The sequence below is a fragment of the Xanthobacter sp. DMC12 genome (assembly GCF_056314105.1).
The window spans coordinates 311,145-423,583 of the sequence record NZ_JBQUYZ010000003.1 but is presented as its reverse complement, the minus strand read 5'-3'; the positions used below and the strand labels follow the sequence as shown (position 1 = coordinate 423,583).

Sequence of the window (112,439 nt, the reverse complement as noted above, 5' to 3'; positions counted from 1 at the left end):
GACGGCGTTCGGTGAACGGGTGATCGCGCTCTACCGCGCCATGGAGCGGCAGGCGGCCAAGGCCACCAGCGGGGCGCTGGACGAGCTTACGTCCGCCCTTGCGGCGGATTACCACCCGAAATCACACGCAGAGCCGGGGGATCCTGAGGCGGATTCGCCGTTGGCCGCGCCGGCCGCGAAGCAGGCGGGCTGATCTCCGCGCCGGGCGAATGGAAGCCCATCGGCCGGCTGTCCACCGTCACCGCCTTGATCATCGCCCACACCTGCATGCCCGGCTCAAGGCCAAGGCGCAGCACGCTTTCCTGCGTCACCAGCGAGCTGAGGCGGCCGGCGGAAAGCGCCAGCTCCACCTCGGAGAACGGACCTTCCGCCCGCGTGATGGCCGCGATGGTGCCGGAAATCCGGTTGGTCACCGACACGTCCATGGGCCGCGACAGGGACAGCGATACGTCGCGCGAGCGGATGCGCGCCCGCGCCGGAGCGCCCACCGGACGGCCCACCAGCGGCACGCGCAATTCCCCGTCCACGAACGAGACGGTGGAGAGGCCGAGGTCCGGGTCGTGCGCCGTCACCGTGCAGTCGAGGATGGTGCCGATATCGAAACGGCCGATCACCGGCAGCAGCTCGGGCCGCGACAGGACGTCGGCGAGGGGGCCGCAGGCGATGACCTTGCCCTCCGACAGCGCGGCGACCGCATCGGCGAGGCGCAGTACCTCCTCGATGGAGTGGCTGACATAGAGGATGGGCAGGTTCAGCTCGTCGCGCAGCCGCTCGAGATAAGGCAGGATTTCGCCCTTGCGCATCTCGTCCAGGGAGGCGAGGGGTTCGTCCATCAGGAGGAGGCGCGGCTGGGACAGGAGCGCGCGGCCGATGGCGATGCGCTGCTTCTCGCCGCCGGAAAGCGTGTGCGGGCGGCGCTGCAAGAGGTGGCCGACGCCCAGCATCTCCACCACGGCATCGAACTTGATGGTGCGCGGCCGCTTGGTGCGGCGCTCGCCGTAGCGCAGGTTGTTCTCGATGGTCATGTGCGGGAACAGCCGCGCGTCCTGGAAGACGTAGCCGACCGCGCGCTGCTCCATGGGCAGGTTGATGCCCGCCTGCTTGTCGAAGAACACCGTGTCGCCGACGCGGATGTGCCCACTGTCCGGCGTCAGCGAGCCGGCGACCAGCTGGATCACCGTGGTCTTCCCGCAGCCGGAACGGCCGAACAGGGCGGTCACGCCGGTCTCGGGCGCCCTGAGGTCCGCCTTCAGGTGGAAGCCGGTGGAGCGTGCGAGGGAGACTTCAATCTCGATCATATCTGGCCCAGCGCCACGCGGATGCGCTTGTCCGCCATCTCCGCCAGCATGAGGGAGCCGAGGGCGAGGATCACTGACACCACCGTGAGGCGCAGCGCCATGGCGTCGCCGTCGGGCATGTGGGTGGCGCTGTAGATGGCGAGCGGGATGGTCCGCGTCTGGCCTTCCACATTGGAGACGAAGGTGATGGTGGCGCCGAACTCGCCCAGCGCGGAGGCGAGCGAGATGAGGCAGCCGGAAAGCACCCCGGGCATCATCAGCGGCAGTGTCACGGTGAAGAAGGCGTCGAGCCTGCTGGCCCCCAGCGTGCGCGCTGCCGTCTCGATACCCCTGTCGATGCCGCCGATGGCAAGGCGGATGGCGTTGACCGTGAGCGGGAAGCTCACTACGGCCGCGGCCAAGGTGGCGCCCGCGGTGGAGAAGATCAGCGAGATGCCGAACCACTCGTTGAGATACTGGCCGAGATAGCCGCGGTTGCCGAGGACGATGAGCAGCAGATAGCCCACCACCACCTTGGGCAGCACGAGGGGCAGGTGGACGATGCCGTCGAAGATGCCTTTTCCGGGAAACTCGAAGCGGGCGAGCACCCAGCCAATGAGAATGGCCGGCGGCAGGCTCCACAGGGTGGCCCAGAAGGCCACGATGAGGCTCAGCCGCACGGCCGTCCATTCTTCGGGAGTGAGCAACATCTCGAATATATCCGCCTGCGAAAAGGCCGCGCATCGCCCGTGAAACAGGCTCGGCCTTTTGCCCCCAATAAGCAATTCCCGTTCCGCCTCGCGCCCCCCGGCGCGCAGCGGCTCAGTTCACCGCGAAGCCGTACTTCTTGAAGATGTCCTTGGCCTCGGGGCTCTGGACGAAGGCGAAGAAGGCCTTGGCGGCGGGGGTGTCCTGGCCCTTCACGAGGGCGAAGGGGTAATCGACGGGCGGATAGCTGTCGGCTGGGAAGGTGGCGACGATCTTCACGTTCTTGGCGATGGCGGCGTCGGTGGCGTAGACGACGCCGTAAGGCACCTCGCCGCGCTCCACCAGCGCCAGCGCCGCGCGGACGCTCTCCGAACCGACGATCCGGGGGCCGATCTTGTCCCACAGGCCGAGATTGGTGAAGGCCTGCTTGGCATAGACGCCCACCGGCACACTGTCGGTGAGGCCGGTGGCGATGCGGCCGTTGGGACCGAGCAGGGCGTCCACGTCGAGGCTCTTGGAGATGGTCACCGGCTTCGCCTTGTCGGCGGGGGCAACCAGCACCAGCTCGTTGCCGAGCAGCTTCACGCGGGTGGCGGGCAGGGTCAGGCCCTTGCCGTCGGTATAGTCCATCCACTTCAGGTCGGCGGAGGCGAAGATGTTGGCGGGCGCGCCGGCCTCCATCTGCTTGGCCAGCGCCGAGGAGGCTGCGAAGGAGAACTTGATGGCGTCCTTGCTGCCCTTCGCCTCATAGGCCTTGGCGATGTCCTGCAAGGCGTTGGTCAGGCTCGCGGCGGCAAACACCGTCACGGTCTCCTGCGCGGCTGCGGGGAGCGGCGCGGCGGCAAAGGCCGAGACCACGAGACCGAGAACCAGGCGGCGGGAGGCAGGAAACGAGGCAAGGAACGAGGCAGGAAATCCGGACATGGCAATGGCACCTCGGCAATGGGCCTGTGATATGTCCATCGATATACAGGATGCTGCGGCGAGACAATAGGCTGGGCCGTTCCGAAAGGTCAGGACCCGCCGCGGCGCGGCTCAGGATACCGCCAAACGTCTGCCGCCCCGCTGGCCTTTGCTGCAGTGCGGCATCACGCCGCGCAGGGGCGCGACGCCGTCAGAAGCCCATGAGCTTCAGCGCGGCCGCGCCGGGCGCCAGCATGGCGAAGGCCCAGATGCCCGCGCTCGTCACGTTCGCCACCTGGAAGTGGCTCTGGCGCATGGCGAGCACGCCGGCGATCAGCGGCACCACCGCGCGCAGCGGCCCGAAGAAGCGGCCGATGGCGACGCCCCACACGCCGAAGCGCTGGAAGAAGTCCTCCGCGCGGGCCACGAGGTCCGGCCGGCGCGACAGCGGCCAGAAGCCCTTCGCGCGCTCCTTGTAATGGAAGCCGAGCCAGTAGGAGACGGCATCGCCCAGCGCGGCACCGGCTGCGGCGGCGAGCCAGATGGGGAAGAAGTGCAGCCCCGCCGCCTCGATCAGGGCGCCGATGGCCAAGAGCAGGACGGTGGCGGGAATGAAGAAGGAGATCAGCGCCAGCGATTCCCCGAAGGCGAGCCCGAACACAACGGCCGGCGCGAGATAGTGGTGCTGCTCGACGAAGGCGGTGGTCGCGGCGACGATGGCGGAAAAATCGAACATGTCTCCTCCTGCCGCGAGGATCGGCGCCGCGGCCTCCGGGCGCAAGGCCCTGCCGCGCGCCACCCCAGGCGACTGCTTCAGCGTGTTCTACTGGACGCACATTCGGGCGAAATGGCGCCACGCGACGCATTCGGAGGGCGTAAAGCTCCGCCTGCCCAACCATTCGCCTTGAAATCGTCACGGGTCTCGTCCATATGCGGTGCATCGCGCCGATGGAGGCAGTTGGTTTCCTCCCCTTAGCGCGCTCGGGCCGCGTAGCGGAGACCGCTGGAGCTTCGATCTGGACGACGCCGTGACTGGGCGTTTCGTCTGTGAGGCATCGCAAGCGGCTTTGCCCGATCACATCTTTTGCCCTTGGACACCCCTGGCCACGCGGGATGTCGAAATCCCGCGAGCCGCGCCGCGCCCAAAAGGCTGCGCCGGTGCCGCTCGCATATGAAAGTCAGAGCTTGACCTCTTTTTCGAGCCTCGGCCTTGCCGAGCCCATCGTTCGCGCCCTCACCGAAGCGAATCACGTCACTCCCACCCCCATCCAGGCTGAAGCCATCCCGCAGGTCCTCAACGGCCGCGACCTGATCGGCATCGCCCAGACCGGCACCGGCAAGACCGCTGCCTTCGCCCTTCCCATCCTCGATCGCCTCGTGCGCCATCCCCGCCGTCCGGACCCCAAGTCCGTGCGTGCCCTGGTGCTGTCGCCCACCCGCGAATTGTCCGGCCAGATCGTGGACAATTTCGAGAAGTTCGGCCGCCATGCCCGCATCTCGGTCACGCTCGCCATCGGCGGCGTGCCCATGGGCCGGCAGATCCGGGCGCTTGCCCGCGGCGTGGACGTGCTCGTCGCCACCCCCGGCCGGCTCATGGACCTCGTGGAAAACCACGCGGTGAAGCTCGACCAGGTGGAGATGTTCGTCCTCGACGAGGCCGACCAGATGCTGGACATGGGCTTCGTCCATGCCATCCGCGCGGTGGTGCGCCGTCTGCCGCACAAGCGGCACTCCCTGTTCTTCTCCGCCACCATGCCGCCGGCCATCGCCGAGCTGGCGGGCGGCATGCTGCATGATCCGGTCCGCGTCGCCGTCACCCCGGTGGCCAAGACCGCCGACCGGGTGGAGCAGCGCGTCATTCACGTGGACAAGCCCAACAAGGGCCAGCTCCTCGCCGAGGTCCTCTCCACCGAGGAGATCGACCGCGCGCTTGTCTTCGCCCGCACCAAACACGGCGCGGACAAGGTGGTGCGCGTGCTCGCCAAGTGCGGCATCGCCGCCGAGGCGATCCACGGCAACAAGTCGCAGAACCAGCGCGACCGCGTGCTCCTGGCCTTCCGCGAGGGCAAGATCCGCACCCTGATCGCCACCGATATCGCCGCGCGCGGCATCGACGTGACGGGCGTCAGCCACGTGATCAATTACGACCTGCCCAACGTGCCCGAGAGCTACGTGCACCGCATCGGCCGCACCGCGCGCGCCGGCCGCGAGGGCATCGCTATCTCCTTCTGCGATCACGAGGAGAGGGCGTATCTCAAGTCCATCGAGCGGCTCATCAAGCTGCAGATCCCGGCCACGGACCGTCGCGGCGCAGGCATGCGCTTCGCCATTCCGGACGCGCCGCCGATCGAGCTGGAGGAGCGCGACGAGACCGCCGAGCGCAACGATTTCATCGGTGGTCGCGGCGGCCGTCCCGGCCAGCGTGGCCCGCAGCGCTCCCGTGGTCCGCGTCCCGAAGGCGGACGTGGCCAGGGCCAGCGCGCCGAGGGCCGCGAGCAGCGTGAGCCGCGTGGCGAGCGCCCGGCCGGCGAGGGTCGTCCGGCCCGTGCCGCCCAGCCGCGTGCCGAGCGCGCCCCCGAGGGACATCGCAATGCCCAGGGCGCCGGCAACGGCGCAGGCCGTCGTGACGGCCAGAACCGCGGCGGTGAGCGCAGCGGTGAGCACCGTGGCGAGGCCCGTCCCCCTCGGGGCGAGCGCTCGGGTGAGCGCGGCGGCGATCGCGGCGCGCGTCCCGGTGCCGATCTCGGCGGCCTCGGCTTCATGAAGGCCGTGTCCAACCGGGGCGAGCGTCCCGCCAGCCGTCCGGCCGGCACCAAGCGGCCGGTGCGCTGAGCATCGGCGCTCCCGTCACACTGCGTTGAACAGGTCACGCCGGGCCTTTTTCCCGGCCCCGCGTGACCCACCTATGGGAAATCGGGCGATTTTGTGAGATAAGCCCGCCAAATTCGTCCCGCACCGCGGGACCGCTGGAGACGACTATATGGCGAAGGAAGAACTGCTGGAGTTCGAGGGGACTGTGACGGAAGTGCTCCCGGACGGCAATTTCCGGGTGCGTCTCGACAACGACCACCAGATTCTGGCCTATGCGGCCGGCAAGATGAAGAAGAACCGCATCCGCACCATCGAGGGCGACCGCGTGGTGGTGGAGATGTCCCCCTACGATCTCGATCGCGGCCGGATCAACTTCCGCCACAAGGCCGAGGGCAACGCCCCGCCGCCCGGCGCACGCCGCCAGCAGAATTTCCGCCGCCGCTGATCCTTCGGGATCGCGGACAGGGCGTTCGGCGCCGGCCGGGGAAATCCCCGTGCCGGCTTTTGGCGTTTGGGACTGGGCTTCCCATAGCCCGCGCGGCGCCTGAGCGAAGGCAACGCAGGACGCCCGCGCCGCTAATCCCTCCCGTCATCGCCCGCCTTGTGCGGGCGATCCACCCCTCGGCTGGAGGGGGCCCGGATGGCGGAAAGCGGAATGGCCCCGGAGTGGATCCCCCGGACGAGCCGGGGGATGACGGCTCCGGACTGGGGCCGAGCGCGGCGCCGAAGCGCGGCGCCGCTCAGCCCCGGCTGTCCGCCTTGATGAGGTCTGCCGCCTTCTCCGCCACCATCATCACCGCCGCGGCCGTGTTGGCCGAGACCAGCGTCGGCATCACCGAGGCATCCACCACGCGCAGGCCATCGAGGCCGATGACGCGCAGGTGCGGGTCCACCACGGCCTGAGGCCCGGTGCCCATGCTGCAGGTGCCGACCGGGTGATAGATGGTCTGTCCCGTGCGGCGGGCGAACTCCACGAAGTCGTCGTCGCTCCGGCAGTCCGGCCCCGGGTTCATCTCGAAGGCACGGTAGGGGTCCATGGCCGGCTGATCGACGATCTGCCGCGCGATCTTCATGCCGGCGGCAAGACAGGCGCGATCCTCCTCCACGGCGAGGAAGTTCGGCCGGATGGCTGGCGGCGTCAGCGGGTCCGCGCTCTTCGCATGGATCGAGCCCACCGAGTGGGGCCGCAACTGGGTGACGCCGATGGTCATGCCCGGCAGATGATCCAGCGTGCGATCGGCGGCGTTGGCGTAGCTCGCGTGCATGAAGAAGTACTGCACATCCGGCCCGGCGAGGCCCGGCCGCGTCTTCACGAAGCCATGGGCGAGGCCCGTGCCCAGCGTGAGGATGCCCTTGCGGGTGAGAAAATACTGCGCCACTGCCTTGGCCAGGGCGATGCCGCGCGTCTGCTCGTTGAGGGTGATGGGCTCCTTCACCCGCCAGTTCATGCGGGTGGCGAAATGGTCCTGATAATTGTTGCCGACGCCGGGCAGGGCATGAACGACAGGAATGCCCGCCGCCTTCAGCACCTCCGGATGGCCGATGCCGGAGAGTTCCATCAGATGGGGGGACTGCACCGCGCCGGCGGTGAGAAGTACCTCGCCGGAGGCGGTGGCGGTCTCTTCCTTCCCATCCCGCCGGAACACCACGCCCGTCACACGCCGCCCGTCGAGCACCAGCCGCAGCGCCTGCGCGTGGGTGATGACCTTGAGGTTGGGGCGGGAGAGGGCAGGGCGCAGATAGCCGTCCACCACGGTCCAGCGCCGCCCGCCGCGCTGGTTCACCTGATAATAGCCGAAGCCTTCCTGGTCCTTCCCGTTGTAGTCGGGATTGCGGGGGAACCCTGCCTCTTCGGCCGCCGAGAGAAAGGCCTCGGAGAGCACCGGCCGCTCGCCCACGCGCACGATGCTGATGGGGCCGTCCGTGCCGCGCACGGTCGGGTCCGCGTCCGGCTCGTCGAAGCGCTCGAACTTCTTGAAATAGGGCAGGACGTCATCATAGCCCCAGCCGGTGGCGCCGCGCTGGGCCCAGCCGTCGAAATCCTGCTTCTGCCCGCGCACGAAGATCATGCCGTTGATAAGCGTCGAGCCGCCGAGCCCCTTGCCGCGGGGCACCACGATGGGGCGGTCATAGGTGTTGGGCTCGGGCTCGGTGTTGAAGCGCCAGTTGAATGCGCTGCCCGACAGGAGCTTGGAGAAGCCGGCCGGGATGGGCACCCAGAAGCCCTTGTCCGTGCCGCCGGCCTCCAGCAGCAGCACGCGCAGCCCCGGATCTTCGGAGAGCCGGTTAGCGAGGATGCATCCGGCTGTGCCGCCGCCCACCACGATGTAATCGAAACTGTCCATCGTCTTCGATCCGAATGGGACTAGAGGGCGGCGCCGGGCATTCCCGGCAGGGGCGTGCCTTTCGCGGCCATGGTGACGGCAAGGCCCGCCATCACTTCTTCCTTGCCGGCGAAGGCGGCGCGCTCCAGCACCTTGGAGATGGTGGGCGAGGCGATCTTGCCGGTCACGCGCTGGATCGGCTGGTCCAGCCAGTCGAGATAGCGGCGCTGGATCTCGTCGGCGAGGAAGCCGCCATAGGAGGTGGAGAGGGAGCCCTGCTCCACGATGAGCACGTTGTTGGTCTTGCGGATGCTCTCGCCGATGGTGTCCCAGTCGAGCCCGGCGCGGTCGAGGGACCTGAGGTCGATGATCTCGGCATCGAGCCCCAGCTCCTCCACCGCCTCGCGGCTGCGATGGACCATGGCGGAATAGGTGAGGATCGTGAGCTCCCGCCCTGGCCGCACCACCTTCGCCTTGCCGAAGGGGATGATGTAGTCGAGGTCGCCGTCCGGGATGGCACCCGAGGTCTGGTAGAGGTCCACATGCTCGATGACGAGCACCGGGTCCTCGCAGGCCAGCGCCGCATTCATCAGGCCCACGTAGTCGAACGGGGTCAAGGGCGCGACGATGCGCCAGCCGGGGGAGGTGGCGAACACGCCCGCCGGGTCCAGCGAGTGCTGGGAGCCGTAGCCCGTGCCCATGGCGATCTTTGTCCGCAGTACGAGGGGCACCGGAACATCCGCCCCGAACATGTGCCGCGCCTTGCCGATCTGGTTGAACACCGGGTCGGCGGCGACCCACATGAAGTCGGGATACATGAACTCGATGATGGGCCGGTAGCGCCCGTCCATGGCGATGCCGCCGGCGAGGCCCGCGAACGCGCCTTCCGAGATGGGGGTGCCGAGGCAGCGGTCGGGGAAGGCGGCGGCGAGGCCGCGCGTGGCGCCGTTGGTGCCGCCCTTCAGCTTGTGGATGTCTTCGCCCATGATGACGAAGCGCTCGTCCGTCTCGAAGCGGCGGTGGAGCACGTCGGCGATGGCGTCCACGAACTTGCGCTCGGCGAGGCGGCCGCGATAGGTCGCCTCCTCCTCGCCGCGCTTGCCCGAAAGCTCGGAGAGATCGCCGCGGATGCCTTCGTCCACGAAGGACACGTTGGGCCACATGCTGGGAATCACCCGGCGCTTGTTGCCCACGGTCTCCACGAGCTTTGCTGCCGCATCCGCCATGGCGGCCTCGGCGCGCTCGGTGAGGGCGTCGAGATCATCCTGTGTGAGGTCGCCACGCGCCACCAGCGCAGCGCCGGTGCGCTTGATGGGATCGCGGGCGCGCCAGGAGGCCTCTTCCTCCTTGGTGCGATAGCCGAAGGCGGAGCCGGGCAGGGCGCCGTTCTGGTGGAAATAGCGGTAGACGTCCGCCTCGATCACGGCCGGGCCCTGGCCCGCGCGCATGATCTTCAAAGCTTCCTGTGTGGCGAGATGGACCGCCAGCGGGTCCATGCCATCCACCTTCCAGGAGGGGATGCCGAAGCCGGTGCCGCGGCCCGAGAGGCGCGTCTCGCGGGTCGCCTCCTCCACGGTGGTGGCCACCGCATAGCCGTTGTTCTCGATGAAGAAGAGCAGCGGCAGGTCCCACGCGGCGGCGAGATTCATGGTCTCCAGCACCGCGCCGATGTTCACCGCGCCGTCGCCGAAATAGGAGATGGCCACATCCCCCGTGCCCGCGCGCTTGTGGGCGAAGGCGGCGCCCGCCGCCAGAGGCACACCGCCGCCGACGATGGCATTGGTGCCGATGGCGCCCGCCTCACCCCAGCGCAGGTGCATGGAGCCGCCGCGCCCGTGGCCGAAGCCGGGTTCGAGGCCCAGGATTTCGGCGAGCGAGCGGTGGAGCAGGGCGTGGGTGTCATCGCTCAGCGGCGCGGTGGGGTCGAGGCCCGGCGCCACATAGGCGAGGGCTTTGGCGAGGAACTGATGATGGCCGCGATGGGAGCCGTTGACCTGATCGGTGGGGCGCAGGCCCACGATGGAGCCAGCCGCGCCGCCCTCCTGCCCGATGGAGGAATGGGCGGGGCCGTGCACGAGGCCTTCGCCGGCCAGCTCAAGCACCTTCTCCTCGAAGGCGCGGATGAGCGCCATCTGCGCCAGAAGCTCCTTGAGCAGGGCCGGGTCGGCGGCGGCCCAGTCGGCCTCGGTGGTCTTCAGTTCGACCCAGGGCGCGGCGGGATGAAGGGCAATGGTCTCGGGCATCTCTTGTCTCCGTGCCGCGGCGTCCTCCTGCGCTCGGAGTGGCGTCGGGACCGTCAATTAAAACGTTTCATGTCCGTGCCTCCGGCACCCGCCGGAAGCTGTGTTCGACAGGCCTGCGGCACCTGCCGCAGGCGGTGTTCACAGGTAGCCGTAGGCGGTCCAGCCGCCGTCCACGGCCATGATCTGGCCGGTCACGGCGCTCGCTTGATCGGACGCCAGGAAGACGGCCATGCGCGCCACCTCCTCGGTCTCGATCAGCCGGCCCATGGGCGTGCGGGCCCGGAGCCTGTTGAGGTCGAGGCGGCCGCGTTCGGCGAGGTCGTCGAGGAAGGGTGTGCGCACATAGCCGGGGGCGAGGGCATTCACCCGCACGCCCTCGCGCGCCCATTCGCACGACAGCGCCTTGGCCATCATGGCGACGCCGGCCTTGGAGGCGCAGTAGCCGATCCGCTCCGGCGCGGCGACGATGCCGTACATGGAGGCCATGAGCAGCAGCGAGCCGCCACCCTGCGCGATCATCCGCCGGCCGGCTTCCTGCGCGGTGAGGAACACGCCGGTGAGGTTGATGGAGATGACGCGCTCCCACTCCTCCTCGCTCACCGAGAGGGTGGGGGCGTTCTGCGAGACGCCGGCATTGGCGAGGCAGATGTCCACCGGCCCGAACCGCGCCTCGGCCGCATCGAAGGCGGCTACGATGTCGGCTTTGCGCGTCACCGAGCCCTTGACGGCAAGGGTCTCGCCCAGCTCTTCCGCGATGCGCGCGGCGGCGGGATCGAGGTCGAGCAATACGAGGGAGGCGCCCTCCGCCCGGAAGGCCCGCGCCACGGCAAGGCCGATGCCCGAGGCGCCGCCGGTGATGAGGGCGCAGCGGCCCGCCAGCGCGCCGGTCACGAGGCGGCTCCGAGGGAACGCATGCCGAGGAAGTCGGCCATCAGATCGAGCTGGCAGACCAGCATGGGCTTGCCCGGATGGGTGCGGCAGCCCTTGGCCTTCGCCGCCGCAAGGATGGCGGTCTCCTCCGGCTGCATGATGACCTCGGCGACGATCTGGTCGCTCGTCAGCCGCGATGCATCGAGGGGCAGGGCATCGCCCTCTTTCAGTCCCAGCGAGGTGGCATTGGCGACGATATCGTGGCCGGAGGGGTCGGACGTGCCGATCTGAACCGGCGCGCCCGGGAAGGCGTCGGCGAGGCGGGCGGCGAGGTCTTCCGCCTTGGCCCGCGTGCGATTGGCGATGGTGAGGCGGGCAACACCGGCCTCCACGAAAGCGAAGGCGATGGCGTTGGCCGCCCCGCCCGCTCCCGCGAGATAGACGCTCTTGCCCTTGGGATCGATGCCGGCCGCAATCAGCCCGCCGACGAAGCCCTTGCCGTCCAGCATGTCACCGATCAGCCGCCCGTCCTCTTCCCGGCGCACCACGTTGCAGGCGCCGATGCGGCGGGCGCTGTCGGAGACCACGTCCAGAAGGTCCACGATGGCGGTCTTGTGCGGCACCGTGACCACGAAGCCGCCAAGGCTCTTCATGGCTTTGAGGCCGTCCACGAGGCGCGGCAGCTCGTCGGAGGAGACATGGAAGGGCACCATCACGCCGTCGCGGCCCTCGCGCGCCATGAGCGCGTTGAGCATCTGCGGCGTCTTCACGTGATGGATGGGGTCCGCGAGGATGCCGTAGACCTTGGTGAGGCCGGAAATCTCGCGGGATGTCGGGGCGGTCATGGGCAAAGGTCCGGTCTCAGATGCCGAGATAGGCGGTCTTGATGTGCGGGTCGGCGAGCAGGCCCACGCCGGTGTTCTCGATGGCAATGGCGCCGTTCTCGATCACATAGGCGCGGTCGGCGATCTTCAGCGCGTGGAACGCCTTCTGCTCCACGAGGAGAACCGTGGTGCCGCTCTTGCAGATGCGGTCGATGACATCGAACATCTGCCCGACGATGATGGGCGCGAGGCCCAGCGAAGGCTCGTCCAGCATCAGCAGTTTGGGTTTCGCCATCAGCCCGCGGGCGATGGCCACCATCTGCTGCTCGCCGCCGGAGAGGGAGCCGGCAAGCTGGGAGAGGCGTTCGCGGACGCGGGGGAAGATGTCCAGCACCTCCTCGAAACGCTCCATCATCCCGGCGCGGACGCTCGGGTGGTAGCCGCCCATCAGCACGTTGTCGCGCACGGTCATCACCGGGAAGAGCTGGCGCGCCTCCGGCACCATGATGAGGCCGGAGCCGACGATTTCATCCGGGCTCATGCGGTCGATGCGCTTGCCGTCGAACTCGATGGTCCCGGAGGTGGGCTTCACCAGGCCGGAAATGGTGCGCAGCAGGGTCGTCTTGCCGGCGCCGTTGGAGCCGATGATGGTGACGACCTCGCCCCTTCCCACGCGGAGCGACAAGTTCTGGAGGATGACGGTCCGGCCATAGCCGGCGGTCACGTCAGAGACCTTGAGCATGGACGAAATCCTCTCCGAGATAGGCCTCGATCACCCGGCGCTCGCGCACGACGGCTTCCGGCGCGCCCTCGGCGATCACCTTGCCGCTGTCGATGACGACGATGCGGTCCGACAGGCTCATGATGGCCTGCATGTTGTGCTCGATGGCGATGACGGAAACGCCGCTGTCGCGGATGGCGCGCACCAGTTCCACCATCTTCAGCGTGTCGGACTGGCTCTGGCCGGCCATCACCTCGTCGAGGAGGAGGACGGTGGGCTCGGTCGCCAGCGTGCGCGCCACCTCCAGCCGCTTCAGGCCGCCGATGGGCAGGGTGCCGGCTTCCACATCCTTCACGTCATACAGGCCGACGGTGCGCGCCACCCGCAGCGCCACGGCGCGGGCGTCGTCCACTGAACGGTGGCGCAGGAAGGCGCCGATCATGATGTTCTCCAGCACTGTCAGCTTGCCGAACGGCTGGACGATCTGGAACGTGCGGCCGATGCCGAGGCGGGCGAAGGCATCGGGCGTCTTCGGCTGGTGCCATTTGCCGTCTTGTCCCAGGAGTTCCACCGTGCCCGCATTGGGCGCGAGGAAGCCGGAGAGCTGGGCGAAGACGGTGGTCTTGCCCGCGCCGTTGGGGCCGATGACGCCCAGAATTTCGCCGCGCTTGAGGGTGAGGGACACGTTGTCGGTGGCCACCAGCCCGCCGAAGCGCTTCACGAGGTTTGTCGCCTTCAGCACCGGCTCGCCGACCGTGCCGCCGACCAGCTTGACCGCGGGCGCAACCGTCTCCGGGCGGGTCCGTCCGCCGCCCGGCAGTCTGTCGATGAGGCGGGTGACGAAGGGGCCGAAGGTGCCGACGAGGCCGCCGGGCAGGGTGAGCGTGATGATGACCAGCACGGTGCCGTAGACGAAGCCGTGCAGGCCGTTGGCCGAGGCCCCGAGCCAGCCGCGCGCGAGTTCCGCCAGCGGCACCACCAGCACCGTCCCGAGCAGTGGCCCCGCCACCGTCCCGAGGCCGCCAATCAGGGCGAACATGGCGATCTCGATGGCGGTGGCGAGAGAGAACAGCGTCGCCGGCTCCAGGAACGTCATGTACATGGCGTGGAAGGTGCCGACGGTCGCCGTGAGCGCCGCCGAGGCGGCGATGGCCCAGAGCTTGACGCCGTTGATGTTGATGCCTGCCGCCTGGGCCGCACTGTCGCGCTCGCGCACGGCGGTGAGGGAATAGCCGAGCCGCGAGTGGCGGATGGCGTAGCTGACGGCGAGCGACAGCAGCAGCAGGCCGAAGGCGATGTAGAGATAGTTGATCTTCTCGCGGAAGATCATCCACGGCCAGCCGATCTGCAGCGGCACCACCAGACCGGCCGAGCCGCCGGTGAGGCCGTTGAAGTGGATGGCGAGCAGCCGCACCACCTCGAGGAACGCGATGGTGGCGAGCGAGAAGAACGGTCCGCGGAGCCGGAAGCAGGGATAGCCGATCCCGATGGACACCAGCGCCGCCAGCGCCGCGCCGCCGATCATGCCGATCCACGGCGAGAGGCCGAAGCTGTCCAGCAGCAGCGCCGCCGTATAGCCGCCGATGCCGTAGAACACCGTGTGGCCCAGCGAGAGCTGGCCGGCATAGCCGCCGAGGATGTTCCACGCGGTAGCCAGCGCTCCGAACACGCAGATGGTGACGAAGACGTGGATGACGAAGGTCGAGCCGGACCAGGCCGGGATGATGACCAGCAGCGAGAGCGCGAGGAGCGCGCAATAGACTCGCGGATTGGCGAGGCGCGCCAGCAGGGAGGGACCGCCGGAGGACACCGGGGTGGCGGAGGCGGGCGAGGAGTCTTGAAGGCTCATCGGATCACTCCGTGCCGCGGCCGAGGCCGAACAGGCCGGTGGGCTTGAAGATGAGGATGGCGAGGAAGATCGCGAAATAGACGACTTCCTTCAGGTCGGGGGCGATGTAGTAGCCGGAGAGGCTGTCCACGAGGCCGATGATCATGGCGCCGAAGAAGGCGCCATACATGGAGCGCATGCCGCCCAGCACCACCACCACGAAGGCGGTGAGCACGAAGTAGGTGCCGATGGTGGGCGTGACCGGATAGAGCGGCATCACCAGCGCCGAGGCGAGGCCGACGCAGGCGGCACCGATGCCGAAGGCGATGACGTAGATCTGGTCCACCTTCACGCCCATGAGCAGCGCCGCGTTGCGGTTCTGCGCGGTGGCGCGGATGGCGCGGCCGAGGGCGGTGGACTGCATGAAGAGGTGCAGCCCGGCGACCAGCGCCAGCGCGCACACGAACATCACGATCTGTCCCTTCACCAGCGAGAAGCCGCCGACCATGACGGAGCCCTGCGCGGCAGAGGGGGGGATGGAATAGAGGTCCGCGCCGAACACCAGCAGCGCGAGATTAACCAGCGCGGTGGAGAGGCCGACGGTGGCGAAGATCTGGATGTGCTCCTCGGCCCCCAGCAGCGGCTGGATGAGGAAGCGCTGCACCGCCGCGCCGATGGCGAACAGCAGGATCACGATGGGCACCGCGGCGGCATAGGGATGCAGGCCGAACTTCGCGGCCAGCAGATAGGCCGCGTACATGCCCACCATCAGGAACTCGCCGTGGGCGAAGTTCACCACCCGCACGATGCCGAAGATCAGGGTGAGGCCGACGCTGATGATGGCATACATGCTGCCGAGCAATATGCCGTTGAGCACCAGCTGGATAAGAACGTCCATCGCGCTTGGCTCCAGTGCGCAGGTGGGTGAGGCGTGCCGTCGGGGCGCAGGGGGCCGGCGCCGCGCCGGGGCAGGGGCGCGGCTTCGGCCGAGAGCGCAGCGGGCTGCGCCGGTCCGGTGTCAGAGGGCCCCGCCCGGAGCCAGACCGGGCGGGGCAGGGCGGCGCGGGAGGTCGCCGCCTCAGTCGGATGCTCAGTTGGCGCCGATGCCGGTCTTCATCTTGGCGACCGCGGCGTCCGTCGGGAACACGGTGACGAGGTTGCCGCCCTGCCACTGCATCAGGAAGGGCACGGCGCGGGTGTTCTGGCCCTGCTCGGAGAACTTGGCACCCCAGCCGGTCGAGGTCTGGCCGACGGGGATGTCCACCGCGAGGACGGCGGCGCGCACCTTGTCGGCGTCCGTGCTCTTGGCGCTGGCGATGGCGTCGAAGAACACCTTGGCGCCCATGTAGTTGGCGAGCGAGTGGCCCGAGCGCGGCTCGATGCCGTACTTGGCCTTGTACTTCGCCGCGAACTCGGTGATGCCCGGCGCCGCCTTGGGGTTGGTGTTGTACTGGGTGAAATCGACGTCGAGGGCGCCTTCCATGTTCTCCGCGCCCACCGCCTGCATGGTGTCGCGGGTGGAATAGCCGCCGCCGGCGCCCATCACCGCCTTGGGCTTGTAGCCCTGGTCCTTCATCTGGCGAAAGAACAGCACGGTGTCGTTCTGGTAGGAGGTCTGCAGCACCACGTCGGCGCCCGAGGACTTCAGGCGCAGGATGACGGGGGTGAGGTCCACCGACTTCGCCGAATAGGGCAGCACCTCAACCACGTTGAGGCCCTTCTCCTTGGCGCGGGCCTTCTGATAGCCGGAGACGGTCTGCCCGTAGAGGCTGTCCTCGTGGATGATGCCGATCTTGAGGTCGCCGGGCTTGGCGTTGAGCGCCGGGGCGATGGCCTCGATGATCGAATCGACCATGCGGTTGGCGAAGTCGCGCGCCGTGGCGTTGGTGCGGAAGACGTACTTGAAGCCGCGCTCGGTGATGGGATCGGAGATCGCGCCCAGCTCGAAATAGGGGATGTTGGCGAGCTCGGTCACCTGCGTCGCCGCCAGCGACAGGGATGAAGAATAGGTGCCGAAGATGGCCGAGACCTTGTCCACCGAGGTGAGGCGCCGCGCTTCGCCGACCGCCTGGTTGGGATCGACCGCGTCGCCCTTGATGAACTCGATCTTCTGGCCGTTGAGGCCGCCGGCCGCGTTGCGCTCCTCCACCGCCAGCTCGAAGCCGCGGAAGCTTTCATCGCCGAGCAGCGCGAGGGTGCCGGAAAAGGGATAGAGGGCGCCGAACTTCACGGTGCCCTGTGCCGCTGCGGGCAGGGTCGTGGCCATCGGCACGGCAGCAAGCATGGCGGCGGCGAGCGCCGCCCGCGCAAACAACTTCATGATTTCCTCCCTCCGCCGACCCCGGTTCGGGCCGGGCGATTCAAACCGTTGCTCGGGCACGGTTTTCGTGCCCTTCGGCTGCGGTCCGGCGTGGCGGCCGGCCCGTCTGGCGAGGCGGATAATGCAGATAACCAAGTTGCCTGACAAGTACGACCTATGTATTTTCCTCGCCGACCAGAACGCGCCGTGATGAGGGCGCCGCCGGGACCGGGCGCGGCCGAAAAGGCCGCCGCCGACAGGTGCCGGAAAGCCTCGCAGAAGGCGCAAGGGAGGAAGCCGGTGGCAGAGATTTCCAAGACCATGCGACAGGTCCGCTTTGCGGGCGCGGGCGGTCCCGAGGTGGTGACGGTCGAGACGGCGGATGTGCCGCGTCCCGGCCCGGGGCAGGTGCTGGTGGAAGTGGTGGCGGCGGGCGTGAATCGCCCCGACTGCCTCCAGCGTGCCGGCAACTATCCCCCGCCTCCCGGTGCCACCGACGTGCCCGGCCTCGAGATCGCCGGCCGCGTGGTCGCGCTGGGCGAGGGCGTCACCTCCCCGAAGATCGGCGACGAGATCTGCGCCCTCGTGATTTCGGGCGGCTATGCCGAATACTGCATCGCCGAGGCGCCCCTGTGCCTGCCGATCCCCAAGCCGCTGTCCCTGCTGGAAGCGGCCGGACTGCCGGAGAACTATTACACCGTCTACGACAACGTCTTCACCCGCGGCGGGCTGAAGGCGGGCGAGACCATCCTCATCCATGGCGGATCGAGCGGCATCGGCTCCACCGCCATCCAGCTTGCCCATCATGCCGGCGCGCGGGTCATCGCCACGGCGGGCTCGAAGGAGAAGTGCGACTTCTGCCTGTCGCTGGGCGCCGACGCGGCCATCAATTATCGCGAGGGCGATTTCGTCACCGAGGTGAAGGCGCTCACCGACGGCAAGGGCGTCGAGGAAATCCTCGACATGGTGGGCGGCCCCTACGTGGCGCGCAACCTTCAGGCCCTCGCCGTGGAAGGCCGCCTCGTGCAGATCGCCTTCCTCCAGCCGAGCGAGGTCACTATCGACCTCATGCCTGTCATGCTGAAGCGCCTGACCTTCACCGGCTCCACGCTCCGCGCCCGCCCGGTGGCGCTGAAGAAGGCCATCGCCGATCTGCTCATGCGCGATGTGTGGCCGCTGCTCGACGCCGGCAAGGTGAAGCCCTTCATCCACGCCACCTTCCCGCTGGAGCAGGCGCAGGAAGCCCATGCGCTGATGGAATCGAGCGCCCATCTCGGCAAGATCATGCTGGAGACCGGCCGGTGAGCGCGCGCGTCGCTTTCGTCACGGGCGCTGGTCGCGGCATCGGCCGCGCCCAGGCGGATGCCCTCGCCGATGCGGGCCTCGCCATTGCCTATGTGGACCATGACGCGGCCCTCGCCAACGAGGCCGCCGAGGCCGCGATCGCGCGCGGCGCCGCCGCCATCGGCCTTGCCGCGGACGTCTCCGACTATGCCGCCGTGGAGGCCGCCGCGCAGGCGGCTGCGGCGGCGCTCGGGCCGGTGGAGGTGCTGGTGAACAATGCCGGCATCTCGCCCAAGAGCGGGGCGGACGGCCGCCGCTCGGAAGCCTGGGCGATGCCGCCGGAGGAATGGCGGCGGGTGATCGACGTGAATCTCACCGGCGCCTTCAACTGCGTGCGGGCGCTCTCGCCGGGCATGAAGGCGCAGGGCAGGGGCCGCATCGTCAACATCGCCTCGGTGGCGGGGCGCACCTATTGCGACATCGTGGGCGTCCACTATGCCGCCTCCAAGGCCGCGCTCATCGGCTTCACCAAGCATCTGGCGGGCGAGCTCGGCCCCTATGGCATCACGGTGAACGCCATCGCCCCCGGCCGCATCGACACGCCGATGATGCGCGGCACCGCCTCCACCGCCAACGAGGCGGTGCGCCTCTCCACCCCGCTGCGCCGTCTCGGCCAGCCGGAGGAGGTGGCGGCGACCTGCGTGTTCCTCACCTCCGACGCCTCGGCCTTCGTCACCGGACAGGTGGTGGACGTGGCCGGCGGCTGGCTGATGACCTGAGGCGCATGATGATCGACTTCACCGGCAAGACCCTGCTGATGACCGGCGCCAACGGCGGCATTTCCCGCGCCATCGCTCGGGTGTTCTTCGACCTCGGCGCCAATTGCGTGCTCACCGATCTCGACCTTGAGGGCGTCTCCGCCTTCGCGGCGGAGCTGGACCCCTCCGGCACCCGCGTGCTCCCGCTGCGGCAGGATGCGGCGAAGCCGGAGGAGGCGGACGCGGCGCTGAAAGCGCTGGCGGATCGATTCGGCGCGCTGGACGTGCTCGTCACCTCCGCCGGGCTCTATCGCGAGCGGCGGGTCGCGGAGATGAGCGACGACTATTGGCGCACCGGCATCGCGGTGAATCTGGACGGGGTGTTCTACACCTGCCGCGCCGCCATCCCCCATTTCGCGGAGGGCGCGTCCATCGTGAACGTCGCCTCCATGGCTGGTCACAAAGGCAGCGTCGGCCATGCGGACTATGCGGCGGCCAAGGGCGCGGTGCTGAATTTCTCGCGCACGCTGGCCCAGGAACTCGCGCCCAAGGTGCGGGTGAATGCGGTGTCGCCCGGCCTCATCGACACGCCCATGGTGCGCCCGCTGATGGCGGCGAACGGCGGGGCGCTCCTCGCCAATACGCCGCTGAAGCGCCTGGGGACGGCGGAGGAGGTGGCGGGTGTCGTCGCCTTCCTCGCGTCCGACTGGGCGAGCTTCGTCACCGGCGAGACAGTGCACGTGAATGGTGGTCTCTATATTGCGAGCTGAGCCGAGGGGCGCCGCACCAGCAGCGGCGCCCCACCCACACGGCCGGTGGAGGTGAGGACATAAGGATGGCGGACCCCCGCGAAACGCCCCGCGCGACGCCCCGCGATATGCCGCGCGACATTCTCGGCCGCGCGCCCTCGCTCGCCGACACGCTCGCTCAGCGCTTGCGCGAGGAGATCGCCTCCGGCCGTCTCCAGCCGGGCGAGAAGCTGCCCACCGAGCACCAGATGTCGGAAACCTACGGCGTCAGCCGCCCCATCGTCCGCGAGGCGGTGGGCCGGCTGAAACATGATGGGCTCGTCACCAGCCGGCAGGGGGCGGGGGCTTTCGTTGCCGATCCCGGCGCCGCCTCCTCCTTCCGGCTGGAAATCGCCGATCTCAGCGACCGCGCGGAGATGAGCGCCATCGTGGAACTGCTCATGGCCGTGGAAGCCAATGCCACCGCCCATGCTGCCGTGCGCCGCTCCGCGGACGATCTCGGCCGGATCCACGACCAGCTCGAGGCCATGCAGGCGGCGGTGTTTCGCGGCGAGCCGGGGGTGGACGAGGACATGGCCTTCCACCGCGCCATCGTGGAGGCCACCGGCAATCCCTATTTCCGCGACCTCTCCCAGTTCCTCGACCACCGGGTGCGCCATTTCATCCGTACCGCCCGCGCGAACACCGCCCGCCTCGGCGGCCTCGCGCAGGCGGTGCAGGACGAGCATGTGGCCATCTTCACCGCCATCGAGCGGCAGGATGCCGATGCCGCCCGCGCCGCAGCCGAAGAGCACCTGCGCAACGCCGCCACCCGCCTCGCGCTCTATCTGAAGCCGTGAGCCTGTCCCGGAACGGGACGGGGGTGCGCGCACGCTGGGGACGCAGCAGGAACGGGGCGTGACCGAATCAGGCGGCGGCTGGTTTTCGGGGTTCGTTCGCAAAACGCTGCGCTTGCCGGCGCTGCGCGCCGTTCTACCGTCCCGAAATGGGACAGCGGCTCGGCCAGCCGTGCACGCAGCGGGAACGGGGCATGACCGAATCAGTCGGCGGCCGGGTTTCGGGGTTTGTTCTGTATCGCTCCGCGTCGCGCCCGGCCTCGCCGCCGTCGTCTTCCCGGGGAGATATTAGACCGTCGCACCCTACCTCACGGCGGTCATGCCCGGGTTGTCCCGGGCGTCCACGTGGAGCGGCTGGGGACTATCATTCGATCAATGCGCTTTCGGCCCGACGTGGATGGCCGGGACAAGCCCGGCCATGACGGAGGGATAGCGGCTGGCGCGCAATCCTCTGTCCAGAAATGGCACATTGGTTCGGGCACCCCGCGCACGCAGCGCGAACGGGCCGTGACCGAATCAGTCCGCGCCCGACTTTCCGGATTTGTTCGCTATCGGCCGCCGACCGCCCGGAACCCCGCCTCCCCGGCATCGGCATCGAACAGATAGTCGAAGGCGTTCAGCGCCCGCACGGTGGTGTTGACGAAGGGGGGCCGGTCGCCGCGTCCGACCAGCACGACGCGCTCCGGCGTCACCGGATTGCTCCGGTCGCCCACGGTGAAGCTGTAGGCCGGGGCCGGCTGGCCCGCGCCCGGCGATACGGCGAGGCTGGCGCCGTCCGCCACCACGCGCCCGCCGCGCAGGCCGGGCACGGCAAGGCCATCCGTCTGGGCCGGCGGAAGGGTCAGGTACATGATGGACACGCCGGTATCGAGCAACAGCGTGCCGCAGGCGGCAGGGGTCTGGCCATTGAGGGCGAGGCAGGTGGGGATGGGCCCCCAGTCGCCCGTGGCGGGGTCGCTGGCGAGCTTCACCTTCTGGAAGGCCGCGCCGGTGTCCTTCGCCAGCCCCACCTGCACGCCGCGCCGTGTCACCACATAGCCGCGCTTGAAATCGGCCGTCCCCATGCCGGCCACGTTCAGGAAGGGGTTGCGCCCCGGCCCCGCGCCCGGCTGGCGGTCCTTGGCGCGGGCGAAGCCGATGCCGAGCATGGAGACCCGGCGGGGCGCATCCATGGGGCGGCAGTTGCGGGCGTTGCGCAGGCAATCGATGCGCGTCACCGCCAGCACCGGAATGGGCTGGGTGGTGATGCTGGTGCCGTCTGCTCCGGCCACCGTCACCGGCACCATCACGTTCACCCCGCGCATGATGCGGCCGGAGGAGGTGTAGGTGAGTTCTCCCGGCCCCAGCGGCGTCAACTGGTCGAAGCCGGGGATGGCGCTTGCCGAGACCACCACGCCGGTGGAGCCGGTATCCATGATCGCCCGGCGCGCCGGCCCGCCGTTGATGGACATGGAGAGCGTCGGCGGCCGGAGGATGGGCGCGCCGTCGGCGGGCGCGTTGAGATAGGGCAGAACGGCCGGCTGCTGCGCGAAGGCGGGCGTGGCGAGGAGGGAGAGGAGAAGGAGCGTGGGAGCGCGCATGGGCTTTTCCTCAGCTTGTGCAGTGATTGTTGCGGCTTGGCCGGAGGCGGTCGCTTGCGTGCGATTTTCCTCACCCTAATCTCGGTGCGGACTTACCGGGAGAGAAAACATGCGCCACGAGATTTCCGGAACGACGCTGCCCGTGCTCACGCTCACGCTGGCTGCGGGCGAGACCGTGCTGGCCGAGACGGACCGCCTCTCCTGGATGACCTCCAACGTCGCCATGCGCACCACCACGGCCACCGGTGGCTCAACCGGCTTCTTCGGTGCCATCGGCCGCGCGCTGGGCGGCGGCGGGCTGTTCATGACCGAGTTCACGGCCGAGGGCGGGGAGGCGCTGGTGGCCTTTGCGGCCACCATTCCCGGCAGCATCTTCGAGATGCAGGTGGCGCCGGGGCGCGGCTATCTCGTGCACCGCCACGGCTTCCTCGCGGGCGCGCCGACGCTCTCCATCGGCGTCGGCGTGCAGCAGACGCTGGGGGCCGGCGTGTTCGGCGGCGACGGCTTCATCCTCCAGCACCTCACCGGCGAGGGCTCGGCCTTCATCGAGCTGGGCGGCGAGATCGTCAGCTACACCCTGCAGCCGGGGCAGGATCTGCTGGTGCATCCGGGGCATGTGGGGATGTTCGAGGACAGCGTCTCCTTCGAGATCACCACCGTGCGGGGCGTAAAGAACATGCTGTTTGGCGGCGACGGCCTTTTCCTCGCCCGCCTCGCCGGGCCCGGCACGGTGTGGCTCCAGTCGCTCACCCCGTCCAAGCTCGCCCACGCGCTCCAGCCCTATCTGCCGGCTGGCGAACGGCGATAGCTTCGGGGCGCCAGCTGCGATCGGGGCGTCGGCCCCCGTCAGGCGACCGTGGCCAGTTCCTCGGCGATGAAGTCCACGAGGCGCGCGCCGCCTTCGGCGGGCGTGCCCACATTGTCGATGGTGAGGTCGGGCGCCACGTCCAGCTCCGGCGCGCGGGCGAGGCGTTCGGCGATGTCGTCGGCGCTCTCGCGGCCGCGCATGGCGAGGCGCGCGGCGCGCACCGGCACCGGCGCCGTCACATGCACCACCCGCACCCGCGCGAAGCGGCGGCGCGCTTCCGGCAAGGTGGCGCGGGAGCCGTTGGCCACCACGACGCCGCCCTTCGCGATTACCTCCGCCACCTCCGGCCCGAGCGCATAGGAAAGCCCGTGCGCGCGCCAGGAGAGGGGAAAGCGCCCCTCGCCCAGCAGCGCGTCGAACTCGGCTTCCGACAGCGTGCCGTGCGCCTCCCCCGTGCCCGAGGGCCGGGTGACGAGGCGGCGGGCGAACAGCACGTGCGGATTGCTCGCAAAATGCGCGCGGGCGATGTCGATGAGCGTGTCCTTGCCGGCGCCCGAGGGGCCGACCACGAGGAGCAGGGTGCCGTGGCCGAACTTGTCGCCGTCCCTTGCGCCGGCCGCATCTTTCGTCATGCCACGCGCCGTCCTTCCCGCCACACGCCCTTGACCACCGGCATCTCGCCGGCCAGCGCCACCCGCACGACGTCGGCGCGACGGCCAATGGCGATCTCGCCGCGATCGGCAAGGCCCGCCACCTCGGCCGGGGTCTTCGTCACCATCCGCACCGCCTCGGGCAGGGCGATGGACGGCACCCGGCGGGTGAGGTCGAAGGCCGCCCAGAGGAGAGACGAGGGCACGTAGTCCGACGAGAGGATATCGAGCCGTCCGCCGCGCGCCAGCGATTCCGCCGAGACGTTGCCGGTGTGGGAGCCGCCGCGGACCAGGTTGGGCGCGCCCATCAGCACGCGGATGCCGGCCTCGTGGGAGAGGCGCGCGGCCTCCTCGGTGGTGGGGAATTCGGCGATGGCGACGCCATCCCCGATGGCCTCGGCCACATGCTCGGGCGTGCCGTCGTCATGGCTCGCCACCACGCAGCCATGTGCGTGGGCGAGGGCCACCAGCCCGGCCCGGTTCTCGCGGGCGTAGCGCGCGTGGAAATCGAGCCGCGAGGTGACGATCACGTCCATCTCCTCGGCGCTGATGCCGCTCTTCTTCATGTAATAGGAGCGGAACTGGTCGATGGTCGCAAACTGCCGCTGGCCCGGCGTGTGGTCCATGAGCGAGATCAGGTGCACGGGCGTCTTTTTCAGGATCGCCTCGGCGTCTTCCACCACCGTGTCGGTGGGGATTTCGCAGCGAAGGTGGATGAAATGCTCGGCGCGCAGCGCATCGGCGGCGCGGGCCGCCTCCAGGGCGGCGATCAGGAGCGGGGCATCCCCGTCCATGCCGACCGCCTTCTTGTCCGGCCACACGCGCAGGGAATCAAACACGGTCGTGATGCCCGAGGCGGCGATCTGCGCATCATGGGCGAGCATGGCCGCGAGGGGGTTCCAGCGCACCTTGGGGCGGGGCGCGAGATGGCCCTCCACATGGTCCGTGTGCAGCTCCACCAAGCCTGGGAGCAGATAGTCGCCCCCCACGTCCTCCGCACCCGCCGGAACGGTGCCGGTGCCGATGGCGGTGATGGTGCCGTCCGTCACCGTGACGTGGCCTGAAACGATCTCGTCGGCGAGGACGAGACGGGCGTTGGCGAAAACCTGTTCGGTCATTGGCGGGGCTCCGGTATCAGGCTTCGAAACGGGTGACATCCACCACCCGGTCGGCGACGGCCTCGCGGGTCTCGGCGTCGTGGAAGATGCCCAGCAGGCCGGTGCCCGCCGCCTTCTTCTCTCGGATGAGATCGATGACCACCTGCCGGTTGGCGGCGTCGAGCGAGGCGGTGGGCTCGTCCAGCAGCAGCAGCGGCTGGGAGCCGATGAAGCCGCGCGCCACGTTCACGCGCTGCTGCTCGCCGCCGGAGAAGGTGGCGGGCGGCAGAGACCACAGGCGCTCGGGCAGGTTGAGCCGGGCGAGGAGCGTGCCGGCGCGGGTCTTCGCGGTCTCTTCGTCCACGCCTTCCGCGCGCAGCGGAGCGGCCACCACGTCGAGGGTGGAGACGCGCGGGATCACGCGCAGGAACTGGCTGACATAGCCGACGCGGTTGCGTCGCAGGGCCAGCATCTGCCGCGGCTCGGCCCCCGCCACTTCGGCGAAGGTGTCGCCATCGGCGATGCGCACGGAGCCGGCATCGATGCGGTAATTGCCATAGACCATCTTGAGGATGGAGCTTTTCCCCGCCCCCGACGGCCCGCCCAGCGCCACGCATTCCCCGGCGTGGACCGCGAAGGTGACGCCGGAGACCACGGGAAGGGTGAGTCCACCGCGCAGGTGCAGGATGAAGCTCTTGGCGAGGTTTTCGACGGCGAGGAGGAGGCCATGCGTGTCCCGGCCAAGCGACGGCGCAGCCGGAGCGCCGAGCCGGGACCCAGCGCAGGACTCCTGCGCAGCAGGCAAAGCTTGAGCGGTGGTTGGCATGGAAGCGCCTTCGGCGGAATGTTGCGCTGGATCCCGGCTCGCGTTCCGCGCCGTTTCCGGCGCTGCACTTGGCCGGGACACGAGATTCTCGATCATCATGCCGCAAGCACCGAGGAGACGAGGAGCTGGGTGTAGGGCTCGCGCGGGTCGTCGAGCACCTGGTCGGTGAGGCCCTGTTCGATCACGCGGCCGGACTTCATCACCATGATGCGGTGGGACAGCAGCCGCGCCACCGCGAGGTCATGGGTGACGATGACCACCGCGAGACCGAATTCCTCCACCAGTTGCCGGATGAGATCGAGAAGGCGCGCCTGTACCGACACGTCGAGGCCCGAGGTCGGCTCGTCCATGAAGACGAGGCGGGGCCGGGTCACGAGGTTGCGGGCGATCTGCAGGCGCTGGCGCATGCCGCCGGAGAAGGTGCGCGGGTCGTCGTCGATGCGCTCGGCGGCGATCTCCACGCGGGCGAGCCAGTCGGTGGCCTCGCTGCGGATGTTTCCATAATGGCGCCAGCCCACGGCCATCAGCCGCTCGCCCACGTTTCCACCGGCCGAGACCGCCATGCGCAGGCCCTGCTCGGCATGCTGGCGCACGAAGCCCCAGTCGGTGCGCAGCAGCAGCCGGCGTTCCGCTTCCGAAAGGGTCGCGAGATCGCGGGTGGCGCCGTCCCGCATGCGGTAGGTAACGCTGCCGGCGGAGGGCGCCAGCTCGGTGGAGAGGAGGCCGAGCAACGTGGACTTGCCGGAGCCCGACTCGCCCACGATGGCCAGCACCTCGCCCTCGTGCAGGGTCAGGTCCACGTCGCGGCAGCCGAGGCGGGCGCCGTAATACTTGGCGAGGCCCCGGGCGGTGAGGAGGGGGGTGTCAGTCATGGGCGGTCTCCCCATAAGGCGCGCTCATGGTGCCCGTGTGCCCGTCCGCCTGGCGGGTGGCGCAATGGTCCGTGTCGGAGCAGACGAACATGCGCCCGCCCTTGTCGTCGAGGATCACCTCGTCGAGATAGACACCCTTGGCGCCGCACAAAGCGCAAGGCTCCTTGAAGGCCTGCACCTTGAAGGGGTGGTCCTCGAAATCCAGCGACACCACCTGCGTGTGGGGCGGGATGGCATAGATGCGCTTCTCGCGTCCGGCGCCGAACAATTGCAGCGCGGGGCTGTCGTTCATCTTGGGATTGTCGAACTTCGGGATGGGGGAGGGGTCCATCACGTAGCGGCCCTCCACCTTCACCGGATAGGCATAGGTGGTGGCGATGTGGCCGTGGCGGGCGATGTCCTCGTAGAGCTTCACCTGCATCAGGCCGTAATCGGCGAGGCCGTGCAGGCGGCGCGTCTCCGTCTCGCGTGGTTCGAGGAAGCGCAGCGGCTCGGGAATGGGCACCTGGAAGACGATGGTCTGCCCCGCCTTCAGCTCCGCCTCCGGGATGCGGTGGCGGGTCTGGATGATGGTGGCATCCTGCGTACGCGTGGTGGTGGCGACGCCGGCCGTGGTCTCGAAGAAGGTGCGGATGGCCACCGCATTGGTGGTGTCGTCCGAGCCCTGGTCGATCACCTTCAGCACGTCGTTTGCGCCGAGGATGGCCGCCGTCACCTGCACCCCGCCGGTGCCCCAGCCGTAGGGCATGGGCATCTCGCGCGAGGCGAAAGGCACCTGATAGCCGGGAATGGCGATGGCCTTCAGGATGGCCCGGCGGATCATCCTTTTCGTCTGCTCGTCGAGATAGGCGAAATTGTAGGTGATGGCCGGCATGGACGAGGCGGCCGTCGTGACGGCAGTCATTCGGCGGCCTCCTTCATGTCCTCGGCACCGGGATCGGTCTCGGCCTCGGCGCGCATCCGGCGGATGAGGTCGAGTTCGGCCTGGAAGTCCACGTAATGCGGCAGCTTCAGATGCTCCACGAAGCCTGTGGCCTGCACGTTGTCGCAATGGGAGAGGACGAATTCCTCGTCCTGCGCCGGGGCGCTCTTCTCCTCGCCCAGCTCCTTGAAGCGCAGCGCGCGATCCACCAGCGCCATGGACATGGCCTTGCGCTCGGACTGGCCGAACACGAGGCCGTAGCCGCGGGTGAACTGGGGCGGCTCGGTGGCCGAGCCCTTGAACTGGTTCACGCTCTGGCACTCGGTGACGGCGATGTCGCCGAGGGGCACGGCAAAGCCCAGTTCCTCCACATGGAGGCTCACCTCGACCGTGCCGAAGCGGATTTCGCCCACGAAGGGATGGGTGCGGGCATAGCCGCGCTGGGTGGAATAGCCGAGCGCCAGCAGGAAGCCCTCGTCGCCCCGCGCCAGCGCCTGCAACCGCAGCGGCCGGTCGGCGGGGAAGGAGAGGGGCTCGCGGGTGAGGTCGCGCGGCGGCGTGCCGTCATCGGCCGGCGAGGGCTCGATCAGCCCTTCGCCGCCGAGGAGGTCGGTGACGCGGGGCATTGTTGCCTCTCCCCTCTCCCCTTGCGGGAGAAGGGGCGGGGGTGAGGGGTGTGATCCATCCGTGGGAACAGCGCCCAACTCCCGATGCTCCTCCCCCTCACCCCTGCCCTCTTCCGCGAGGGGAGAGGGGGCGGGCTGGTGCGTTTCGTTCGCATCGCTCGCCCGCGTCGCCAGCCGCTCGTCCATCAGGCGGTGGGTATAGTCGAAGGTTGGGCCAAGCACCTGCCCGCCGGGCAGGTCTTTGAAGGTGGCGGAGATGCGCCGTTCGATGCGCATGGCGCCCGTATCCACCGGCACCGAGGCGCCGAAGCGGGGCAAGGTGGTGCGGAAGGCGCGGGCGAGGAAGATGGCCTCGATCAAATCGCCCCGCGCCTGCTTGATGGCGAGCGCCGCCAGCTCCCGGTCATAGAGCGAGCCCTCGGCCATCACCCGGTCGACGGCGAGGGACAGCTGGCCGGCGATCTGGTCGAGCCCGATCTCCGGCACGCTCTCCTCGCCCCGGCGGCGCTTGGCGAGCAGCGCGTGGGCATTGCGGATGGCGGCCTCGCCGCCTTTCACGGCCACGTACATGGATCAGTCCTCCATCACGGGCGTCACCGAGCGCGGCAGGCCCATCACGGACCCAAGTCCGTCGGGCCCTTGCGCGGTGAGGATGAGGTCGATGCCGAGCGGGTAGAGCGCCCGGTTGGCGGCGAGCCGCGCGGGCAGGTCGGCGGGCAGAGGCGCGGCGGAAAAGCTGCGCCGGCCCTTGATGCCGGGGCCTTCGAGGGTGATTGCGCCGGCGCCCAGTTCCGCCACTTGCACGATCAGCGTGGCCGAGCGGTCCGGATAGTCCGGCTCGCCCTGCGCGAAGACGCCGAAGTCGGGCAAAGCGGCCGCGTCGGCGATGAGCGCGAAGCGCGCGGCTGCGGGATCGTCCACCACCGGCGCGCCGGTGTGGAAGCGCAGGAAGGCGGCCACCGCCGGCACGGCGGAGAGCGCCGCGTCGAGGAACACCGGCGTCTCGTAATCCAGCAGCGCGAGGGCGCAGGCGGCGGCCTCGCGGGAGAGCGGCGCGGGCGGATCGAGGTCGCTCGCCAGCGGCACGGGCAGGCCCGGCTCGGCCATGGCGCGCATCACCGCGGCAAAGCTGCGCTGGGCGTCGTGGACCGGATCGGCGAAGCCGGCAGAGAGGGGGGCAGCGAGGGCGGGGGCGGCCATCAGTCCTCTCCCCGCGCCATGGTGAAGAAATTGACCTTGGTGGCCTCGGTCTCCGCCGCCGCCACGGCCGCTTCCACCGCGAGGCGCCGCCGCACGGGGGTGAGCGCGTCGGTGACCGCGAGGCGCAGCGCCTCGTCCTGCCACAAGGCATCGAGGATGGCGGCGGCCTCCGCCTTCGCGGGATCGCGGCCGAGCAGATAGGAGACGCCGGTGGCGCCGCCCGCGAGCTGTACGGCGGCGCGGGTCACTGTCGCTTCGCCGAGGTTGAAGGGGGCACCGTCGCCGCCCGTGCGGCCCTGCACCATGATGAGGCCGGCCTCCGCCGGGCGAAGTCTCTTGAGCTGGGGCAGGGGCTGGAAGCGCTCCACGGCGGCCTGAAGCTCGGCGCGGGTGGCGCGGGCGTAGAGACCCATCATCACCTCCCGCGCGGCCTGCTCCGCAGCGGGATCGGAAACGGCGGCGATTTGCGGCTCGATGCCGGGTGGATCGGACCTCACGGGCAGCCTCCAGATGTCCTGCACCCCTGGCGCAAACGGGCGAGCGCTGCCGCGGGGCCTTGCTGGACATGATTTGTATAATAGTCTATACAAATGTGCAAGACGGTATCTGCGCCCTCGGTGCTATCCTTGGGCGAATGGGGAGGCAGGAATGTCTGGTGCGCCGCGCAGTCTCGCCGCCGAGGGTCACAGCCCGATGACGGATGACGACACCGGCGCGGCGCCAGCCGGTTCCGTCGCGCGCGGCAGCGGCGTCACCCTCTGGCGGCAGATCGCCGAGAAGCTGGAGGCCGACATCCTCGCGGGCGCGCTCGCGCCGGGCGCGCGCCTGCCGGTGGAGGCGGAGCTTGCCGAGCGCTTCGGCGTCAATCGCCACACCTTGCGCCGCGCGCTCTCCCATCTCTCCGAGGCCGGCCTGATCGAGGCGACCGCGGGCCGGGGCACCTTCGTGAAGGAGCAGCCGCTGCGCTATCCCATCGGCCCGCGCACCCGCTTCTCCGAGATCGTGGCGGCGGGCGGGCGCGAGCCGTCCGGCCGGTTCCGCGGCTCCACAGTGGAGGCGGCGGACGCGGACGTGGCGCGCGAGCTGCAGCTTGCCATCGGCACGCCGGTGCTGCGCATCGAGACCACCCATGAGGCGGACGGCGTGCCCATCTCCTGTGGCTCGGCCTGGTTTCCCGCCGCCCGCTGCCGCGACCTCGACCTCATCTATGCCGCCACCGGATCGCTGACGCGGGCGCTCGCAACGCTCGGCATCGAAGATTTCCGCCGGCGCGAGACGCGCATCACCGCCCGACCCGCCAATCCGCGCGAGATGGATATTCTCTCCCTCGCCCCCGGCCGCGCCGTGATGGTGCTGGAACGGCTCGATGTGGAGGCGAACGGCAAGCCCCTGCAATGGGGCCGCTCTTCCTTCGCCGCCGACCGGGTGCAGCTGGTTTTCAAGCCCTAGGTGCTTGCGTCAGCCCAATCGTTTGCGCGAGAAATAGGTATCCTAAGGAGGTTCTGCCCCATGGCCGTCGTCGCCGATGAAGCCGCCCTGCGCCGTCTTTATGGCTCTGCCGCGGGGCGCAGCGTCGCCAAGCAGCTGGACCGGCTGGACCGCCATTGCCGGCACTTCATCTCGCTGAGTCCGTTCGTGCTCATCGCCACGGCCGATGCCACGGGCGCCGCCGATGTCTCGCCGCGCGGCGATGTGCCGGGCTTCGTCGCGGCACGCGAGCGGGAGCTGCTCATTCCCGACCGTCCCGGCAACAACCGGCTGGATTCCCTCACCAACATCCTCGCCACCGGGCAGGTGGGCCTGCTCTTCCTCATCCCCGGCGTCGACGAGACCCTGCGAGTGAACGGCAACGCCTTCATCCATGACGACGTGGAGCTGACGCGCCTGTTCACCGTCGGTGGCAAGGCGCCGCGCACGGTGCTGCGGGTGGAGGTGAGGGAGGCCTACCTGCACTGCGCCAAGGCCTTCATGCGCTCGCGCCTGTGGGACCTCGAGGCGCAGGTGGAGCGCACCCAGCTGCCCACCATGGGCGAAATGCTGCGCGACCAGATCGCCGGCAAGGATGCCGCCTCCGCCTTCGCAACCGACGCGCCGGAGAGCCAGGCCGAGATGGTCGCGCGCTATCGGGAGATTCTGTACTGAGGTGCGTTCACCCGATGCGGGATTTGCCGATGATGGCGAAGCGCAGGCGGGAGGAGATGAAGTCGATCACCGCTACCATGATGAGCATCATCAGGATGAGGAACGACACCTTCTGCCATTCCAGCACGCGGATCTGCTCGGCGAGGTGCAGGCCGAGGCCGCCCGCGCCGACGATGCCGACGATGGTGGACTGGCGGGCGTTCGACTCGAAGTAATAGAGCAGCTGGCTCGCCAGCACCGGCAGCACCTGCGGCAGCATGCCGAAGCGCACCGCCTCCACGGGCGAGCCGCCGGTGGAGACGACGCCCTCCACGGGCTTCCGGTCCAGGGCCTCCACCGCTTCGGAGAACAATTTGCCCAGTTCGGCGAAGCTTGCGGTGGCGATGGCGAGGATGCCGGCGAACGGGCCGAGGCCCACCACCGTCACATAGATCAGCGCCCAGATCAGCCGATCAACGCCGCGCACGGTATCGAGCACGCGGCGGACAGTGAAATGGGCGAAGATATTGGGGATGACGTTCTTCGCGGCGAGGAAGCCGAAGGGAAAGGCGATGATGGCGCCACCCAGCGTGCCGAGAAAGGCGATGGCCAGCGTCTCGCCCAGAGCGTGCATGTAGAGCGGAAGCTGGGTGCCCGGATCGGGCGGCATCATCAGCGTGAGGAAGTGCGCGAGCTGCGCAATGCCCGTGCCGAGCCGGTCGAAATTGAAGCCCAGCTGCCAGAAGCCGAAGGCCGCCACCGCCAGCGCCGCCGCGATCGCCCCGAGCGTGCGCATCCGCGCGCCGGGCGAGGGGGCGAGCGCACCGGGGTGGTCGGCGGCGAGGCGCGCCCGCGCCGCGTGGGTGAGGGTGATGCGCGCCCGGCTCATCGCTGCCCTTCCCAGCCGAGCAGGCGGTGGCGCACCTGCTCCGTGAGGAGATCGATGATCATCACGGTCGCGATGATGAGGAGGAGGATGGCGGAAACGTCCGAATAGTAGAACTTGCGGATCGCCTCCACGAGATCCTGCCCGATGCCGCCGGCGCCGACGAAGCCCATGATGGAGGCCTCGCGCACGTTGATCTCGAAGCGCAGCAGGCCGTAGGAGGCGAAATTGGAGAGCACCTGCGGCACCACGGCGAAGCGCACGGTGGTCAGCCAGGAGGCGCCGGAGGCGGTGGCGCCCTCCACCGGCTTCATGTCGATGTTCTCCACCACCTCGGCATAGAGCTTGCCGAGCGCGCCCATGGTGTGGATGGCGAGCGCCAGCACGCCCGGCATGGGGCCGAGGCCGAAGGCGATCACGAACAGCAGCGCAAACACCAGCTCCGGCACCGTGCGGCAGAATTCCAGGAAGCGGCGCGCCCCGAGGCGGATCCACGGGCTCTTCACCAGATTGGCGCTGGCGAGGAAGCAGAGGCAGAAACCGCCCACCGCCCCGATGAGCGTGCCGAGGTAGGCGATCAGGATCGTATCCAGCAGCAGCTTCAGCCAGTGGTCGAGGTTCCAGTACCACTCGGCGAGATCGGTGCCGAGGGTGTCCCAGTGGAGGACCGGCGTGATGCTCCAGAAATAGTTGGGCAGCCGGTCGGCATGGGCAAGGAACACCGCCGGCTTCACCTCGCCCATCCAGGCGGCGAGGACGATGCACACGGCGATCACCGCGAACACGATGAGCGTATGGCGCTGCCGCGCCCGGACCGCCGCATCGTAATGCGCGATCAGGGGGGCGATCTGCTCGTCGGGCAGCCGGGTGATGGCGTGGGACAACGGAGCCTCTGCCTGTTTCTCCTCTCCCCTTGCGGGAGAGGGGCCGGGGTGAGGGGGCGTGCGTTTGGGCGCTGGAGCTCCGTCCGTGCCTCAGGAGCCGCCGTCATGGCCGGGCTTGTCCCGGAAGTCGGCTGTTGCCGACTTCCGTCTCGGAGAACGGAACCCGCAAACATGCGGGTTCCGGCCATCAACGTCCCGCGGCCGGGAAGCCACCGCGGAACATCGCGCATGCGGCACGACGTGGATGCCCGGGACAAGCCCGGGCATGACGCTTGTTCTACCAAGGAGCGCTTTGCTCAGCTCTTCTTCTTGCGCAGCTCGTCCACGAACTTGTTCAGTTCGATGATCTGCACGTAGGCCTCGTTGTCGATGGGCTGCCAGGGCTGCTGCTTGCCTTCATAGATCTTGTCGAAGGCGGCCTTGTCGTTCTGCTGGATCGAGAAGAAGGCGTCGCGGATCTTCGCCTTCAGGTCGGACGGCAGGTCCGAGAGATAGGCGTAGGGCGAGTTCACGATCAGGTCGGACTTGTAGATGATGCGGAAGTCGTCGTACTTCGCCATCCCCTTGCGCTCCATGCGCCGGAGATTGGACTCGTTCTCGTCGTTCCACCAGTTGAAGGCGGCGTCGCAGGTGCCCTGCTGCACGCCGATCACCGCGTTCTCGTGCGAGCCCGCATAGACCACCTTGCCGAAGAAGTCGTCGGGCTTGAGGCCCATCTTGTTCAGGGCGAAGCGCGGCACGTTGTTGCCGGAGGTGGAGTTGGGATCAACGAGGCAGAGGTTCTTGCCCTTCAGGTCCTCGATGGACTTGTAGGGGCTGTCGGCCTTCACGTAGAGCACCGAGTGATAGCCCTTGGTGCCGTCGGCATTCACCTCGATGGCGAAGGCATCGATCTTGGCGCCGGTCATCAGCGCACGGGCGAAGGAGGAGGGTCCGTAATAGGCCATGTGGATGTTGCCGGCGCGCTGGCCCTCGATCACCGCGGCATAGTCGTTGGCGACGCGCAGCGTCACCTTGGTGCCGAGCTGCTTGGTGAGATAGTCCATGAGCGGCTGGTAGCGATCGGTGACGCCGCTGCCGTTCTCCGCCGGGATCACGGCGAACACCAGCTCGGGATACTTCGCCTTCCAGTCCTGCGCGGCGGCGGCGCCGGCGGACATCACGAGCGCGGCGGCGGCCGCGATCAGGCTACGACGGTTCAGCATGTCTCGTGCTCCTGTCGGACGAAATCGAACGTGAACAAGCGGAATTGGCCGGCCCGCCGGAACGGGTCGGCGCGGGGAGGCGCGCGCTCAGGCGAGGGCGGCCGCTTCGGGGATGCCGTCTTCGGCGGTGACGGGACGCCGCGCAGGCGTATCCATCACCTCGCCGGCCTCGAGGCCGTAGAGATCGTGCGCCACGTCCTCGGTGAGCGCCGCCGGGGCGCCGTCGAACACCACGCGGCCCTGCGCCATGCCCACGAGGCGGTCGCAATAGGTGCGGGCGAGATCGAGGGAGTGCAGGTTGCACAGCACGGTGATGCCGAAGTGCTTGTTGATGCGCAAAAGCGCATCCATCACGATCCTGGTGTTGCGCGGATCGAGCGAGGCGATGGGCTCGTCGGCGAGGATCAGCGCCGGCTCCTGCGCCAGCGCGCGGGCGATGGCCACGCGCTGCTGCTGGCCACCGGACAGGCTGTCGGCGCGCTGCGCGGCAAGGGAGGCGATATCGAACTGGTCGAGGGCGGAGAGGGCGATGGCCCGGTCGTCCGCGCTCCAGCTCTTGGTGAGGGCGCGCCAGGCGGGCACGGTGGCGAGGCGGCCCATCAGCACGTTGGTCAGCACATCCAGGCGGCCGACCAGATTGAACTGTTGGAAGATCATCGCCGCCTCGGCGCGCCATTGGCGCAGCGCGCGGCCCTTGAGGGCGGTCACGTCCCGCCCCTCGAACGAGATGCGGCCGGCGGAGGGGTTCTGCAGGCGGTTCACCATGCGCAGCAGGGTGGACTTGCCGGCGCCGGAGCGGCCGATGACGCCCACGAAGGCGCCCTGGCCGATCTGAAGGTTCACGTTGGACACGGCCTCCTTGTCGCCGAAGCGTCGGGTGAGGCCCTCGATCACCAGCATCCGGAGGCTCCCAGAGCACGCGTCGGCCAGCTTGCAGGGCAAGCCGGCCGGGCAGCGCGGTCCTGATCCACTGGCCAGCGAGGATCGCACGGCTCAGGCCGCATCGATCGCTCACCAGCGCGTCGAAGCCATCGATAGCGCTGCTCCGCAACACCCGTATGACGATGGGCGGATCATGGCCGAGGCGCACGCCGCGTGCCTCGCCCAAGCTGTCTGGGTCAGGCTGGCGGGGGCGCGCGGTTCCTGCGCGGGGCGGCATGTGACGCGCGGTTTATGACGGCCCGCGTCGGAGCGGCGCGCGGGATGTCAACGGCCTGTCATGAACGGGGGGCAGAAGGGGCGGAGGTATCCAGAGATGCGACTGCCCGTATCTCAGGCCCCTGAAACGAGCGGCGCCGGGGAGGTTGGCTCCCCGGCGCCCTCGATCGACCGGACCCCGGTTGTTTCTATTGTCGGGTCCCCGAGGGCGGTGTCGGGTCTTGGTCCTCAGACCAGACCGAGCAGCACAGCGCCAACGAAGCCGAAGGCCGCGCACGTCTCGATCACGGTGAGGAGATGGCCGAATGTCACCTTGTGCCTCGCAGGGTCGATCTCAATAGAACCTTAACAAACTCTCAGACTGCGAAAAGAGGTAAGTTGTGCTGCATTGCCGCTGCAAAGTGTTGCAGCGCATGACTTTCCGCGGTCCTCAGGTCCTCAAGTCGAGCCCCCTTCTACGCTTTCCCTTCCGCTGCGGCGCACGGTACGCAGCGGTGGAATACTGCATTTCAGGCGGTAATGGCGGCTTCCACGAGGTTGGCGACGGCCAGAGCCTGCCGGTCGCGGCCGAAGCGCCCCACCACTTGCACGCCAACGGGCATGCCATTGGCGGCGGAAAGGCCCGCCACGTTGATCGCCGGACAGCCCATCAGCGTCCACAGCCGGTTGAAGATGGCCGAGCCGGTGGTGGCGAATCCCTCCGGCGCGGGGCCGGGAGCGGAGAAGGTGAGGAGCGCGTCCACCTCCGCGAACACGTCGCCCAGCGCGTGGCGGGCGCGTTTCGCGGTGCGGCGGGCACCGTCATAAAGGTCCGGCGGAATGGCCCGGGCGGCCTCCAGATGGCCGCGCAGCAGGGGCGAGAGCCGGTCGCCGTCATAGTCCAGCTCATCGCCCAGGGAAAGCGCGGCCTCGAAATCCTGCACCGTGCCGTGGATGGCGTCGGCCGCCTCCAGCGCCTCGGGCAGCTCCAGATCGAAGATGCGGGCGCCCCTCGCCTCGGCGGCGCGGGCGGCGGCCTCCAGCGCGGCGTGGGCGTCCGGCGAGGCGGCGCTGGCGCGGGCGGTGCGCACGATGGCGATGCGGGGCGCGACGGCGGTCTCATCGCCGATGTCGAGGCCACGCCCGGCAATGGCGTCCGCCGCGAAGGCCACGTCGCGCACCCGCGCGCCGAACAGGCCGATGGTGTCGAGGTGCCAGGAGAAGGTCTTCATGCCCAGCGTCGGCAGCAGGCGGAAGGTGGGCTTGTAGCCGGTGACGCCGCAGAAGGCGGCCGGGCGGATCACCGAGCCGCCGGTCTGGGTGCCGAGCGCCAGCGGCAGCATCCCCGCCGCCACCGCCGCCGCCGATCCCGCCGAGGAGCCGCCCGGCGAGAAGGTGAGGCGGCGCGGGTTGCGGGTGCGCGTCGGCTGGAGGAAGGCGAATTCGGTGGTCTCGGTCTTGCCCACGATGAGGCCCCCGGCCCGGCGCGTCATGGCCACCACGGGCGCGTCGGTGCGCGGACGGTAGCCCTCGTAGATGGAGCTGCCGTAGGTGGTGGGCATGTCCCGCGTGTCGAGGATGTCCTTCACCCCCACCGGCAGGCCGGCGAGCGGCGTCGCGGCAAGGCCCGGCGCGCGGGCGGCGGCGCGGGCCTGATCGAGGGCGAGGGTGACGAAGGCGCCGACCTCGCCTTCGCGGGCGGCGATGGCCTCCGCCACTTGTTCCAGCACGGCTTCCGGCGTGGTGCGGCCGGAACGGATGGCGTGGGCGAGATCACGGGCGGACAGGGGGGACGGCAGGCTCATGCGCTCACTCTGCGGCATCGAAGGGCCGCCACCATGCGCAAGGCGGGCGGCGGAGGCAATGGTGGGGCAAAAGAGAACCGCCCTCGTGCTCCGGACGCATGCAGCGCAGCGGAATGCGAGCCGGAGCCCAGCGCAAGAGGCCGCCGAAGGCGCTTCTTTAACCCACCGCCCTCGGGTCTCGCCCCGCTGCGCGGGGACTCTTGTGCTGGATCCCGGCTCTCCTTCCACTGCGCTGCGCTTCGTTGCAGTCGGCCGGGATGCCGGGATGCATTGGCCCCCTCAGCACTCCGGCACGTTCACCGCGAGGCCGCCCTGAGACGTCTCCTTGTATTTGGACTGCATGTCCGCCCCCGTCTGGCGCATGGTCTCGATGACCTGATCCAGCGAGACCAAGTGCACCCCGTCCCCCCGCAGCGCGAGGGAGGCGGCGGCGATGGCCTTGTTGGCGCCGAAGGCGTTGCGCTCGATGCAGGGGATCTGCACCAGCCCGCCGATGGGATCGCAGGTCATGCCGAGGTGATGCTCCATGGCGATCTCGGCGGCATTTTCGATCTGCGCCGGGCTCGCCCCGAGCACGCAGGCGAGCCCCGCCGCGGCCATGGCGGCAGCCGAGCCGACCTCGCCCTGGCAGCCCACCTCCGCGCCGGAGATGGAGGCGTTGCGCTTGATGAGCGCGCCCACCGCCGCAGCCGTCAGCAGGAAGTCGCGCAATTGGGCGTGGGTGGTGTCCGGGCAGATGTCGCGCACATAGCGCAGCACCGCCGGCACGATGCCCGCCGCGCCATTGGTGGGGGCGGTGACGATGCGCCCGCCCGCCGCGTTCTCCTCGTTCACCGCCATGGCGAAGACGGAGACCCAATCCATGATCTCGTGCGGCGGCCGGCGATTGGCGAGCCGGTCCGCCTCCAGCTGGTCGCGGATGGCCTTGGCCCGCCGCCGCACGCGCAGCCGGCCGGGCAGGGTGCCCTCCTGCGCGATGCCGCGATCGATGGAGGCGAACATGGCGGCGAGGAGCGCATCCAGCTTCTCCTCCACCTCGTCCGCCGGGCGCAGCGCGCATTCGTTCGCCATCTGCAGGCCGGCGATGGAAAGGCCGGTGCGGGCGCAGGCGGAGAGAAGCTCGGAGGCCGTGGCGAACGGGTGGGGCACCTCCGCCGCCTCCGGCTCGCGCGCTTCGCCCTCGGCCACCACGAACCCGCCGCCGATGGAATAGAAGACCTGTTCGCCGATGAGCGCGCCGTCTTCGCCATAGGCGCGGAAGCGCATGGCGTTGGAGTGCAGCGGCATCAGCGTGTCGAAATCGAAGATGAGATCGGCCTCGGGATCGAAGGCGATGCGCGCGCCGCCCACCTCGATGGATTTGCGGATGGTGAGCCGCGCCACCAGCGCCGGCACGTCGTCCGGATCCAGCGTCTCCGGCCGCGCTCCCATCAGGCCGAGCGCGACGGCGCGGTCGGAGCCGTGGCCCTTGCCGGTCCAGGCCAGCGAGCCGAACAATTCGGCGGTGATGCGGGCGGTGCCGGCGGGGAGCGCTTCCCGGAAGCGGCGGGCCGCCACCATCGGCCCGACCGTGTGGGACGAGGACGGCCCGATGCCGATCTTGAACAGGTCGAACACGCTGGTCATCCGGCGCCCTCCGGGGTCGGCGGCCTATTCTATCGCTGTCTCAAGGACTTGTCGCGCCCGTCTTGACCCGTTGACGCACCGGGGCGAAGCTTCATCATGCTGGCTGGCGGGGGCGCCTGCTCGTCCCCTTGCGACTTTCGTCTGGAACAGATGCGACACGTGCTCTCTGCCCGTCCCGGCCCGTCCGCCAAGCTCAGGGTGGGGTTCGTGCTGCTGCCGAACTTCACGCTGACGGCGTTTTCCAGCTTCGTGGACGTGCTGCGCCTCGCCGCCGACAAGGGCGACCGCTCGCGCCCCATCGACTGCTCCTGGCAGGTGATGAGCCCGCGCCTGCGCCCCGTCCGCTCCTCGTGCGGCATCGACATCCAGCCGACTTCGGACCTCTCGGACCCGCGCGCGTTCGACTACATCGTGGCGGTGGGCGGGCTGCTGCGTGGGGTGCCGGGACAGGCCGATCCGCTGGGGGAGTATCTGAAGCGCGCGGCGGCGGCGGGGGTGCCGCTGATCGGGGTCTGCACCGGCTCGTTCCTCCTGTGCCGGCTGGGGCTGATGGCGCAGCGCAAATGCTGCGTGAGCTGGTATCACTACCGCGATTTTCTGGACGAATTCCCCACCCTCGTGCCGGTGGCGGACCAGCTCTTCGTGGTGGACGGCGACCGCATCACCTGCTCGGGCGGGGCGGGCGTGGCGGACCTTGCCGCGCGGCTCGTCACCGAGCATCTCGGCGCGGCCACCGCCCAGAAGGCGCTGAACATCCTCCTCATCGACCGCCCCCGCGCCGCCGAGAGCGCCCAGCCGGCGCCGCGCCTCGCGGAAGGCACGGTGGACGATGCCCGGGTGTCCCGCGCGCTCCTCATGATGGAGCAGAACCTCGCCGAGCCGCTGGCCATCGCCGCCATCGCGGATGCGCTGGGATTAAGCGTGCGCCAATTGGAGCGGCTGTTCGCGGATCGCCTCAGCGAGAGCCCGCAGGAAAGCTATCTGGCGCTCAGGCTGCGCCATGCGCGGTGGATGCTGGCCAATACGCGCTTTTCCGCCGCCCGCATCGCCGCCGACCTCGGCTTCGCCGATGGCTCCCATTTCGGCCGCGCCTTCAAGGCCCGCTTCGGCGTCACCCCCGCAGCCTTCCGCCGCACGGCCGCGCCCCCCGCCCGCACCGCGGGCGACGGCGAAGGGCGGGTGTTCGAGGCGCCGTAGGCGCCCCTATGCCTCCGGCACGTTGCGCTCCAGCTCGGCGAGCCACACGCCGGGGCCGCTGTCGGAGGGCTGGCGCCAGTCGCCGCGCGGGGAGAGCGAGCCGCCGGAGGAGATCTTCGGCCCGTTGGGCAGCGCCGAGCGCTTGAACTGGCTCACGAAGAAGCGCGAGAGGAACACCTTCATCCAGCGGCGGATTTCGGGAAGGTCGTAGGCCGGCTTCTCGGCCTCCGGAATGCCTTGCGGCCAGCGGCCTTTTCCAGCATCTGCCCAGGCGTGCTCGGAGAGGAAGGCGATCTTGGACGGCGGGTAGCCGTAGCGGGTGAGGTAGTAGAGCGTGAAGTCCTGGAGCGGGTAGGGGCCGATGATGCTCTGGGTGGACTGGATGGTGCCGCCCGCGCTCGCCGGCACCAGCTCCGGCGAGATCTCGGTGGCGAGGATGGCGTGGAGGATGCTGGCGGTCTCCTCGCTCACGTCCCCCGAGGCGGCGACGAAGCGGATGAGGTGCTGGATCAGCGTCTTCGGCACCGAGGCATTGACGTTGTAGTGGGACATCTGGTCCCCGACGCCATAGGTGCACCAGCCGAGCCCCAGCTCGGAGAGGTCGCCGGTGCCCACCACCAGGCCGCGATGGTGGTTGGCGAGGCGGAAGAGATAATCCGTGCGCAGGCCCGCCTGCACATTCTCGAAGGTCACGTCATAGGCCGCCTGCCCCTCCGCGAAGGGGTGGCCGAGGTCCGCCAGCATCTGGCGGGCGGCGGGGCGGATGTCGATCTCCTCGGCGCTGACGCCGAGCGCGCGCATCAGCGCCCAGGCATTGCCCTTCGTCTCGTCGGAGGTGGCGAAGCCCGGCAGGGTGTAGGCCAGCACGTTGGAGCGGGGATGGCCGACGCGGTCCATGGCGCGCACCGCGACGATGAGCGCCTGCGTGGAATCAAGCCCGCCCGAGACGCCGATCACCACCCGCGACATGCCGGTGGAGGCGAGACGCTGGGCGAGGCCCTGCACCTGGATGTTGTAAGCCTCGTAGCAGTCTTCGCGCAGCCGCGCCGGATCGTTGGGCACGAAGGGGAAGCGCGCCACGTCGCGGTTGAGGCGCACGGGCTCGGCCGGCGGCTCATAGGCGAAATGGGCGGTGCGGAAGGGCGGGGCGCTGTCGCGCTCCAGCCGCGCGCAGTCGCCATAGGTGTTCAGGCGCATCCGCTCCTGCCGCAGCCGGCCGAGGTCGATGTCCGCCACCGCCATGGTGGCGTCGGGGGCGAAGCGCTCGGCCTCGGCGAGGGTGTCGCCATACTCAAAAATGGCGGCGTGCCCGTCCCAGGCGAGGTCGGTGGTGGATTCCCCCGGTCCCGCCGCCGAATAGGCATAGGCGGCAACGCAGCGGGCGGATTGCGAGCCGCACAGCAGCCGACGGGATTCCGCCTTGCCGATGGTGATGTTGCTGGCGGAGAGGTTCAGCAGAACTTCGGCGCCCGCGAGCGCGCCGCGCGTGGAGGGCGGCAGGGGCACCCACACGTCCTCGCAGATCTCCACGTGGAAGGTGAAGGGCACTTCCCCCTCCGAGCGGAACAGGAGGTCCACCCCGAATGGCACCTCCGCGCCGAGCAGCGCCATATAGCCGCCGTGCTCGTCGAGGCCGGGGGTGAAGTGGCGGCGCTCGTAGAACTCGCGGTAGTTGGGCAGATAGCTCTTCGGCACCACGCCGAGGATGGTGCCGGCGTGGATCACCACCGCCGTGTTGTAGAGCCGGCTTTGATGGCGGAGCGGCGCGCCCACCACCAGCACCGGGGAGAGATCCTGCGAGGCGGCGACGAGGGTCGCGAGCGCGCCCTCCACTGCATCCAGCAGCGGCGCCTGGAACAGGAGGTCGTCGATGGCGTAGGCGGACAGGCCGAGTTCCGGGAACAGCATCAGCGCGGTGCCGGCCTCATGGCCCTGCGTCGCCATCTCCAGCGTCTCGGCAACGGCGAAATTCGGGTCCGCGACGGCCCCGCGCGGCACGCAGGAGGCGATGCGCAGGAAGTCGTGGCGGTAGAGGCAGCGGAAGTCTCGCATCGTGTCCCTGTCGTCCGGAAGCGCGCGGCGGGCGCGGCGAAAATCAGTCCGGAGCATAGGGCGCGGGCCGGCGATTGCCAGCGAAAGGGCACGGCGGGGGTGCCCGCCCCGGTGAGGCCGGGGGCGGGCGGGTCCACGCCGTGTCGCGTCGGGGAGGCGGCTCAGCCGGCGGTCGCGGCGATGCCGTCGCCGACGCGGTAGGGGCCGGGCGGCCAGGTGCCGTTCACGGCGAAGTCGCCGACGATGCGCTCGCGATAGACACGCGGATTGTGGGAGGACAGGGTGCGGGCGTTCCGCCAATGGCGGTCGAGGCCCACCCCGCGCCGCGCCGAGGAGGCGCCCAGCGCGTCGAACAGGTCGGAGGTGGCACCGAGGATGAGGGAGGTCACCACCGTGACGCCCTGGTTCACCTCGAGATCGGCCACCGCGACGGAAATGTCCTGCCCTTCAGACGTCTCCCGCTCGCGCGTGTCGTAGGCCCGCTGCAGCGCCTCGGCGGCCTTCAGCACCACCGCGCCCGCTCCGTAGGCGCTGGCGCGCACCTTGCCGACGATCTGGAGGATCTGCGGATCGGCGCCCGCGCGGTCGGCATTGCCGTGGCTGAACACGCGCTTGCGCGCCGAGACGAGCCGCGCCACGTCGCCCGCCGCCGCCCGGCCGATGCCGGCGAGGGTGGCGAGGTGGACGAGCTGGTAGAAGGCGACCGAATAGCGGAAGCGCTTGCGCTGCGGGTTGAGGTGCTCGTCCGAGAGGGTCACGTTGTCGAACGTCGCCGTGCCCGAGGCGGTGAGCTGCTGGCCGAAGCCGTCCCAGTCGTCCACGATGCGCACGCCGGGCGCGCTGGTGGGCACCTGGGCGAGGATGAAGTTGCCCTCCTCGTCCTCGGCGCCGAGGTTGATCCAGTCGGCGAAGAGGGAGCCGGTGGTGTAGAATTTCTGCCCGTCCAGCCGCAGCCGGTCGCCGTCGCGCACGATGCGGGCGTTGAAGTGACCGACCGCATTGTCGGCCCCCTCGGTGAAGCCGCTGCCGGAGGTTTCCTTGGCCGCGATGCGCTTCACCCAGCGGTCGCGATAGTCCTTGAAGGGCGAGTTCAGCACCTCCTCGGTGAAGCCGAAATGGGCGCGCAACGCGTTGGTGACGTTGCTGTCGGCTTCCGACAGCTCGATCAGCAGGTTGAACAGCTCAGGCAAGGTGGCACCGAAGCCGCCTTCGTCCTTCGGCAGGCGCAGGGTGGTGAAGCCGGCCGCCTTCAGGGCGTCGATCTCGGCGCGCGGCAGGCGGTGCGTCTGCTCGCGCTCCACTGCGCTCTCGCGGATATCGCGGAAGATGGGGCGGAACCGGCTCGCCAATTCCTCGTAGCGGTCGGTGGGGCCGGCGCCCCAGGCGTCTTCGATCTGGCTCATGGAATGAAAGGTCCTCGAAAGCAAACGGGCAGCTCGGCGGCAGACGGGCGGAGACTGGCCGGAAAGGGGCGCGATGCGTGTGCCGGCCAATCGGTGCCGGCCAGTCTACGACCGCAAAAAAGTTTGTCTATCAAATTAATGGAAAATAGTGCCGGACGAAGGCGGACACGCGCCGGGCGCGCCGCCGCCCCGCGACCGGGCCGGCGGTGCTCCGCGTTCAAGGCGCGGGGCTGCCGTGCAACTGGTACAGGGCGTCGATGCGGTCCTCGATCTCCGGCGTGATGGTCACGTCGAGCGAGCCCAGATTTTCCTCGAGCTGCGCGAGGGTGGTGGCGCCGATGATGTTGGCGGTCACGAACGACCGGCTGGTGACGAAGGCGAGGGCAAGCTGCGCCGGGCTCAGGCCCACCTCGCGCGCAAGGGCCACATAGGCGCGAACCGCCTCTTCGGTACCGGGCTTCTCATAGCGCTGGGCGCGATTGAACAGCGTCTTGCGGGCGCCGGCGGGAAGGGCGCCGTCCAGATATTTGCCGGTGAGGAAGCCCTGCGCCAGCGGCGAATAGGCGAGCAGGCCCACCCCCTCGCGCTGGTGGAATTCGGCGAGGCCGGTCTCATAGACGCGGTTGACGAGGCTGTAGGCGTTCTGCACCGAGGCGACGCGCGGGCCGATGCCTTTTTCCGCCGCGGCGAGGAAGGCGGAGAGGCCCCAGGGTGTCTCGTTGGAGAGGCCGATGTGGCGCACCTTGCCGGCCTTCACCAGCCCATCGAGGGCGGCCAGCGTCTCGGCGATCGGCACTTCCGGGCCATCGCCGCCGCCCCGCGCGCGGGTGGTGGCGCGCTGGCCGAAGAGGGGCACGGCGCGGTCGGGCCAATGGATCTGGTAGAGGTCGATGTAATCGGTGCCGAGGTGCTTCAGCGAGCGCTCGACGGCCTCGTTGATGTTCTTCGCATCGAGCCGCGTGGTGCTGCCGTCGGCGCGGAAATAGGTGGCGTCGGAGCGGCCCACCACCTTGGAGGCAATCACCACCTTGTGGCGGCCGCCGCGCGCCTTCAGCCAGGACCCGATGATGCGCTCGGTGGCGCCCTGCGTCTCCGCCTTGGGCGGGATGGGATAAAGCTCGGCGGCGTCGATGAGCGTGATGCCGCGATCGCGGGCGAGGTCGAGTTGGGCGTGGCCCTCGGCCTCGGTGTTCTGCTGGCCGAAGGTCATGGTGCCGAGCGCGATGGACGACACCGAGATGCCGGTGCGCCCGAGGGGGCGATATTCAAGCATGGGGGAATGGGAATCCAGGGGAGGGGTTGGCGCGGAGGGTGGCCGCGCCGGGGGGCTGCGTCAATGCGGGAAGGGCACGCCGTGGCGCTCGGCGATCAGTTCCAGGATGCGGCGGGTGTCGGTGACGAAGCGGTACGTGCCGTAGGCCTGCGCGTCCGCCGGAATGGGCGCTGCATCGCCGAGGATGAGCACGGGCAGGCCCTGATTGTCCGGCCCCAGCAGCGCCACCACCTCGGCCCGTGGTCGCAGGAAGGACACGCGCTTCACGGTGATGCGGCTCGCGAGGCCCGGATTGCTCGCCAGCACCCCCTCGATCTGATTGCAGTCGGGGCAGAAATAGCGCCGGCCAGGCTTCTGGGGGTCGGTGAAGCCGGGGGCGAGGAGGATGAGGAAGTCGCGGCTCATGGGGAGGGGCTGTCCGGTGGCAGGGAAAACCTGGGCTGATGAAAAAGGCGGGCCCGCGCGGGTGAGGCGCAGGCCCGGAAGGCGGGGAGGAAGCAAAGAAAGGGTCAGGCGGTGCCGGCGGTGAAGGCCTCCAGCGGCTCGCCCTCGACGATGCTGGACGGCCGCCCGTCCACGCCCACGGGCACGTCGCCCTTGAGGGTGATGCGGAAGAGCTGGCGGTCGAAGTCGAGGGCATAGATGTCGCGCGGGGCGAGGTGGGCGGTGGTGCGGTTGTCCCAGAAGGCGATGGAACCCGGCCGCCAGCGGAACCGCACGGTGAATTCCGGCCGGGTGATGTGCTCGAACAGCAATTCGAGCAGTTGCTGGCTCTCGCGCGGGGTGAGGCCGGTGATGCTCTTGAGGAAGGACGGGCTGACGAACAGTACCCGCTCGCCGGTCTCCGGGATGACGCGCACCAGCGGGTGCTCGCTCACCAGCGGACGACGCTTGTTCTTCTCCTTGAAGTCGGCGGTGCCGGCCTGCCCCTCGGGCGGGGCGAAGGCGTGGATGCCGCGCAGCGTGTCCACGAAGCCGCGCAGGGTGGGCGACAGCGCCTCATAGGCCACCGCGAGGTTGGTCCAGAAGGTGTCGCCGCCATAGGGCGGGATGGTGACGCCGCGCAGGATGGAGGCGGCGGGCGGGTTTACCGCGGCGGTCACGTCCGTGTGCCAGCCGGTCCAGGGGCGGATGAGCGGCTCGCCGGTGTGGCGCGTGGCGAAGCGGTCGCGGCTGATGGAATAGACCTGCGGATAGCCCTCCACGAAGCCGAACACCGGATGCCCGATGGTGGGCGCGCCGAAGGCCGAGGCCAGCGCCACATGCTCGGCATGGGTCAGGGGCTGGTCGCGGAAGAACACCACCTTCCACTTGAGCAGCGCGGCGCGGATCTCGTCGACCACCTCCGGCGCCAGCGGGCGGGAGAGGTCCGGCGCCTCGATCTCCGCGCCGATGTGGCCGGTGAGGGGATGAACGGCGATGTGGCGCGGCGGCAGATCGGCGAATCCGCTTTGGCTGGAGGAGACGGGCGCGGCGCTCGGCATCGGTTTTCCTTTCGTGGCAAGCGGTTGGTCGCGCTGAGGATCGGCGCGGCGAGCGCGCCGGACGGCCCCGACGCGGGCGGCACGACCATATTCTATCTTTTTCATAGATTTTATCAAAAAATAATTGACGCGTTGAAGCCGGACCATATCGTTGGGTCTCGCGATGCCCGCATCGCGCCCCCCATCGCACAGGAGACCCGGCATGGCCCCGCCGACCGCTGACGCATTCTTGTCCCTCGCCTTGCGCCCGCGTCGGGCGGTCCTGAAGGGGCTTCTGGCGGCAGCGTGTGTGCTGGGCGCGGCGGCGGGAGCGCCTGTGCTGGCGGCCGATTCTCAGAGCGCCCCCCAGCCCGTGCGCGGCGGCGTGCTGCGCTTCCTGGTGGAGCACGAGCCCTCCACGCTGGTGACCATCGCCCACACCGCCGGCCCGACCCAGCGCGTCTCGCCCAAGGTGACGGAGGGCCTCCTCACCTACGATCTCGACTTCAACCCGAAGCCGGCGCTGGCGACGGAGTGGAGCGTGAGCCCGGACGGGCTCACCTACACCTTCAAGCTGCGCGAGGGCGTGAAGTGGCACGACGGGCGGAACTTCACCGCCGATGATGTGGCCTATTCCATCCAGCTCCTGAAGGAAGGCCACCCGCGCGGCCGCGCCACCTTCGCCTCGGTGACGGCGGTGGAGACGCCCGACCCGCACACCGCCATCATCCGCCTGTCGAAGCCGGCGCCCTATCTGCTCACTGCGCTCGACGCCAATGAATCCCCCATCATCGCGAAGCACATCTACGAGGGCACCGATCCGCTCACCAACAAGAACGGCGCTGCGCCCATCGGCACCGGCCCGTTCATCTTCAAGGAATGGGTGCGGGGCAGCCACATCATCCTGGAGCGCAATCCCGATTACTGGGACGAGGGCAAGCCCTATCTCGACCGCGTGGTCATCCGCTTCATCGCCGACCAGAGCGCACGCTCGGCGGCGTTCGAGGCGGGCGAGCTCGATCTCGCTGGCGGCCCGCCCGTGCCCTATGCCGACCTCGCCCGCGTCTCGGCCCTGCCGGGGCTCGGCGCGGAGACGCGCGGCTATGAATATGCCGGGCGGATGACCCAGCTCTATTTCAACTTTGAGCGGCCCATCCTGCAGGACAAGCGGGTGCGCCTCGCCATCGCCCACGCCATCGACCAGCAGAAGCTCCTGGACGTGGTCTATTACGGCTACGGTGCGGTGGCGCCCTCGGTCATCAGCCCCAAGCTGAAGGCCTTTTACGATCCCGCGCTGGAGCCCTACGGTTTCGATCTGAAGGCCGCCAACCGCCTGCTCGACGAGGCCGGCTATCCGCGCAAGGCGGACGGCACACGCTTCCCCCTGAGGCTCTACGCCAACCCCTTCAATACCCAGGCGGCCGGCGATTTCGTGAAGCAGGCGCTGGCCAAGGTCGGCATCCCGGTGGACTTCCAGTTCTTCGATTTCTCCACCTACATCCAGAAGACCTATACCGGCCGTGACTTCGACCTGACGCTGGAATCCCTGCAGAACCTGTTCGATCCCACGCTCGGCGTGCAGCGCACCCTGTGGTCGAAGAACTTCCGCGTGGGCCTGCCTTTCTCCAACGCCTCCCACTACGCCAATCCCGAGGTGGACCGGCTGCTGGAGGCAGCGGCCATCGAGCCCGATCCGGTGAAGCGCCGCCAGCTGTGGCTGGATTTCCAGAAGGTGGTCTATGCGGACGTCGCAGCCCTCGGCCTCATCGCCACCGATGGCGTCACCATCTTCAACAAGAAGGTGAAGAACCACACCATCGGTGTCACCGGCGTCGATGCCTCCTTCGCCGACGTGTGGATCGAGAAATGATCCCGCGTCGGCTGCCCCGCATCCTGAAAGCCGTGCGGCGCACCGCGCTGCAGGCGGTGCCGACCGTCATCGGCATCCTCATCCTCAACTTCTTCCTGCTGCGGCTGACACCGGGCGACGCGGCCGATGTGCTCGCCGGCGAGGCGGGCGCGGCGACGGTGGAAACGCTCGCCGCGCTGAAATCGAAGTTCGGGCTGGATCTGCCGGTGCTTCAGCAGCTCGCGTCCTATCTCAACAACCTCGCCCATTTCAGCCTCGGCGTGTCGCCGCGCTACAACCAGCCGGTGGCGGAACTGATCGCCGCCCGCCTGCCCAACACTCTGAGCCTGATGGGCCTCGCCCTCGTCTTCGCGCTCGTCATCGGCATCACGCTGGGCGCGCTCATGGCCAGCTTCGCCGGGCGGACCACGGACCGGGTGCTGAGCGTCGTGGCGCTGCTGTTCTATTCCATTCCGGGCTTCTGGATCGGGCTGATGCTCATCGTGCTGTTCTCGGTGAAGCTCGGCTGGCTGCCCACCGGCGGGGCCGAGACCATCGGCGCGAACCTCACCGGCTGGGACGCCGTGCTGGACCGGGCGCGCTACCAGATCCTGCCGGCCTTCTCCCTCGCGCTCTTCTACGTGGCCATCTACGCCCGCCTCACCCGCGACGACATGATCGAGGTGCGCGCGCAGGACCATGTGCGCACCGCCCGCGCCAAGGGCCTTTCTCCCTTCGCCGTGACCCGCGACCACGTGCTGCGCAACGCCCTCATCCCCGTCACCACCATGGCCGGCATCCACCTCGCCGGCCTCATGGGCGGGGCAGTGGTGGTGGAAACGGTGTTCAGCTGGCCCGGCCTCGGCCGGCTCGCCTACGAGGCAGTGATGGGGCGGGATTTCCACGTGCTGCTCGGCATCCTGCTGTTGTCGTCGCTGCTGGTGGTGGCGGTGAATGCGGCCATCGACATCCTTCAGGCGTGGCTCGACCCGCGCATCGAGGTGCGCTGATGCACGGCGCGGACACCTTCCCCACCGGCGCGCTCGCGACCGATGCCGAGGACCGCGCGGCGGCTGCCGGCCTCGGCGCCGAGCGCGCGCCCGTCCCGCCGCCCGAGCCGCCGGATTTCTGGCCCAACGTCCATGCACCGGATGCCGCGCGCACGGTGACGGCGGAGGTGGCAAGGCTCGCGCCCGTGGGGCGCCGCCATGCGCTCCTCGTGTTCCTCTCCAATCCCACGGCGGTGGCGGGCCTCCTCATCCTCGCCGTCGTGGTGGGGGCGGCGCTGGCCGCCCCCTTGCTCTTCCCCGACGATCCGCTGGAGATGGCCGGCAGGCCGCTGCAGTGGCCGGGCCAGAACCCGCGTTTTCCCTTGGGCACCGATGCGCTGGGGCGCGACGTGCTCGCCGGCCTCGTGCATGGGGCGCGTGTGAGCCTGCTGGTCGGCGCCTCGGCGACGCTGGCGGGGCTTTTGGCCGGCATTCTGGTGGGGCCACGGCGGGCTATTTCGGCGGCCTGGTGGACGATGGGCTCTCCAAGCTCATCGAGATCTTCCAGACGGTGCCGGGCTTCATCCTGCTCATCGTGCTGGTGGCCATCGCCCAGCCCTCGGTGCCGGCCATCGCGCTCGCCATCGCGGCGGTGTCGTGGCCGCAGGTGGCGCGCCTCGTGCGGGCGCAGTTTCGCGCCATCAAGGAAAAGGATTTCGTCGCCGCCGCGCGGGCGCTGGGCTTCGGGCACGCCCGCATCATCTTCCGCGAGATCCTGCCCAATGCCCTGCCGCCGGCGATCGTGCTCGCCTCCGTCACGGTGGCCACCGCCATCCTCATGGAAAGCGCGCTCTCCTTCATGGGGCTCGGCGATCCCAACGTGGTGAGCTGGGGCTCCATGATCGGTACCGGCCGCGATCTCCTGCGTACGGCCTGGTATCTCAGCGCCATCCCCGGGGTCGCCATCGTGCTCACCGTGCTGTCGCTGAACCTCATCGGCGACGGCCTCAACGAGGCGCTCAATCCGCGCCGCGGCGGGGAGGGCTGAATGGCGCCGCTCATCGACGTGCGCGACCTCTCCATCGCCTTCCCGCGGGCCACTCCGGTGCGCGGCCTCTCCCTGACCGTCAAGGCGGGCGAGACGGTGGCTCTGGTGGGCGAGAGCGGATCGGGCAAGTCGCTCACCGCCCTCGCGCTGATGCGCCTGTTGCCCGACGCGGCGCGCATCGCCTCCGGCGAGATCCTGTTCCGGGGCCGCGACGGCGGGGTGACCGACCTTGCCCGGCTGGAGGATCGCGCGCTGCGGCAGGTGCGCGGGCGGGACATCGCCATGGTGTTCCAGGAGCCCATGACCTCGCTGAACCCGGTGCTCTCCGTGGGCCAGCAGGTGGCCGAGGTGGTGCGCCTCCATGAAGGCCTCTCCCGCCGCGCCGCTTCTGCCCGCGCCGTGGAACTGCTCGACCTCGTGCGCATCCCCGAGCCCGCACGGCGGGTCGGGGACTATCCCCATGAACTTTCCGGCGGCATGAGGCAGCGGGTGATGATCGCCATCGCGGTCGCCTGCGCCCCGCGCCTGCTCATCGCCGACGAGCCCACCACGGCCCTCGACTTGACCATCCAGGCGCAGGTGCTGGACCTGCTCGATGCGCTGCGCCGCGACCTCGCCATGGGCCTCCTGCTCATCACCCACGATCTCGGTGTGGTCGCCGAATGGGCGGACCGGGTGGCGGTGATGTATGCCGGCCGCAAGGTGGAGGAAGCGCCCTTCGAGACCCTGTTCGGCGCGCCGCTCCACCCCTACACGCGGGGGCTTCTGGCCGCCTCGCCGCGGCTCGACGCCGGCCAGCATTATTCGGCCGGCGCGCTCGCCGAGATCGCCGGCTCCATCGCCTCGGCGGCGGGGGAAGAGGGCTGCGCCTTCGCCCCGCGCTGCCCGAACGCGCGGGCGCTGTGCCGGGCCGCCTCACCGGCACTGGAGGCCGTGGCGCCGGGCCATCTCGTCGCCTGCCCCGTCACCACGGTGGCCGCGCAAAGGGAGGCGCGCCATGCCCTTGCTTTCGGTTGAGAACCTCCACGCCGGCTATGAGTCCGGCGGGCGCCTGCTGCGGGCGGTGGACGGCGTCTCCTTCGCCGTGGCGCCGGGCGAGACGGTGGGCCTCGTGGGGGAGAGTGGCTGCGGCAAGTCCTCCCTCGCCAAGGTCATCATGCGCCTCGTGGCGGCCACCTTGGGACGGGTGGTGTTCGACGGGGTGGACGTGGGTGGCCTCGAAGGCGCGCCCTTGAAGGCCTATCGCCGGCAGGCGCAGATCGTGTTTCAGGACCCGTTCGCCTCGCTCAATCCGCGCCAGTCGATCGCCGACATCCTCACCGCGCCGCTGGCGGTCCACAACCTCGTGCCGCGCGGCGAGCGCCTGAAGGCGGCCGGCGATGCGCTGGAGCGGGTGGGCCTGCCGCGCGAGGCGTTGGCGCGCTTTCCGCATGAATTCTCCGGCGGCCAGCGCCAGCGTCTCGGCATCGCCCGTGCGCTCATCCTCTCGCCGCGCCTCGTCATCTGCGACGAGCCGGTCTCGGCCCTCGACCTCTCCATCCAGGCACAGATCCTGAACCTGCTGGCGCGGCTGAAGGCGGAGCTGGGGCTCTCCTATCTCTTCATCTCGCATGATCTTTCCGTCGTGCGCTATTTCGCCGACCGGGTGCTGGTGATGTATCTCGGCCGCATCGTGGAGACGGGCTCCTGGCAGTCCATCTTCGCCCGCCCGCTGCATCCCTACACGCGCGCGCTGATCGAAGCGGTGCCGACGCCCGGACGGCGGCGCCATGCCGCCCCGCTTTCCGGTGACCTGCCGAGCGCGCGCAACGTGCCGCCCGGCTGCCGCTTCCATCCGCGCTGCCCGCTCGCCACCCCGATCTGCACCACGTCCGACCCGGCGTTTCGCCCTCTCGGGGCCCGCCGCGCCGTCGCCTGCCATCACGCGCCCGAAGAGGCGCTCCACTGAGGATTTCGCCCATGACTGCGCACGCCTTCCCGAAAGCGCCCGCGACGCCGCCGGACTATCGCTATCTCGGCCGGAGCGGCCTCAAGGTGCCGAAGCTCGCGCTGGGTACCATGATGTTCGGCGGGCCCACCGACGAGGCCACCTCCCACCGCATCATCCACAAGGCCAAGGAACAGGGCTTCTTCTTCCTCGACACGGCCGACGCCTATCAGAACGGCCGCACCGAGGAGATCGTCGGCCGCGCCATCCGCGAGGATCGGGACGCCTATGTGCTCGCCACCAAATTCGCCAATCCGGGCGGCGCCGGGCCGAACCGACAGGGTATCTCGCGCAAGTGGATCATCGAGGCGGCGGAGGCGAGTCTCAGGCGCCTCGGCACCGATTACATCGACATCCTCTATTTCCACCGCGCCATCTTCGACGCGCCTTTGGGCGAGGCGGTGCGGGCGGTGGCGGACCTCGTGAAGGCGGGGAAGGTGCGCTATTTCGGCGTCTCCAACTTCCGCGGCTGGCGCATCGCCGAGGTGGCGCATCTCGCCGACCAGTTCGGCATCGACCGGCCGGTGGCCAGCCAGCCGCTCTACAACATCGTGGACCGCACGGCGGAGGTGGAGCAGCTTCCCGCCGCCCAGCATTACGGCCTCGGCGTGGTGACCTACTCGCCGCTGGCGCGCGGTGTGCTCACCGGCAAATACGCCCCGGGCGCGGCGCCGGATGCCGACAGCCGGGCGGGGCGGGGCGACCGGCGCATTCTGGAGACGGAGTGGCGCGCGGAGTCCATCGATATCGCCGAAACCATCGCCCGCCACGCGGCGGAGGCCGGCATTCCCGCGGCGACGTTTGCCCTCTCATGGGTGCTGAACAACAGCCTCGTCACCTCGGCCATCGCCGGGCCGCGCACGGAAGCCCAGTGGGACGATTACGTCGCCGCCCTCGACTATGGCTTCACCGCCGCCGACGAGGCGCTGGTCGCCTCCCTCGTGCCGGACGGGCATGTCTCCACGAAATTCTACACCGACCCCAGCCATCCCGTGGAAGGCCGGGTGCCCCACACCGGCGGCGCCGATGCGGCTGCGCGGGTGCAGGAGCGCGCTGAAGCGCGTGTGGCCGCCCGCGTCGGCTGAAAAAAACCGAATGTTCTGCCCCTTCACGCCTTGAGCGATCACAGGAGAGATCCCAATGGCACTTATCTCGACCCCCGCCCCGCAGGCCCGCCGGCAGCTCGTCCTCAACCTGTTCATCTATCCCGGCGGCCATCATGAGGCCGGCTGGCGTTATCCCGGCGCGCGGCCGGACCGGCTGCTGGACATCACCTTCTACCAGGACCTCGCCCGCTCGGCCGAGGCGGCGAAGCTCGATGCGGTGTTCTTCGCCGACGGGCCGGCGCAGGTGGACAACATCCGCTACGCCTCGCGCTTCCGGCTGGAGCCGCTCACCTGGCTCTCGGCCATCGCGGCGGCCACCACCCATATCGGCCTCATCGGCACGGCCTCGACCACCTATTACGAGCCCTACAATCTCGCCCGGCTCTATGCCTCGCTCGATCATCTCTCCGGCGGGCGCGCGGGCTGGAACATCGTCACCACCGCCGTGCCGCAGGCCTCCGCCAATTTCGGCCTCGCCGAGACCCCGAGCCATGCCGAGCGCTACGCCCGCGCGGCGGAGTTCGTGGACGTGGTGACCAAGCTCTGGGACAGCTGGGAGGACGACGCCCTCGTGGCCGATCCCGTCTCCGGACTGTTCGCCGATGATGCCAAGATCCACCCCATCGAGCATGTGGGCCGCCACTACCGGGTGAAGGGCGCGCTCAACACCCCGCGCACGCCGCAGGGCCGTCCCGTCTATGTGCAGGCCGGCTCCTCCGACGACGGGCGCTCGTTCGCGGCGCGCTATGCGGAAGCCATCTTCACCGCCCATCAGACGGTGGAGAGCGCCAAGGCCTTCTATGCCGACATCAAGAAGCAGGCGGCGGGCCTCGGGCGCAATCCGGACCATGTGAAGATCCTGCCCGGCATCAGCCCCTATATCGGCTCCACCGAGGCGGAAGCGCGTCAGCTGCACGAGGCGTTCAGCGACCTCATCCAGCCGGAATATTCCATCTCGCAATTGAAGCAGATCACCGGCGTGGACTTCTCCGGTCACCCCCTCAATGCGGTGGTGGAGCTGGACGCCTTCAAGGACGTCGGCCCCGCCAAGCAGGTGGCGAGCCGCTTCCAGCTGGTGGTGGACATCGTGCGGCGGGAGAAGCCGACGCTGCGCCAGCTCATCGACCGCCTCGCCGGGGCGCGCGGCCATTATGTGGTGGTCGGCACGCCCGAGAAGATCGCCGACGAGATCCAGCTCTGGTTCGAGAGCGGCGCGGCGGACGGCTTCAACGTGATGCCGCCGTGGTATCCCGCCGGCTTCGACCTCTTCGCCTCGCAGGTGGTGCCCATCCTGCGCAAGCGCGGGCTGTTCCGCACGGAGTACACCGGCCGGACGCTGCGTGAGCATTACGGCCTGCCGCGGCCCGGGAGCCAGTTCGCCGAGGCGGCGCGCGCCACCGCCTGAGGCTTCGCCTTTTCCGTCGCGCCCGTCCGCTCCCCAGGCGGGCGGGCACGGATCCGGCCCCTTTCCCGGTCGCTCGGGGGAGGGGCCGGGGCTCTTTCCGTCCTCCTGCGAGGTCCGTCATGTCCGCTCTCGCCGCCCCGTCCGATGCCCCGCTCCTGCGCGGCCCGCTCGACTTTCCCGACAGCCCGCTCTCCCGCTCGGCCCGCCAGCCGCTGATGCTGGGCTTGTTCCTGAACCTTCAGGACATCCACTTTTCCGATCATCCCACTAGCAACAGCTGGACCTACGACTACAATTCCGCCCTCGTGCAGAAGGCCGACGCGCTGGGCTTCGACATCGCCTTCTCGCGCACCCAGTGGCTGCCCAAGGGCGGCTATGACGGGGAGGCCTCGCTGGACAGCTTCGTGGCCTTGGGCGCGATGGCGGCGACGACGAAGAACATCCTGCTCATCTCGACCCTGCATGTGCTCTACGGGCCGTGGCACCCGCTGCACATCGCCAAGATCGGCGCCACCTTCGACCACATCTCCAAGGGGCGCTGGGGCATCAACATCGTCACCGGCCATCGCGCCATCGAGCACGAGATGTTCGGCTGGAACCGCATCGAGCATGATCGCCGCTACGACATGTCGGGCGAATTGTTCGACGTGCTCCACCGCCTGTGGAGCGACACGGAGAATTATTCCGTCGAGGGCCGGCTGAACCCGTGGAAGATCGTCAACGGCTACATCACGCCGAAGCCCCTCTATGGCCGCCCCATCCTCGTCACCGCTACGGGCTCGGAAGCCGGCATCGACTTCGCGGCGGGCCATTCGGACCTCGTTTTCCTCACCTCGCCCGGCGGCGCGCATATCGAGAGCGCGCTCGAGACGCTGCCGGCGCACATCGCCGCCATCAAGGGGCGGGCGCGGGCGAAGGGGCGGGAGGTGAAGGCCATCATCAACCCCATCATCGTCAGCCGCGACACCTCGGCGGAGGCGCATGACTATGCCCGCGCCATCGCCGCCGGGGTGCCGGCGCCCACCCACACGTCCTTCGGCCATCGCGGCTATGACAGCGATGCGGTGGCCTGGCTCGGCCGGCGCGATGCGAAGCACAAGCAGGGGCTGAACCTCGGCGGCAACATCGAGATCATCGGCTCGCCCGAAGAGGTGGTGGACCAGCTCGCCGCGCTGAAGAAGACCGGCATCGACGGCGTGCAGCTCAACTTCTATGACTTCGCCGCCGACCTTGACCATTTCGCCACCGCCATCCTGCCCCTGCTGAAGCAGGCCGGCCTGAGGCTGTGACGCTCATCTGTTCCCAACCAGAGGATTTGCCCCATGACCATTGCCGTTGCACCGCGCCAGAGCGAGCACCCCGTCGAGCCCCTGTTCCTGGAGCGCTGGTCGCCCCGCGCCTTCACCGGGGAGGAGATCCCGGCCGCCGAGCTGAAGTCCATCTTCGAGGCCGCGCGCTGGGCGCCGTCCAGCTTCAATTCCCAGCCCTGGCGCTTCCTCTATGCGCGCCGTGGCACGCCTGAGTTCGCGACCTTCCTCGGCCTGCTCAACCCGTTCAACCAGCAGTGGGCGCAGAATGCGGCGGTGCTCATCATCGCGGTGTCGGCGCGCACCTTCGTGCGGCCGGGGACGAGCGATGTGATCGTCGCGCGCAGCCATTCGTTCGACACCGGCGCGGCCTGGGCCAACCTTGCGCTGCAAGCGACGAAGCTCGGCTGGCACGCCCACGGCATCGGCGGCTTCGATGTGGAGAAGACCCGCACGGAGCTGAAGGTGCCGGACGATTACGAGGTGGAGATCGCCATCGCGCTCGGCCGCCGCGGCGACAAGTCCCTGCTGCCGGAGAGCTTCCACAAGGGCGAGACCCCGAGCGGCCGCCGCCCGCTCGACGAGACCATATTCGAGGGCGCCTTTCCGGCGGCGTGACCCTTAAAAGAAATGGCCCCGCCGGTGCGGAGGGGCCATCATCTCGTGGCGTAAGACGCCGGATCAGTGGAAGCCCTCAGAAGAAGCCTTTCGCCGGCAGCGGCGTGCCCTTCACCAGCAGCTCGCCGATGGCCTTCGCCTTGTAGCTCGAAGGATTGTGCGAGGCGATGGTGCGGGCGTTGCGCCAGTGGCGGTCGAGGTTGACGGCCCGTTCGGTGGCCGAGGCGCCGCCGGTCTCGAACAGTAGAGAGCCGGACTTCAGGGCAAGATCGTCCACCACCAGCTTCGCCTGCGCCGCCGCCTTCGCCGCCTCTGCGGCGAGCGCCTGCGCGTCCTCGCCGCGATCCCGGGCATCGCTCGCGCGGTCCAGCGTCTCCGCCGCCGCGAGGATCACCGCCTCTGCGGCAAAGGCGTTGGCCGCGAGCTGACCCACGGCCTGATGCAGGAAGGGGTCGTCGGCGGGGGTGGGCACCGGCGCATAATAGAAGCTGCGCTTGCGCCGCTTCACCAGAGCGATGGCATCCTCCAGCGCGCCGCGCGTGATGCCCGCCACCACGGTGGTGAGGAAGAGCTGCGCCTGCGTGTTGGAATAAGCGAGGCCGTAGCCGAGGCCGGGGGTGTCGAACACCGCTTCGTCGGCCTCCACCCGCACGTTGTGGTAGCGCGTGGTGCCCGAGGCGGTGAGGCGCTGGCCGGCGCCGTCCCAGTCGTCCACGATCTCGATGCCCTCGCGCCGCGTGGGGATGATGACCGCCGCCACCCGTCCGTCCGCGGTCGCCGCCCGGATCAGCATGGAATCCGCGAAGAGGGTGCCCGTGCTGTAATACTTCACGCCATTGAGGCGGAAGCCGTCGCCCTCGGGATCAAGCCGCGTGTCGGGCGCGAAGCCGCCGGCCGGCTTGTCGCCGGATTCGGTGGAGGCGAGGCCGAAGATGCCGCCCGCCGCCACCTCCTTCTGCCAGCCCCTGCTCTTCGCATCGTAGGGCCGGCGGGCATATTGCTCGGCCACCGTGAAGTGGTTGCGGAAGATGTGCGCCACGTTGGCGTCGGCCGCCGCGAGGTCCAGCGCCAGCTTGTAGGTCTGGCGGAAGGTCGCGCCCGCCCCGCCGTCCGCCTCCGCGAGCCTGAGCGCGCCGAAGCCGGCTGCTTTCAAGAGATCAACCGCCTCGAACGGCAACACCCGGTCGCGCTCGCGCTCGCTGGAGCCGGCGCCGATCTGTGCGAACAGGTCGCGCCAGTCGGCGGGATCGGCCGAGCGGCGCGCGGTGGGCCCCGGGGGCGCGGCAGGGGGGAGAGGGATGACGGGCTTGTTCATGGCGGTTCCCGGCGTCGGAAGGGGCATGTCGAAAAGGGGATAGACACTGCCGGCGAGGTATGCAAATTAATTCTATAAGTTTTATGGAATATAGAAAGCGCGCCGATCAGAAGGCCACGCATTCACGTCCCGGCTTGTGCTGGGACGCTGGGTTCGCGCGCGCTTCCGCCCCTTCATGAACCAGGATCGATCCATGACCTCCCGCTTCCGCTCCCCCTTCGCGGCCCTCCTCTTCTCGGGCCTCGCCCTGTTCGCGCTCGGCACGAGCGCCAATGCGCAGGCGCCGTCCGCCGCCGCCGACAAGCCGCTGAAGATCGGCGTTTCGGCCGGCCCCTACGGCGACATCCTGCGCGAGGCGGCCAAGCTCTCGGCCGAGCAGGGGGTGAAGGCGGAGATCATCGAGTTCACCGACTGGAACCAGCCCAATGCGGCGCTGCAGGCCGGCGACATCGACCTCAACAACTTCCAGAACCGGCCCTATCTCGCCAATCAGGTGAAGACGCGCGGCTACAACATCGTTGCCCTGGATGAATCCATCCTCGTGCCCGCCGGCATCTACTCGAAGAAGTATGCGAGCTTCGCCGATATCCCGGCGGGCGCCAAGATCGCCATTCCCAACGATCCCACCAACGGCGGGCGCGCGCTGCTGCTGTTCCAGAAGGCCGGCCTCATCAAGCTGAAGGCGGGTACGAGCCTGCCGAGCGTGCTCGACGTGACCGACAATCCGAAGAAGCTGCAGATCGTCGAGATCGACGCCGCCCAGCTCCCGCGTTCGCTGGACGACGTGGCCGCCGCCTTCGTCTCCTCCAACTATGCCTATCTCGCCGGCCTCCAGCTGAAGAACGCGCTGATCGCCGAGACGACCGTGGAAGAGGCCAAGCCCTTCTTCACCCTCGTCTTCGCCGTGCGGGAGGATCGCAAGGATGACCCGCGCATCGCCAAGTTCATCCAGATCTACCGCTCCCAGCCGGTGAAGGATTTCACCCTCGCCAAGTTCAACGGCAGCCTCATCCCCACCTGGTGAGCGCCTTCCGCTGCAATTGATCGAGGAGCGTGACCCATGAACCCGCCCGCCGCCCGCCCGTCCCATCTCTCCCTCGCGCCGGCCGTGCCGGAGCGGGTGGACTGGATCGCCCGCGCCCAGAGCGTCGCCGATGCCCTGGCCCCCGATGCCGCCGAGCGCGATCGCCTTGGCGCCTCGCCCCGGCGCGAACTCGCGCTGCTTCGCGAGGCAGGACTGCTCGAACTGCTCTACCCGACCGAGCACGACGGGGGCGGCGGATCGTTCGCCGACGCGCTCCTCGCCGTGCGGGTGATCGGGCGGGCGGATGCCTCCATCGCCCAGTTGCTCGCCTATCACTATCTCCACCTCACCAATGCCCTGTGGCGGGCGCGCCCCGAGCAGGCGGCGGCGCTGGCGCGGGCGTCGGTGGCGGGACGCTGGTTCTGGGGCGGCGCCTCCAACCCGCGCGATCCGGAATCGCGGCTGGCGGAGGGGGCGGACGGCTATCGCCTCACCGGCCGCAAGACCTTCGCCTCCAACGCGGCGCTGGCGGATATCATCACCCTGCGTGCGCAGCTGGGTGAGGGCTTCGCCGTGCTCGTCGTGCCGGGCGACCGGGAGGGCGTGACCCACGGCAACGACTGGGATGCCTTCGGCCAGCGCCTGTCCGAGAGCGGCACCATCACCTTCGCCGATGTGAAGATCGGCCGCGACGAAATCCTCGGCGATCCCGCCGCCCCGCCGCCGCCGCGCACCAGCCTCGTGGTGCCGTTCCACCAGCTGCTGATCGTCAATTTCTACATCGGCATCGCCGAGGGCGCGCTCGGCGAGGCGAACCGCTACATCCGCGAGGTCTCCCGGCCGTGGCAGGCCTCCGGCGTCGAGGCGGCGCGGCTCGACCCCTACATTCTTGAGCATTACGGCAATCTCGATGTGGAGCTGCGCGCCTCCATCGCGCTGGCGGACGTGGCCAATGCGCGCTTCGAGGCGGCGGCCGCTCTGGGCAATGCCATCACCCCGGACGAGCGCAATCTCGCCGCCGCCGCCATCTATGCGGCGAAGGTGCATTCCAGCCGCACGGCGCTGGAGGTGACCTCCCGCATCTTCGAGCTGATGGGCGCCCGCGCCACCGCCGGCCATTACGGCTACGACCGCTTCTGGCGCAACATCCGCACCCACACCCTGCACGATCCGGTGGTCTACAAATCCCGCGAGGTGGGCAATTACGCCCTCAACGGCGTCATCACGCCGACCCCGCTCTACAGCTGAGGGCGGATGCCATGACCACCAAGCCGCTCAACCGCGACATCCGCTTCAACGCCTTCAACATGGCCTCGCCCGGCCACACCTGGGCGGGGCTGTGGGCGCATCCGCGCGACCGCGCCTTCGACTACAACAGCCTCGATTACTGGATCGACCTCGCGGTGATCGCCGAACGCGGCCTGTTCGACGGCGTGTTCATCGCCGACGTGTTCGGCGTCTACGACGTCTATGGCAACAGCCCGGACGCGGCGCTGATCTCCGCCGCGCAGACGCCGGACATCGACCCCTCATTGGTGGTGCCGAGCATGGCGCACGCCACGAAGCACATCGGCTTCGGCGTCACCGCCAATCTCACCTACGAGCACCCCTACCAGTTCGCCCGCCGCTTCGCGACGCTGGACCATCTCACCAAGGGCCGCGTGGGCTGGAACATCGTCACCGGCTATCTGGACAGCGGCGCCCGCGGCATGGGCGACAAGCAGAACCGCGACCATGACACCCGCTACGAGGCGGCGGAGGATTTCCTCGCCGCCGTCTACAAGCTCTGGGAGGGCAGCTGGGAGGAGGGGGCCGTGCGCCGCGACCGCGCCGCCCGCGTCTTCACCGACCCGTCCAAGGTCCACCGCATCCGCCACAACGGCCCTTACTACCAGGTCGATGGCATCCAGCTCGCCGAGCCCTCGCCCCAGCGCACGCCGGTGCTCTATCAGGCGGGCACTTCGGGCCGGGGACGGCTGTTCGCGGCGAAGCATTCGGAGGCCATCTTCCTCAATGGCCAGACCCGCCCCATCCTCGCCGAGGCGGTGCGCGCGGTGCGCACGGCGGCGGCGAGCTTCGGCCGCGATCCCTACGACATCCGCATGTTCCCCGGCGCGACGGTGATCGTCGCCCCCACCCGCGCCGAGGCCTTCGACCGGCTGGCGGAGTATGCCCAGTATGTGGACACGGCCGGGCAGCTGGCGCTGCTCTCCGGCTGGACGGGCGTGGACCTCTCCACCCTCGATCCGGAGGAGGCCATCTCCTACGTGAAGAGCAATGCCATCCAGTCCACGCTGGAAAACCTCACCTTGCGCAGCGCCGAGCCGCTGAAGGTGAAGGACCTCGCCACCCTCTCCGCCACCGGCGCCCGCGCGCCCTTCATCGTCGGTTCCCCCGGCGAGGTGGCGGACGAGATCATCTCCTGGGTGCGCGATACGGACGTGGACGGCTTCAACCTCAACCGGCTCGTCTCCCACGAAACGCTGGCGTCGTTCGTGGACCTCGTGGTGCCGGAGCTTCAGGACCGCGGCGTCTACAAGACGTCCTACGATGAGGGTACCCTGCGCGAGAAGCTGTTCCGCCGCGGTCCCCTCCTGCCCGACACCCACCCCGCCGCCGGCTTCCGCCGGAACGCGGCGGCCGTCGCCGAGAAGCCGCGCGCCACGGCCTGATCGCATTCGGGCGCCGTTCGCGGCGCCGTCCCATGGAGCTTGCCCGCATGACCGACACTGCCGCCGCCGGCGCGACCCTCGCGCCCGATGAAGCCGCCGCCGCCCGCGCCCTGCTGGAGGCCCGCTACGGCGCGGCCGAGGCGCCGGCCTCGATCCTCCTCAACGACACCATCGCCGGCCTCTTGAGCCACCGCAGCGTGCGCGCCTTCACACAGGAGCCCCTGCCGGAGGGACTGCTGGAAACGCTGGTGGCGGCGGCGCAGTCGGCGCCGTCCTCCTCGAACCTCCAGACCTTCAGCGTGGTGGCGGTGGAGAACCCGGCCACCAAGGCCCGCCTCGCCGAGATCGCCGGCGGGCAGAAGCATGTCATCGAGGCGCCGCTGGTGCTGGTGTGGCTCGCCGACCTCGCGCGGCTGGAGGAGATCGGCCGTCGCAACGCCCACCCGACCGACGCGCTGGGCTTTCTGGAGACCCTGTTTGTCGGCTTCATCGACGCCGCTCTGGCGGCGCAGAATGCGCTGATAGCGCTGGAATCTCTCGGCCTTGGCGGCGTCTATCTCGGCGCGCTGCGCAACCGGCCGGTGGAACTCGCCGAACTGCTGGGCCTGCCGCCCAACGTGGTGGGCGTGTTCGGCCTCGCCATCGGCCATCCCGATCCCGACCGGCCGGCGGATGTGAAGCCGCGCATCTCCCAGCGCCTCGTGCTCCACCGCGAGCGGTATGACGCGAGCCTGCCGCAGGATGCGCTGGACCATTACGAAGAGGCGCTGAAGGCCTTCCAGAAGGGCCAGAAGATCCCCGAGATCGGCTGGATCGCCGCCGCTTTGCCGCGCGTGAAGGGCGCCTCCTCCCTCGCCGGCCGGGACCGCATCCGCGATGCGCTCACCGCGCTGGGCTTCGGCCTGCGCTGAGCGCGGAGGCGCGCGCAATATTCCGTACGGCTACGCGCAGCCACCGCAGCACCCGTCATGGCCGGGCTTGTCCCGGCCATCCACGTCGGCGGGCCCGAACAGGTTTTCGTCTGTACTCAATGGGTTGACCGCGCGGCCGACGCAAGGCGTGCGGCCGCGTGCGTCAAATTCATATAAAACAGATTGAAATTATCATATTACTGTTGGATGCTCCCTCGAACCGGCCTCTCCCGGCCGCCGCAGTCCAACCGTCCGCCCGCCGATCCTGCCCCGTCGCGGCGCGCGACCCGCCAGAGATTTCGCCCCCTGGAGGCGACAGATGACCAAGACGCGACAGATCAAGCTCGGTGCCTTCCTGATGACGGACGGCCACCACATCGCCGGCTGGCGGCATCCCCGCGCCACCGCGAATGCAAACGTCCGGGTGGACCATTATCTGCGCCTCGCGCGCCTCGCCGAGGCGGCCAAGCTCGACGCCATCTTCCTCTCTGACTCCCTTGGCGTGCGCGACACAAACCTCGATTCGGTCCACCGCACCTCGCGCAACGTGGGCTTCGAGCCGCTGACCCTTTTGTCCGCCCTCTCGGTGGTGACGCACAACATCGGCCTCATCGGCACCGCCTCCACCTCCTTCAACGAGCCCTTCCACATCGCCCGCAAGTTCGCCTCCCTCGACCAGCTCAGCGGCGGGCGCGCGGGGTGGAACCTCGTCACCTCCTCGGGCGAGGAGGAGGCGCGCAACTTCAACCTCGACCAGCACATCCCCCACGCGGACCGCTACGACCGCACGCGGGAATTCATCGAGGTGGTGAAGGGGCTGTGGAACAGCTGGGAGGATGACGCCTTTCAGCGCGACAAGGTCTCCGGCACCTATTTCGATCCCGAAAAGCTCCACGTGCTCAACCATCGGGGCAGGCATTTCAACGTGAAGGGCCCGCTGAACGTCGCCCGCTCGCCGCAGGGCCATCCGGTGGTGGTGCAGGCGGGCGCGTCCGAGGACGGCCGTTCGCTGGCGGGTGAGAGCGCGGAGGCCATCTTCTGCGCCCACCGGACCCTCGCCGAAGCGCGCAGCTTCTATGCCGACATCAAGGCCCGCGCCGCCAACGCCGGGCGCAACCCGGACCATGTGAAGATCATGCCCGGCGTCTTCCCCGTCATCGGCCGCACCGAGGCGGAGGCGCGGGAGAAGTTCGAGGAGCTGCAATCCCTCATCCATCCGGCGGTGGGGCTCCAGCTGCTCTCCGTGGTGGCCGGCGTCGGCGACCTCTCCGGCTATGATCTCGACGGGCCGCTGCCGGACCTGCCCGAGACCAATGGCCCGAAAAGCCGCCAGCAATTGGTGATCGATGCCGCCCGCCGCGACAATCTCACCATCCGCCAGCTCTATCTCTCCATCGCCGGCGCGCGCGGTCACTGGCAGGTGGTGGGCACCGCCGAGCAGATCGCCGACCAGCTGGAGGAGCGCTTCCGCAAGGAGGGCGCCGACGGCTTCAACATCATGGCGCCGCACCTGCCGGGCGGGCTGGAGGACTTCATCGAGCAGGTGGTGCCGATCCTGCAGGAGCGCGGCCTTTTCCGCACCGAGTACGAAGGCACGACCCTGCGCGAAAATCTCGGCCTGCCGTTCCCCACCCATCCGGCCGTGCGCGACGAAGAGGTGCTCGCCGAGGCGGCCGAATAAGGGATTCCGGAACCCTCTGCGCCCCCATGGCTTGATCTCCTGAACCCGGTTTGCGCACCGCGCCCGGGAGGCACCCAGCTCAGGAGGAAGCCATGGCGGAGCCCGGACCGGCCATTCCCGCATCCACGGCCTATCCCGACGATCTCGTCCAGAGCCTCGGCGATCGGCACAACCCGCCGGTGGCGCAGGCCACCAAAGCCGCGGGTGAACGCACGGCCAGCGTCTATGAGGGCAAAGCCGGCGGCGATCGGCCGGCGGAGGATTTCGGCAGCGCCCTCTCGCCCATCGAGGGGCGGGACGTGCTGCCCGGCCCCGATCCCGAAGCGCGCGGCGAAACCCACTGGCATGCGGCGCTGCCCGTGCCCATCGAAGTGACGTCCGTGCCCGGCCTCGTGCTGCGCACGTTGGCGGATGCCGGCGATTTCCTCTCCGGTCGCCATGCCACGCTGGAGCATTCCGCCGCCTTGCAGGAGACCGCCCACGTCCTCATCGCCGCCGCGCGGCTCGGGACGGAGGAGGCGGTGGATACGGCGGGCCGCCGCCTGGCCGCCTATCTCGCCGCCATGCGGCTGAGCTGAGGGCGCGCCATGAACGAAGCCAGCGATGCCGCGAGCGGCTTTTATTTGATCGCGGTGGCCGGCGGCGCGCTCGTGCTGTTCGCCGCTTTGCTCTACGGGACCTTCCAGCGGCGCCGGCGCCGGCAGGAACTCAACGAGCGGCTGCCGCGGGAGGACCCGCCGCGATGATCTTCCGCACCGCCTGCATGTCGGCAAGAAAGCCGGCGTAGGCGGCCGCGCGGTCGGCGTCGGGCGCGCGCAGGATCGAGGAAGGATGGACGGTGACGAAGGCGTCCCGCGCCCCGAGACGCGCCGGCCCGCGCAGGCGGGAGATGGCCAGCGGCTTGCCGGAGAGGGCCAGCAGGGCCGTCGCGCCCAGCGTCACCACAAGGCCCGGCGCCACGAGATCCAGCTCCGCCTCCAGCCACCAGCGCTCATGGGCGACATCGCCCGCGCTCGGTTTCTGGTGAATGCGCCGCTTGCCGCGCTGGACGAACTTGAAACGCTTAACCGCATTGGTGAGGTAGCACGCGCCCCGGTCGATCCCCGCCTCGTCCAGCGCCCGGTCGAGGAGTTTGCCGGCGGGGCCGACGAACGGTCGGCCTTCTTCGTCTTCCTTGTCTCCCGGCTGCTCGCCGACGAAGGCAAGCGCCGCCCCATGGGACCTTCGCCGAAGACGGGGTTCGTGGCGCCGGCCACCAGCGGTCCCTTTTTCTTGCCCTCCGCATTCAGCGCCGCCAGCGCCGTCCTGCGGCGTTCGAGATCACGCAGGTCGAGGGGAGGGGGCGCCATCCTGGTGGCCTCTTATGAAAACGGCGCCCGCTGGAGCGGGCGCGAGTCTTCATGGGGAAGGGCGCCCGCCGGAGCGGGCCGAGTCCTCACGAAAACGGCGCCCGCCCCGGCGGGCGCGAGTCCTCATGAAAAGGCGCCCGCCGCGGCGGGCGCCGGCAGGGCCGCCTCAGGCGGCCTTCTTGTTCACGTTGGCGGAGGCGAGGCGGGTGAGGAGCAGGTCGGTCTCCTTCTCCTCCTTCAGTGTCGCCTCCAGCAGCGGCACCGCATCGGCGAGGCCGAGCTGGGCGGCCCAGGTCTTCAGCGTGCCGTAGCGGGCGATCTCATAATGCTCCACCGCCTGCGCGGCGGAGAGGAGGCCGGCGTCCAGCGCCTCGGTGCCGGCGAAGTCCTCCATGATCTCCTTGCCCTCGTCGACGATGCCGACGATGGCCGGGCAGTGCTTGCCGCGCGCGGCCTTGCCCATCATCTCGAACACCTGCTCCAGGCGCTCGATCTGGCCTTCCGTCTGCTCCTGATGGGTGAGGAAGGCGGCCTTCAGCTCCTCGGACTGGGCCGATTTCGCCATCTTCGGGAGCGCGCGAAGGATTTGCTTCTCGGCGTAGTAGATGTCCTTCAGCGTTTCGGAGAACAGATCCTGCAAAGTCTTGGACTGTGCCATGGGGAATGCCTTTCGTTTGACGTTGCCGCCGGTTTTCTCGTGTCGCAGGCCCAAATCGCACCATGGCCAGCCGGCGCGCGCGAGGGCGCGCGTCCATCCGCGTGGGTCACGGGTGGGACCGGGATTGTCCTTGGGCGATCACCCGCGGGCGCGATGCGCTTCGGGCTGCGAGCACAACGGGTGGCGGGCGGCAGAGTTCCGTTGCGTCGCGCGGCGACTGTCTAGCGCTGCGCCTCGCGCACGAAGGCGGCGACGCTCTTCTTGCTCTCGGCGTCGATCAGGTCTTCGCCATCCTGGGCGAGATCGGCGAGGGTCTGCGCCCGCAGCGACTGGCGCCACAGCTCTTCCGCCGCCAGCATCCGGCGCTTGATGAAGCAGTCCGTCTTGTAGGCGCAGGGGTCCTTGGACTTTCCCGGCCCGCGCCGGCGGATCTCCTTGCAGGTGAAGGCGGGCTCTTTCCCGTCGATGGCTTCCACGATGTCCAGAAGCGTGATCTCGGCGGGGCGCCGCGCCAGCCGGTAGCCGCCGCGGGGGCCGGGCAGGGCTTCCACGAGGCCGGCCTCGGTGAGGGCGCGCATGTGCTTGAGGAGGTAGCTCTCGGACAGGCCGTGCATCTCGGCGAGGCTCTTGCCCGGCAGCACCTTGCCCGGCTCCAGCCAGCACAGCACCAGTGCGCAGTGCAGCGCCGCCTCCACCCCGTCGCCCAACCGCCTCATGCCTGCTCCGGCTCCTGCCCCGGGTTCATCACCGGATGGCCTCTTTCCTACTCCGATAATCATCGATATAATATGTCCATGATTCACGCCAAGGATGGGCGGGATCAGATATCCGAGAGCCGACAGGAGAGCCGCATGGAACCCAGGATGAACGTGGCCGAGGCCGCCCCCGCCCTTTATGCCGCCGTGCGGGCGCTGGACGGGGCGGTGATGAAGTCGGGGCTGGAGAAGCGCCTCCTGCATCTCGTCAAGCTGCGTGCGTCGCAGATCAACGGCTGTGCCTATTGCATCGACATGCACGTGAAGGAATCCCTCGCCGACGGCATTCCCGCCCAGCATCTCCACATGCTCACGGCGTGGCGCGAATCGCCGCTCTACAGTGCCCGCGACCGGGCCGCGCTGGAATGGATCGAGAGCGTGACGCTCATCGCGCAGACCGGCATTCCCGACAGCGCCTATGCGGCGGTGACGGCGGAGTTCTCGCCGGAGGAGATCGCCAAGCTCACCATCGCCATCGGCACGATCAATGTGTGGAACCGCATCGCGGTCTCCTCCCGCATGCTGCACCCGGTGGACCGAGCCGCCGCGGCCTGAGGGAGCGCCCCCGCGCGACTTCGGGGCGCTTCAATCCGGCGCGGTTCGGCCCTATGGCTATTCCGGAGCGGAAAGCGCGGCGGAGGCGGGCATGGATGACGCGGGCAGGGCGCAGTCGGGGGCCGGTGCGGGAGACGGCCGCGACTTCTGGCTGCGCGAGGGGCCTTATCTCGCCATCCTCGCGCTCACGGTGGGTGGCGTCGCCTATGTGGCCATGACGCGCCGGCCGCTGGTCACGTTCTGGGAATTCCTGGCGCTGGCGAGCTGCGCGGTGGGCATCTTCGCCGGCTGGCGGCGCGCCAAGCTGAAGGAGCAGCGCGTGCGGCTGGTGGTGACGCAGCTCCTCCACTGGGGCGCCTTCCTCGCCGCCATGAACCTCGTGTTCCTGCCCAGCGTGCAGGCGGTGGCGGATGCGGATTCCACCAGCCTCATCGTGCTCCTGCTGCTGGCGCTGGGCAGCTTCGTGGCGGGCGTGCACACCCAGTCGTGGCGCATGGGGCTGAACGGCGTGTTCATGGCCCTGTGCGTGCCGGCCGTGGCGTGGCTCGACCAGTCCGCCCTCTTCGTCGCGCTGGTGGGCGCCGCTGCGGTGGCCGGCGCCGGCTTCATCCTGTGGGCGCGCCTGCGGATTTGAGGGGGGTCTCCGCACCGGCGGCGGCGCAGCCGGCGCCTTCGTTCCCCGGACAAGCGACACCGCAGGTGGAGCGCCGATCCGGGGACCAGCGCAAAAAGTCCCGCGCAGCCGGGCAAAACCTTAGAGCGCTGGGCTAGGGCGGCGCCTTCGGCGATCCCTTGCGCTGGGTCCCGGCTCGCATTCCGCTGTCGCTGCATGCGTCCGGGACGCCAGGGTTGATTCACCCCACCCGCCGTCGCCCTCCGGCTCGACCGGAGGGCCCATCCCTCCGCTTGCGCGGATGGCCGGGGTCGCGTGACAAGCGGCACCATGGGTCCTCCGGTCGAGCCGGAGGACGACGGTGCCGCACCCTGTTCCGAGGGGGCTGGCCACGCCATCCCGGTGCTGGGGCAAATCGAGCGATACCCCTCACCCCAGCCCTCCAGCAAGGGGAGAGGGAGTGCGGCCCGCGCGGACCCTTCCCCTCACCCCCGCCCGAGCGCCTTCGCGATATCCGCCTGAAGCTGCGGCAGCAGCTCGGTCTCGAAAAAGGGGTTCTTCTTCAGCCAGCCGGTGTTGCGCCACGAGGGATGGGGCAAGGTATAGACCGCCACCGGATGGGCGAGCTTTTCCCCCGCCGCCCGCACCGCCCGCCAGTTGGCCACCGTCTCGGTAAGGCTCGGCTTCAAATGCGCCGCAAGCCCGAGGCGGGCGAGGTGATAGGCCTGCGCCGGCCGCCCCACGGCGAGGATCAGCCGGAACGGCGGCAAAGTCGCGAAAAGTGTGTCGTGCCAGGTGGCGACGCATTCCCGGCGCGGCGGCAGGTCGCCCCCCGCCGCATCCTGTCCCGGAAAGCAGAAGCCCATGGGGGCGATGGCGATGTGGGCGGCATCGTAGAAGGTGTCCTTGTCCACCCCCATCCAGGCCCTGAGCCGGTCGCCCGAGGCATCGGTGAAGGGCAGGCCCGAAAGGTGCACCTTCGTCCCCGGCGCCTGACTGGCGACGAGGATGGAGGCGGTCGCCGACACCCTGAGCACCGGCCGCGGCTCGTGCGGCATGGGCGCCCCGCGCGGCGCCTCACGGCAGATCCGGCAGGCGCGGATGCGCGCGACCAGCGCGTCGAGGCCGTCGTCAGAGGCTGAGTTCAAGCCCGTCCTCGGCCACGGTGAAATGGGTCTGGTCCACCTCGTCCCGCCGGGCCCACATCTCGTCGCCCATGTGGGTGAGGAGGATGTGCTTCGCCCCCAGCGCCTCGCGCTTTTCCGCGATGGTCTCATAGGCCATGTGGCCGTGCGGGCTGCCGGAGAAGGCGAAGCACTCGCAGATGAAGAGGTCCGCCCCCTGGGCGATGGGCAGGAGCGCGTCCGTCCACTGGGTGTCGCCGGAGAAGGCGAGGATGCGCTTGCCGTCCGTGATCCGCAGCGCGGTGGAGGGCGCGCCCGAGCCGTGGATCACCTCGGCGGTGGTGAGGGTGAGGGGACCATGCTGCGAGGCCGAGCCGGGCTCCACCTCCTTCACCTCGAAGTCGAACCGCCAGGCATTGGTGGCCATGTTCGGGAAGAGCACCTCCATGGCCGCGTCGAGGCGTACTTTGGTACCGGGCGGGCCGATGATGGTCAGCGACTCGCTCCGGCGGTGGACGAACTGGCCGTCGAGCAGGAGGAAGGGCAGGCCGCCGAAATGATCGCCATGCAAATGGCTGATGAACACCTGCCGAACTGCACTGGAATCCATGCCGAACCGGTGCATTTGAACGAGTGAACTCGCACCGAAGTCGAGGGTCGCGACATGCCCGTCCGTCTCCACGCGATAGCAGGAATTTCCCCGCCCGCCGGAGCCGAACGCATCGCCGCAACCCACCACCTTTAGCTTCATGATTTCAAGCCTTTGCGCTCGGCCGCTGGGAGACCACATCGTACCAGCGCTTGAGGTGGGTCTGGTGCTCGGACACCTCGGTGCGGATCACGCGCAGGAAATCCACCGCCACCAGCATGGTAATGTCCGCCACCGAGAAGCGGGGGCCGGCGATGAACGCCCGGTCAGCCAGTTGGTCGTTGAAAAAGCCGAGCGCAGCCAACACCTTGGGCTTGTTCGCCTCGCCCCATTCTGGCACCTGCGGCACCTCCATCTGGGCCATGGCCGGGTTGAGATGCCGGAGCACCATCATGATGGGATAGAACAGGTCCAGCTCCACCCGCCGCTGCCACATTTCCACCAGCCCCTGCTCCTCCGGCGTCCGGCCGAACAGGTTGGGCTCGGGCTGCAAGGCCTCGAAATAACGGCAGATCGCCATGGTTTCGGCGATGGCTGTGCCATCGTCCAGCACCAGAAGGGGCACGCGCTGGCGGGGGTTGAGGCCGGTGAATTCCGGGCTCTTGTGCTCGCCCTTGCCCAGGTCGATGGCCTCCAGGGGCACCGAAATTCCTTTTTCTGCCAAGAAGATACGGACGCGGCGCGGGTTCGGCGCCCGGTTGGTGTCATAGAGCTTCATGGTGGTGCGCTCCCCCCTGGCGTGATTTTATGGCCAGCGAAAGACCATGCCTGCGGCAACCGCGCAAGGGTCGGCGCTCCCGTCCGCGCGTTCCACGATCAGGGGGCGCGCGGATGCTCGGCGCGGTAGTCGGCGGGACGCTGGAAGGTGCCGGCCCACAAGCCCCGCCCGGCGGCCCGCGCCTCAGCCTCTTCGCTCTGGTAGGCCTTGCCCAGATAGGCGATGGCCAGCCCGTTGCCGACCATCAGCGCCGCGATGTCGGTGCCGCCGACGGTGCAAAAACCCAATGGTCGCTTGTATTTATCGCGCTTCTCGGCGCGGCACGACACCGGGCCGCCGGCCAGCGCCTCGGCCAGTGCCGCCCGTGCGGCCTCGCCGCAGCGCCAGGGCCGACCCTCCCGCTCGCAGGTCTGGCGCAGCTCAGGCGCATCGATGCCGGCAAGGCGGATGTGGGTGCCCCCGATGTCCAGCGTGTCCCCATCCACCGCCTCCGCCCGCCCTTCGAGATGTTCGGCGCGCGACAGCATTTCCACCGCCACGGCGAGCACGGCGAGGATCAGGGCCGCGCGTAAAATATCGAACAAACGCATGGAATTAGATGGTCCAGCCTTGGCCGCTCGACGCCGGATGAGCGGGACGCGGGCAGGATGGGGTGGGGGCGTTAACCAATCGTTAACCCACCTGCCGCAGGAGTCGGTGCGAAGGTGACGTTCCGCAGGGTGGTCGATTCCACCGACACTCCGTCCGCGAAGGGCTCCCGCCGCATGTCCGGCCCCCTCTGCCTCCCGCTCGGCAACGCCGCGGCCTCCCAACCGGAGCCGGCGGAAGCGGGGGAGGGATTCGCTGGGCCCGCCATCATCTCATCCAAAATTCTGATCCTGCTCGCGATCTCCGCCGCTGGCGGGCTTGCGCTGGCGGGCGGGCTTGCGGCCGGCGTTGCCGGGGCAATCCTGGGGGCTGCTGCCGTCGTCCTTGCCTTCGCGGTCGTGGCCCGTCACGTCCGGCGCCTCCATGCGGCGCGTGAGGCGGCCGAGGCGAGGGCTCTGGCGGCCGAGGCGGAGAGCCGGCGCGCGGTCGCGGAAAGCCTTGCGAAATCGCGCTTTCTCGCCGAGATGAGCCATGAGCTGCGCACCCCGCTCAACACGGTGATGGGCTTCTCCGAAATGATGGCCGAGGAGGTGCTGGGTCCGCACCGGGTGCCGGCCTATGCCGGCTATGCCCGCGACATCCACGGTGCCGGCCGGCACCTGCTGGCGCTCGCCGACGATCTCCTCGACCTCGCCCGCATCGAGAGCGGCCATCGCACGCTGGTGGAGACGCCCGTGCGGCTCGATGCTTTGGCGGAAGACTGCCTCGCCATGATGCGGCCGCTGGCGGCCGAGCGGCGCCTGCGCCTTTCCCTGGAGCGGCTTGGCATGCCCCGGCTGTGGGGCGACGAGCGGGCGATCCGGCAGATCGCCCTCAACCTCTTGGCAAATGCTGTGAAATTCACGCCCATCGAAGGCCAGGTGCGGCTCGTCGCGGCCGTGGACGCGACGGGCGGGGCCGTCCTCATTGTCGAGGACAGCGGCCCCGGCATTGCCGATGGCGAACTGCCGCTGGGCGTCGCCCATGCCCGCGAGAGCCGGCTTGATCTTGCCACTGGCCGTGGGGCCGGCCTCGGCCTCGCCATCGCGCGGGGGCTCGCGGCTCTTCATGGCGGGGATCTGGAGCTGGCCCGCCGCGCCGGAGGCGGAACGCGGGCGCGCGTGACGTTCCCGCCCGCCCGGACCCTGCGAGGGGCCTGAGTTCAGCCCTCTGAGACGCCCGCCTCCGCGAAGGTGGCCATGCCGCGATGGCAGGCCACGGCGGCCTTCACCACGCCGATGGACAGCGCGGCGCCCGAGCCTTCGCCGAGCCGCATCCCAAGGTCGAGCAGGGGCACGAGGCCCAGCCGGTCCAGCAACGCGCGGTGGGCCTTTTCCGCCGAGACATGGCCGGCGAGGCAGTGGTCGAGGGCGCCCGGGTTCATGGCGTGGAGCACGGCGGCGGCGGCCGTCACCACAAACCCATCCAGCACCACCGGCACCTTCTCGTGCCGCGCGGCGATGATGGCGCCGGCGATGGCTGCGATCTCCCGCCCGCCGAGGCGGCGCAGCACTTCCAGCGGATCGGAGAGGTGGTCCTTGTGGAAGGCGACGGCATCGCGCACGGCGGCGATCTTGCGCTCCAGCACCTCGCCGGAGGAGCCGGTGCCCGCGCCCACCCAGTCCTCTGCGGTGCCGCCATAAAGCCCGTGGCAGATGGCGGCGGCGACGGTGGTGTTGCCGATGCCCATCTCGCCGAGGCAGAGCAGGTCCGACCCGCCGGCGATGGCCTCCATGCCGAAGGCCATGGTGGCGGCGCAAGCCTTCTCGTCGAGGGCAGCGTTCGTCGTGATGTCGGGCGTGGGATAGTCGAGGGCGAGGTCGAACACCCTGAGCCCGGCGTCGAACGTGGCGCAGATCTGGTTCACGGCCGCCTTGCCGGCGGTGAAGGTGGCCATCATCTGCTTGGTCACGGCGCCCGGATAGGGCGAGACGCCGCGGTCGGCCACGCCGTGGGTCGCGGCGAACACCGCTACCATCGGGCGGTTGACCGTCGGCATGGAATTGCCCTGCCAAGCGGAGAGATGGGCGGCGATGGCTTCGAGCCGCCCGAGCGCGCCCGGCGGCTTCACCAACTGCTCCTGCCGGGCCAGCGCCGCCTCGCGGGCGCCCTCGTTGGGGCCGGGCAGGGTGGCGACGAGCTGGCGGATGTCGTCGAAGGGCGAGCCGGAATCTTGCGGGAACATCGGGCGGAATGACCTCTGGGCGCCGGCATTGCCGGGCAGGGAACGCTGCCGCTCAATAGAGCGGGCGCCCCGATCCGGCAAATCCGCCCCGCCGCCCGGCTACGCGCCGGGTGGCGCTCAGCCGCCCTGCTGGGCCTGGGACACGTGGTCGCGCAGTTCCTGGAGGGAGGCAAAGCGGACCACGCCGGTGGGCAGCTCGGCCTGGATCGAGCCGTCCGAATACAGCGTGTAGGCCATGCCGCCGACGATGCCCGACTTCAGGATGCGCGGCTCATCCGGCTCGCGGGCGGGAGCCGGTGCGGGAGCGGGAGGCGGAGCCTCGGGCGGCGCGGCGCGGGCCGGACGGGGCGGCGGTTCATAGCCGGTGCGCGGACGAGGAGGCGCAGGCGGGGCAGCCGGCGCTTCGGGGGCAGGCTCGGGGCCGCGCTGGAGCCGCTGTCGGCGGGCCTCGACCATCGGGTCGGCCGTCGGAGCGGCCTCGGGCGGCGGCAGGAGCGGGGAGGGGCCGGGACGCCGCTGCGCGGCAGGGCGCTCCTGCTGGCGCTCGGGGGCGCGTTCCGGAGTGCGCTCCTGGGGACGTTCCTGAGGCCGGTCGGCCGCACGTTCACGGGCTGCCGGCGCAGCGGCCTCGGCGTCGGCCTCGTCGGCGGAGACCAGATCATCCACGGAGAGGCGCGGCGCTGCGCCGCGGCCGGCGCGGGCGGGACGGGCCGCGGGCTGCGCGGCGGCTTCCTCGGCCTCGGCCTCGCCGGCCGGGTAGGAGCGCTCGATCTGCCGCGTCAGTCGGTCCAGCTGGCGCAGCACCAGGCCCATGGCGGTGATGACGAAGCCGCCAGAAGCGGCCACGGCGCCGGTGGTGATGAGGGTATTGCCGAAGGCCGAGACGTAGATCGTCACCCCGAGGCCGATGACCGCGAGCCCGGCCAGAGCGATGAGAACGCCGAGAAGGACCAGGAACCACCACATCTCGAACCCCACTTCCGCATGCCGGCCTCAGCCGTTCTGATCAAAGGTGGTACCTCGCCGCGAAAATCGGCCGCTTCAAGGTTGTTTGATGGCGAGCGCGACCCTATCTAGGTCCTCGCTCGGACATGTCGTATACCCGGTATGGCGCCGGGGCAGCGATTTCGCCCCGGGCGAAACGCCGGATAGATTGCGGAGATGTTTCATGTCCTTCACGCTGCCCGACCTGCCCTATGCCTATGACGCGCTTGCGCCGTACATGTCGCGCGAAACGCTGGAATACCATCACGACAAGCACCACCTCGCTTATGTCAACAATGGCAACAATCTCCTAAAGGGAACTGAATTTGAAGGGAAAACCCTCGAGGAGATCGTCGTGGGCTCGTTCGGCAAGAACGCCCCGCTCTTCAACAACGCCGGCCAGCACTACAACCACCTGCATTTCTGGAACTGGATGAAGCCGAACGGCGGCGGGCCCATCCCCGGTGAGATCGAGAAGAAGATCATCGAGGACATCGGCTCGGTCGAGAAGTTCAAGGAGGACTTCATCGCCGCCGGCGTCGGGCAGTTCGGCTCGGGCTGGGCGTGGCTCGCCCTCAAGGACGGCAAGCTCGTCGTGCTGAAGAGCGCCAATGGCGAGAACCCGCTGGTGCAGGGCGCGACCCCGATTCTCGGCGTCGACGTGTGGGAACACTCCTACTACATCGACTACCGCAACCGTCGCCCCGACTACCTGAAGGCGTTCGTGGACCATCTCATCAACTGGGACTATGTCGCCGAGCTTTACGGCAAGGCCGTCTGACCGGCTCCCATTCCGGGCCTGCTCCTCGCCGAATGGCGTGGGCGCAGGCCCGCTTGGTTGCTGCGCGAGGCCGATGGAGGGCGGCAGCCTCTTCCGCCGCTCCGGAATTCACGTGCTGAACAAATACGCTCGGGCGCACGGCTTTCTTTCCTGCCGGTGATCGACTCTGACCGGCAAGAATACTGCGCCGGTTAATCTTACCTTCGGTCAGCTATGCTGCCGCAATTGCTCCCGAAGTTGCCTTAATTTTTTGCAACGCACAGCATAATTTTGTTGCGATCCTCCTCTACTCCATCTTAGCTGTGATCCGCGTAGCTGCCTGCGGTAATATGGTGGTGTATCGCGCTGGGGGCCTGGAAGCGATTCCGGAATCGGCGCGACAGGAGTTGGGTTCGGGATCCTCCATCAATGTCGTTCCTCGATATCGAACGTCGGCCGGGCGCGATTGCGGACGCGTGCGCCCTTGTCCTCATCGCCGGTGTGGCGGTCATCGCCGCTCTCACCTTTTCCGATTATGGCCTCGGCTGGGATGACTTCACCCACTCCCAGTATGGCGACCTCCTCTATTCCTACTTTTCGTCAGGCTTGACGCATCGGAAGGTCTTTTCCTTCGTCAACCTGTATTATTACGGCGGCGGCTTCGATCTCGCGGCGGCTGCCCTCTCCAAGGCGCTGCCCTTCGTCGATGTCTTCGACATCCGCCGCCTTCTGGGCGGGCTGGTCGGCGTCTTCGGCTTCGTCCTGGTGTGGCGGGCCGGCCGGCGGCTTGCCGGGCCGTGGGGCGGGCTTGCCGCCGTCGCCCTCCTGATGATCTGCCCGCTCTATTACGGGCACATGTTCATGAACGCGAAGGACGCACCCTTCGCCGTGGCCGTGGCCGGCGTGCTCTATGCCTGCATCCGCGCGTTCGATGAATTTCCCCAGCCGTCGCCGCGCACGGTGACCCTGTTCGGCCTGTTTCTCGGCCTTGCCATCGGCACCCGCGTCCTCGGTCTTCTTTGCGGCGTGTATCTCGCCGCCGCCATCGCGTACGTGCTGGCGGTGGAGTGCGTGCGCCTCGGCATCAAGCCGGCGCTGCTGCGTACCCTGCGCTTCACCGGCATCCTGATGCTGGGCCTGCCGCTGGCCTATTTCGTGCTCGGCATCGTCTGGCCCTGGGGCGTCGCGGAGCCGCTCAACCCGTTGGTGGCGCTCCAATACTACTCGCACTTCTGGGAAGTGCCGTGGCGGGAGATGTTTGAGGGCCGGCCCATCCTCGTGCCGGACATGCCGCGCACCTATGTGCCCACGCTCTTCTCCGTGCAGATGCCCGAGCTGTTCCTCGGCCTTGCGGTGGCGGGCGCTGCGGGCGCGATCGTCTCGGCCTTCGTGGGCAAGGAGACCCCCGCCAAGCGCGCGCGGCTGGTTCTGATCGTTACCGCCGCCGCCTTCCCGGTGCTGCTCACGGTCGTCACCCGCCCGGTGATGTACAACGGCATCCGTCATTTCGTGTTCGTCACGCCCGCTCTGGCGCTGCTCGGCGGCTATGCGGCGGCGTGGTTGTGGCAGAGGGCGCAGGGCCTCCCGCGTCTCGCCCAGGCCGCCGTGGCCGCGACTTTCGCGGTCGGGTTCGCGGTGCCGGCGGTGGACTTCCATAATCTCCACCCCTACGAATATACCTACTACAACCACTTCGTCGGCGGCATCAAGGGCGCGGACGATCTGTTCATGCTCGATTACTGGGGTCTTGCCTTCAAGCAGGCCACGGAGGAGCTGGACGAATATGTGGAGCAGCACCGCCGCACCCTCCCCCAGGGCCGCAAGCTGCGCGTGGCCGTCTGCGGCCCCCACTTCGCCGCCGCTGCAGAATTGGGACCGCGCTACGAGACGACCTACGACAGCAGCAATGCGGACTTCTATATGCGTCTCGGCGAGTTCTATTGCGCCGACGTGAAGGCGCCGCTGCTCGTGAAGGTCGAGCGCGAGGGCGTGACCTACGCCACCGTCTACGACGTGCGCGGGCGGCCGTTCCCGAGCGTCTTCGCCGCCGGGCAGTAGGGTCCGATCGCAAGGGAATCGAAAAGGCCGGGCGTGAGCCCGGCCTTTTGCGTTCTTGTGGCGGTCGCGCGCGGCTCACTTGGCGCCCAGTAGCTCCGGCACGCTGAGGAGGACGAACTCGTTGTCGTCGTTCTTCTGCGGGCTGCGGCCGGCCGAATAGGGCAGGTTGTTGTCGTTGCCCACCACGATCTCGGTGGGGCTCACCATCACCACGTCCTCAATGGTGAAGAAGGGCAGGTCGAGAACGCCCTCGGTGCCGCCCTGCTTCGCCTTGCCGTTCGGATCCTTGATGGCGAGAAGGTCGATATAGCCGACCTTGCGCACCGGCTGGCCGGCGGTCTCGGGCGAGAAGGCGATCTTGTAGACGCGCTTGAACTGGGCCGGCTTGTCGAAGCAGCTCGGCTCGACCTTGCCGGTGGCGCAGGCCTTGAAGCGGGAGCCTTCCAGGCTGTCGCGCTCGATGACGAGGCCGTGGGTGTCGTCGATCATGTTGAAGTCGCCGATGGCATTGCCCGCCACCGCCAGAGGATACTTCCACGAGCGGCCGGTCCATTCGCGCTTGCCGAGGTCGAACTCGACGATGCGCAGGACTTCCGCATCACCCACCTTCTCTTTGCCGCCGGCGGCCGCATCGAACAGCGGGCCTTCGAGCAGCGCATAGAGCTTGGTCTTGTCCGGGGAGAGGGCCATGCCCTCGAAGCCCTTGGAGCGATAGACGTTGAACGCCACCTTGCCGTCCGGCGCGCCCGGCGTGGTGACCGCTGGATGATCGGGGGAGCGCACCACCTTGCCGTCCACCTTGGTCTCGAACACGGCCTTCACCTTGCCGTCGAGATCGGTCTCGATGAGGAAGGGGCCGAACTCGTCACCGAACCACAGGCTGTCACCCACGCGCTGGATCGATTCGAGATCGAAGTCGGAGCCGGTCAGGTAGCGCGTGGCGGTGCCTTCCATGACGATGGGGTAGGGCACCTTGCGATCGGGGTCGCTGATGAAGATGGTCTTCAGGCGCTCAATGGTGCCGGCCTTGAAGTCCATCTTCAGCCGGTGCGCCGTGAGCATGGCGTCCGGCGAGTTGGCCTTGGAGCCGAACCCGTTGTCGGTGAGCACCAGGAAATTCCCGTCGCCCTCGGAAACGATGCCGGAGAAGCCCTGCACCGGCTGCCCGTCGAACGGCAGCGAGAGGCCCGTCTCGCGCGGTGCCGCGGGATTGGAGAGAACGCTCACGCCCTTCACGCTGCCGATGGCGTCGATGCGCGCGCGATCGGCATTGGTGAACTTGCCCGACGTCTTCAACGCATCCGGCGCGTCTGCGGGGGCGGGGACGAAGGTGGCGGCCGGCAGGACCACATGTCCGGCGAGGACGGCCGGGAAGGCGGAGCCTTCGGCGGTCTTATCCTGCGAAAGGGCGGGTGCAACGAAGGCGGCGCCGGCAAGCAGCGCGAGGGCAACGCATTTCAGGGTGCGCATGGAAAACCTCCTAAGGTCCGTGCGCACCGCATCTGCGGCACCATCCTTGACGCGGCGGAGACAGCCGCGCGAACTTTGCATGACCTAAAGGAAGATCAGATCCATTTCAGCCGGCGGAATGTCCACAGGAGGACGAAGCCGAGCAGTAGGAGGAACACGCAGAGCGCCCAGAAGGCCGCGGGATCGGTGCTGCCGGGGATGCCGCCCACGTTCATGCCGAACATGCCCGAAATCAGCGTCATGGGGGCGAACACCACCGTGACCACGGCAAGCACCAGCATGGACTTGTTCATCTGCTCGGCGCGGGCGTCCACCATCTGGTCGCGGATGACCGCCGCCCGCTCGCGCACGCTGTCCAGCTCCTCGGAGAAGCGGGCCACGCGGTCGGCGGCATCGCGCAGGCGATTTCGGTCCTTCGGCCCCATCCAGGGGTCATCCTCAAGCGCGAAATGATTGAGCGCCTCGCGCTGGGGCGCGATGTGCCGGCGCAGCTTGATGGCCACCCGGCGCAGCACCGCGAGCTTGGGCAGAAGCTCGGATGTCTCGGTAACGAGGACGGCATCCTCGAGCTCGTCCGCCTCCTCGATCAGAGTCGTCACCACCGCGTCCACCCGCTCCACGAGGCGCATGGAGAGGTCGGCCACGAACTCGCCCTGCGTGCGCGGGCAGCGGCCACGGCCGAGCGCATCCTCGAAATCTGCGATGGCGGAGAGGAAGTCGTGCTGAACCGAGACGATGCGCTGGGCATCCACCCAGAGGTGAACGGTGATGAGCTCCTCGGGGAGCGCGTTGCGCTGCAAATTGATGCCGCGCAGGGAGAGGAGCGCACCATCGGCGAACATCACGCAGCGCGGGCGGCACTGGTCCTCGGCCATGATTTCCAGCGCGTGCCCCTCCAGGCCGCTGTCGACCCGCAGCCACGTCTGCGGCGCGCGGGGCAGATGGCGGAAATGCAGCCAGATAAACCCGCCTTCGGGCGCCGTCGCGGAGATGGCATCCTCCGGCTTGATGCGACCTGCGCCGCCCTTGCCATCGAACCACCATGCGGAGACGAGGCCCTGCGTGTCGATGGTGGAGGCAAGAGCGGCCATGGCAGGTTCCGTCGCTGACGTTACGGGCCTTCCTCGCACGATTGCACGACGCGAAAAAGTCTAGCGCTACGTCAACTCACGAGCCGGCAAGGGCGTCGAGAATCCGCACCCAGCTGCGCGTGCCCTTGTGGAAGGACGTGAGGTCGTACTTCTCATTGGGGGAATGGACGCGGTCGTCGTCCAGGGCGAAGCCGATCAGCAGCGTGTCCACGCCCAGCCGGTCCTTGAACTGGCCCACCACGGGGATGGAGCCGCCCGAGCCGATGGTGACCGGTGCGACGCCCCATTCCGCCGCGAGGGCCCCGGCGGCGTGGCCGAGGTCCGGGCTCTCCGGCGGCACGAGGAAGGCGCGGGCGCCCTCGCCCCAATGGAACACAGCGCGGCAGTCGGCGGGCACCCGCGCCGCCACGAACGCCTCGAAGCCGGCGCGCAGCTTGGCCGGATCCTGGTCCGCCACGAGACGGAAGGAGATCTTGGCGGTCGCCCGGGCGGGGATGATGGTCTTGGTTCCGGCGCCGGTGTAGCCGCCGAAGATGCCGTTGACCTCGAAGGTCGGCCGCGACTGAATCTGCTCGATCACCAGCCGGTCGCTCTCGCCAGCCGAGACCGAGAGGCCGACCGGCTTCAGGAAGGCTTCGGCGGTCAGCCCAAGCGCCTGCCAGCGGGCGCGGACGTCAGCGGGCGGCTCGCGCACGTCGTCGTAAAAGCCGGGCAGGGTAACGCGGCCGTCGGCGTCATGGGCCTCGGCGAGGATGGCCGCCAGCACATGGATGGGGTTGCGTGCCGCGCCGCCGAACAGGCCCGAATGCAAATCCCGGTCGGCGCCCTCGATGGTCAGCTCTGTATGGAGGATGCCCCGCAGCGAGCTGGTGATGGAGGGCGTGCGCTGGTCCCACATCCCCGTGTCGCAGACGAGGGCGACATCGGCCGAAAGGTCGCCCGCATGGGCGGCGAGAAAGCCGGGGAGGTTGGGTGAGCCGCATTCCTCCTCGCCCTCCAGCAACACGGTGACGTCCACGGGCAGGGCGCCGCGGGTCGTGCGGAACGCCCTGAGCGCTTCGAGGAAGGTCAGCACCTGCCCCTTGTCGTCGCAGGCGCCGCGGCCGACGATGGTGCGCCGCCCATCCGGCGTCGTGCCGAGGCGGGGCTCGAACGGCGGCGACTCCCACAGATCGAGCGGGTCCACGGGCTGCACGTCGTAGTGGCCGTAGAACAGCACGCGCCGTGGGGCGCCGGTATCCGTGCGGGCGACCACAACCGGGTGACCGGCGGTGGGATGCACGGTGGCGGTGAAGCCGAGGGCCTCAAGCTCTCCGGCCACCCACTGCGCGGCGTCCCGGCAGGCGCCCGCATGGGCGGGATCGGTGGAGATGGACGGAATCCTGAGGAAGTCGAACAGACGCTCCAGCGCCCCGTCGAGCCCCGTATCAACCGCCTTCAGAATCGGATCGAGTTCCGATGCCGCCATCTCAACCTCCGCCAGCGCGACCTCTGTACCGGGCCGCGATGGGCCCGGAATCGCAGGGATGCTGGCGGTCGCGGGACCGTCTGGCAAGGTGCCAGACGGTTTGGCGTCAGGTCAGCCGGCGGTGACGAGATCGGCGGGCGATGCAATCACTGCGGATGCAGGACGCCCTAGACGGCGCGCGCGCTGGAGCACAGAGCCGATGCGGCGGTAGAGCAGCCGCGGGGCGACGGGCGTGCCGAGCGCGGCGTCGTAGCCGGTCCGGCCGGCGACACGCACGAGCTGCTGTGCCGGAACCTCCGCCACGAGCACGGCAGGAATGCCGGCACCGAAGCGGAAGGGGTTGGTGGGGGCATCCTCGGGATCATCCACCTGCACCACGAGCACGTCGGCCGTGCCTTGGGCGGAAGGATCGGTCACTTCGTCGATGGAGGCGACCTCGCGCACGGATCCGACCCCGAGGGCGGACAGGGCGAGGCGCGTCGCCTGGCGACGTTCCATATTGGCATCGAGGAGGACGATGCGGGCAGTGGGCAACACCTTCATGAGGCGCTCCAGGTCATGGCGCGCCTCGGTCCGCATCCACAAGGGAGGAAGGCTCGGGCACGCGTGTTGAGCATCTCTGCCGACGCGACCCCGCAATCTCGCCGACACGCTATGACACTACCGTTAGGAGCCTTCTGACGCAACACTTTCGACATTGCCACCACGGCAAGGCCACAGGAGTAAGGTCAAGCTGCCGTTAGGTACCGACGGGCGGTGTGAAGGCACCTTGAGCCTTGCCGTGGCGCGGGCGAGACCGGGGATGGCCCCCGCCCCCGCCCCGTCAGCGCTTGCTGATGCTCCCCAGGATACCCCTCAAGATCGCCTTTCCCAGCTGGGAGCCGACCTGAGTCGCCACGGATCGTGCCACCTGCCGCACCACCACTTCCGTGGTGGACATGCGCGTGCTCGGCCGGGGGGCGGCGGTACCGGTGGTCCGCCCGGTCGTGGTCGGGACGCGCGGCGTCGTTGAACCCTGGCGGGGCGCGCCGTCGCGCGGCACCGGCTCGACCTTCGGCGCGCCGGTGGCGGTGCCGAGGACACCGCCGAGGATGCTGTCCAGAATGCTGCCGCCGCCCGAGGACGGCGCGGCTTCCTCCGGCGCCGGCTGGGCCTTTTCCTCGGCCCGCGCCTGAAGCATCTCGAAGGCCGATTCGCGGTCCACCGCCGTGTCGTAGAGGTGTCCCACCGGGCTCTTCGCCAGGATGGCTGCGCGTTCTGCGGGCGAGAGCGGCCCGATGCGGCCCGAGGGCGGGCGGATGAGGGTGCGCTCCACCATGGAGGGAATGCCGTTGCCCTCGAGCATGGAGACCAGTGCCTCGCCCTTGCCCAGTTCCATGATGGCCTTGGCCGTGTCGAGGTCCGGATTGGGACGGAAGGTTTCGGCGGCGGCCTTCACGGCCTTCTGGTCACGCGGGGTGAAGGCGCGCAGCGCGTGCTGCACCCGGTTGCCGAGCTGGGCCAGCACGGTCTCGGGCACGTCCAGCGGGTTCTGGGTGACGAAATAGACGCCGACCCCCTTGGAGCGGATGAGGCGCACCACCTGCTCCACCTTCTCCAGCAACGCCTTCGGGGCCTCGTTGAAGAGCAGGTGGGCTTCATCGAAGAAGAAGACCAGCTTCGGCTTGTCCGGATCGCCCACCTCGGGAAGCCGCTCGAACAGTTCGGAGAGTAGCCAGAGCAGGAAGCATGAATAGAGGCGGGGCGAGCCCATCAATTTGTCGGCGGCGAGGATGTTGATGGTGCCGTAGCCGGAGCGGTCGATCCGCATGATGTCGGCGATGTCCAGCGCTGGCTCGCCGAAGAACTTGTCCGCGCCCTGGTTCTCCAAGACAAGCAGCTGGCGCTGGATGGCGCCGACGCTCTGCGTGGACACGTTGCCATAGGTGGCGGTCAGTGCCGTGGCATTGGCCGAGACGTGGGCCAGCATGGCCCTGAGGTCCTTGAGGTCGAGCAGCAGCAGGCCCTGTTCGTCGGCAACCCGGAAGACGATGTTGAGCACGCCCTCCTGCGTCTCGTTCAGCCCCATCAGGCGGGCGAGCAGCAGAGGCCCCATCTCGGAGATGGTGGCACGCACGGGGTGGCCCTGCTCGCCGAACATGTCCCAGAAGATCACCGGGAAGCTGTCCGGCGTGTAGGTGATGCCCACTTCCTCGGCGCGCTTCACCAGGAAGTCCTTGGCCTCGCCCTCGGCAGCGACGCCGGAGAGGTCGCCCTTGATGTCGGCGGCGAACACCGGCACCCCGGCCCGCGAGAAGCCTTCCGCCAGCACCTGCAGCGTCACCGTCTTGCCGGTGCCGGTGGCGCCGGTGACGAGGCCGTGGCGGTTGGCGAGGCGCAGGGTGAGATATTCATCCTTCGATTTCGCATGGGTCGCCGCCGCCTCGACGCGGCCGAGGAAGCTGCGCCCGACCAAGATGCGGCCGTCGGATTCGGGGGCCGGCGCCCGCCCCCCGGAGGACGCTGCGGATGCGGTTCGCGGTACCGACGTGCGGCTCCAGGGGCCGGGGGACGGCGCGGCACTGGCCGGCGTGCTTTGCTCGGGGCTCGTCCCGGACGTCGTTCCTCGGCTCGTCCCTGGGCCTTTGGCCATGGCGGTGTCCTCGCTCGGGCATGCGGTCCAGCCGAATCGCACCTTCGGATCCGGCCACGGCATCGCGATGTTTTCGCCCGCCGCAGTGGTGCGGGCAAGCCCGTTGCAGCGCCGCTTGCGCTTGTACTCGCCGGGTGAGAACTGCCGGCGCTCCCGCTTGCGAAAGCGCGCCGTGCCCGGCAATCTCGGTGCAGTCTCGCCTGCGATGCGGCGCAAGGAGATGGCATGGACGAGTTGATTGCGCGTCTAACAGAGCGGGTCGAGGTGGATGCCCCGACCGCCGAGGCCCTGGTGGCCATCGTCATCCAGTTTCTCGCTCGTGAGGCGCCGGCGAGTGCCATGGCGCCCCTCTACGCCACCCATCCTTGGGCGCGGGACATGGCCGACGTCGCCCCGGTGGAGGATGCAACCGCCCTCTCCGAGCGCCATTTCGGCGGCATGGCGCGGCTCATGCTGGTCGCCGACCGCATGATGGCCCACGGCCTCACCATGCCGCAGGTGCAGCTCGCGGTCCGCGAGACGGTGGCCTATGCCCGCGAGACGGTGGGCGCGGAGCCCGTGAATCTCCTCGTGCGCTCGGTGCCGGGCCTCACCCACGTGGTCTGACGGTCGCGGTCGCTGGGCAGTTGACTCGGCCCGCGGTTGTGGCCTGATCTTGATGCCGGCGCCCACAAGCCGGATTTGAAGGGGGGTCGCATGTCCTATCCCATCATCGAGATCGAAGGCGTCGGCGCGGTCTATGCCGAAAAGCTGAAAGCCGCCGGCATCACCACCACCGAGGGACTGCTCGAGAGGGCCAAGTCGCCCAAGCTGCGCAAGGAGCTTGCCGTGGCGACGGGGATCGACGAAAGCCGTATCCTCAAATGGGCCAACATGGCCGACCTGATGCGCATCAAGGGGGTGGGAGAGGAATATTCCGAGCTGCTCGAGGCAGCGGGCGTGGACACGGTGAAGGAACTCAAGACCCGCGTGCCCGCCAACCTCACCAAGGCCATGGCCGAGGCGAACGCCAAGCGCAAGCTGGTGCGTGCCCTGCCCACCGAGAGCATGGTGGAGAAGTGGGTGGCGCAGGCCAAGGACCTGCCGCCGGTGCTCACCTACTGAGACGGCAACCCGCCGCGCCGCGGCCCAGACCTTTCCGGCTGGCTCGCCGCAGGACCTTGCGGGGATGGTTCGCGCCGACCCTTGAAAACGGCGCGGCCTCCCCGTAATAGAGGGCGCGCGTGCCGCGGTAGCTCAGCTGGTAGAGCAACGCATTCGTAATGCGTGGGTCGGGGGTTCGAATCCCTTCCGCGGCACCATTTGACCATCTGCTGACGTCGATCGGCGTCGAAAAATCAAACAAAATCAACTGGTATCTGGCCCCGAGCGTCGCGGGGCGTCGATGTCCGTCTGTTGGCATCGGTGAGTGCCGACAGATCCGGATGCCAACACGATGCCCCTTTCGGACGTTGCTGTCCGTGCTGCGAGGCCCCAGCCAAAGCCTGTGAAACTGTCGGATGGCGGCGGCCTTCAGCTGCTGGTCACGCCGACGGGCGGGAAGCTCTGGCGCCTCGCTTACCTATTCGATGGCAAGCAGAAGCAGTTGGCCCTGGGAGCCTATCCAGGTGACTTGGCTGCTCGGCATCGCGCGCCCCGACCTCGGACAGCGCCCCATCGCCGACATCACCGCGGCGGAGGTGCTGAGGGTCCTCAAGGCGGTCGATGACCGAGGACATCACGAGACAGCAAAGCGTCTGCGCGCGACGATCGGCGGTGTCTTCCGATATGCCATTGCCACAACGCGCGCGGAGAATGATCCGGCCTACGCTCTCAAGGGCGCCTGACCGCGCCGACCGTGACGCATCGCGCGTGTGCAGGGCCTAACTCGGAACAGGCCCGCCGAACTCAAGACAACACGCGCGACGCCACCGGTGTGGGGCATTGCGCCAGGGTCAGCGGCCGGCCATTGCCAGGGCCGCGCGTAGCAAGGCGGTGTCGCTGCCCGCCGGCCCGACCAGCGAGATGCCGAACGGCGCGCCATCTACCTGCGCCAGCGGTAGGGATACCTGGGGCAGGCCGCCGAGGCCGGCGATGCACAGCAGGTTCATGGCCAGATGCCGGGTTGTGACTTCCACCTCGGCGGTGGCCATGCCGCGCAGCGGCGCGGGGCGCGGCACCGTCGGCATGAGGAACGCCGTGCCCGGTTGCAGCAGGTCGTCGAGCCGGGCGCGGATGGCGCGTCGATGGGCGGCGGCGGGTTCGACCGCCGAGGAGCAGACGGCACGGGCGGCGTCGAACCGCTCCTTCACCCCCGGCCCGAAGGCGGGCTGCACCCGCTCGATCCATGGGCCGACCGAGGTCCAGATCTCGGCCGCCTGCAAAGTGCGGAAGGTGGCGGACCAAGCATCAAGCCCGTCGGTTGCCAGGGCGATCTCCTCACAGGGCGCGATCGTTTCCTGCGCCAGGCGCAGCGCCGGACCCAGGGCGGCGTTCGCTTCGGCCGACAAGAGGGCGAATGCCTCGCGCGGCGCGAGCAGGCGGGTGATGGGCGGGGCGGGTGCGGCATCGGCCAGCAGCACGCGGCCCACGCGCTCCAGCAGGGCGGCGTCGCGGGCGAACCAGCCCACGCAATCGAAGCTGGGGGCGAACGGGGCGACACCATCGAGCGGGATGCGTCCATGGCTGGGGCGCATCCCGAACAGGCCGCAATAGCTCGCCGGCACCCGCACGGAGCCGCCGCAATCGGTGCCGATGGCGAAGTCCACCACGCCGCCCGCCGTGGCGGAGGCGGAGCCGCTGGAGGAGCCGCCCGGCACGCGGTCGGGCGCCCCCGGATTGAGCGGCGTGCCGTAATGCACGTTCTCGCCGGTGAGCGAGTAGCACAGCTCGTCGGCGATGGTCTTGCCGTCAAGACTCGCCCCCGCGTCCAGAAGGCGCTCTACGGCGACGGCGGAGCGCGGAGCGGGCGGGTGGGTCGCCAGCCAGTCGGGGTGGCCGTTGCCGGTGGACGTGCCGGCCACGTCCATCACGTCCTTCAGCGCGAAGGTGAGGCCAGCGAGGGGGCCGGAAGGCGCGCCGGGCCGTGTGAGGCGCGGGCCGGGGATGAAGGCGCCGAGGGCATCGGCCCCGCTCATTGTCCGCATCCGCAACCGGGAAAGTGCAGCTTCGCCCGCTCCCGCGTCAGGGTGCGCCGGCCGCCCTTGAAGGCCGCGAGGACCGGAGACAGCTCGGCCACCGCGGCGCGCGGGGAGGGGCTGTCGATGATGACGAAATCGGCCGCCTTGCCGGCTTCGAGCCCGTAATCGGGAAGGTTCATCAGGCGGGCCGGACGGCGCGTCACCATGTTGAAGCATTCGGTCATGTCGTGGGCCGAGCCGACGTGGCAGATGTTGGCGTTGAGGTTCGCCATCCGCAATTGCGAGCAATCGCCGAACGGGGTGAAGGGGTTCAGCACATTGTTGGTGGAGAGCGAGCAGTTCACCCCGTGCTTCAGCAGCTCATGGGCGGGCGTCACGCCGCGCGTCTTGGCGAAGGTGCGGTCCCGGCCCATGAGGAACAGATCGGTGGAGGGCAGCACGGTGAGCGCGACGCCGGCATCGCGCATGCGGCCCGCGATCTCGGCGAGCCGCTCCGGCTCCACATAGGCGAGCTTGGTCACATGGCCGATGGCCACCCGCCCGCCCCAGCCGAACCGCTCGGTGAGCGTGCAGACATAGTCGAGGTCAAGCGCTGTGGGATCGGCGCCGAAATCGAGGTGCATGTCGATGTCCACGTCGAAATCGCGGGCCATCGCGAACACCCGGTCGATCTGGGCATGGGGGTCGGTGTCCGTGTAGGGCGCCGCGCCCACCGCCTTCGCGCCGCGCCGAAGCGCCTCCACCATCAGCTCCTCGGTGCCGGGATTGTTGGTGAGGCCCTCCTGGGGGAACACGCAGACCTCGATGTCGATGGCCCAACGGAAATCCGCCACCAGCTGCATCACCCCCTCGAAGCCGCGCAGGCCGATGCCGGGGTCCACCTCCAGATGGGTGCGCATGTGGGTGGTGCCCTGGGCGATGGCCTTCTCGATGGTGCGCCGGCCCCGGTCGTAGACATCCTGCCGGGTGAAGTCCTTCTTGGCGCGGGCGACTTCGCCGATGGCCTCCTCCAGATCGCCTCGCCGGGAAGAGCAGCGATCGAGGATGCAGGACTTGTCGAGGTGGATGTGGGTTTCCACGAAACCGGGGGCGACGAGGCATCCCCCGGCATCCACCACCTCGGCGTCAGCCGTGATCTCGGGCGCGATGGCTTCGATGCGGCCGGCGGTGATGGCGATATCGACGATATGGTCCGGCGCGTCCGGCAGGCGCGCGTTCTTGACGATCAAGTCCATGGGGGCCTCGACGGCTGGCAGGGGTTGATTTCCGCGATCTCACTTCACGCTGGCGCGGGCCTTCTCGCCCTTGAGCTTGGCGCGCCAGGTTCCGGCTTCGACCATCTCGGCGATGACATTGGCCATCACCTTGGCCACCGCCTCGGAGCCGCGCGGGTTCATGCTGCGCTGGGAGACGACGACGGACAGCCGCCAGGACGGCGTCGGATCGAGGATGGGGACGGCAACCATCTCGCCGCGCGCCATCTCGTCCATGAAGGCGAAATGCGGCATCACCCCCAGCGCCCGGCCGGAGCGCACCAGACGGGCGATGGTGGGCAGGCTGTCGCAGGCCGTGGCGATGGGTTCCACGTCGTTGCGGGCGGCGAACTGCTCGATCACCGTGCGCATCACGTTGGGCGCGCCGGGCAGCACGATAGGCCACGCGAACATGTCGCGGAACGCGATGGCGCCTTTGGCTGCCAGAGGGTGGTCGGGCGCTGTGAACAGCATGAGGTCCTCGACCATCATCTCGGTCCAGGCCACATGCTCGAACGCCTTGTGGTCGTAGAGCAGGGCCACGTCCAGTCGGCCGGCCTGGAGGAGGTCGTCGAGATAGCCGGTCATGGCCTCCACCACGTGGAGGGCGATCTTTGGCTGCTGTTCGGCCATCGCCGAGATCAGCGGCAGTCCGAGGCCGCGGCAGGCAGAGGTGGGCAGCCCCACCGACACCCGTCCCGATGGATTGAGCGACGTGGAGCGAACCTGGTCCTTCACCCGGTCCACCTCCTCAAGGATGCGGCGGGCATGGTCGTAGAATTGCTGTCCCAGCTCGGACGGCGTGACGCCGCGCGCATGGCGCATGAGCAGTTCGACCCCCAGCTCTTCCTCCAGATTCTTCATCTGCTGGCTCAGCGAGGGCTGAGCAATGCGCAAAACCTCTGCCGCACGCGAGAAGTTCCCGCTCTCTGCAATCTGGACGAAGTATTTGAGCTGACGAAGGTCCATGGCTCACCTTTGCATTATCTGAAATGGCATTGCCTAAAGGCGATTGTCAAATTGCATGATATATAGACATATGCACAAACTATAGGCTTCAAAGTGACATAATCCGATAAGAATCAATGGTTTGGTATAGTCAATTTGGGTTCGGTGCAGCCTATTAAAACATCCTATAGGCTATTCCTATATCTTCGATCGGAAAATAATCTTTGTCCTGAGGCAGTGCCTATATCAGCCTCATCTCGCAGATGATTTTCGGGCGGTCATGCCCGGCGCGTCCTGTACACGGCAGGAGAAACAGACATGCCTCCACAGAGCATTTTGCGCGGCCAGATCTTGGCCGCGACGGTGGCGCTCGGCCTTTGCACCGGCCTCTCGGCCACGGCGCTGGCCGATCAGGAGCCTTGTATCGGCAATTCCGCCGCCGTCACCGGCCCGGCCGCCTTCTCGGGCTTCGCCATCAAGATGGGCGCCGAGATCGCCATCGACGAGATCAACGCGACCGGCGGCGTGCTCGGCAAGAAGCTGCGGCTGGTGCAGTATGACGATGCCGGTGCCCCGCCGCGCGGCGTCGACAACACCCGCCGCATCGCGCTGGCGGACAAGTGCATCGCCGTGCTCGGCGGTTTCCATTCCACCGTCGCTCTGGCGCAGGTGGACCCGATCCACGAGATCGGCATTCCCTACATGGGCGTGTGGGCGGCCAACACGAAGGCCATCGAGAACGGGCGCGATCCCAACTTCATGTTCCGCGTTTCCGCCAAGGACAAGTGGGTCGCCCGCTTCCTGGTGGACGAGGCCCTGAAGGCGTCGAAGACCGGCAAGGTGGCATTCTTCTACGAGAACACCGGCTGGGGCAACGGCGCCCTGCCGGACGTGAAGGCCGCGCTCGCCGCCAAGGGCAAGGAGCTGGTCGCCGCCGAGACCTTCAACTGGAACGATCAGGACATGTCGCCCCAAGTGATCCGCGCCCGGGACGCCGGGGCGGATGTGGTCATCGTGTGGTCCCTCGACCGCGAGGCCAACCAGATCCTGCGGTCCATGGACAAGGCGAGCTGGAAGCCGGCCATCATCGGCGCCTGGGGCATCTCCGGCAATCTCGGCGAGCTGGCCGGGCCTCTCGCCAACGGCGTGCGGGTGATGCAGACCTACTCGTTCCTCACCCCGCAAAGCGAGGCCGGCAAGAAGCTGCTTGCCGCCGTCGAGGCCAAGACCGGCATCAAGGACCCGAAGGACATCAAGGCGCCGTCCGGCATCGCGAATTCCTATGACGCGGTCTACGTGCTGGCCGACGCCATCAAGATCGCCGGCTCCTTCGACTGGAAGAAGGTGCAGCAGGCCCTCTACCAGGTGAGCCGCGACGGCATCGTCGCCCCCTACAAGCCGGCCTTCGACAAGGCCGATCCCGAGCGCCAGGACGCCATCCTGCCGCAATACTACCTGCTGACCGTCTGGCACGACGGCAAGCTGATCCCCCTCAAGGGCTCGCCCTACGACAAGTGAGCCCGCGCGGGAGGCGGTTTCCCTCGCCGCCTCCCGCTTCCGCCTCTCCCGCGCCTCGACCGGCCACGGCCGGGCCCCCTCCCATCGACAGGTCGCCCGCAATGACCACAGTGGTGCAATACATCCTGTCCGGCCTTGCCATCGGCGGCATCTACGCCCTGGTAGCCCTCGGCTTCCACATCATGTGGTCGTCGGCCAAGGCCGTGAACTTCGCCCATGGCGACACGCTGATGATTGGTGGCCTGCTGGCCGTCTATCTGCTCGCCGCCGGCCTCCCGCTGGGCCTCGCCTGCCTCGTGGCGGTGCTGGCCGGCGGCCTGTTCGGGCTGGTGCTGGAGCGCATCGCGGTGCGCCCCTTCCTGTCCCAGCAAGGCTCGGTGGGGTGGATGCTCACCACCATCGCCGTGGGCATCATGGTGGAGAGCTTCGCCACCATCCAGACCCAGGGCTACGCCCGGCCGCTGCCCTCGCCGGGGGTCAATTCCTCGGTGCATATCCTCGGCGCCGGCATCTATCCGCAGGAACTGGTGATCCCGCTGGTGGCGGTGGTGGCCATGCTGGGCCTTCGGGCTCTCCAGCGCCACACCCTAGTCGGCCGCGCCATGCGGGCGGTCGCCCACAACAAGAATGCCGCCGCCCTCATGGGCATCAACGTGAATGCCGTGGTCGCCTTCTCCTTTGCCCTCGCCGGGCTTCTGGGCGCGGCGGCGGGCGTGCTGGTGGCGCCGGTGGTGCAAGCCTCCGCCGCCATGGGCGTGCTGCCGGGCCTGAAGGGCTTCGCCGTGGCCATCATCGGCGGCATCACCTCGGCGCCCGGGGTGGTCATCACCGGCCTCGTCTACGGGGTGATGGAGAAGTTCGTCGAGGGCTACATCTCCACGGCTGCGCGCGAGATCATCGGCTTCTCCCTCATGATCCTCACTTTGCTGGTGTTCCCCCAGGGCCTGTTCGGCAAGCGGGAGGTGATGAAGGTATGAGACACCTCACCCGCCATCTCACCCTGCTGGGTTTCGCGGCCCTCGCCGCCATCCTGGTGATCGTGCCGCTGACCTCCGGCAATGAATATGAGCTGCGCCTGTTCATGCTGTTCCTGATCTACGGCATCATCGCCGTGGGCCTGAACGTGCTGGTGGGGCTGACCGGCCTGGTCTCCCTTGGACAGGCGGGCCTGTTTGCGCTCGGCTCCTACACCGGCGCCATAGTGGCGACGCGGCTTGGCTTCGACATGATCTCGTCGAGCCTCATCGCCGCGATCGTGGCGGCCGGGTTCGGCGTGCTCCTCGCCTATCCCACGGTGCGGGTGCGCGGGGTCTATCTCGCCGTGGTCACCATCGCCTTCGGCCTCATCGTGGAGAATGTCGCCATCGAATGGCAGTCGCTCACGGGCGGCACCACCGGCATCACCTCCATTCCCTCGGCCAATGCGTTCGGGGTGCGGCTGTCGGGCTATGCCTTCTACGGCGTGCTGGCCGTGGTGCTGTTCCTCGCCACCGCAGCCGCGCACAATCTCAAGGTCTCGCGCTACGGCCGCGCCATGCTGGCGGTGTCGCAGAGCGAGATCGCGGCACGGGCGCTGGGCGTGGATGCCACTGCCATGCGCACGCTGGCCTTCGTGGCGGCGGCTGTGACGGCGGGCCTCGCCGGCACCTTCTACGCCTTCCTCAATTCCTACATCTCGCCCGACATCTTCACCTTCTCGGACAGCGTGCGCTTTCTGCTCATGGTGATCCTGGGCGGCGCCGCCTCCACCTTCGGGCCGGTGCTCGGCGCCTACATCCTCACCTATCTGCCGGAATACCTGCAGGAGTTCGCGGTGTGGCAGAAGTTCGCCTATGGCGCGCTACTGCTCATCGTGATGTTCGTGATGCCGCGCGGCATCATGGGCTCGCTCGCCGCCGGCCTGAAGCGGCTGGTGCCGGTCCCCCGTGCGGTTGCCGCCTCCGAAGGCCTGCCCTCCGAGGACACGCTGCGGCTCGATCCCCGCGCGCAGAAATCCGAGCTGGTGGCGCGTGACCTCACCGTGCGGTTCGGCGGACTGACGGCGCTGGCCAAGGCCTCGCTGCGGGTGAAGCCGGGCGAGGTGCATGCCCTCATCGGGCCGAACGGCGCCGGCAAGTCCACCTTCGTCAACACCATCTCCGGCTTCTACCAGCCGAGCGAGGGCGCCTTCGAGCTGGACGGCATCCAGCTCGCCGGCAAGCCTTCCCACGAGATCGCCCGCGCCGGCCTCTCCCGCACCTTCCAGAATACGGAATTGTTCGGCGAGATGACCGTGCTGGAAAACGTGATGGTGGGCTACCAGCAGCGCCTCGGCTACGGGCTCCTCGCCGCGGTGCTCCGCACCGGGGCCATGCGGCGGCAGGACGAGGAATGCCGGCGCGCCGCCATCGGCCTTCTCGTGTTCGTGGGGCTTGAGGACTATGCCAACGAGGAGGCGCGCTTCCTGCCCTTCGGCCTCCAGCGCCGCCTGGAGATCGCCCGCGCTCTCGCCCCCCGGCCGCGCCTGCTGCTGCTGGACGAGCCCGCCGCCGGGCTCACCACGCAGGAGATCGACGAGCTGGAAGTCATGATCCGGCGCATCGCGGCGCTGGGGGTCTCGGTGCTGCTCATCGAGCACCACGTGGAACTCATCATGGCGGTGGCCGACACGGTGACTGTGCTGGACTACGGCCAGGTGATCGCCAGCGACACGCCCGCCGTGGTGCAGGAGAACCCGCGCGTCATCGAGGCCTATTTCGGCACCTCCCTCGACCACGCCACTCCCGCCGAGGTGACGGCATGACCCCTTCCAAGACCGAAGCTGCGGACGTGCTGCTCGACATCCAGTCCATGGAATTGCGCTACGGCGCGGCGGTGGCGGTGCGCGACATTTCCCTTCGGGTGAAGCGCGGCCAGCTGGTGGCGGTGATCGGCAACAATGGTGCCGGCAAGTCCTCCATGGTGAAGGGCGCGACCGGCCTCGTCACCCCCTCTGGTGGCAAGGTGCTGTTTCGCGGTGCCGACACCACCCGCATGAGCGCCAACGCAAAGGTGGGCCAGGGCCTCGTCATGGTGCCCGAAGGCCGGCTGATCTTCCCCGACCAGAGCGTGGAGGACAACCTCATCCTCGGCGCCTACGTCCATGGTGGGCTGAAAGGTGCGCGGGCGAAACAGACCCGCGACAAGGTGCTGGAGCTGTTTCCGCGCCTCAAGGAGCGCCTCGCCCAGCAGGCCGGGTCCATGTCCGGCGGCGAGCAGCAGATGCTGGCCATCGCCCGCGGGCTGATGGCCGAGCCGGAGCTGCTCATCATCGACGAGCTGTCGCTCGGCCTTGCACCCAAGATCGTCGACCAGCTCATGGGCGTGCTCTCAGCTCTCAACAAGGAGGGCCTCACCATTCTCCTGGTGGAGCAACTCGCCTCCTATGCGCTGGCCATCGCCGACCATGCCTATGTCATCGCCAACGGCCGCGTTGCGCGTGAGGGGCCGAGCCAGGTGCTCGCCCGCGATCCCGAGGTGATGGAAGCCTTTCTCGGCCGCAAGAAACCGGCGGCCTGAGCCTCATCATTTTGCAAGTCCGTCCAGTCCAAGGAGCCCCCATGTCCAGAATCGTCGACCTCAGCCTGCTCATCGAAGACAACATGCCGGCCCACAAGCTGTTTCAGCGCCCGGTCATCACCACCCATATGAGCCACGAAAGCTCGAAGGCGCTGGGCCTCGGCGTGCCCGGCGACGCCATGACCTTCCAGACGAATTTCATCGCCATGCTGGACCATGTGGGCACCCATGTGGACGCCTTCCGCCATGTGAAGCCGGACGGCGCGCCCATCGACGAGATGCCGCTGGAGATGTTCATGGGCAAGGCGGTGTGCTTCGACCTGCGCCACATCCCGGACCTCGGCGAGATCACCGTCGAGGATATGGAGAAGGCCGAGGCGGCCGCCGGCGTGAAGGTGGACGGGCACATCGTGCTGCTATGCACGGGCTTCCACAACCGCAACTATCCGAGCCTGGATTCCGTGTGGAAGAACCCGCTGCTCACCGCGGAAGCCACCAAATGGCTGTATGACCGCGGCTCGAAGATGCAGGGCGTGGAAGGCCCTTCCACCGACAAGCCCTCCGACAACATCTTCGCCCAGCACCGCCTGTGCCGCGACCTCGGCATGAGCCACTGGGAATGGCTGGTGAATCTGGAGGAACTGGTCGGCAAGGGCGAATTCCAGTTCTTCGGCGTGCCGCTGAAGTTCAAGGGCGGCTCCGGATCGCCGGTGCGCGCGTTCGCCATCCTCAACTGACCTTGCAAATACGTCTCCTCTGCCCTGACTAGACGTATGGGTCTGCTGGATGGTCACTGCCGGCCATCCAGCAGCACTCCCCTTGCGGTCTAACTCCAAGATCACCCGCGCGCCGGAGCAGCCTCATGTCCGCCGAATTCGACACCCTGAGCGCGACTGCCCTGCGCACGATGGTGGCCCGGCGCGAAGTCTCGCCGGTGGAGCTGACGCGCCGCGCGCTGGATCGCGCAATCGCCACCCAGCCGACCCTCAACGCCTTCTTCGTCATTCTGGAGGAGGAGGCCATGGCCGCCGCCCGCGTCGCCGAGGATGCGGTGATGAAGGGCGCGCCGCTCGGCCTCATCCACGGACTGCCGTTTTCCGCCAAGGACCTGATGGCGGTGAAGGGGGCGCGCTATGCTTCCGGCTCCCGCGCCATGGCCGACAATATCGCCGAGGTGGACGCCCCCGCCGTGGAGCGGGCGAAGGCCCAGGGCGGCATCCTCATCGGCAAGACCACCACCAGCGAGTTCGGCTGCAAGCCCATCGGCGACAGCCCGCTCACCGGCATCACCCGCAATCCGTGGAACCTCGCCATGACGCCGGGCGGGTCGAGCGCGGGAGCGGCGGCCTCGGTGGCGGCGGGCATCACGCCGTTCGCGCTGGGCACCGATGGTGGCGGCTCCATCCGCATTCCCTGCGCCTTCAGCGGGCTCTCCGGGCTGAAGGGCCAGTTCGGCCGGGTGCCGGTATGGCCCACCTCGGCGACGCCGACGCTGGCCCATGTGGGGCCCATCGCCCGCTCCATGGCCGATGCGGCGCTGCTGTTCTCCGCTGTGGCCGGGCATGACCGGCGCGACCCCTTCGCCGTCGCTGGCCCGGTGCCGGACGTGATGGGCGCGTCGCAGGCCTCGGTGGCCGGCATGCGCGTCGCCTACAGCCCCACCTTCGGCTACGCCCGCCCTGCGCCCGAGGTGATTGCCGCGACCGACCGTGCCGCCCGAACCTTCGAGGCGCTGGGCTGCCATGTGGAGCAGGTGGACGCGGTGTTCGACACCGACCCCGCCGACCTGTGGACGGCGGAATTCTACGCCGGCGTCGGCACCCGTCTGCGCGATGTGCTGGAAAACCGCCGCGCGCTTCTGGACCCGGCCGTGGCGGACATCCTGATGCCGGCCCTCGGCCAGGAGATGAAGGGCTACTATGCCAGCGTCTTTGCCCGCTACGCCTTGCGTGAGAAGATGCGCCTGTTCTTCGAGCGCTACGACCTGCTCATCTCGCCAGTGCTGCCGGTGAGCGCGCTGGAGGCCGGGCGCAACCTGCCGGAGGGGCTGGAGGACCGCAACCTCGTGTCGTGGGTGTTCTACACCTACCCCTTCAACCTCTCCGGCCAGCCCGCCGGGGCGGTGTGCGCCGGCCTCTCGCCGGAGGGCATGCCCATCGGCCTCCAGATCGTCGGCCGTTCTTATTGCGAGGACGACGTGGTGCGCGCGGCGGCGGCATTTGAGCGCGCCCAGCCGCCCGGCTATAACCGTCCGCCGGCAGGAGCCTGAGGCGCGCGGTCCTGTCGGCGCTGATTCACGAAGACCATCAAGCTTGGCGCGGGCGGCTTCTCACTGGGCCAGGAAACGCCGTATCTTCAGCCGTTGCCGTCATGGAAACACCCCGCCGTTTTGAGCCGGTGGATTCTTGGATTCGCTGCCGCTTCGCACCTTCCATGCCGTTCTGGAAGCGGGCCCGGCCGCCTAGCCCTCAGCGATGGTCGCTCGGTGTGCTGACCTCTTCTTCGTGCCGGCGGCGACGGCCCCTCCCGTCAAGCCGACGCGCGGATCATTCCCGCTCCGATACGGACCGGCGAATGTGTGCGGCGAGATGATCCGCCGCGGATGAGCCGCCGGGATGGCGCTCCCATAGGATGAGGTCAACGCCCTCCAGCGTTGGCAGGCCCTCCGCGCTGCCGAGGCGGACGAGACCCGGCGTGCGCACCGATCGGGCAAGGACGCACACCGCCGAGTCCGCAAGTGCCATGGATTGCAGTCCTGCGATACTTTCCGAGACACAGGCGATGCGCCAGCGCCGGCCGATGCGGTCGAGCGCCGCCAGCGCATAGTCCCGATAGAGATTGCCGTCCGGCAGCATGGCAAGCGGGATAGGGTCTGCGAGGTGCGCGCTCCCGCCTTCCGCGCCCAGCCAGATCAGCGGCTCGGGTCGCAGCAGCGTGCCGGTTCCGACGCGGGGCGAGACACCGGGCATGCGGGTGGCGATGGCGATGTCGAGAAGGCCCTCGCTCATATCTTGCGCCAGCTGCCGCGAGAGCGCGCAGCGCACCGTCACCTCCACGCCCGGATATGTGTCGCGGAAGCGCGCCAGCGTCTCGGGCAGGAGGAAGGCGGCATAGAGATCCGGGCAGCCCAGCGTGACGCGCCCCGCCACATCGTCCGCCGAAAGCCGCAGCCGGGCCTCCTCGTCGAGCCGCAGCATCGTGCGCGCATGCGGCAGCAGCATTTCCCCGTGGCGCGACAGCTTCAGATGCCGCAGGTCCGGCTCGAACAAGGGGAAGCCGGCTGCCGCCTCCAGCCGCCGGATCTGCAGGCTGACGGCGGGCTGGGTGCGGTTCAGGCGCCGTGCGACGCGCGTCACGCTCTTCTCCTCCACCAGGAGGACGAACGTGCGCAGCAGGGCGATCTCCAGCGGATGCGGCATTGGCATCATTAAAAATACTTGGCGAAGTGCAAAGCAATATAAATTTGATTTGAGCGCAATGCATCGATCTAATCTGCGCGTAGTCGCAATCGACTGTCCAATGACTGTTCAAAATCTCTGATTTTGATGCACATCAAAAAGGCATTTGCGCACCAGTGAGGCAATCTCGCCCGGCGCCGTGGAGACGACGTGAATCCGAGCCCCTTCCTTCAGGTCGATGGTCTGATGCGGCGCTATGGCGGCGTCGCCGCCCTCGATGGCGTGACCCTCGATATCGCCCGCGGTCAGGTCACCGGCCTCATCGGCCCCAACGGCGCGGGCAAGACCACGCTGCTGAACGCGCTGACCGGCCTCGCCCGGCCGGAGGCCGGCACGGTGCTCCTGGAGCGCGAGAATGTCACCGGCCTGCCGGCCCATGTGATGGCCGGCAAGGGCGTGGTCCGCTCCTTCCAGATCGTGCGCGAGCTCTCCAGCCTCACCGTGTTCGAGACCCTTCTTGCCGCCCCGCCAGCCCAGAGCGGGGAGAGCGTGGCGGGCGCCTTGTTCGGCCGCCGCAAATGGTGGGCGCAGGAGCGCGCCAATGCCGACCTCGCCCGTGCGCTGCTGGAACGGGTGGGGCTCGTCAAGCTCGCCGACCAGCCGTCCGCGATGCTTTCCGGTGGCCAGAAGAAACTGCTGGAAATGGCACGTGCGCTGCTGATGAAGCCCAAGCTGATCCTGCTCGACGAGCCGGGTGCGGGCGTCTCCCCGCCGCTGCGTCTCGAGATCGTGCGGCTGGTGCGTGAGCTGAAGGCGGAAGGCCTCACCTTCGGTATCGTCGAGCATGACATGCATCTGGTGGAGGAGGTGTGCGACCGCGTGCACGTGCTCGCCCTGGGGCGCGTGCTCGTCTCCGGCACGTTCGCCGAAGCGACCTCGGATCCGCGCGTGGTCTCCGCCTATCTCGGGGTGGCGGCATGACGGCGGCTCCCCTCGATACCAAGACGGCCGAGTTGTCCCTCGCGTTGTCCGTATCGGGCCTGCGCGCAGGCTACGGCCGAGGCGGGGACATCGTGTGCGGCATCGACCTCGCGCAGCAGGCCGAGAGCATCGTCGCCGTCATCGGACCGAACGGCTCGGGCAAGTCGTCCTTCATCAAGACCATCGCCGGCCTGGTGCCGACGCGGGCCGGGACCGTGGCGGTGACTGGGCGTGACATCACCACCCTCTCGCCGGCGCGGCGTGTGGCGTCGGGGCTCGCTTACGTGCCTCAGGAAGCCAACATTTTCGCCACCCTCACCATCGCCGAGAACCTGAAGCTCGCCACTGAATTCCTGCGCGGGCGTGCCGGCGTGGGGCCGGAGCAGAGGGAGAAGGTGCTGGACCTCTTCCCGGAGCTTCGCCAGCGGCCACGCACGCTCGCCGGCAACCTCTCCGGCGGCCAGCGGCAGATGCTGGCCTTTGCCAGCGCCCTCCTCGCCAACCCCGAGGTGCTGCTGCTCGACGAGCCCTCCGCCGGCCTCTCTCCCAAGATCGTCAGCGAGACCATGGAGGCGGTGGTCCGGGTGCGGGAGGCGGGCGTGACCGTGCTGCTGGTGGAGCAGAACGTCGCCGCCGCGCTCGCCATCGCCGACGAGGTGGTGGTGCTGGTCGCCGGCCGGCTCACGCTCCGCGCCTCCGCCGCAGACATCCGCCAGGCGGACCTCGCCGGCCTCTTCTTCGGAAAGGCGGCCTGAGCCATGGCGCTTCAGCTCTTCCTCAACGGCCTCGTCACCGGCCTGCTGTTGGCCCTGCCGGCGCTGGCGCTGACATTGGTATTCGGGATCCTGCGCTTCGCGAACTTCGCGGTGGGCGCCTTCCTCACGCTGGGAGCCTACGCGGCCTATACGGCCAACGTAGTGCTCGGCCTGCCGCTGCCCATCGCCGCCGCCGTCGCCGCGGGCACGGTGGCGCTCGCCTCCCTCATCGCCGATGCGCTGGTGTTCGAGCGGCTGCGGACGCGGGGCTCCATCACGTTGCTCGTCGCCTCCATGGGGGTGTCGCTGGTGGTGGAGAACATCTGTCGCTTCATCTTCGGCAATGCGGCACGAAGCTTTGACCTCGCGGTGGCGCGGCCGATCCGCTGGAACGGCCTGCGCATCAACCACGAGCAGCTCATCACAGCCGGCGTGGTGATCATTGCGCTCGTTCTGCTGCACCTTCTCATCACCGCCTCGCCCCTTGGCCGGGCCATGCGGGCGGTGGCGGACAATGCATCCCTTGCCGCCGTGCGGGGGGTGGAGCGGCGCACCATTGCCCGCATCACCTTCGCCCTCACCGGCGCTCTGATCGGGCTTGCCGGCGTGTTGGCGGGGCTCGATCGCGCCATCGATCCGCTGATGGGCTGGAACTACCAGATTCCCATCTTCGCCGCCGCCATCCTCGGCGGGCTGGGCAGCCCCATCGGCGCGGTGGCGGGCGCGCTCCTCATCGGCGTGGCGGAGGAGATGTCCGCCCTCGTCCTGCCCGTCTCCTTCCGGCAGATCGTCAGCTTCGGCGTCATCCTCCTGCTCCTCCTGTTCCGCGCCAACGGCCTGTTCGGGGCCAAGGCCATCCGAAAGTGAGGGCGCGGCCATGATCTCCTACCTCGTCACCGTCGTCATCCTCGTCGCCATCGCGGCCCTCGTGGGGCTGGCGCTGAACCTGCAATGGGGGCTTGCCGGTCTGGTCAATTTCGGCGTCGCTGGCTTCGTTGCGCTCGGCGCCTACACCCTCGCCATCAGCGCGCCGTATGTCGGCTGGCTCGCCGGTCTCGCGCTGGCTGCGGCGGTCTGCGCTGGCCTTTCCATGCTGCTGTCGCTGCTCACCATCCGGCTGGAGGAGAACTACCTCGCCATCGTCACCATCGGCTTCGCGGAGATCGTGCGCATCCTGCTGCTCAATCTCGGCGGCCTGACCGGCGGCGCCCTCGGCATCGCCGACATCCCGAGACCCTTCGCGAGCGTCACGCCGGCGGGATGGGGCGATGCGGTGATCCTCGCCTTCGCGGTGGGATTGGTAGCGGTCGTCTTCGTCTTCAGCGAGGCGCTGGTCCGCTCGCCCTTCGGCCGGGCCCTGCGCGCGGTGCGCGACGATGCGACGGCCGCGGCGGCATTGGGCAAGCCCGTGCTGGCCCTGCGAGTGCGCGCCTTTGCCATCGGCGGGGCGATCATGGGTGTGGCTGGGGCGCTGCATGCCTTCTTCCTCACCTATATCGACCCGAGCCAGTTCTCCCCCATCATCACTGCCTATGCCTTCATGGCGGTGATCGCCGGCGGGCGTGGCTCCAACCTCGGCCTCGTCCTCGGTGCCGGCTCGATCATGCTGATCCTGGAGGCGACGCGCTTCCTGAAGGACGTGATCCCGGGCGTCGATGGCGTCCAGCTCTCCGCGCTTCGGCTCGGGATGATCGGGGTGGGCATCGTTCTGCTGCTGATCCTGCGGCCGGAAGGCCTCGTCTCCGAGCCGAAGCGCCGCTTCGCCGATTTCTTCCCGCCCGAAAGCGAGAAAGCCTGATGCCCCGCGTCGCCCCCCTCACCGCGGCCGACTTGCCGCCCCCCTATGCGGAGGTCTTCACAGCCTTCGCCGGCGGCTATGCCGACTTTCGCGACCAGGCGTCGGTGCTCGCCCATGTGCCGCCCGCGCTCGATCATCTCTACCGGATGCTGATGGAGCTGCGGGCGCGGGAAGGCGTGCCGTTCCGCTATATCGAGCTCGCCGTCGTGACCGTCTCGAAGCTCAACGCCTGCCCCTATTGCGTCTCCCACCACACCCCCCTGCTGGAGGTGGAGGGCGTGCCCGAAGAGGCGGTCGCCACTCTCCCCTCGAGCGATCATCCCGCCTTCGATGCGGCTGACCGCGCGGTGATCGACTACGCCCGGCTCGTCACCCAGCGCGCCTGGGGCATCCGCGACCACGTGTTCGATGTCCTCCGGCAGCATTTCACCGAGGCACAGATCGTGGAGCTGACGCTGCGCGCGGCACTGGCCGGGTTCTTCAACCGCTTCAACGACGCATTGCAGATCGACGACGGCGCCGCCGAGGCGCTGCTCCACCTCCACCCCGAACCCGACACAGCAGCAGGAGAACAGCCGTGACGCGCAGTCTGCCCCTCACTCGCCGGCACGTGGTCGCCGGCCTCGCCTCGCTTCCGGCGGCCGCCCTGCTGGGCCGGCCGGCGGCGGCTCAGGCGGCGGAGATCCCCATCGGCATGGTGCTGCCCTTCTCCGGCGCCACCGGCCCCTACGGCCCGGACATGAAGAAGGCCGCCGAGATGGCGGTGAAATGGGTAAACGATGCCGGCGGCATCCTCGGCGGACGCCCGCTGAAGCTGTTCATCGAGGATTCCGAGACCAATCCCACCGTCGGCGTCACCGGCACCAAGAAGCTGCTGGAAGTGAACAAGGTGGAGCTGGTGGGCGGCTTCTGGGGCAGCCCCATCGCGCTGGCGGCCAAGCCCATCATCCTCGCCGCCGACAAGGTGCAGATGGTCTCCTGCTCGGCCAATGCCGTGACCGAGGGCGACACCAAGGGCATGGTCTTCCGCTTCCAGGCGAAAAGCACGTCCTGGGGCCCCGCTGGCGCCAAGGTGATGAAGACAATCGGCGCCAAGACGGCGGTGGTGCTCGCCCAGCAGAACCCCTTCGTCGTGGCCATGATCGAGCCATTCAAGGCGGAATTCGCCAAGCTCGGCGGCAAGGTGCTCGACGTGGTGATGTACAACCCGGACCAGCCCTCCTACCGCTCGGAAGTCGAGAAGGCGTTCGGCGGTGATCCGGAGGCGGTGTTCTGCCTCTCGCTCCTGACCGATTTCGTCTCCATCGCCAAGGAGGCCTATCGCGGCGGCTTCAAGTCCAAGATCGTCGCCCTGTCCATCGGCGCCGATGCGGAGGGTAAGTTCCTTCAGGCGGTCGGCCCGGAGGTGGCGAACGGCATCTACCATCTCCAGCCCGCGCCGCCGCTCGATTCGCCCTCCTACAAGAAGTTCGTGAAGGAGATGGGCGCGGCGCCCGGCACCGTGTTCCTCTTCGCCGGCAATGCCCACGACCAGATGTGCGTCACTGCCCTCGCCATGGAGCACGCCAAGTCCTCCGACGCGAAGGTGTGGGCGAAATCCGTTTTCGAGGTCTGCAATCCGCCCGGCGAGGAGGTGGACGACGTGGTGAAGGGTCTCGAACTCATCCGTGCCGGCAAGAAGATCAAGTTCGTCGGTGCCGGCGCCACCTGCGATTTCGACGCCCGCGGCGACCAGATCAACCGCTCCTTCCTCGTCCAGGAGATCAAGGGCGGAAAGAACGTGACCCTCGGCATCATTACCTGACGCCCAGGCTCCCATCCCCCGGCCCGGCCGGGGGATGACCATCCAGTCAAAACACCAAGGTCTCATCATCAGCATGCGCGGGGTATCCGGCGCGTGAACAGGAAAGCCTTGCCCAGGATCGGGACAGGGAGGATTTACCATGCCAAAACCCATGCATCTGTGCGGCTTTCTGATCGCCGGCCCGGTGGTGCACAGCCACGCCATCTGGCGCAATCCGGCGCATGAGACGCCATTCCTCAGCCTGGACCACTACGTGCGCATCGCCCGTCTGCTGGAGCAGGGCTGCTTCGACTTCCTGTTCTTCGCCGACCGCCTCGCCATCGCGGACCGCTACGGCGACAGCCATGCCGCCGGCCTCGCCCGTGGCGATCAGGACGCGACCCGCATGGACCCCATGCCGATCCTCGGCGCCATGGCGGCGGTGACGCGCCACATCGGCCTCGGCGCCACGCGCTCCACCACCTATGACGCGCCCTACAACATCGCCCGCGAGTTCGCGACGCTGGACCACATCTCCGCCGGACGGGCGGCGTGGAATGTCGTCACCTCCATGAACGACGGCGAGGCGCTGAATTTCGGCACGGTGCCGCATCTCGGGCATGACGAGCGCTACGACCGCGCCGACGAGTTCATGGAGCTGGCCTTCCGCCTGTGGGACAGCTGGGACGAGGACGCCCTCGTCCTCGACCGGGCGGCGGGCATCTATGCCGATCCCGCCAAGGTGCATTACGTGAACCATCGCGGCCCGTGGTTCCAGTCGCGGGGGCCGCTCAACATCCCCCGCAGCCCGCAGGGGCGGCCGGTAATCGTGCAGGCGGGCTCCTCCGGGCGCGGCAAGGCGTTCGCAGCGCGGTGGTCCGACGTGATCTTCGCGCTCCAGCCCAACCTTGAGCGGATGCACGCCTTCAAGGCCGACGTCGCGGGCGCGCTGGAAGCGGCGGGCCGTCCGCCGGGGGCCAGCAAGGTGCTGATGGCCATTATGCCCTTCATCGGCGCCACCCGCGCCGAGGCGGAGGCGAAGGAGGCCCTGCACGATTCCCTCGCTGATCCGGTGGCCGGCCTGTCCACACTGGCCGCCCACGCCAACACAGACTTTTCGAGCCTGCCCATGGATGCCACGGTGAAGGAGATCGCCGCCTCCGGCAGCCAGGGCAATCTCGCTGCACTCCGCAGCATCACCCCCGACGGCGGCATGACCATCGCCGAGGCCGGCGGCGTCTATGCGCGCGGCGTCATGTGCCCGCGCGCCGTGGGAACGGCAGAAGACGTGGCGGATCAACTTATCGCCATCATCGACAGCGGCGCGGCGGACGGCTTCGTCGTGTCGCCCGCCTTCCTGCCCGATACGTTCGAGGATTTCGTGGCAGAAGTGGTGCCGCTGTTGCAGGCGCGCGGATACCTGCGGCGCGGGTATGCTGGCGGCCAACTGCGCGACCTCCTCACCGAGGGAGCGGCCTGATGCGTGCCTCGGCTCCTATCGAGAAGGCTCCCGTGGATGCGGCGGATTTCAAGGCCGCCATGCGCGCGCTGGCCGCAAGCGTCACGGTCATCACCTCGCGCCGCGGCGACCAGCTCAACGGCATGACGGCGACGGCGGTGTGCAGCGTCAGCACAGCCCCGCCGCAAATTCTCGCCGTGGTGAACCGCGAGACCACCTCCCACGACCTCATCGCCGACAGCGGCGCCTTCGCCGTGAATATTCTCGCCGAGCACCAGCAGAATTTGGCGGGCCGTTTCGCCCGCCGGCTCGACCAGCCGTTCGAGGGCGTCGCACACAGGTTGGGCAAGATCGGCTGTCCTCTCCTCGAAGATGCGGTGGCGATGCTTGAATGCCGGCTGCGCGAGCGTCACCACGCCAGCACGCACACGATCTTCGTCGGCGAGGTTGTCGGCCTAAGCTATCGGGGGGCCGAGCCGCTGCTCTATTTCGATGGCGCGTTCCGGCGGCTGGCTGCGGCGGACGGCGCGACGGTCTGAAGGGGCCGGCGCTGCGGCGGGCAGCATGACGGCCGGCAGGATTGGGGCGGCGGCTGGAGCCGGTGGCGGCGCGCAGCTCGGCCGCGTCATCGAAGCGATGCGGCAGGCTGGACTCCCGAGCGTTGATGACATCGTGAAGGATGCCCTGCTGAACCCGGAGAGCGCCCGCGCGCTGCTGGCCCAGGTGAAGGGTGAACCCACGTCCGGGCATGCTCTCAGCCTCGCCCGCGTCTCCATGTGGGCCGCGGCAGCGCCGGACGGCAACTGACCGAGTACCGCCTGCCGACCATTTCCAAGCCCCCCGGGAGGCCGTTTTTCATTGGCCGGCCTGAGGAGAGTCATAGCCGGCTTCTGAACACGAGAAGAATGCTGGAAAGTATTAGAGTAAAGATAATTCCGACCAGAACTAAAGGCCCATTGTCACCTTGTTCCACACGACCATACAGGTACCATGCGGGAGCCGCGATTATTGCCTGCAATATGCTCCATCGGATGGTTCTTCTGATTTCAACGCGCCAATTCATAGGAGAGTGCTCACCCTGGAGTTCTTGCAGGACGAGGTCTAGCGGCGCTTCGGGCGCCATAGACTCAGAACGGTGAAGGCGATCATTAGGATCACCACACCCAAGAAGAGCCAGCCCCGCCCCCCGTGGTCCGCATGCTCAAAGAGGAGCCTCGAAACCACTACACCTACAGTCAGAGAGGCGAGCGAAATGACCAGTTTTTTCATGCGGCCGTCTCATGTCGTAGGAGAGTATTCATGATGTCAGTTCGCCTCACCTTGGACTTCGGTGCCGAGAAGAAGTGCGTCATCGATTGCTTGGTGGAGCATTTCTAGCGCCGGACGATCACCGGTGACCCGCTCGGCATGAGTCGCGTACGCTAGCACCGGCTCGATCACAGGTGGAGTCGGTTCGTGGTGGACAAGAGCGAGAACGTGAATATCGACCACGAGGTCAGCGACAAGCTCATGTCGGAGGACGAGTGGGCTGCGGCGTATGGGGCGGGGGAGGGCTCGGCGGGCTGACCTTGACCAGCCGGCTCACGCACTGATCGACGTTATTTGGTGGCGGACGAAGGTGCTGAGGCCGGCCAGCCTAGGGCATAATGCAACCGGAACCGTCAGCCCAGCCGCGCGTTGCAGCTCCTATGCCCAACGATGCAACCGTCTTCTACGGCCATTACATCGCCTGCCTGAATGCCCGAGACTGGGGACGGCTTGGTGATTTCGTGGCGGACGGCGTAATCCATAACGGGCGGCGCCTGGGGCTGGATGGTTATCGAGCCATGCTTGAAGAGAATTGCCGCGATATTGCCGATCTCCAATTTGACGTCGATATCGCTGTGGCCGAAGAAGGTCATATCGCGTCTAGGATCCAGTTTGATTGCGCGCCGTTCGGCGAATTTCTCGGTTTACCGGTAAATGGAAGGCGCATCGTGTTCCATGAGCACGCCTTTTATACTTTGATTGGAGGCAAAATCGCTGAGGTGTTCTCCGTGATCGACAAGGCGGAGATCGAAGCTCAGCTCACGCTCTAGAGATGGCGGCTCCCAAGCCTCGCCGCATTCGACAGCTTGCAGCGGCGTCCGACCTCAAGGCCAGTTGCGACGACGGCATGCCCCATCGTGCCATCGCAATCTCGCGCACACCGTCGGCGCCTGTCCGGACGATGGGCACCTCATAGTCCGGGAAGATCCCCGGCTGCGGCGGCAGGTTGCCGGCGAGGGTTCCGCGTCGCGCGCACCAGATCGATGATCGCCTGAACGTTCGAGGTGTGGCGGCAGAGGTTGCACCCCGAGCTAACAGCACATCTGCAATGCAACGCGCTCTCCGCCGTCGTCGGCAAAGCGATCGTACGCGATCGTAAGCCACCAAAATGCGCCTCCTCTGCTACCTATGACCCTTCCCTTAGGGAGCTGCGTCATGATACCACTGCATTCCGCTGGGTGAGTTTGCCGCCAGCAACTAGAGATCACAAAAAGCGGGGGGGCTGATGGCCAAGGAGATGGGGCGCCAGACGGCGGCGCGCGGTCTTTCGGGTTGGCGGCTTGAGCTTTGCACGAGCGCGAGCGTAATTGCGTTTGCTGTCGCCACCGGCCCAGGCCACGCCGAGACCTATAATGGCACTCGCAATAGCCTCTTCGTAAATCCGGCACCAATCCACGGGAAGGATGCCTATAGCGAGGGCTGGATTTTTAAAGACTACTATCAGGCCACGCAGGGCAGCGACGGTCAGACCCTGAACGTCACCACCAGCGGCACCATCAAGGCCATCGACCCCACCCAGATCATCTGGAAGCAATCCATCGCGCCAGCCCTTGTCGTGGGCTCGGAGGGCGGCCACGGCGGCGCCGGCATCAAGCGCGATTATCAGGCGTTCGGTGGTGGTGCGGGCGGGAACGTTACCGTCGAGAACAATGCCAAGATCGGCCTGTCCACGAAGGACAGTGACGAGGCGCATCCGACCGCCCTCGTCTCCATTTACTCAAAGGGCGGCAAAGGCGGCAACGGCGCGCTTTATGTTGGCTCACCCAACGAGCTTTATGCGTCCGCGGGGCGAGGCGGCAACGGCGGCAAGGTTACCTTCTCCACGACGACCGGCATCGTGGCGGAGGGCGACTACGTTGCTGCGCTCTCTGTCAGTTCGAGGGGTGGCGCCGGCGGCGACCATGGCATTCTGGACGACGACCAGCTGCAGGCCTGGGGCTATGGCCATGGCGGCGCGAGCGGCCTGGTCACCGTCACCACGAAGCGCGGAGCCGACATCGACACCTGGGGCTCGCATGGGCCGGGCATCGTGGTGGAAAGCGTCGGCGGCAATGGCTCCAGTTCCGCCAATGGATACGACACCCGCGGTGCGTCCGGCGGAAACGCCTACGTGGATGACTGGGATCGGCGCTCCATCATCTACAACGGCGACGGAAAGGTTACGACGCGCGCGGACGACGCGCCCGCGATCCTGCTGCAGAGCGTTGGTGGCGCTGGCGGCAAGGGGGGACTGGCCGCGGTTTCGGGTCGGGGCACGCCCGCCGGAGATGGCGGCAACGGCGGCGATATCGCCGGCTTCCAAAGCGGAGCGGTAAACACCAGCGGCGCCAACAGCTACGGCATCGTCGCCCAGTCGGTCGGCGGAGCTGGTGGCGACGGTGGCAACGGCATTGCTTCCGGCGGCAACGGTGGCAAGGGCGGCAACGGTGGCAAGGTTGGCCTTGATATCCGCTCCGACGTGACGACCAAGGGCGTCAACGCCAACGGCGTCGTCGCGCAGAGCATCGGCGGCGGGCGCGCACTGCAGGCCTTCCAGCCTGGCGATGGCACGATCGCCATCGGCGGCGGCCAGGGCGGCGAGAGCTTCGCCATGTGGCTTGGCACCGGCGGCAATGGCGGCACCGGGGGCAGCGGCGGCGACGTGACCGTGACGAATTGGAGAACGGTCCGTACCGGCGGGAAAGACGCCACGGGCATACTGGCGCAGAGCATCGGCGGTGGTGGTGGCGGCGGCGGCAGCGCGCTTGTGCTGGGGGCCGCATTCAGCGTCTCGCGCGGCGGTGCCTCGGGCGGTGGCGGGGACGGCGGCACGGTCGAGGTGGTCACCAACCAAGGTTCTTCCGACAGCGGCGTGTACACGACCGGCGCCAATTCGGCCGGCATCCTTGCCCAGTCGGTTGGCGGCGGTGGCGGATCGGGCGGCGCGGCGGTCGCCGCCACGGCAGGCGCCGTGGTTTCGTCGGCCACAGCCCTTGGCGGGACCGGCGGTGGCGGCGGCAAGGGCGGAACGGTGAAGGTGAGCGGCAACGCCGCCGTCTCGACCACCGGCGAACGGTCCCACGGCATCGAGGCGATGAGCATCGGCGGCGGCGGTGGCGATGGCGGTGCCTCCTACGCGCTCGCCTATTCGCAAGCGGTGAACAAGAGCGTTCCCAACATCTCGGTCGGCGTGGCCCTCGGTGGGTCCGGCGGCAAGGGCGGGGACGGCGGGAAGGTCACGGTCGAGACCTCCGGCGAGGTGAAGACAACAGGCGCCGATGCGTTCGGCATCCTGGGGCTCAGCGTCGGCGGCGGCGGCGGTGACGGCGGTATATCCGACGCGAGCACGAAGGACAGCGGCTCTTCGATCGTCGCCATCACGACCACCGTCAGCGTGGGTGGAACCGGCGGAGACGGCGGCAAGGGCGGAGAGGTCAAGATCGACAGCTCTGGAGGCGTGAGCACCAAGGGTGACCAGGCTATCGGCATCGCCGCCTACAGCATCGGCGGCGGTGGCGGCGCCGGCGGCAGTTCCTACGCGAGCGGAGCTGCTTCCGGCGCAAAAGGGAATGTCAGCGTGAACGTTGCCGTGGGTGGCAAGGGCGGCAGCGGGAATACGGGCGGAACGGTCAAGGTTAAGAACGCCGGCACCATCGAGACGGAGGGATATGCCGCGCACGGCATCCACGCCCTCAGCGTGGGCGGAGGCGGCGGCAACGGCGGTGCCGGCACGGTGGCCGCGTCGTCCTCCGGCATCGGTATCGGCAAGGAGAAGCCGAAGGACGGAATCCCGGGCGGCAACAAGGTCCAGGTCAAGGCCGTCGTGGACGTGGGCGTCGGCGGCGATGGCGGCGTCGGCTCAAACGGAGAATTGGTCGAGGTGATCAACACCAAGACCGTCACGACGCGCGGGGTCGAAGCCCGCGGCGTCCTTGCCCAGTCGATCGGTGGCGGCGGTGGTGTCGGTGGGGCGGGAACGACCCAGGGTGCCAATACGGTGCAGGTCAACGTCAGCGTCGGCGCTAAAGGCGGCGACGCCGGTGATGGCGGCGACGTGACCGTGAAGAACCAGTCGACGGCGGCGGCCATCACCACCTATGGCGACGGAGCCCACGGCATCCAGGCCCAGTCCATCGGCGGCGGCGGCGGCTCCGGTGGATCGAGCGCGGCAGGCGCAGGTGAAACCACGATCACCAAGCTCGGAGCATCGCTGGCGAAGAACGGCCTGAAGGTCCTCGCGATGAAGGTGCTGCCGAAGTTCTCTGCCAAGGTCGGCGTCAAGGCCGAAGTCCCTGTCAAAGTCACCGGCAACGTCACCACCGGTGGCAGCGGCGGTAGCGGCGGCAATGGCAAGACGGTCACGGTGCTGAACGAGGGCGGGATCGACACCTACGGTCAGGTGGCCGCCGGGATCTATGCACAATCCATCGGTGGCGGCGGAGGCGATGCTGGCGCCGCCTCGATGAGCGGCGCTTCCGTCACGAACTCGATCAAGATGGCAAATGGCGCGAGCGGCGGGGCTGGCGGCAATGGCGGTACCGTCAACGTGACCAACGCAGCCTCAGGCCGGATCGAAACGGGAGGCGATTCCTCTTTCGGAATCCTTGCCCAGTCCATTGGCGGCGGCGGTGGTAAATCCACGCTCGGGATGGACTATTCGTCGGCCTTGCTGTCCTCGCCCGCCATCACCTCCGGTGGCAGCGACGGGGCCCGCGGCACCGGCGGCGACGTCACGGTGACCAATGCCGGCACCATCACCACCGGTGGCGCCGAAGCGCATGGCGTGATTGCGCAATCCATCGGCGGTGGCGGCGGCGTTCTGGTGCTCGACATCGCCGACCCCTACACGGTGCTGGAGCTGAAGTCCCTCACCGCCCAGGAGAAGGCGACCCTCAAGCGCTATGGTGTCGACGTCGACGCACTCATCAAGGAAGCGGAAGCCGCCAAGAAGGCGGAGACCGCCACCGTACAGAAGCTCTCGCTGCAGCTTGGCGCGACGGGGGGCTCCTTCGGGGATGCAGGAACCGTCACGGTCAAGCATTCGGGCACGATTTCGACAACCGGCGATGGTGCATTCGGCATCATCGCCCAGTCCATCGGCGGGGGCGGGGGCCTGATTTCCGATGGAGCCGGCTCCAGCGTCGGTTCAATGGCTGTCACCGGCCGGCTCGGCGGGTCGGAGAACAGCTCGGGCAATGGCGGGCTTGCGGCGCTTGAGCTCGGCACCGGCAGCGTCACCACCACCGGCAAGGGCGCGGTTGGCATCTTCGCCCAGTCCATCGGTGGTGGCGGCGGCTACACGGGCGCGCTCGACACGACGGCGGCCAGCTACGACAAGGTGCTCGCCCAGAAGGATCCATCGCGGGGTGTCAGCGGTGGCGTTCTGATCAAGATGGCTGATCCCTCGAGCTCCATAACCATCTCAACCACCGGCAAGAATGCGCACGGCGTGTTCGCGCAGGCAATCGGTGGTGGTGGCGGGGCGATCGCCACGGAAGAGGGCATCGTGCTGCCGACCGCCATCGGGACCACCGATGGGCGGAGTCTTGAGAAGCAGGGCGGCGGCCTGATCGAGATCGCGCTGAAGGGCAGCGTGACCGCCACGGGCGACGGCGCCATGGGGATCTATGCCCAGAGCGGCGCCCAGGGCGGTTCCGGTCGTGTCGTGCAGGGTACGGGCAAGAGCATCCGCGTTCTCATGGATGGAACATTGACAGGAGGCAGCGGCACGGGTGCGGCCCTCTTCATCGACGGAGGCGCTGAAAACCACATCGAGTTCCGGCCAGGCTCCACCGTCAGCGCGCTCTCGGGCATCGCGGTGGAATCCACCTGGGGGCAGGACTCGCTGCGCAATTTCGGGACGCTCACCGGCGACGTGAACCTCGCGCTTGGTGGCACAGGCGAAGTGAACAGCTTCATCAACGAGGCGGGTGGCACGTATGTCAGCTCCGCCCGGGGCATCGTCAGCGCGGGCCAGGCCGGGAGCATGCGGAACGACGGCGCCTTCAACATCGGCGGCACCGATACGTTCGCCACGGCCACCGTTACGGGAAGCTACGCTCAGTCCCAGACAGGCAGCCTGATGGTCGACGTCCAAAGCACGGCTTCCGGACAACACAGCGACCTGCTCAAGCTGACCGGGGCCGCGACCGTGGGCGGGACGATCGATGTTCACGTCGTGGAGGCGCTCAAGCCCGGTCGCTTCGGCGTGATCGAGCTTGCGCAGGGCGGCTCGGTGACGGCTGTAGCGCAGAGCGGATCTTACAGCCCGATTTCCTGGTCGGTCGCGCGCGACGGCAGCATGGTCTACGTCTCCCCCAATGCCGACTTCTCGGCCCCCAAGGGCGTGGACCTGACGCAGAGCGAAGATCGCACCACCGCCGCCCTCCAGGGGAAGTGGAACAGCGGCACCGTCGACATGTCGGATGCGAAGCTGTTCGGCGGACTCGCCAATGCCTCGTCGATCCAGGACTACACGCGCGCCATCGACAGCGTCACCCCGGAAGAATCCGCGAGCGTCGCCTCGGCTCAGACGCTCGGGGCCATGACCTCCATGACGAGGGCCTTGAGCTGCCCGATCTTCTCCGGCTCAGGCACGCTGATGGAAGAGACGAGCTGCGCCTGGGCGCGGGTGACCGGCAACTGGGCGCACCAGACATCCAGCGCCGATGCCAGCGGCTACAGCCTGAACGGGGTGACTTACCGCCTCGGTGCGCAGAAGGAGATCGTCGACAACTGGTTCCTTGGCGCGACCGCGGGCATCACCCAGTCGTGGCTTTCCGACGTCAGCGGATTGTCCGACACCAGCGGCGTGGCCGGAGACATCGCGGTCTCGCTGAAGCACCAGGTGGGCCCCTGGCTGTTCGCCGCCTCGGGGCACCTCGGCTATGGCAGCTTCGACACGAACCGGCTGCTGGACGTGGGGCC

At 68.6% G+C, this 112,439-nt stretch carries 102 protein-coding genes, 1 tRNA gene and 2 pseudogenes (2 of these 105 cut by a window edge); 54 read left to right on the top strand and 51 right to left on the bottom strand.

The genetic code is table 11. From position 1 onward, the window contains the following. Positions 1-193 carry the final stretch of a winged helix-turn-helix domain-containing protein gene (locus ACT535_RS15110; protein WP_476328396.1) on the top strand. Its footprint begins 296 nt before the window's first position, so 193 of the gene's 489 nt are visible here — the last part of the coding sequence; its start codon lies off the left edge, out of view; it ends in the stop codon at positions 191-193. On the opposite strand, the gene modC is transcribed toward ACT535_RS15110, so the two are convergent. The 4 genes from modC to ACT535_RS15090 all read right to left on the bottom strand — a co-directional run bounded on the left by modC (position 87) and on the right by ACT535_RS15090 (position 3,624). Next, positions 87-1,298, bottom strand: coding sequence for a molybdenum ABC transporter ATP-binding protein (modC, locus tag ACT535_RS15105; protein WP_476365031.1), 1,212 nt, complete (start codon positions 1,296-1,298; stop codon positions 87-89). The genes ACT535_RS15110 and modC overlap by 107 nt on opposite strands. Then, positions 1,295-1,984, bottom strand: a complete 690-nt coding sequence (gene modB, locus ACT535_RS15100; RefSeq protein ID WP_476365103.1) for a molybdate ABC transporter permease subunit — start codon at positions 1,982-1,984, stop codon at positions 1,295-1,297. Before modB ends, modC begins: the two co-directional genes overlap by 4 nt. A 115-nt stretch (positions 1,985-2,099) precedes the next feature. Next, the gene (gene modA, locus ACT535_RS15095) at positions 2,100-2,909 is read right to left on the bottom strand and encodes a molybdate ABC transporter substrate-binding protein (protein ID WP_476365030.1); all 810 of its coding nucleotides are present in this window, start codon (positions 2,907-2,909) and stop codon (positions 2,100-2,102) included. 190 nt (positions 2,910-3,099) lie between these two features. Then, positions 3,100-3,624, bottom strand: coding sequence for a DedA family protein (locus ACT535_RS15090; protein WP_168459155.1), 525 nt, complete (start codon positions 3,622-3,624; stop codon positions 3,100-3,102). Positions 3,625-4,073: 449 nt separating this feature from the next. Between ACT535_RS15090 and ACT535_RS15085 the strand changes: the two genes are divergently transcribed. Further along, positions 4,074-5,720: a DEAD/DEAH box helicase gene (locus tag ACT535_RS15085; protein WP_476365029.1), complete on the top strand. Its 1,647-nt coding sequence runs from the start codon at positions 4,074-4,076 to the stop codon at positions 5,718-5,720. 148 nt (positions 5,721-5,868) lie between these two features. After that, the gene (gene infA / locus ACT535_RS15080) at positions 5,869-6,144 is read left to right on the top strand and encodes a translation initiation factor IF-1 (RefSeq protein WP_012115181.1); all 276 of its coding nucleotides are present in this window, start codon (positions 5,869-5,871) and stop codon (positions 6,142-6,144) included. A gap of 295 nt (positions 6,145-6,439) precedes the next feature. Here infA and ACT535_RS15075 read toward each other — a convergent pair whose 3' ends face one another. From ACT535_RS15075 to ACT535_RS15040, 8 genes are all read right to left on the bottom strand, one after another. Continuing rightward, on the bottom strand, positions 6,440-8,044 hold the full coding sequence (locus tag ACT535_RS15075) for a GMC family oxidoreductase (RefSeq protein ID WP_476365028.1): 1,605 nt from the start codon (positions 8,042-8,044) through the stop codon (positions 6,440-6,442). A gap of 20 nt (positions 8,045-8,064) precedes the next feature. After that, the gene (locus ACT535_RS15070) at positions 8,065-10,266 is read right to left on the bottom strand and encodes an alpha-ketoacid dehydrogenase subunit alpha/beta (protein ID WP_476365027.1); all 2,202 of its coding nucleotides are present in this window, start codon (positions 10,264-10,266) and stop codon (positions 8,065-8,067) included. 138 nt (positions 10,267-10,404) lie between these two features. Continuing rightward, a complete protein-coding gene (locus ACT535_RS15065; protein WP_476365026.1) occupies positions 10,405-11,157 on the bottom strand; it encodes an SDR family NAD(P)-dependent oxidoreductase in 753 nt (250 codons plus the stop codon). Next, positions 11,154-11,981, bottom strand: a complete 828-nt coding sequence (locus ACT535_RS15060; protein WP_476365025.1) for a shikimate dehydrogenase family protein — start codon at positions 11,979-11,981, stop codon at positions 11,154-11,156. Before ACT535_RS15060 ends, ACT535_RS15065 begins: the two co-directional genes overlap by 4 nt. 16 nt (positions 11,982-11,997) lie before the next feature. Then, complete coding sequence (locus ACT535_RS15055; protein ID WP_476365024.1) at positions 11,998-12,702, bottom strand: ABC transporter ATP-binding protein; 705 nt, start codon at positions 12,700-12,702, stop codon at positions 11,998-12,000. Further along, positions 12,686-14,530 carry a branched-chain amino acid ABC transporter ATP-binding protein/permease gene (locus ACT535_RS15050; RefSeq protein WP_476365023.1) on the bottom strand — a complete coding sequence of 615 codons (1,845 nt, stop codon included), beginning with the start codon at positions 14,528-14,530 and terminating at the stop codon, positions 12,686-12,688. The genes ACT535_RS15055 and ACT535_RS15050 overlap by 17 nt, the downstream gene beginning before the upstream one ends. 4 nt (positions 14,531-14,534) lie before the next feature. Beyond that, the gene (locus ACT535_RS15045) at positions 14,535-15,407 is read right to left on the bottom strand and encodes a branched-chain amino acid ABC transporter permease (RefSeq protein WP_168459148.1); all 873 of its coding nucleotides are present in this window, start codon (positions 15,405-15,407) and stop codon (positions 14,535-14,537) included. Positions 15,408-15,599: 192 nt separating this feature from the next. Further along, positions 15,600-16,829 (bottom strand): ABC transporter substrate-binding protein, encoded by a 1,230-nt coding sequence (locus tag ACT535_RS15040; protein WP_168459147.1) that lies wholly within the window; start codon positions 16,827-16,829, stop codon positions 15,600-15,602. 300 nt (positions 16,830-17,129) lie between these two features. Between ACT535_RS15040 and ACT535_RS15035 the strand changes: the two genes are divergently transcribed. The 4 genes from ACT535_RS15035 (at position 17,130) to ACT535_RS15020 (ending at position 20,438) form a co-directional block, all read left to right on the top strand. Further along, positions 17,130-18,113 (top strand): NAD(P)H-quinone oxidoreductase, encoded by a 984-nt coding sequence (locus tag ACT535_RS15035; protein WP_476365102.1) that lies wholly within the window; start codon positions 17,130-17,132, stop codon positions 18,111-18,113. Beyond that, on the top strand, positions 18,110-18,871 hold the full coding sequence (locus ACT535_RS15030; RefSeq protein WP_476365022.1) for an SDR family oxidoreductase: 762 nt from the start codon (positions 18,110-18,112) through the stop codon (positions 18,869-18,871). Before ACT535_RS15035 ends, ACT535_RS15030 begins: the two co-directional genes overlap by 4 nt. A 5-nt stretch (positions 18,872-18,876) precedes the next feature. Further along, complete coding sequence (locus tag ACT535_RS15025; protein WP_476365021.1) at positions 18,877-19,620, top strand: SDR family NAD(P)-dependent oxidoreductase; 744 nt, start codon at positions 18,877-18,879, stop codon at positions 19,618-19,620. A 65-nt stretch (positions 19,621-19,685) separates the two neighbouring features. Further along, a complete protein-coding gene (locus ACT535_RS15020) occupies positions 19,686-20,438 on the top strand; it encodes a FadR/GntR family transcriptional regulator (RefSeq protein WP_476365020.1) in 753 nt (250 codons plus the stop codon). Positions 20,439-20,983: 545 nt separating this feature from the next. Here ACT535_RS15020 and ACT535_RS15015 read toward each other — a convergent pair. After that, positions 20,984-22,015 carry a hypothetical protein gene (locus ACT535_RS15015; protein WP_476365019.1) on the bottom strand — a complete coding sequence of 344 codons (1,032 nt, stop codon included), beginning with the start codon at positions 22,013-22,015 and terminating at the stop codon, positions 20,984-20,986. A gap of 109 nt (positions 22,016-22,124) precedes the next feature. On the opposite strand from ACT535_RS15015, the gene ACT535_RS15010 reads away from it, so the two are divergent. Next, a complete protein-coding gene (locus tag ACT535_RS15010) occupies positions 22,125-22,823 on the top strand; it encodes a TIGR00266 family protein (RefSeq protein ID WP_476365018.1) in 699 nt (232 codons plus the stop codon). Positions 22,824-22,861: 38 nt separating this feature from the next. Here ACT535_RS15010 and phnN read toward each other — a convergent pair whose 3' ends face one another. The 8 genes from phnN to phnG form a co-directional block, all read right to left on the bottom strand. After that, positions 22,862-23,455, bottom strand: coding sequence for a phosphonate metabolism protein/1,5-bisphosphokinase (PRPP-forming) PhnN (phnN, locus tag ACT535_RS15005; protein WP_476365017.1), 594 nt, complete (start codon positions 23,453-23,455; stop codon positions 22,862-22,864). Then, positions 23,452-24,591 (bottom strand): alpha-D-ribose 1-methylphosphonate 5-triphosphate diphosphatase, encoded by a 1,140-nt coding sequence (locus ACT535_RS15000; protein WP_476365016.1) that lies wholly within the window; start codon positions 24,589-24,591, stop codon positions 23,452-23,454. The genes phnN and ACT535_RS15000 overlap by 4 nt, the downstream gene beginning before the upstream one ends. Positions 24,592-24,607: 16 nt before the next feature. After that, a complete protein-coding gene (gene phnL / locus ACT535_RS14995) occupies positions 24,608-25,396 on the bottom strand; it encodes a phosphonate C-P lyase system protein PhnL (protein ID WP_476365015.1) in 789 nt (262 codons plus the stop codon). 95 nt (positions 25,397-25,491) lie between these two features. Beyond that, complete coding sequence (gene phnK, locus ACT535_RS14990; RefSeq protein WP_168459139.1) at positions 25,492-26,268, bottom strand: phosphonate C-P lyase system protein PhnK; 777 nt, start codon at positions 26,266-26,268, stop codon at positions 25,492-25,494. After that, entirely contained in the window at positions 26,261-27,142 is an 882-nt protein-coding gene (locus ACT535_RS14985; RefSeq protein ID WP_476365101.1) for an alpha-D-ribose 1-methylphosphonate 5-phosphate C-P-lyase PhnJ, read from the bottom strand. Before ACT535_RS14985 ends, phnK begins: the two co-directional genes overlap by 8 nt. A gap of 26 nt (positions 27,143-27,168) precedes the next feature. Then, positions 27,169-28,386, bottom strand: a complete 1,218-nt coding sequence (locus tag ACT535_RS14980) for a carbon-phosphorus lyase complex subunit (RefSeq protein ID WP_476365014.1) — start codon at positions 28,384-28,386, stop codon at positions 27,169-27,171. Positions 28,387-28,389: 3 nt separating this feature from the next. Continuing rightward, positions 28,390-29,016, bottom strand: coding sequence for a phosphonate C-P lyase system protein PhnH (gene phnH, locus ACT535_RS14975; RefSeq protein WP_476365013.1), 627 nt, complete (start codon positions 29,014-29,016; stop codon positions 28,390-28,392). After that, positions 29,016-29,513, bottom strand: a complete 498-nt coding sequence (gene phnG / locus ACT535_RS14970) for a phosphonate C-P lyase system protein PhnG (protein ID WP_476328353.1) — start codon at positions 29,511-29,513, stop codon at positions 29,016-29,018. The genes phnH and phnG overlap by 1 nt, the downstream gene beginning before the upstream one ends. A gap of 151 nt (positions 29,514-29,664) precedes the next feature. Between phnG and phnF the strand changes: the two genes are divergently transcribed. Further along, complete coding sequence (phnF, locus tag ACT535_RS14965; RefSeq protein WP_476365012.1) at positions 29,665-30,465, top strand: phosphonate metabolism transcriptional regulator PhnF; 801 nt, start codon at positions 29,665-29,667, stop codon at positions 30,463-30,465. A 60-nt stretch (positions 30,466-30,525) separates the two neighbouring features. Further along, positions 30,526-31,158 (top strand): MSMEG_1061 family FMN-dependent PPOX-type flavoprotein, encoded by a 633-nt coding sequence (locus ACT535_RS14960; RefSeq protein ID WP_476365011.1) that lies wholly within the window; start codon positions 30,526-30,528, stop codon positions 31,156-31,158. A 7-nt stretch (positions 31,159-31,165) separates the two neighbouring features. Here ACT535_RS14960 and phnE (ACT535_RS14955) read toward each other — a convergent pair whose 3' ends face one another. From phnE (ACT535_RS14955) to ACT535_RS14930, 6 genes are all read right to left on the bottom strand, one after another. Beyond that, positions 31,166-32,026 (bottom strand): phosphonate ABC transporter, permease protein PhnE, encoded by an 861-nt coding sequence (gene phnE, locus ACT535_RS14955; RefSeq protein ID WP_476365010.1) that lies wholly within the window; start codon positions 32,024-32,026, stop codon positions 31,166-31,168. Continuing rightward, entirely contained in the window at positions 32,023-32,907 is an 885-nt protein-coding gene (gene phnE / locus ACT535_RS14950) for a phosphonate ABC transporter, permease protein PhnE (protein WP_476365009.1), read from the bottom strand. The genes phnE (ACT535_RS14955) and phnE (ACT535_RS14950) overlap by 4 nt, the downstream gene beginning before the upstream one ends. 296 nt (positions 32,908-33,203) lie before the next feature. Further along, positions 33,204-34,112: a phosphonate ABC transporter substrate-binding protein gene (gene phnD, locus ACT535_RS14945; protein ID WP_476365008.1), complete on the bottom strand. Its 909-nt coding sequence runs from the start codon at positions 34,110-34,112 to the stop codon at positions 33,204-33,206. Between the two features lie 87 nt (positions 34,113-34,199). After that, a complete protein-coding gene (gene phnC / locus ACT535_RS14940; protein WP_476365007.1) occupies positions 34,200-35,012 on the bottom strand; it encodes a phosphonate ABC transporter ATP-binding protein in 813 nt (270 codons plus the stop codon). Between the two features lie 767 nt (positions 35,013-35,779). Beyond that, positions 35,780-37,054 (bottom strand): amidase, encoded by a 1,275-nt coding sequence (locus ACT535_RS14935; protein WP_476365006.1) that lies wholly within the window; start codon positions 37,052-37,054, stop codon positions 35,780-35,782. 279 nt (positions 37,055-37,333) lie between these two features. Next, positions 37,334-38,680 (bottom strand): L-serine ammonia-lyase, encoded by a 1,347-nt coding sequence (locus tag ACT535_RS14930; protein ID WP_476365005.1) that lies wholly within the window; start codon positions 38,678-38,680, stop codon positions 37,334-37,336. A gap of 150 nt (positions 38,681-38,830) precedes the next feature. Here ACT535_RS14930 and ACT535_RS14925 point away from each other — a divergent pair, with 150 nt between their 5' ends. Next, positions 38,831-39,877 (top strand): GlxA family transcriptional regulator, encoded by a 1,047-nt coding sequence (locus ACT535_RS14925; protein WP_476365004.1) that lies wholly within the window; start codon positions 38,831-38,833, stop codon positions 39,875-39,877. A gap of 6 nt (positions 39,878-39,883) precedes the next feature. On the opposite strand, the gene ACT535_RS14920 is transcribed toward ACT535_RS14925, so the two are convergent. The 5 genes from ACT535_RS14920 to ACT535_RS14900 form a co-directional block, all read right to left on the bottom strand. Further along, complete coding sequence (locus tag ACT535_RS14920; RefSeq protein ID WP_476365003.1) at positions 39,884-41,929, bottom strand: NAD(+) synthase; 2,046 nt, start codon at positions 41,927-41,929, stop codon at positions 39,884-39,886. A gap of 161 nt (positions 41,930-42,090) precedes the next feature. Then, positions 42,091-43,332, bottom strand: a complete 1,242-nt coding sequence (locus ACT535_RS14915; RefSeq protein ID WP_476365002.1) for an acyl-CoA dehydrogenase family protein — start codon at positions 43,330-43,332, stop codon at positions 42,091-42,093. Positions 43,333-43,549: 217 nt separating this feature from the next. Further along, the gene (locus tag ACT535_RS14910) at positions 43,550-44,605 is read right to left on the bottom strand and encodes an aldo/keto reductase (RefSeq protein ID WP_476365001.1); all 1,056 of its coding nucleotides are present in this window, start codon (positions 44,603-44,605) and stop codon (positions 43,550-43,552) included. A gap of 60 nt (positions 44,606-44,665) precedes the next feature. Then, positions 44,666-45,010 carry a DUF3088 domain-containing protein gene (locus ACT535_RS14905; RefSeq protein ID WP_281807731.1) on the bottom strand — a complete coding sequence of 115 codons (345 nt, stop codon included), beginning with the start codon at positions 45,008-45,010 and terminating at the stop codon, positions 44,666-44,668. A 104-nt stretch (positions 45,011-45,114) separates the two neighbouring features. Further along, positions 45,115-46,089, bottom strand: a complete 975-nt coding sequence (locus tag ACT535_RS14900; protein ID WP_476365000.1) for a TauD/TfdA dioxygenase family protein — start codon at positions 46,087-46,089, stop codon at positions 45,115-45,117. Positions 46,090-46,291: 202 nt separating this feature from the next. On the opposite strand from ACT535_RS14900, the gene ACT535_RS14895 reads away from it, so the two are divergent. The 9 genes and pseudogenes from ACT535_RS14895 (at position 46,292) to ACT535_RS14855 (ending at position 56,377) form a co-directional block, all read left to right on the top strand. Continuing rightward, the gene (locus ACT535_RS14895; protein ID WP_476364999.1) at positions 46,292-47,938 is read left to right on the top strand and encodes an ABC transporter substrate-binding protein; all 1,647 of its coding nucleotides are present in this window, start codon (positions 46,292-46,294) and stop codon (positions 47,936-47,938) included. After that, positions 47,935-48,927 carry an ABC transporter permease gene (locus ACT535_RS14890; protein ID WP_476364998.1) on the top strand — a complete coding sequence of 331 codons (993 nt, stop codon included), beginning with the start codon at positions 47,935-47,937 and terminating at the stop codon, positions 48,925-48,927. The genes ACT535_RS14895 and ACT535_RS14890 overlap by 4 nt, the downstream gene beginning before the upstream one ends. After that, positions 48,927-49,954: pseudogene (locus ACT535_RS14885) on the top strand (ABC transporter permease). The gene ACT535_RS14890 and the pseudogene ACT535_RS14885 overlap by 1 nt, the downstream one beginning before the upstream one ends. Further along, the gene (locus ACT535_RS14880; RefSeq protein WP_476364997.1) at positions 49,955-50,971 is read left to right on the top strand and encodes an ABC transporter ATP-binding protein; all 1,017 of its coding nucleotides are present in this window, start codon (positions 49,955-49,957) and stop codon (positions 50,969-50,971) included. Next, positions 50,952-51,902 carry an ABC transporter ATP-binding protein gene (locus ACT535_RS14875; protein WP_476364996.1) on the top strand — a complete coding sequence of 317 codons (951 nt, stop codon included), beginning with the start codon at positions 50,952-50,954 and terminating at the stop codon, positions 51,900-51,902. Before ACT535_RS14880 ends, ACT535_RS14875 begins: the two co-directional genes overlap by 20 nt. 11 nt (positions 51,903-51,913) lie before the next feature. Beyond that, positions 51,914-53,026 carry an aldo/keto reductase gene (locus tag ACT535_RS14870; RefSeq protein ID WP_476364995.1) on the top strand — a complete coding sequence of 371 codons (1,113 nt, stop codon included), beginning with the start codon at positions 51,914-51,916 and terminating at the stop codon, positions 53,024-53,026. 55 nt (positions 53,027-53,081) lie between these two features. Further along, positions 53,082-54,452, top strand: a complete 1,371-nt coding sequence (locus tag ACT535_RS14865) for an LLM class flavin-dependent oxidoreductase (RefSeq protein WP_168459117.1) — start codon at positions 53,082-53,084, stop codon at positions 54,450-54,452. 119 nt (positions 54,453-54,571) lie between these two features. Continuing rightward, the gene (locus tag ACT535_RS14860) at positions 54,572-55,741 is read left to right on the top strand and encodes an LLM class flavin-dependent oxidoreductase (RefSeq protein ID WP_476364994.1); all 1,170 of its coding nucleotides are present in this window, start codon (positions 54,572-54,574) and stop codon (positions 55,739-55,741) included. A 33-nt stretch (positions 55,742-55,774) separates the two neighbouring features. After that, positions 55,775-56,377 (top strand): nitroreductase family protein, encoded by a 603-nt coding sequence (locus ACT535_RS14855; RefSeq protein ID WP_476364993.1) that lies wholly within the window; start codon positions 55,775-55,777, stop codon positions 56,375-56,377. Positions 56,378-56,453: 76 nt separating this feature from the next. Here the strand turns inward: ACT535_RS14855 and ACT535_RS14850 are convergent, their stop codons facing one another. Continuing rightward, a complete protein-coding gene (locus ACT535_RS14850; RefSeq protein WP_476364992.1) occupies positions 56,454-57,692 on the bottom strand; it encodes an acyl-CoA dehydrogenase family protein in 1,239 nt (412 codons plus the stop codon). 193 nt (positions 57,693-57,885) lie between these two features. On the opposite strand from ACT535_RS14850, the gene ACT535_RS14845 reads away from it, so the two are divergent. The 7 genes from ACT535_RS14845 (at position 57,886) to ACT535_RS14815 (ending at position 64,726) form a co-directional block, all read left to right on the top strand. Beyond that, on the top strand, positions 57,886-58,716 hold the full coding sequence (locus ACT535_RS14845; protein ID WP_476364991.1) for a MetQ/NlpA family ABC transporter substrate-binding protein: 831 nt from the start codon (positions 57,886-57,888) through the stop codon (positions 58,714-58,716). Between the two features lie 36 nt (positions 58,717-58,752). Next, complete coding sequence (locus ACT535_RS14840; protein ID WP_476364990.1) at positions 58,753-59,964, top strand: acyl-CoA dehydrogenase family protein; 1,212 nt, start codon at positions 58,753-58,755, stop codon at positions 59,962-59,964. Positions 59,965-59,975: 11 nt separating this feature from the next. Beyond that, positions 59,976-61,388, top strand: coding sequence for an LLM class flavin-dependent oxidoreductase (locus ACT535_RS14835; RefSeq protein ID WP_476364989.1), 1,413 nt, complete (start codon positions 59,976-59,978; stop codon positions 61,386-61,388). Between the two features lie 47 nt (positions 61,389-61,435). After that, a complete protein-coding gene (locus tag ACT535_RS14830; RefSeq protein WP_476364988.1) occupies positions 61,436-62,299 on the top strand; it encodes an NADPH-dependent oxidoreductase in 864 nt (287 codons plus the stop codon). Between the two features lie 319 nt (positions 62,300-62,618). Continuing rightward, the gene (locus ACT535_RS14825) at positions 62,619-63,980 is read left to right on the top strand and encodes an LLM class flavin-dependent oxidoreductase (RefSeq protein WP_476364987.1); all 1,362 of its coding nucleotides are present in this window, start codon (positions 62,619-62,621) and stop codon (positions 63,978-63,980) included. Positions 63,981-64,072: 92 nt separating this feature from the next. After that, positions 64,073-64,558, top strand: a complete 486-nt coding sequence (locus tag ACT535_RS14820) for a hypothetical protein (RefSeq protein WP_476364986.1) — start codon at positions 64,073-64,075, stop codon at positions 64,556-64,558. Between the two features lie 9 nt (positions 64,559-64,567). Continuing rightward, a complete protein-coding gene (locus ACT535_RS14815) occupies positions 64,568-64,726 on the top strand; it encodes a hypothetical protein (protein WP_476364985.1) in 159 nt (52 codons plus the stop codon). Here the strand turns inward: ACT535_RS14815 and ACT535_RS14810 are convergent. From ACT535_RS14810 to ACT535_RS14800, 3 genes and pseudogenes are all read right to left on the bottom strand, one after another. Then, a pseudogene (locus ACT535_RS14810) lies at positions 64,689-65,281 on the bottom strand (UdgX family uracil-DNA binding protein); the annotation flags it as partial. The gene ACT535_RS14815 and the pseudogene ACT535_RS14810 overlap by 38 nt on opposite strands. Before the next feature lie 214 nt (positions 65,282-65,495). Next, positions 65,496-65,987 carry a YciE/YciF ferroxidase family protein gene (locus ACT535_RS14805; RefSeq protein WP_476364984.1) on the bottom strand — a complete coding sequence of 164 codons (492 nt, stop codon included), beginning with the start codon at positions 65,985-65,987 and terminating at the stop codon, positions 65,496-65,498. Between the two features lie 221 nt (positions 65,988-66,208). After that, positions 66,209-66,703, bottom strand: a complete 495-nt coding sequence (locus ACT535_RS14800) for an RrF2 family transcriptional regulator (RefSeq protein ID WP_476364983.1) — start codon at positions 66,701-66,703, stop codon at positions 66,209-66,211. A gap of 135 nt (positions 66,704-66,838) precedes the next feature. On the opposite strand from ACT535_RS14800, the gene ACT535_RS14795 reads away from it, so the two are divergent. Both ACT535_RS14795 and ACT535_RS14790 read left to right on the top strand, forming a co-directional pair. Continuing rightward, positions 66,839-67,297: a carboxymuconolactone decarboxylase family protein gene (locus tag ACT535_RS14795; protein ID WP_476364982.1), complete on the top strand. Its 459-nt coding sequence runs from the start codon at positions 66,839-66,841 to the stop codon at positions 67,295-67,297. A gap of 91 nt (positions 67,298-67,388) precedes the next feature. After that, a complete protein-coding gene (locus ACT535_RS14790; RefSeq protein WP_476364981.1) occupies positions 67,389-67,931 on the top strand; it encodes a hypothetical protein in 543 nt (180 codons plus the stop codon). 464 nt (positions 67,932-68,395) lie between these two features. On the opposite strand, the gene ACT535_RS14785 is transcribed toward ACT535_RS14790, so the two are convergent. The 4 genes from ACT535_RS14785 to ACT535_RS14770 all read right to left on the bottom strand — a co-directional run bounded on the left by ACT535_RS14785 (position 68,396) and on the right by ACT535_RS14770 (position 70,991). After that, complete coding sequence (locus ACT535_RS14785) at positions 68,396-69,058, bottom strand: uracil-DNA glycosylase family protein (RefSeq protein WP_476364980.1); 663 nt, start codon at positions 69,056-69,058, stop codon at positions 68,396-68,398. Continuing rightward, complete coding sequence (locus ACT535_RS14780) at positions 69,042-69,785, bottom strand: MBL fold metallo-hydrolase (RefSeq protein WP_476364979.1); 744 nt, start codon at positions 69,783-69,785, stop codon at positions 69,042-69,044. The genes ACT535_RS14785 and ACT535_RS14780 overlap by 17 nt, the downstream gene beginning before the upstream one ends. Before the next feature lie 4 nt (positions 69,786-69,789). Further along, positions 69,790-70,401 (bottom strand): glutathione S-transferase, encoded by a 612-nt coding sequence (locus tag ACT535_RS14775; RefSeq protein ID WP_168459100.1) that lies wholly within the window; start codon positions 70,399-70,401, stop codon positions 69,790-69,792. Positions 70,402-70,499: 98 nt separating this feature from the next. Further along, positions 70,500-70,991: a thermonuclease family protein gene (locus tag ACT535_RS14770; RefSeq protein WP_476364978.1), complete on the bottom strand. Its 492-nt coding sequence runs from the start codon at positions 70,989-70,991 to the stop codon at positions 70,500-70,502. A 114-nt stretch (positions 70,992-71,105) separates the two neighbouring features. Between ACT535_RS14770 and ACT535_RS14765 the strand changes: the two genes are divergently transcribed. Then, entirely contained in the window at positions 71,106-72,188 is a 1,083-nt protein-coding gene (locus ACT535_RS14765) for a sensor histidine kinase (RefSeq protein ID WP_476364977.1), read from the top strand. A 2-nt stretch (positions 72,189-72,190) separates the two neighbouring features. Here ACT535_RS14765 and cobT read toward each other — a convergent pair whose 3' ends face one another. Both cobT and ACT535_RS14755 read right to left on the bottom strand, forming a co-directional pair. Further along, positions 72,191-73,213, bottom strand: a complete 1,023-nt coding sequence (gene cobT, locus ACT535_RS14760) for a nicotinate-nucleotide--dimethylbenzimidazole phosphoribosyltransferase (RefSeq protein WP_476364976.1) — start codon at positions 73,211-73,213, stop codon at positions 72,191-72,193. Between the two features lie 117 nt (positions 73,214-73,330). Beyond that, positions 73,331-74,179, bottom strand: a complete 849-nt coding sequence (locus tag ACT535_RS14755) for a hypothetical protein (RefSeq protein WP_476364975.1) — start codon at positions 74,177-74,179, stop codon at positions 73,331-73,333. A 202-nt stretch (positions 74,180-74,381) separates the two neighbouring features. Here ACT535_RS14755 and ACT535_RS14750 point away from each other — a divergent pair, with 202 nt between their 5' ends. Both ACT535_RS14750 and ACT535_RS14745 read left to right on the top strand, forming a co-directional pair. Further along, positions 74,382-74,978 (top strand): superoxide dismutase, encoded by a 597-nt coding sequence (locus ACT535_RS14750; protein ID WP_024277967.1) that lies wholly within the window; start codon positions 74,382-74,384, stop codon positions 74,976-74,978. Positions 74,979-75,386: 408 nt separating this feature from the next. Continuing rightward, a complete protein-coding gene (locus ACT535_RS14745; RefSeq protein WP_476364974.1) occupies positions 75,387-77,015 on the top strand; it encodes an ArnT family glycosyltransferase in 1,629 nt (542 codons plus the stop codon). Between the two features lie 75 nt (positions 77,016-77,090). On the opposite strand, the gene ACT535_RS14740 is transcribed toward ACT535_RS14745, so the two are convergent. The 5 genes from ACT535_RS14740 to ACT535_RS14720 form a co-directional block, all read right to left on the bottom strand. After that, positions 77,091-78,485, bottom strand: coding sequence for an esterase-like activity of phytase family protein (locus ACT535_RS14740; protein ID WP_476364973.1), 1,395 nt, complete (start codon positions 78,483-78,485; stop codon positions 77,091-77,093). A gap of 95 nt (positions 78,486-78,580) precedes the next feature. Continuing rightward, positions 78,581-79,576, bottom strand: a complete 996-nt coding sequence (locus ACT535_RS14735; protein ID WP_476364972.1) for a zinc transporter ZntB — start codon at positions 79,574-79,576, stop codon at positions 78,581-78,583. Between the two features lie 76 nt (positions 79,577-79,652). Continuing rightward, the gene (locus ACT535_RS14730; RefSeq protein ID WP_476364971.1) at positions 79,653-81,044 is read right to left on the bottom strand and encodes a M20/M25/M40 family metallo-hydrolase; all 1,392 of its coding nucleotides are present in this window, start codon (positions 81,042-81,044) and stop codon (positions 79,653-79,655) included. 111 nt (positions 81,045-81,155) lie between these two features. Next, entirely contained in the window at positions 81,156-81,587 is a 432-nt protein-coding gene (locus tag ACT535_RS14725; RefSeq protein ID WP_168459092.1) for a hypothetical protein, read from the bottom strand. Between the two features lie 280 nt (positions 81,588-81,867). Further along, positions 81,868-83,676 (bottom strand): helicase HerA-like domain-containing protein, encoded by a 1,809-nt coding sequence (locus ACT535_RS14720; protein WP_476364970.1) that lies wholly within the window; start codon positions 83,674-83,676, stop codon positions 81,868-81,870. Between the two features lie 225 nt (positions 83,677-83,901). Here ACT535_RS14720 and ACT535_RS14715 point away from each other — a divergent pair, with 225 nt between their 5' ends. The 5 genes from ACT535_RS14715 (at position 83,902) to ACT535_RS14695 (ending at position 85,502) form a co-directional block, all read left to right on the top strand. After that, the gene (locus ACT535_RS14715) at positions 83,902-84,282 is read left to right on the top strand and encodes a hypothetical protein (protein ID WP_168459090.1); all 381 of its coding nucleotides are present in this window, start codon (positions 83,902-83,904) and stop codon (positions 84,280-84,282) included. A gap of 90 nt (positions 84,283-84,372) precedes the next feature. Next, positions 84,373-84,780, top strand: coding sequence for a DUF4332 domain-containing protein (locus ACT535_RS14710; RefSeq protein WP_476364969.1), 408 nt, complete (start codon positions 84,373-84,375; stop codon positions 84,778-84,780). A 121-nt stretch (positions 84,781-84,901) separates the two neighbouring features. Beyond that, positions 84,902-84,977, top strand: a tRNA-Thr gene (locus tag ACT535_RS14705). 134 nt (positions 84,978-85,111) lie between these two features. Then, a complete protein-coding gene (locus ACT535_RS14700) occupies positions 85,112-85,384 on the top strand; it encodes an Arm DNA-binding domain-containing protein (RefSeq protein WP_476364968.1) in 273 nt (90 codons plus the stop codon). Then, complete coding sequence (locus tag ACT535_RS14695) at positions 85,284-85,502, top strand: phage integrase central domain-containing protein (protein WP_476364967.1); 219 nt, start codon at positions 85,284-85,286, stop codon at positions 85,500-85,502. Before ACT535_RS14700 ends, ACT535_RS14695 begins: the two co-directional genes overlap by 101 nt. 108 nt (positions 85,503-85,610) lie before the next feature. On the opposite strand, the gene ACT535_RS14690 is transcribed toward ACT535_RS14695, so the two are convergent. Genes ACT535_RS14690 through ACT535_RS14680 form a run of 3 tightly spaced genes read right to left on the bottom strand, consistent with a single transcriptional unit; the run spans position 85,611 to position 89,017 of the window. Next, entirely contained in the window at positions 85,611-86,792 is a 1,182-nt protein-coding gene (locus tag ACT535_RS14690; protein WP_476364966.1) for an amidase, read from the bottom strand. Next, entirely contained in the window at positions 86,789-88,030 is a 1,242-nt protein-coding gene (locus ACT535_RS14685; protein WP_476364965.1) for an amidohydrolase family protein, read from the bottom strand. The genes ACT535_RS14690 and ACT535_RS14685 overlap by 4 nt, the downstream gene beginning before the upstream one ends. 39 nt (positions 88,031-88,069) lie before the next feature. Then, positions 88,070-89,017: a LysR family transcriptional regulator gene (locus ACT535_RS14680; protein ID WP_168459086.1), complete on the bottom strand. Its 948-nt coding sequence runs from the start codon at positions 89,015-89,017 to the stop codon at positions 88,070-88,072. 297 nt (positions 89,018-89,314) lie between these two features. Here ACT535_RS14680 and ACT535_RS14675 point away from each other — a divergent pair, with 297 nt between their 5' ends. The 6 genes from ACT535_RS14675 (at position 89,315) to ACT535_RS14650 (ending at position 96,320) form a co-directional block, all read left to right on the top strand. After that, complete coding sequence (locus ACT535_RS14675; protein WP_476364964.1) at positions 89,315-90,514, top strand: ABC transporter substrate-binding protein; 1,200 nt, start codon at positions 89,315-89,317, stop codon at positions 90,512-90,514. A 101-nt stretch (positions 90,515-90,615) separates the two neighbouring features. Next, the gene (locus tag ACT535_RS14670; RefSeq protein WP_476364963.1) at positions 90,616-91,491 is read left to right on the top strand and encodes a branched-chain amino acid ABC transporter permease; all 876 of its coding nucleotides are present in this window, start codon (positions 90,616-90,618) and stop codon (positions 91,489-91,491) included. Beyond that, positions 91,488-93,296: a branched-chain amino acid ABC transporter ATP-binding protein/permease gene (locus ACT535_RS14665; protein ID WP_476364962.1), complete on the top strand. Its 1,809-nt coding sequence runs from the start codon at positions 91,488-91,490 to the stop codon at positions 93,294-93,296. The genes ACT535_RS14670 and ACT535_RS14665 overlap by 4 nt, the downstream gene beginning before the upstream one ends. After that, positions 93,293-94,051 (top strand): ABC transporter ATP-binding protein, encoded by a 759-nt coding sequence (locus ACT535_RS14660; RefSeq protein ID WP_476364961.1) that lies wholly within the window; start codon positions 93,293-93,295, stop codon positions 94,049-94,051. The genes ACT535_RS14665 and ACT535_RS14660 overlap by 4 nt, the downstream gene beginning before the upstream one ends. A 41-nt stretch (positions 94,052-94,092) precedes the next feature. After that, positions 94,093-94,788, top strand: coding sequence for a cyclase family protein (locus ACT535_RS14655; RefSeq protein WP_029554981.1), 696 nt, complete (start codon positions 94,093-94,095; stop codon positions 94,786-94,788). A gap of 125 nt (positions 94,789-94,913) precedes the next feature. After that, positions 94,914-96,320 (top strand): amidase family protein, encoded by a 1,407-nt coding sequence (locus ACT535_RS14650; protein ID WP_476364960.1) that lies wholly within the window; start codon positions 94,914-94,916, stop codon positions 96,318-96,320. A 277-nt stretch (positions 96,321-96,597) separates the two neighbouring features. Here the strand turns inward: ACT535_RS14650 and ACT535_RS14645 are convergent, their stop codons facing one another. Beyond that, entirely contained in the window at positions 96,598-97,470 is an 873-nt protein-coding gene (locus ACT535_RS14645) for a LysR substrate-binding domain-containing protein (RefSeq protein WP_476364959.1), read from the bottom strand. A 189-nt stretch (positions 97,471-97,659) separates the two neighbouring features. On the opposite strand from ACT535_RS14645, the gene ACT535_RS14640 reads away from it, so the two are divergent. From ACT535_RS14640 to ACT535_RS14590, 11 genes are all read left to right on the top strand, one after another. After that, on the top strand, positions 97,660-98,430 hold the full coding sequence (locus ACT535_RS14640; protein ID WP_476364958.1) for an ABC transporter ATP-binding protein: 771 nt from the start codon (positions 97,660-97,662) through the stop codon (positions 98,428-98,430). Beyond that, entirely contained in the window at positions 98,427-99,185 is a 759-nt protein-coding gene (locus tag ACT535_RS14635; RefSeq protein WP_476364957.1) for an ABC transporter ATP-binding protein, read from the top strand. Before ACT535_RS14640 ends, ACT535_RS14635 begins: the two co-directional genes overlap by 4 nt. Positions 99,186-99,188: 3 nt before the next feature. Then, positions 99,189-100,052, top strand: a complete 864-nt coding sequence (locus ACT535_RS14630; RefSeq protein WP_476364956.1) for a branched-chain amino acid ABC transporter permease — start codon at positions 99,189-99,191, stop codon at positions 100,050-100,052. Between the two features lie 10 nt (positions 100,053-100,062). Next, positions 100,063-100,983, top strand: coding sequence for a branched-chain amino acid ABC transporter permease (locus ACT535_RS14625; RefSeq protein WP_476364955.1), 921 nt, complete (start codon positions 100,063-100,065; stop codon positions 100,981-100,983). Beyond that, entirely contained in the window at positions 100,983-101,564 is a 582-nt protein-coding gene (locus ACT535_RS14620) for a carboxymuconolactone decarboxylase family protein (RefSeq protein WP_476364954.1), read from the top strand. The genes ACT535_RS14625 and ACT535_RS14620 overlap by 1 nt, the downstream gene beginning before the upstream one ends. After that, positions 101,561-102,787 carry an ABC transporter substrate-binding protein gene (locus ACT535_RS14615; protein WP_476364953.1) on the top strand — a complete coding sequence of 409 codons (1,227 nt, stop codon included), beginning with the start codon at positions 101,561-101,563 and terminating at the stop codon, positions 102,785-102,787. The genes ACT535_RS14620 and ACT535_RS14615 overlap by 4 nt, the downstream gene beginning before the upstream one ends. A gap of 139 nt (positions 102,788-102,926) precedes the next feature. Beyond that, entirely contained in the window at positions 102,927-104,246 is a 1,320-nt protein-coding gene (locus ACT535_RS14610) for an LLM class flavin-dependent oxidoreductase (protein ID WP_210254490.1), read from the top strand. Next, positions 104,246-104,764 (top strand): flavin reductase family protein, encoded by a 519-nt coding sequence (locus ACT535_RS14605; protein WP_476364952.1) that lies wholly within the window; start codon positions 104,246-104,248, stop codon positions 104,762-104,764. The genes ACT535_RS14610 and ACT535_RS14605 overlap by 1 nt, the downstream gene beginning before the upstream one ends. A 25-nt stretch (positions 104,765-104,789) precedes the next feature. Further along, the gene (locus ACT535_RS14600; protein ID WP_476364951.1) at positions 104,790-105,032 is read left to right on the top strand and encodes a hypothetical protein; all 243 of its coding nucleotides are present in this window, start codon (positions 104,790-104,792) and stop codon (positions 105,030-105,032) included. A gap of 881 nt (positions 105,033-105,913) precedes the next feature. Continuing rightward, positions 105,914-106,303, top strand: coding sequence for an ester cyclase (locus ACT535_RS14595; RefSeq protein WP_476364950.1), 390 nt, complete (start codon positions 105,914-105,916; stop codon positions 106,301-106,303). Positions 106,304-106,758: 455 nt separating this feature from the next. Next, positions 106,759-112,439: the 5' portion of a hypothetical protein gene (locus tag ACT535_RS14590; RefSeq protein WP_476364949.1), read on the top strand. 517 nt of this gene lie beyond the right edge of the window; 5,681 of the gene's 6,198 nt are visible here — the first part of the coding sequence; the start codon lies at positions 106,759-106,761; the stop codon falls past the right edge of the window.

What these genes read in the sequence shown, in the direction of transcription:
- modC (WP_476365031.1), bottom strand. Translation starts at nt 1,298, where the DNA reads ATGATCGAGATTGAAGTCTCCCTCGCACGCTCCACCGGCTTCCACCTG.
- modA (WP_476365030.1), bottom strand. Translation starts at nt 2,909, where the DNA reads ATGTCCGGATTTCCTGCCTCGTTCCTTGCCTCGTTTCCTGCCTCCCGC.
- ACT535_RS15090 (WP_168459155.1), bottom strand. Translation starts at nt 3,624, where the DNA reads ATGTTCGATTTTTCCGCCATCGTCGCCGCGACCACCGCCTTCGTCGAG.
- infA (WP_012115181.1), top strand. Translation starts at nt 5,869, where the DNA reads ATGGCGAAGGAAGAACTGCTGGAGTTCGAGGGGACTGTGACGGAAGTG.
- ACT535_RS15075 (WP_476365028.1), bottom strand. Translation starts at nt 8,044, where the DNA reads ATGGACAGTTTCGATTACATCGTGGTGGGCGGCGGCACAGCCGGATGC.
- ACT535_RS15070 (WP_476365027.1), bottom strand. Translation starts at nt 10,266, where the DNA reads ATGCCCGAGACCATTGCCCTTCATCCCGCCGCGCCCTGGGTCGAACTG.
- ACT535_RS15060 (WP_476365025.1), bottom strand. Translation starts at nt 11,981, where the DNA reads ATGACCGCCCCGACATCCCGCGAGATTTCCGGCCTCACCAAGGTCTAC.
- ACT535_RS15055 (WP_476365024.1), bottom strand. Translation starts at nt 12,702, where the DNA reads ATGCTCAAGGTCTCTGACGTGACCGCCGGCTATGGCCGGACCGTCATC.
- ACT535_RS15050 (WP_476365023.1), bottom strand. Translation starts at nt 14,530, where the DNA reads ATGAGCCTTCAAGACTCCTCGCCCGCCTCCGCCACCCCGGTGTCCTCC.
- ACT535_RS15045 (WP_168459148.1), bottom strand. Translation starts at nt 15,407, where the DNA reads ATGGACGTTCTTATCCAGCTGGTGCTCAACGGCATATTGCTCGGCAGC.
- ACT535_RS15040 (WP_168459147.1), bottom strand. Translation starts at nt 16,829, where the DNA reads ATGAAGTTGTTTGCGCGGGCGGCGCTCGCCGCCGCCATGCTTGCTGCC.
- ACT535_RS15035 (WP_476365102.1), top strand. Translation starts at nt 17,130, where the DNA reads ATGCGACAGGTCCGCTTTGCGGGCGCGGGCGGTCCCGAGGTGGTGACG.
- ACT535_RS15025 (WP_476365021.1), top strand. Translation starts at nt 18,877, where the DNA reads ATGATGATCGACTTCACCGGCAAGACCCTGCTGATGACCGGCGCCAAC.
- ACT535_RS15020 (WP_476365020.1), top strand. Translation starts at nt 19,686, where the DNA reads ATGGCGGACCCCCGCGAAACGCCCCGCGCGACGCCCCGCGATATGCCG.
- ACT535_RS15015 (WP_476365019.1), bottom strand. Translation starts at nt 22,015, where the DNA reads ATGCGCGCTCCCACGCTCCTTCTCCTCTCCCTCCTCGCCACGCCCGCC.
- ACT535_RS15010 (WP_476365018.1), top strand. Translation starts at nt 22,125, where the DNA reads ATGCGCCACGAGATTTCCGGAACGACGCTGCCCGTGCTCACGCTCACG.
- phnN (WP_476365017.1), bottom strand. Translation starts at nt 23,455, where the DNA reads ATGACGAAAGATGCGGCCGGCGCAAGGGACGGCGACAAGTTCGGCCAC.
- ACT535_RS15000 (WP_476365016.1), bottom strand. Translation starts at nt 24,591, where the DNA reads ATGACCGAACAGGTTTTCGCCAACGCCCGTCTCGTCCTCGCCGACGAG.
- phnL (WP_476365015.1), bottom strand. Translation starts at nt 25,396, where the DNA reads ATGCCAACCACCGCTCAAGCTTTGCCTGCTGCGCAGGAGTCCTGCGCT.
- phnK (WP_168459139.1), bottom strand. Translation starts at nt 26,268, where the DNA reads ATGACTGACACCCCCCTCCTCACCGCCCGGGGCCTCGCCAAGTATTAC.
- ACT535_RS14985 (WP_476365101.1), bottom strand. Translation starts at nt 27,142, where the DNA reads ATGCCGGCCATCACCTACAATTTCGCCTATCTCGACGAGCAGACGAAA.
- ACT535_RS14980 (WP_476365014.1), bottom strand. Translation starts at nt 28,386, where the DNA reads ATGTACGTGGCCGTGAAAGGCGGCGAGGCCGCCATCCGCAATGCCCAC.
- phnH (WP_476365013.1), bottom strand. Translation starts at nt 29,016, where the DNA reads ATGGCCGCCCCCGCCCTCGCTGCCCCCCTCTCTGCCGGCTTCGCCGAT.
- phnF (WP_476365012.1), top strand. Translation starts at nt 29,665, where the DNA reads ATGTCTGGTGCGCCGCGCAGTCTCGCCGCCGAGGGTCACAGCCCGATG.
- ACT535_RS14960 (WP_476365011.1), top strand. Translation starts at nt 30,526, where the DNA reads ATGGCCGTCGTCGCCGATGAAGCCGCCCTGCGCCGTCTTTATGGCTCT.
- phnE (WP_476365010.1), bottom strand. Translation starts at nt 32,026, where the DNA reads ATGAGCCGGGCGCGCATCACCCTCACCCACGCGGCGCGGGCGCGCCTC.
- phnD (WP_476365008.1), bottom strand. Translation starts at nt 34,112, where the DNA reads ATGCTGAACCGTCGTAGCCTGATCGCGGCCGCCGCCGCGCTCGTGATG.
- phnC (WP_476365007.1), bottom strand. Translation starts at nt 35,012, where the DNA reads ATGCTGGTGATCGAGGGCCTCACCCGACGCTTCGGCGACAAGGAGGCC.
- ACT535_RS14935 (WP_476365006.1), bottom strand. Translation starts at nt 37,054, where the DNA reads ATGAGCCTGCCGTCCCCCCTGTCCGCCCGTGATCTCGCCCACGCCATC.
- ACT535_RS14930 (WP_476365005.1), bottom strand. Translation starts at nt 38,680, where the DNA reads ATGACCAGCGTGTTCGACCTGTTCAAGATCGGCATCGGGCCGTCCTCG.
- ACT535_RS14925 (WP_476365004.1), top strand. Translation starts at nt 38,831, where the DNA reads ATGCGACACGTGCTCTCTGCCCGTCCCGGCCCGTCCGCCAAGCTCAGG.
- ACT535_RS14920 (WP_476365003.1), bottom strand. Translation starts at nt 41,929, where the DNA reads ATGCGAGACTTCCGCTGCCTCTACCGCCACGACTTCCTGCGCATCGCC.
- ACT535_RS14915 (WP_476365002.1), bottom strand. Translation starts at nt 43,332, where the DNA reads ATGAGCCAGATCGAAGACGCCTGGGGCGCCGGCCCCACCGACCGCTAC.
- ACT535_RS14910 (WP_476365001.1), bottom strand. Translation starts at nt 44,605, where the DNA reads ATGCTTGAATATCGCCCCCTCGGGCGCACCGGCATCTCGGTGTCGTCC.
- ACT535_RS14905 (WP_281807731.1), bottom strand. Translation starts at nt 45,010, where the DNA reads ATGAGCCGCGACTTCCTCATCCTCCTCGCCCCCGGCTTCACCGACCCC.
- ACT535_RS14900 (WP_476365000.1), bottom strand. Translation starts at nt 46,089, where the DNA reads ATGCCGAGCGCCGCGCCCGTCTCCTCCAGCCAAAGCGGATTCGCCGAT.
- ACT535_RS14895 (WP_476364999.1), top strand. Translation starts at nt 46,292, where the DNA reads ATGGCCCCGCCGACCGCTGACGCATTCTTGTCCCTCGCCTTGCGCCCG.
- ACT535_RS14890 (WP_476364998.1), top strand. Translation starts at nt 47,935, where the DNA reads ATGATCCCGCGTCGGCTGCCCCGCATCCTGAAAGCCGTGCGGCGCACC.
- ACT535_RS14880 (WP_476364997.1), top strand. Translation starts at nt 49,955, where the DNA reads ATGGCGCCGCTCATCGACGTGCGCGACCTCTCCATCGCCTTCCCGCGG.
- ACT535_RS14875 (WP_476364996.1), top strand. Translation starts at nt 50,952, where the DNA reads ATGCCCTTGCTTTCGGTTGAGAACCTCCACGCCGGCTATGAGTCCGGC.
- ACT535_RS14870 (WP_476364995.1), top strand. Translation starts at nt 51,914, where the DNA reads ATGACTGCGCACGCCTTCCCGAAAGCGCCCGCGACGCCGCCGGACTAT.
- ACT535_RS14865 (WP_168459117.1), top strand. Translation starts at nt 53,082, where the DNA reads ATGGCACTTATCTCGACCCCCGCCCCGCAGGCCCGCCGGCAGCTCGTC.
- ACT535_RS14860 (WP_476364994.1), top strand. Translation starts at nt 54,572, where the DNA reads ATGTCCGCTCTCGCCGCCCCGTCCGATGCCCCGCTCCTGCGCGGCCCG.
- ACT535_RS14855 (WP_476364993.1), top strand. Translation starts at nt 55,775, where the DNA reads ATGACCATTGCCGTTGCACCGCGCCAGAGCGAGCACCCCGTCGAGCCC.
- ACT535_RS14850 (WP_476364992.1), bottom strand. Translation starts at nt 57,692, where the DNA reads ATGAACAAGCCCGTCATCCCTCTCCCCCCTGCCGCGCCCCCGGGGCCC.
- ACT535_RS14845 (WP_476364991.1), top strand. Translation starts at nt 57,886, where the DNA reads ATGACCTCCCGCTTCCGCTCCCCCTTCGCGGCCCTCCTCTTCTCGGGC.
- ACT535_RS14840 (WP_476364990.1), top strand. Translation starts at nt 58,753, where the DNA reads ATGAACCCGCCCGCCGCCCGCCCGTCCCATCTCTCCCTCGCGCCGGCC.
- ACT535_RS14835 (WP_476364989.1), top strand. Translation starts at nt 59,976, where the DNA reads ATGACCACCAAGCCGCTCAACCGCGACATCCGCTTCAACGCCTTCAAC.
- ACT535_RS14830 (WP_476364988.1), top strand. Translation starts at nt 61,436, where the DNA reads ATGACCGACACTGCCGCCGCCGGCGCGACCCTCGCGCCCGATGAAGCC.
- ACT535_RS14825 (WP_476364987.1), top strand. Translation starts at nt 62,619, where the DNA reads ATGACCAAGACGCGACAGATCAAGCTCGGTGCCTTCCTGATGACGGAC.
- ACT535_RS14820 (WP_476364986.1), top strand. Translation starts at nt 64,073, where the DNA reads ATGGCGGAGCCCGGACCGGCCATTCCCGCATCCACGGCCTATCCCGAC.
- ACT535_RS14815 (WP_476364985.1), top strand. Translation starts at nt 64,568, where the DNA reads ATGAACGAAGCCAGCGATGCCGCGAGCGGCTTTTATTTGATCGCGGTG.
- ACT535_RS14805 (WP_476364984.1), bottom strand. Translation starts at nt 65,987, where the DNA reads ATGGCACAGTCCAAGACTTTGCAGGATCTGTTCTCCGAAACGCTGAAG.
- ACT535_RS14800 (WP_476364983.1), bottom strand. Translation starts at nt 66,703, where the DNA reads ATGAGGCGGTTGGGCGACGGGGTGGAGGCGGCGCTGCACTGCGCACTG.
- ACT535_RS14795 (WP_476364982.1), top strand. Translation starts at nt 66,839, where the DNA reads ATGGAACCCAGGATGAACGTGGCCGAGGCCGCCCCCGCCCTTTATGCC.
- ACT535_RS14790 (WP_476364981.1), top strand. Translation starts at nt 67,389, where the DNA reads ATGGATGACGCGGGCAGGGCGCAGTCGGGGGCCGGTGCGGGAGACGGC.
- ACT535_RS14780 (WP_476364979.1), bottom strand. Translation starts at nt 69,785, where the DNA reads ATGAAGCTAAAGGTGGTGGGTTGCGGCGATGCGTTCGGCTCCGGCGGG.
- ACT535_RS14775 (WP_168459100.1), bottom strand. Translation starts at nt 70,401, where the DNA reads ATGAAGCTCTATGACACCAACCGGGCGCCGAACCCGCGCCGCGTCCGT.
- ACT535_RS14770 (WP_476364978.1), bottom strand. Translation starts at nt 70,991, where the DNA reads ATGCGTTTGTTCGATATTTTACGCGCGGCCCTGATCCTCGCCGTGCTC.
- cobT (WP_476364976.1), bottom strand. Translation starts at nt 73,213, where the DNA reads ATGTTCCCGCAAGATTCCGGCTCGCCCTTCGACGACATCCGCCAGCTC.
- ACT535_RS14755 (WP_476364975.1), bottom strand. Translation starts at nt 74,179, where the DNA reads ATGTGGTGGTTCCTGGTCCTTCTCGGCGTTCTCATCGCTCTGGCCGGG.
- ACT535_RS14750 (WP_024277967.1), top strand. Translation starts at nt 74,382, where the DNA reads ATGTCCTTCACGCTGCCCGACCTGCCCTATGCCTATGACGCGCTTGCG.
- ACT535_RS14745 (WP_476364974.1), top strand. Translation starts at nt 75,387, where the DNA reads ATGTCGTTCCTCGATATCGAACGTCGGCCGGGCGCGATTGCGGACGCG.
- ACT535_RS14740 (WP_476364973.1), bottom strand. Translation starts at nt 78,485, where the DNA reads ATGCGCACCCTGAAATGCGTTGCCCTCGCGCTGCTTGCCGGCGCCGCC.
- ACT535_RS14735 (WP_476364972.1), bottom strand. Translation starts at nt 79,576, where the DNA reads ATGGCCGCTCTTGCCTCCACCATCGACACGCAGGGCCTCGTCTCCGCA.
- ACT535_RS14730 (WP_476364971.1), bottom strand. Translation starts at nt 81,044, where the DNA reads ATGGCGGCATCGGAACTCGATCCGATTCTGAAGGCGGTTGATACGGGG.
- ACT535_RS14725 (WP_168459092.1), bottom strand. Translation starts at nt 81,587, where the DNA reads ATGAAGGTGTTGCCCACTGCCCGCATCGTCCTCCTCGATGCCAATATG.
- ACT535_RS14720 (WP_476364970.1), bottom strand. Translation starts at nt 83,676, where the DNA reads ATGGCCAAAGGCCCAGGGACGAGCCGAGGAACGACGTCCGGGACGAGC.
- ACT535_RS14715 (WP_168459090.1), top strand. Translation starts at nt 83,902, where the DNA reads ATGGACGAGTTGATTGCGCGTCTAACAGAGCGGGTCGAGGTGGATGCC.
- ACT535_RS14710 (WP_476364969.1), top strand. Translation starts at nt 84,373, where the DNA reads ATGTCCTATCCCATCATCGAGATCGAAGGCGTCGGCGCGGTCTATGCC.
- ACT535_RS14700 (WP_476364968.1), top strand. Translation starts at nt 85,112, where the DNA reads ATGCCCCTTTCGGACGTTGCTGTCCGTGCTGCGAGGCCCCAGCCAAAG.
- ACT535_RS14690 (WP_476364966.1), bottom strand. Translation starts at nt 86,792, where the DNA reads ATGAGCGGGGCCGATGCCCTCGGCGCCTTCATCCCCGGCCCGCGCCTC.
- ACT535_RS14685 (WP_476364965.1), bottom strand. Translation starts at nt 88,030, where the DNA reads ATGGACTTGATCGTCAAGAACGCGCGCCTGCCGGACGCGCCGGACCAT.
- ACT535_RS14680 (WP_168459086.1), bottom strand. Translation starts at nt 89,017, where the DNA reads ATGGACCTTCGTCAGCTCAAATACTTCGTCCAGATTGCAGAGAGCGGG.
- ACT535_RS14675 (WP_476364964.1), top strand. Translation starts at nt 89,315, where the DNA reads ATGCCTCCACAGAGCATTTTGCGCGGCCAGATCTTGGCCGCGACGGTG.
- ACT535_RS14670 (WP_476364963.1), top strand. Translation starts at nt 90,616, where the DNA reads ATGACCACAGTGGTGCAATACATCCTGTCCGGCCTTGCCATCGGCGGC.
- ACT535_RS14665 (WP_476364962.1), top strand. Translation starts at nt 91,488, where the DNA reads ATGAGACACCTCACCCGCCATCTCACCCTGCTGGGTTTCGCGGCCCTC.
- ACT535_RS14660 (WP_476364961.1), top strand. Translation starts at nt 93,293, where the DNA reads ATGACCCCTTCCAAGACCGAAGCTGCGGACGTGCTGCTCGACATCCAG.
- ACT535_RS14655 (WP_029554981.1), top strand. Translation starts at nt 94,093, where the DNA reads ATGTCCAGAATCGTCGACCTCAGCCTGCTCATCGAAGACAACATGCCG.
- ACT535_RS14650 (WP_476364960.1), top strand. Translation starts at nt 94,914, where the DNA reads ATGTCCGCCGAATTCGACACCCTGAGCGCGACTGCCCTGCGCACGATG.
- ACT535_RS14645 (WP_476364959.1), bottom strand. Translation starts at nt 97,470, where the DNA reads ATGCCGCATCCGCTGGAGATCGCCCTGCTGCGCACGTTCGTCCTCCTG.
- ACT535_RS14635 (WP_476364957.1), top strand. Translation starts at nt 98,427, where the DNA reads ATGACGGCGGCTCCCCTCGATACCAAGACGGCCGAGTTGTCCCTCGCG.
- ACT535_RS14630 (WP_476364956.1), top strand. Translation starts at nt 99,189, where the DNA reads ATGGCGCTTCAGCTCTTCCTCAACGGCCTCGTCACCGGCCTGCTGTTG.
- ACT535_RS14625 (WP_476364955.1), top strand. Translation starts at nt 100,063, where the DNA reads ATGATCTCCTACCTCGTCACCGTCGTCATCCTCGTCGCCATCGCGGCC.
- ACT535_RS14620 (WP_476364954.1), top strand. Translation starts at nt 100,983, where the DNA reads ATGCCCCGCGTCGCCCCCCTCACCGCGGCCGACTTGCCGCCCCCCTAT.
- ACT535_RS14610 (WP_210254490.1), top strand. Translation starts at nt 102,927, where the DNA reads ATGCCAAAACCCATGCATCTGTGCGGCTTTCTGATCGCCGGCCCGGTG.
- ACT535_RS14605 (WP_476364952.1), top strand. Translation starts at nt 104,246, where the DNA reads ATGCGTGCCTCGGCTCCTATCGAGAAGGCTCCCGTGGATGCGGCGGAT.
- ACT535_RS14600 (WP_476364951.1), top strand. Translation starts at nt 104,790, where the DNA reads ATGACGGCCGGCAGGATTGGGGCGGCGGCTGGAGCCGGTGGCGGCGCG.
- ACT535_RS14595 (WP_476364950.1), top strand. Translation starts at nt 105,914, where the DNA reads ATGCCCAACGATGCAACCGTCTTCTACGGCCATTACATCGCCTGCCTG.